Genomic DNA, 84,024 nt, shown 5'->3' on the forward strand with positions numbered 1-84,024 from the left:
AGGTTCACCCTCAGCCCTGACGATTCGAGCCCCTGGTACCCGGGAAGGCCGTTCGCCAGCTCGTACACCGCCGCCGCCGAACACAGAAACGCGATCGCCACCGTCCCCACGCCCACCAGCGACACGAACTTCTTCCCCAGCCTCGCCCCGAACAACCCGTTCAACACGAATCCCGCGAACGGGAGCACGGGAATCAGCCAGAGAAGCCTCAGCATCGGTCGGTGCCTGCCGCGCGCGCTACCACTTGAGGAGCGCCATCTGATCGACGTCGGTGGAGTGACGGCGCTTGAAGACCGCCACGATGATGGCGAGGCCCACCGCGGCCTCGGCCGCGGCCACCGCCATCACGAAGAAGGCGAAGATCTGACCGTCCATCCCCGCGTGGGCCCGCGAGAGGGTCACGAAGGCGAGGTTGGCGGCGTTGAGCATGATCTCGATGGACATGAAGATGACGAGGGCGGAGCGGCGGATGAGGACGCCGATGACGCCCAGCGTGAAGAGGAGCCCGCTGACGGCGAGGACGAGCCCGGTCGGCACCATCTCAGTCGATCTCCCGCTTGGCCAGGTAGAGCGCCCCGATCATCGCGGCGAGGAGCAGGATCGACGCCGCCTCGAACGGAAAGAGGTACTCGGTGAAGAGGAGCGTGCCGATCGACTCGACGCCGCCGTAGCCGGCGGGGGTCTCAGGCAGGGTCGGCTCGTACCCGGCGAGGACGGGGAAGAGGGCCGCGAGGAGCGCGAAGGCCCCGAGGATCGTCGCGTAGAGCTGGGCCCTCCCCACCTTCCCCGCCTTTCCCTCGCCGCCGGGATCGAGGAGCATCACGACGAAGAGGAAGAGGACCATGATCGCCCCCGCGTAGAGGATGATCTGGATCATCGCCGCGAACGGGGCCGACAGCAGGACGAAGAAGAAGGCGATGGAGCACAGGTGCAGCGCGAGGGCGAGCGACTCGACGACGGGGTTCCGGTGGAGGATCACCACCGCCGCCGTCATCACGGCCACGAACGCGGTCAGATAGAAGAGCCCTTCGGTCATCTCAGAACCACCCGAGCAGGATCGCGCCGCCCACGTACAGGATGTTCACGAGCGCCATCGGGAGGAGGACCTTCCACCCGAGGCGCATGAGCTGGTCGTAGCGGAAGCGCGGCAGCGTCCAGCGCACCCAGATGTAGAGGAAGACGAGCCCCGTCACCTTCGCGCCGAAGATGGCGACGTGCACGAGCCAGCGCGCGGGCTCCGAGAACCCCGCGATGAGCCCCTCCACGAAGGGGAGGTGCCACCCGCCGAGGAAGAGGAGCGTCATCATGCAGCTCGACATCGTGACGTTGATGTACTCGCTCATGTAGAACATCGCGAACTTCATCGCGGAGTACTCGGTGTGGTACCCGGCGACGATCTCGGCCTCGGCCTCGGGAAGGTCGAACGGCAGCCGGTTCGTCTCGGCGAAGGCGGAGACGAGGAAGACGAAGAAGCCGAGGGGCATCGCGACGATGTACCAGACGCTCCCCATCTGGGCGTCGACGATGGCGCCGAGGCGGAGGCTCCCTGCGGCCATCAGCACGCCGACGACCGACAGCGTCATCGAGAGCTCGTACGAGATGAGCTGCGCCGACGAGCGCAGTCCCCCCATCAGCGAGTACTTGTTGTTCGACGACCAGCCCGCGAGGACGATGCCGTAGACGCCGAGGGAGGCGATCCCGAGGATGTACAGGACGCCCACGTCCAGGTCGGCGAGCTGAGGGATAATCGTGCTGTCGCCGACGTGGAACGGCGAGCCGACCGGCAGGACCGCGAAGGTGGCGAGCGCCGTGGTGAAGGCGATCGCGGGGGCGAGGATGAAGGTCGGCTTGTGCGCGAGCGCCGGGACGACCTCCTCCTTGAAGATGAACTTCAGCCCGTCGGCGACGGGCTGCAACAGCCCCCACGGTCCGACCCTGTTCGGGCCGAACCGCTCCTGGATGAAGCCGGCGATCTTGCGCTCCGCGAGGCTGATGTAGGCGACGGCCGTGAGGACCGCGACCGCGAGGATGGCGATCTTGATTGCGCTCGCGAGGGGGCCCATTCCCGCGACGAGGCCGACGAGGCTACCCACGCGCCGCCCCCGCGCCCCTCGGGATTCCCTTCGGGGCGATGGAAGCTCCCGCGCCGGGCTCCTCGAGGGCGCGACCGCCCGCGCCCAGTGAAGTCCACGTGACCCCGGCGAAGGCCGGGACCGCGCCCGCGACCTCGCGCAGGATGTCGGGGGCCGAGCCGTACGCCGCAGTGGCTCCGAGACGCTGAAGGACGAGTGCCACGAGCTGCCAGACGGGGAGCGCCGACGATCGAGGCGTGACGGCGCGCCTCACGCGCTGGGCTCTCCCGTGGAAGTTGACGTACGTCCCCTCGAACTCGCCGTAGGCCGCGGCGGGAACGCGCACGGCGGCCGCCCCGGCCGACACGGTCAGGAACGGATCGATGGTCAGGAGCTGCCCCCCCTTCGCGAGCACGGCGAGAGCGCGATCTCCGCCCGGAAGCGCCGCGGGATCTTCCGCGATGGCGAGGAGCGTCGTGATCCTCCCCGAGGCGACGTCGTCGAGGAGAGCGCGCGTCGAGCCGCCCCCCGCATCCACGTCGAAGCCGAGGAGGGCCGCCCCCTTCCGGTTCGCGGTGCGATCGGCCTTGATGAGGAATCCGTCGTCCTTCCCGCGAAGCCTCTCCGGGACGACGACGCGGAGCGCGGGGCCGATGGCGCCGGCGAGCCGCTTCACGACCCAGAGGTCCTCGACCGTCAGGTTCGCCGACGCGAGGATCGCCGCCCCCGACGGGCCCGCCGCCTTCAGCCGATCGGCGATCTTCGCCGCGGCGTCGGGGAGGCGCGAGGGCTCGAAGCCGGCGCCTCCCTTCGACTCGGGATCCGCGAGCCGCTTCGACTCGGCAATCGGCTTGTACGAGAGGCGCCCCTCGTCACACATCCACCAGCCATTCACCGCCTGGTTCTCGCGCGGCGTGAGGCGGTAGATCCTGTTCTCGCTCGTGCCGAGGTTCACGTTGCAGCCGGCGGCGCACCCGCCGCAGACCGTCGGCACGTCGCGGATGAACCAGACCCTCTTCTGGAAGCGGAACTCCTTGAGCGTCAGCGCGCCGACCGGGCAGATGTCGACGACGTTGCCGGAGTAGTCGTTCGCGAGCGGCCGTCCCGGGAAGATGCCGATCTCGTTGTGCAGTCCGCGCTGGAAGACCCCCAGCTCCGAGGACCGCGTGACCTCGTCACAGAAGCGCACGCACCGCGTGCACATGATGCAGCGCTCGCTGTCGAGGACCACGTGAGGCCCGACCTCGACGTCCTTCTTGAAGTTCATCCGGTGCTCGCGGAAACGGCTCCCGGCGTTCCCGTACTTGAAGGAGTACTCCTGGAGCCGGCACTCCCCCGCCTGATCGCAGATGGGGCAGTCGAGCGGGTGGTTCGCGAGGAGGAACTCCTCGACCCCCGCGACCCCCTTCTTCACCTTGTCGCTCCGCGTGAGGACGACCATCCCGTCGGCCGCCTGCGTGGTGCACGACGTGACGAGCTTGGGCATCTTCTCGATCTCGACGAGGCACATCCGGCAGTTCCCCGCGACCGTGAGGCCGGGGTGGTAGCAGTAGTGAGGAGGCATCACGCCCGCTTTGCGGGCGGCCTCGATCACGGAGGTCCCTTTATCGACCTCGACCGCCTTGCCGTCAATCGTGAGACGGATCGTCTCCGCCATCGTGTGTCAGGCCTCGGGGAGGGTGCAGCGACCCTGCTTGATGTGATCCTCGAACTCGGATCGGAACTTGTTCACGAACGCCATGGCCGGCAGCGCCGCGGCGTCGGCGAAGACGCAGATCGTCTTGCCGATCATGTTGTCGCAGACGTCCAGCATCGTCTCGCAGTCGCCGCTCTGCCCGCCTCCGTCCTCGATCCGCTTCACGATCCGGTGGATCCAGCTCACGCCGACGCGGCACGGCGTGCACTGGCCGCACGACTCGTGCGCGAAGAAGCGGAGGATGCGCTCGAGGGCGCGGACCATGCAGACCGTGTCGTCCATCACCATGACGCCGGCCGAGCCGAGCATCGACTTGCGCGCGGCGAGTGAGTCGAAGTCCATGGGCACGTCGGCGCACTCGGCCGCCGTGAGGACCGGCGCCGACGCCCCGCCCGGGACGATCGCCTTGAGCTTCCGCCCGTCTTTCCAGAGCCCGCCCCCCATCTCGTTCACCAGCGTCATGAGCTGCGTGCCGAGGGGCGCCTCGTAGACGCCCGGGCGCTTGAGGTGGCCGCTGAGGCAGTACAGCTTGGGCCCCGCGTTCTTCTCGCGGCCGATCGTCAGGTACCAGTCGGCGCCGCGTTCGAGGATGAACGGCACGTTCGCGAGCGTCTCGACGTTGTTGATGGTCGTCGGGCAGCCGTACAGCCCCGCGACCGCGGGGAACGGCGGCTTGAGGCGCGGGTAGCCGCGCTTCCCCTCGAGCGATTCCATCAGCGCCGTCTCCTCGCCGCAGATGTACGCGCCGGCGCCCCGGTGCATGACGACGTCGATGTCGGCGCCGCTCCCGAGGATGTTCTTCCCCAGGTAGCCCTTCTTCCGCGCGTCGTCGACGGCCATCTGCATGGTGCGCAGCGCCCTCACGAACTCGCCTCGGACGTAGACGAACGCCGTCTTCGCGCGGATCGCGTGGGCGCTGATGAGGATTCCCTCGAGGCACAGGTGCGGGTCCTCCTCCATGAGGAGGCGGTCCTTGAAGGTCCCCGGCTCGCTCTCGTCGGCGTTCACGATCAGGTAGCGGGGCTTCGGCGAGTCCTTCGGCATGAAGGTCCACTTCAGCCCCGTCGGGAATCCCGCCCCGCCGCGCCCGCGCAGCGAGGACTTCTTCACCTCGTCCGTCACCGACTCGGGAGGAAGCGTGATCGCCTTCCGGAGCGCCTGGTACCCGCCGCGCTGCTCGTAGACCTCGAGCGTGGCCGACCCCGGCACGCCGACGTTCCGTGTGAGGAGCTTCTCGGCCATCGCGCTCATTTCAAGGAGTCGAGGAGAGCGTCGACCTTCGCGATCGGGTCGAGGTTCTCGTGGAAATCGTCGTTGAGCTGGAGCATCGGCGCCGTGCCGCACGAGCCGAGGCACTCCACCGTCACCAGCGTGAACTTCCCGTCCGCGGTCGTGCCTCCCACCTCGACGCCGAGCTTCTTCCTGAGGTGCGAGACGACGGCGTCGGCGCCGCGGAGATAGCACGAGAGGGTCGTGCAGACCTGGATGAGGTGGCGGCCGATCGGCTTCGTCTGGTACATCGTGTAGAACGAGACGACGCCCGCGACGAAGGCCGGCGACACGTCGAGCTTCGCCGCGATCTCCTCCATCGCCCTGCTGCCCACGAACCCCTGCTCCTTCTGCGCGACCCAGAGGGCCGGCAGCAGCGCCGATCGCCGGTCCGGGTACAGCGCGACGAGGCGATCGATCTCGAGCCGCGACCCGGCGGTGAGGGCCTTTCCCTCGTCCGGCGCGATCCCCTCCGGGCCCGCGGGGCCGCGCAGTGCGACGGACCCGGCCGCGAACCCCGGGATCTTCGAGGGATCGGACGGGAGCACCTTGAGCCCCCCCGTCCCCGCGCGCGGCTCGCTCATCGGTCCACCTCCCCCATGACGGGGTCGAGGCTCGCGATGATGGCCACGAGGTCGGAGACGAGCTGCCCCTCCGCGATCTTCACGAGCGCCTGGAGATTGATGAATGACGGCGAGCGGATCTTCAGGCGGTACGGGCTCCTGCCCCCTTCGCTCTTGATGTAGAAGCCGAGCTCACCCTTCGGCGCCTCGATCGCGTGGTAGACCTCGCCCACCGGCGCGTCGAACGACTCGGTGACGAGGATGAACTGGTGGATCAGCTCCTCCATCTTCCGGAGGACGTTCTCCTTCGGCGGCAGGACGATCTTCGGATCGTCCACCACGATGGGGCCGTCCGGCATCTTCGCGATGATCTGGTGCAGGATCCGCACGCTCTGCCGCATCTCCTCGAGCCTGACGAGGTAGCGGTCGTAGACGTCGCCGACGGAGCCGACCGGTACGTCGAAGTCGAGCTCGTCGTAGCCGGAGTAGGGCTCGACCTTCCGGAGGTCCCAGTCCTTTCCGCAGGCGCGGAGGTTAGGGCCCGTCACGCCGAGATCGATCGCGTCCTCGAGCTTGAGGACGCCGATGTCCTTCGTGCGCTCGACCCAGATCTTGTTGTGCGTGAGGAGCGCCTCCCACTCCTCGACCTCCTTCGGGAAGCGGGTGACCCATCCCTTGAACTGATCGAGGAACCCCGGCGGCAGATCGCGCGCAAGCCCGCCCACGCGCGTGTACGACGTCGTCATGCGCGTGCCGGTGAGCATCTCGATGAAGTCGTAGAGGATCTCGCGCTCCCGGAACGTGTAGAAGAAGACGCTGAGCGCGCCGAGGTCCACCGCGTGGGTGCCGAGCCACAGGAGGTGCGCCGAGATGCGGCTCAGCTCGCAGACGAGCACGCGGATCGCCCGCGCCCGAGGCGGCACCTCGCAGTCGATCAGCTTCTCGACCGCCATCACGTACGCGCAGTTGTTCGAGAGGGGGGCGAGGTAGTCGAGGCGGTCGGTGTACGGGATGAACTGGTGGTAGGTCTTGTTCTCCGCGAGCTTCTCCATCCCGCGGTGGAGGTAGCCGACGTGCGGGGTGCACTTCCGCACGATCTCCCCCTCGAGGTCGAGGACGAGCCTCAGGACCCCGTGGGTCGACGGGTGCGACGGCCCCATGTTGATCGTGACCGCCTCGCCTCCGCTCTCGAGCTTCTCGCGCGTGATCGACATCGCGTCAGGCTCCGTGGCCTTCGAGTGGGAAGTCCTTGCGGAGCGGGTGGAACTCGAAGTCCTCGGGCATGAGGATGCGCCGCAGATCGGGGTGCCCGTCGAAGACGACGCCGACGAGGTCGTACGCCTCGCGCTCCTGCCAGTCGGCGCCGACCCAGACTCCCGTCACCGTGGGGCAGTGGTTCGTCTCTGCGAGCCTGACCTTCAGGCGCAGGCGCGCGTTGTTGCGGAAGGAGTACAGGTGGTAGAGGACCTCGTACTCGTAGTCGCGATCGCCGAAGTGAATCCCCGTCAGATCGCTCAGCATCTCGAACGAGAGATCGGGATCGAGCTTCACGAAGCGGCAGGCCTCGACGATCCGCGCGGCATCGACGACGACCGTGACCTCTCCGCGAAACACCGAGGTCTCCGCGATCGACGCGCCGAGTCGCGCGCGGAGCGCTTCGGCCGCCTTCTCGGCGATCGGGTGGGGCTTCTCCCAGCGCGTCACTCCCACTCAAGGCCTCCCCGGCGCCAGCAGTAGACGTACCCCACGACGAGCACGCCGAGGAAGAGGAGCATCTCGGCGAAGCCGAAGAGCCCCATCCTGCGGAAGAGGACGGCCCAGGGGTAGAGGAACGCCGCCTCGATGTCGAAGAGGATGAAGAGCATCGCGACGACGTAAAACCTTATCGAGGCCCGCTTGCGCGCCGTGTCGATGACCGGGATGCCGCACTCGTATTGGTTCAGCTTCACGCGCGAGTGTTTCACGAACCCGAAGAGGTGGGAGATGCCGATCATCCCGAACGCCATCGCGGCGGCGACGCCGAGGAGCATCATGGCCGGGAGGAAGGAGTCGAGCATCCTGGAACCTTTGGGGGCGCCGCGTTCCTACACGAAGGGCTCTGCCATCGAGCGGAGGAAGCGCCTGAATTGCAAGCTGTTGCGATGAAATGCGTGGACTCGAAACGGGCCGGAAATCTACCACAGCGTCTCCGGGGGGATCAAACGGCTGGGAGCCGGGTATACTCGCCGCCGGAGGTGCCGATGCGGCCCTGGTGCCTGGTGCAGCACGTCGCGTGGGAGGGGCCGGGGCTCCTCGGCGTCGAGGCGCGCGCGCGCGGGATCGAGCTGCACGTGCTCCGGATGGACCTGGGCGATCCCCTTCCACCCGCGTCCCAGATCGGCGGCCTCGTCGTGATGGGGGGGCCGATGGGGGTCGCCGACGCGGCGGCCTACCCCCACCTTGCCGCCGAGATCGACCTTCTCGCCGTCGCGGTCGCCGCGCGGATCCCGGTTCTCGGCGTCTGCCTCGGCTCGCAGCTTCTCGCGTCGGCGCTCGGCGCGCGCGTCTTCAAGGGGCCGGCCCTCGAGGTCGGCCTCGGCGACGTCGATCTGACCGAAGAGGGGCGGCTCGACCCCGTGATGGGGCCCGCGGGGCGGGCTCTCCCCGTCGTGCACTGGCACAACGACACGTTCGATCTCCCCGAGGGTTCGGCCCTCCTCGCCTCGAGCGCCGGCTACGCGAACCAGGCGTACCGGTTCGGGGATCGCGTCTACGGTCTCCAGTTCCACATCGAGCTCGACGCCGAGATGCGCCGCGCGTGGGCGGCGCGCCTTCCCCCCGGCGCGACGCTCGACGAGATGGGGCACGCCCGCGCCGCGCGCGCAGGCCGGGCGCTCATCGGCCGCTGGTTCGACCGGGCGGTCGCAGTGGCCGGATCTACCGCGGAGGGGTGACCCCCGTCATCCCGGGCCGTCCGTCCCGTGTCCTACTGGGCATGCCCCAGTTCGTCCCCAGGCCGGTCCCTGTCACGCAAGGAAGCGAGGAGTCCACCACCGCCCGGGTCGGGAGCTTCTGGATCACCGAGGCGTGGTTTCCCTCCCATGCGATCGTCCCGCCGCACCTTCACGACCGCACGTGTCTCGCGGTGATGCTCGAGGGAGGATTCACCCTGGAGATCGGGGGGCGCGGGATCGAGTGCGCGCCGGCCACCGTGGCGACCGAGCCCGCGGGGGAGAGACACGCGAACACGATCGGGGGGGCCGGCGCGCACGTGGTGGTCCTTCAACCCGACCCGGCCGACGAAGAACTCAACCGCGCGTGCGGTGGAGTCCTGAACGAAGTGAGGCATTTTCGCCACGGCGGGATCGCCCTCGACGCCCGGAGACTCGCTCGGGAGATTCATAGTCCCGACGCGGTCTCGCCTCTCGCGATGGAGGCGCTCTCCCTCGAGATCCTCGCCGCCACCTCGCGCCTCCAGGCCTCCGATGAATCGGCGAAGCGGGCTCCGGCCTGGCTCGCGAGGGCGCGCGACATGCTGCACGCGCAGTTCCTCGATCGGCCCACCGTCGCGGGGATCGCCGCCGAAGCCGGAGTGCACCCCGTCCACCTCGCGCGCGTCTTCAAGTCGCACTTCCAGCTCTCCGTCGGCGCGTACGTGCGCGCCCTCAGGTTGGAGTGGGCGGCGTCACGGCTCGCCGGCTCCGACGATTCCCTCGCCGACATCGCGCAGGCCGCGGGCTTCGCCGATCAGAGCCACTTCACGCGCGCCTTCCGAAGCCGCACCGGTGTCACGCCGCAGCGCTACCGGTCGACTGCCCGGGAGTGAGGGAACCCCCCGGGCGGCGCAAGTTCCAGCTTCAGTGGACCTGGATGTTCCCTCCTCCCAGCGGGTGGGGTCCGAAGTTCGGGTTGGGCACCTTGCTCGCGGCGCAGAAGGCGTTGTTCGCCGCCTCGTTCCCGAACCCGGAGAGGGTGCTCACGTCGTTCCAGCCGTTCGCTCCCTCACCGTTGTCGATGGACTGGAACCAGATGTAGCCCCCGATCGCCGTCGGGTCGTTGCTCGCGTCGATGCGCCCTCCCCACTTCGCGCGGTTCTGAGTCAGCGGGGGAACGTCGGGGGTGCGCTGGAGGACCGGCGTGTCGTAGACGTTGAAGCAGGTGACGGGGCCGCTGAACTTGTAGACGGCCCCGTCCGCCGCCTGCTCGTAGGTGTACCAGCCGCTCACCGAGCCATCCGCATCGCGCTTCGCGTTGAACGTCACCCGGTTTTCGATCGGCGTCGTGGTCCCGAAGATCCCGCCGTTGAAGTTCGGATCGACGGTGAAGTGGTAACCGCCCGTCGCGATCAGGACGTGACCGTTGCCGGCCACGCCCGCAGGCGCCGGCGCCAGGCTCTGATCCTCGGCCTCGCCGACCGCGCCGGCCCGCGCGGGCGTCGCCGCGCCGATCCCGATCACCAGCACCGCCGAAAGCGCCGCCATGAAAACCCCTTTCCTGCTCATGCCGTTCTCCTTTCCTCGTTGGGAGGGCATCCGCCCTGCTCGAGCGGAAAGGTACGCGGGAAGCGCGGCGTGTCTTGAAAGCCACTCAACACGCGTGGTACCGGAGCAACATCTCTTGATGCGGCCGTCGGTGCCGGGTACGATGAAACATCCAACGGAGGTGCGAGATGCCCACACCGCAGCCCGGCATCATTCCCGGCGGCAACGCCCACGCCTGCTTCGTCGTCCTGCGAGTCGCGCCCACCGCGACGAGGAGCGCCGCCGCCGCTTTGAACCGAGCGCAGGCGGAATCTCTCGAGATCGCGGCGCTCGACTCGCGCGCGCGCCTCGTCATGAACGTCGGCGTGGGCCCCGAGATGTGGGACCGCCTCTCGCCGACCGTCCGGCCGAAGGGGCTTCGCCCGTTCAAGTCCCTGCGCGCGGAGGGGAGGAGCGCCCCATCCACGGGCGGCGATGTCCTTCTCCACATCGCCTCGTTGCGTCACGACATGAACTTCGAGCTCGCCTCGCGCCTCGTTCGATCCATGGAGGGCGCCGAGGTCGCCGAGGAGGCCCATGGCTTCCGCTACCTCGACTCGCGCGACCTCACGGGCTTCATCGACGGCACCGAGAACCCGGTCGGCGAGGCGCGGGCGGCCGTCGCGCTCATCGGCGACGAGGACGCGCGCTTCGCGGGGGGGTCGTACGCCGCGACGCAGCGCTACGTCCACGATCTGGCGGCCTGGAGACGGGTGCCGGTGGCGGAGCAGGAGGGGATCGTCGGCCGGACAAAGCCCGACAGCGTGGAGCTGGATGAGCGCCGGATGCCGGCGACATCGCACGTGAGCCGGACCGTCATCAAGGCGGACGGCGTGGAGCTGAAGATCCTCAGGCACTCGTACCCGTACGGGACGCTTCGCGAGTCCGGGCTCTTCTTCATCGCCTACGGGAAGACGCTCGACAATTTCGAGTCGATGCTGGCGCGCATGATGGGCACCAGCGGGGACGGCGGGCGCGATCGCCTGATGGAGTTCAGCCGCGCCGTGACCGGGGCGACCTTCTTCGTCCCATCGATGGAAGTGCTGGCATCCCTGGGGAAGTGAGCGGCGTGGCGGAAATCGACCCCATCTGCGGGATGACGGTCGATCCGAAGACCGCTCGCTCGGCGAAGGGACCTGACGGCCGCACCTACTATTTCTGCGCGCCGCGTTGTCTGGAACGGTTCGTGTCCGGCGCCCTTCCCCGTCCCGCGGCGCCCGCGGTCATGACGATCGGCAAGATCGGTTCCACGCCGAAGCCCGCGGCGGTCGGGAGCGTCGAGGCGCGCCCGTTCACGTGCCCGATGCACCCGGAGATCGTGAAGCAGGGCCCCGGCGCCTGCCCGATCTGCGGGATGGCCCTCGAGCCGGTCGAGGTGGCGGCCGGGCCCGAGGGGAACCCCGAGCTCGACGCGATGACGCGCCGGCTCAAGATCGCCGCAGCCCTCGCGCTCCCGCTGCTGGTCCTCGAGATGGCGCCGATGATCCCCGGCGTCCCGGCGCACGACGGGCTGGGCGCGACCTCGGGCGCGTGGCTCCAGCTCCTCCTCGCGACGCCCGTCGTGCTCTGGTGCGGCCTCCCCTTCTGGGAGCGCGGGTGGGCCTCGGTCGTGAACCGCTCGCCCAACATGTTCACGCTGATCGCGATGGGGATCGGCGTCGCGTACGGCTCCAGCCTCGCCGCGACGATCGCTCCCTGGATCTTCCCGCCCGCCTTCCGCGAAGCCGACGGATCGGTCCCTCTCTACTTCGAGGCGGCGGCCGTCATCACCGCGCTCGTCCTCGTGGGCCAGGTCCTCGAGCTCGGGGCCCGCGACAGGACCGGCTCCGCGATACGGGCGCTCCTGGGCCTCAGGCCGAGAACGTCGCGCCGTCTCGACGCGGCCGGGGGCGAGGAGGAGATCCCGACCGAGCACGTGATGCCCGGCGATCACCTCCGCATCCGCCCCGGCGAGAAGTTTCCCGTCGACGGCGCCGTCCTCGAGGGGACGGGCACGGTCGACGAGTCGATGCTCACCGGTGAGCCCGTACCGGTCGCGAAGGTGGCCGGTGCGCGCCTCGCCGCCGGGACGATCAACGGGACGGGGAGCTTCGTGATGCGCGCCGAGCGCGTCGGCCGCGACACCCTTCTCGCGCAGATCGTGAAGCTGGTCACCGAATCCCAGCGCAGCCGCGCGCCGATCCAGCGCCTCGCGGATTCCGTCGCCGCGTGGTTCGTGCCGGCGGTCGTCGTGGCGGCCGGTATCACATTCGGAGTGTGGGCCACGTTCGGCCCCGACCCGCGCCTCGCGCACGCCCTCGCGGCCGCCGTCGCGGTGCTCATCATCGCGTGCCCGTGCGCCCTCGGCCTCGCAACTCCGATGTCGATCCTTGTCGGCGCCGGCCGCGGCGCCATGGCGGGCGTCCTCGTGCGGAACGCCGAGGCCCTCGAGCGGCTGGAGAAGGTCGACACGCTCCTCGTGGACAAGACCGGCACGCTGACCGACGGGAAGCCGAAGGTCGTCGCGATCAAGGCGGCCGCCTCCGAGACCGAAGTCCTGAGCCTCGCCGCCGCCGTCGGCGCGGCCAGCGAGCACCCGCTTTCCGGCGCGATCCTCGCCGCCGCCCGCGAGCGGTCCCTCGCCATCCCCCCCGCCACGGAGTTCGAGTCGATCACCGGGAAGGGAATCCGCGGGCGCGTCGAGGGGCGCCGCGTCGCCGTCGGCAGCCGCGCCCTCCTCGACGACGCGCCCGCGACGGATGCCGCCGGGCTTCTCGAGGGCGCCGAGGAGTTCCGCAGCCACGGCTGGACCGCTGTCTTCGTCGTCGTCGACGGATCGGTCGCGGGGCTTCTCGCGATCTCGGATCCGGTGAAGACCTCCACGCGCCCTGCCCTGCGCGCCCTGAAGGCCGAGGGGCTGCGCGTCGTGATGGTGACGGGGGACGGCGTGACCACGGCCCTCGCGATCGGGAAGGAGCTGGGGATCGACGACGTCATGGCGGGGGTGCTCCCCGCCGAGAAGGCGGACGTCGTGGCGAGGCTTCAGCGCGAGGGGCACGTCGTGGCGATGGCCGGCGACGGCATCAATGACGCTCCGGCCCTCGCGCGCGCCGACGTGGGCATCGCGATGGGGACGGGGACGGACGTCGCGATCGAGAGCGCGTCGATCACCCTCCTTCACGGCGATCTCGCGGGAATCGCTCGGGCGCGGCGTCTCTCGCGCGCGACGATGGGGAACATCCGGCAGAACCTCTGGCTCGCCTTCGGCTACAACGTCCTGGCCGTGCCGATCGCCGCGGGAGCGCTGTATCCGGTCTTCGGGTTGCTGCTGTCGCCGATGATCGCGAGCGCGGCGATGAGCTTCTCTTCCGTCTCGGTGATCGCGAACGCCTTGAGGCTGCGGAGGGTGGTGCTGTGAGACATCTCGCGTGGATCTCCCTCGTTCTCCTGACCGCAGCGTGCGTCGCCCCCACGTCGCCGCTCACCGAACCGGTCCCGCCGAGCGCGCCGTCGTCCCCGGTGGTCGGCGTGGCCGGGTTCGAGCTCCACGACGGCTTCTGGATGAACCTGCACCACGCCCTCTTCGAGCAGGGGCTCAAGAAGAGCCGGGGCGCGAAAACGGAGTCGCTCTGCGGGCGACCGTTGATCAGCCGGGAGCTCGTGGCGTGGGACGCGGCGATCGAGTTCTATCGCGCCAACTACGCGACGCGCGATCTCCTCTTCGACGATGCGCTCTCCTCGATCAAGACGGCGCTCGCGGCGATCGACGACGGGTCGGTGGTGACCGAGCCTCTTCCGGCGGATCTCGCCTCGATCCTCGCTGCGGCGGCGCCGATCTACCGCGGCTGCGGCTGGGAGACCCAGCGCGCGGCGAACGAGAGGTGGATCTCCGAGTTGAAGCCGAAGCTCGAGCGCGACGGCCCGTCGGTCGAACAGCGTCTTTCCGACGTCTACCGCGCGCCGTGGCCGGGGCGGATCCGCGTCGACGTCGTCGGCTATGCGAGCTGGTCGGGGGCGTACACGACGCTCCATCCGGTGCACTCGGTGATCTCGGGCTCCGAACCGGGGCAACAGGGCCTCACCGGGTTCGAGATCGTCTTCCACGAGGCGTCGCACGCCCTCATCGGACCGAACGACGGGATGATCACGAAAAAGCTGAACGAGGCGTTCAGCGCGCGCGGCGCGAAGGTGCCGCGGGATCTCTGGCACGCGCTCCTCTTCTACTCGACGGGGGAAGTGGTTCGCGACCTCTTCGAGAGGGAGCACCTCGCGCCGTACACGCCGATGGCCTTCGCGGGGGGGCTCTACGACAGGGATCCGAAGTGGAAGGCGTTCGCCGACGCCATGGCGATCCACTGGAAGCCGTACCTGGACGGGAAGAGCGATCTCGACACGGCGGTGCGGGAGTTGGCCGAATCGCTGTAAGTACCAGCCGATTACGTTCATGACCGCCAACCCCCAAGAAGCAGACGGTCTCCCAACTAATCAGCCAAGTCTATCTATGGCGGCGACAGCACTCTCACACTGAAGTGACGGCGAACGCATTTGCCCGACGCGAGCTGACCAGAATCCTCAGTGAACACAGCGGACTGAATTCCATCGAGAACTGCGGTCCGTAGAACATGATCATCGTGGGCTGGGAAGCGACACTTTCTCGCCTTCTCTCTTCGAGACGCCGACCAGTTGTTCAACCAGTTCCAATTTGCGCGCCCCGACCTGTCCGTGAGAAGTTCAAGGAACGCCTTGATGTGGTCATTCCTCGGGCTGATAACCTGACGATCGTACTCCGCGAGCAGCTTGGAGCTTATCAAGACCCGGAGCGAACCTGATTGGATTCGTCCCAAGAGTGCAAGGCGCTTGCGAAACATTCGACCTTCACGCGGCTCAGCAATGAGCGGGGCATTGGCCTTACGCAACACCGTTGTATCGATCACGCAGTCTCGAATCAACGCTTCGCCTTGATTCCGACTTGGCTGGCCATCGCTTTCAAAATCGTCAATCGCTCCTTGGTCGCCTCTTCCATGAATCCCCTTGGCCAACCTGCGACCTGGCCAACTGAATCGATGTCGAGACGTTGGGCGTGGCTCGTCCCGTCTGACCTCGCATCAACGTGGATGAGGCTCACGCTCTCAGGAGTGAGATTGGGGCCCGCGCCATGGCCGCGTCGCTTGCCGAGTATTGCCCGGCGAACTCGCAGCAGAAGATGCTCGCTGTGGGTCTCTACGATAACTTGTCTTCCGCTTGCTACAAGGCCTATCAAGAAGTCGGCCATGGCCAACTGCGCGTCAGGATGGAGATGGATTTCAGGTTCCTGCACAAGAAAGATCGCGCCCGGACGGGTGCGGAGACCTTCGACGATCACTGGGAATGCTTGACTAATTCCAAACCCGACATCCGACAGATTTGCCCAGCGACCGGAATCGCGATCTCGAACCCTGACTTCGAAGATACGCGCAGCTTTCGACAGACGGCGGAGAGGTAGAAGTCTTACCTGGCCCACTTCCCGCAACCAGCGATTCACACTTCTAAACAACTCACCTCGACCCTTGCGTCTTGTGATGTCATCGATCAGAGCAGCAACAACCCTCTCGCCAGAAAGGTCGACGTTCCCTGGGAGAACGCCTTGATACTCGTATCTCCTGTCAGGTTGGCGACGAAAAGCTCCAACAGCCTTCATCTCTCGAAGCATGAAGTCGAAGTCGAGCAGAAGCCGCCGCGCTCGACCTCGTACTCGTTCGCGTGTCTGGTTCGGTTGTTTTCCGAAACCTTCTGAGCCTATTGCCGGAAGGAATCGCCCAACGGAGAATCGAAAGTTCGCAGACTTCTCCCCCCCAAGTCGGTCGTGTCCAATCAGCAGCTCGTACGGACCCCCGGCTCCACGTCCACGGCGAATCTCTAGTGGAGGAACTTCCGGGCTCGTGATCGTTAAGCGATTGATCCGCGGAGGTTGGGGTTCGTCACCGACAAACTCGAACTCAATCTTCCCTGAAGGCCGCTTGTCCCTGGGCTCCGGCTCGAACTCGAACGCCATCTGAATGTGGTTCTTGGCTTGGTGACCATGAACGATGTCAGCGTATGAGCTTACGGAATACAGGGGCCCCCTCGGATTTAGGCGAGGTCCGTACCCAGGCGAGTCGAGCGACTGTCTAAGGAGCAGAAGACTCTGAAGAATCGTTGATTTTCCGGTGTTGTTCCGACCGAAAATCAGCGTCAGCGGCGCGAGACGAATCTCTCCGCTGTCGCTGAATGACTTGAAGTTTCGAAGGTGAATGCTGTTCAGCATTGGTGGGCAAGTTCCAACTCACGCCGAGCGGATCTGCTAACAGCGGAAGTGTTCTGTCAAGGACTGGAGCGTGAATGCCCGATTCTCCGCCTACTCCGTCATCCCCTCGACGAGCACCGGATCGCTCTGCTCCGGGATGCGCGCGCGGCCGTTCGAGTCGATGTAGTGCCCCGAGCGGATCGCCTTCGTCTGGAGGTAGAACCGGTTGTGGTCGTTCGGCGGGATGACGTGGGGGATGCGGCTGCTCACGGTGACGCCGAAGTGTGTGAGCTGCTCGATCTTCCGCGGGTTGTTCGTCATGAGCTGCACGCTCCGGACCGTCAGCGAGTGGATCATGTGCGCCGCGATCGCGTAGTCGCGCTCGTCGTCGCGGAAGCCCAGGGCGACGTTGGCCTCGACGGTGTCGAGCCCCATGTCCTGAAGCGCGTACGCCTTGATCTTGTTGACGAGCCCGATCCCCCGGCCCTCCTGGCGAAGGTAGAGGACCAGCCCCCGATCGAGCGATCCGATGCGACGGAGAGCCTGCTCGAGCTGATCGCGGCAGTCGCAGCGGAACGAGCCGATGACGTCCCCGGTGAGGCACTCGGAGTGGAGCCGCGCCGGGACGTCGGAAGCCCCGAGGATGTCGCCTCGAACGACGGCGACGTGCTCCTTCGCGTCGCGGTTGTTCCAGAAGGCGACGATTCGGAACTCGCCGAACCGGCTCGGGAGATCGGCGACGCCCGCGATCCGGACGCAGACCTTGTGCTCGCCGAACCCCTCGCAGTCGTGATCGCGATCGCGCTCGACCAGATCTTCCAGTCGCGTGATGGGCATGCCCGAGGCCATTCCGCCGCACGGGGTGAGATTCGAGCTCACGGGTGAGTCTCCCATAAAGCCTGACGATAGCTCACGGAAGCTCGGAGGCCCACAGGACCGCCATCTCCGTGACCTCGATGGCTGTTTTCTTCGAGCGCCGCGCCTCCTCGAGGAGGGCAAGGAGATGACGGTATCGTGAGGCTCAGTCTGCCACAGGCGGCGTCAGGAGGCGCGCGGCGGCGGCCAGGTGCCGCGCCACCCTTCGAGGATCCAGATTCTGCGTCGCGAGCCCGCGTCCCGGCCGCGGCCGAGATCGACGGTTTCTCCGGCGCGCACGGACTCGAAGTGGGGCGAGAGAAGCGCGATGGCCCGGGGCGTCGCGCGGTGCTGGCGCAGCACCAGGACGAGCGCATCTCCGGAGCGCGCGCTCTCGGTGAATCCCGGCCAGAAATCGTACTCGTTGGGGCGCCCCGACAGGTTGAGCGCGAAGACCGTCGGGCGATCCGGAAGATTGAACGCGAGCTCGGAGGCATCCTCGTAGTTGTCCGCCGCCACGTGGACGGTGCGCGCCCCCACCGTGCCGAGCGCCGCGCGGGCCTGCGCCGCCCCCTCCGCCAGCGCATCCCAGCCGTACGCGCGCCCGATGGGATCCGACGAGCCGCGGAATCTCACGACCGGGTAGATCGCGTGCGCGTAGATCACGGCGACGAAGATCGCCCCGACCACCGTCCCGATGCGGAGCCACCGGCGCCACGCCGGCCCGCCGGGCGTGATCGCGAGCAGGACGACGCCGGTGAGATACGCGGGCCCCGTCCAGTTGGGCGCCACGGGCTTGCGCAACGCGCTGACGGCGAAGAAGACGGCGGTCGTGTCCGTCAGGATGGCGAGGAGCCGGTGCGGCGCCGGCGGCGCCGACCGGAGCGAGACGATCGTCGCCACGAAGATCATCGTGAGGAGGACCGGAGAGCCGAGCGCCGCCTGCCCCGCGAGAAGTGACAGCTCTCGCGCGAGCCCCGAGCCTCCTTCCCCGCCGAGCCCGTGGTGGAGCTGAAACGCGAACGACGCCCAACCGTTCGCCGCGTTCCACCCGATGACGGGCGTGAAGACCGCGAGGGCCACGATCCCCGAGGCGTAGGGCCAGAGGGTCGCGAGATGGCGGCGCAGTGAGGGGGTCGCGAGCAGCGCGACGAGCAGCCCCGCGGGCATCAGGACGGCGGTGTATTTCGACGCGAGGGCGAGGCCACAGAGGGCTCCGGCCGCCATCCACCACATCGCCGCGCGGCGGCTTCCCGGCGGTTGCTCGACGGCGCGCAGCACGCACGCGAGGGACGCCGCGAGCGCCGCGAGCAGGGGCGCATCGGGCGTCGCGACGACGAGTCCGGCCGCTGCGAAGGGGAGGCACGCGAGGACCAGTGCGGCTCGAAGCGCCGCGCCGTCGCCTCCGAGCCGGCGCGCCATCCACACGACGAGCCCGCACGCGGCGACCCCCGCGAGGATCGGAAAGAGGCGTACGCCCAGGATCGAGTCGCCGATCAGTGCGACACCCGCCTTGATGAGGACGGCGACCCCCGGTGGATGATCGAAGTACCCGGCGGCGAGGTGGCGTGACCAGTCCCAGTAGTACGTCTCGTCGGGAACCAGGGGGATGATCCCCGCCATGAAGAAGCGCAGGAGCCCGGACCCCGCGACCACGAGGAGGGCCAGGGGCCAGGCTGGCCGGCTCCCGCCCTGCGCCGCCCGGTCCGCCTCCGAAGTCCCGGGAGCTCCGGCCGATGTCGGGCGCGCTCGCATGGAACGAGCCAGCGCGATCGCCACGAACCCTCCCCAGATCCACGTCAGCCACGAGACGCGCTGGAGGGGGGAAAGATCCGTCAGGAGGTTCCACGCGGTCCGAGGGATCGACGCGAACGCCGATGCCGTCGTCTCCGCCCGTTCCGGCCGGCGCCGTTCGGCCACCTGAACCGCGTGGCGCCGGTTGGTGAGGACGGAGCTCACGATGGCGGCGTCCATCGCCTCGGGGGACATCGCGCGCCACTCCGGGATTCGAAGGAGGTTCCACGCGCAGACCGTCCGGCCCCAACCGTGGTTGTTCGTGCCTGCGACCACCGCCAGATTCCCGCGATCGGCGAGCGCGAGGATCGCCGCGCGATCCCGCCCGGACTGCTGCAGACCGTTGGGCGCGCCGTCCGAGATCTCGATGGCCGCGAATGGAGGGGGGGACTTGCCCCGGAGCGGCATGGTCGACGGGAGATCGGTCGGCATCGGCAGGACGAACAGCGCGCCGGGAAACGCGTCTTCGGGACGCACCCCCGTCGTCCTCATCCGCTCCTCCAGCTCCGACCGCCGGAGCAACGACGGCGATCCCGGGATGACGATCGCCTTCCGCCAGAGGCTCAGCTCGAGCCCGCGGAGAAGGAGAGTCCCGGCTCCCGCGTGCGCCGGGTTGCTCAGCTCCCCGAACTCCGCGGCGTGGCTCTCCTGAGGGGTGGAGACGTCCAACTGATGGTCGATGACGTACGACTGATGATCGGTGACGTACGACACGTCGAACCCCGCGTCCTGGTGCCAGGCCCTGTTGTTCGAGGCGAGAAATCCCGAGCGCGCGTCCCACGACGCGCTCGTGTGGCTGTGAAAGTCGACCTTGACGAGATCGGGATCCTCGACCTCGAGGGAAGCCATCGGCCGGGGCCCGACGAGGAGAGCCGCGTAGAAGGCTGCGCCGCCGAGCACGAAGGCCAGGAGGATTCTGAGCTCGTGGCGCACGTTGAAGGCGGGCCGTTTCCTCGCGGCTCTCACGCGGGCCAGAATGAGGACGGCGAGCGCCGCGAGGAGGAGGGCCGCGTGCTGCGGCGACGAGAAGAGGGAGACGCTGTCCATCACGTCGCAGTAGGGCGAGATCAGAAGATATCGGGTCGAGAAGTGGAGATGTGCGGGGAGAATCGTCCCGGCGTCGGCGGGATCATGGATCGGGGACGTCGAAAAGAACGCCGAGACGAGAAGGGCTCCGGATAGAGCCGCGGGGACGATCCAGCGAGGCGAAGCCGCGCCGCGCCGCGCGGGCGAAGGGCCCTGTTCGGATTCTTCGAGGTGGTGACGCCGCGCGGCGCCGGTCTGCCGACCCATCATCCCGGTCTCCCGGATAAGGTGAACTCCGAGGTCTCGGGCTCCGGACAGACAGGTGCCGTCGCGCGCGGGACCGAGCCGACCAAACACGGCGAGGGTAGCCCCGTCGCGGACGGACCGCCAGCGGGTCCACCGCGCGACGATGGGCGGGGCGGCGGCATCCTTCCCCCTGGATGAGGTTGCGGCGCCGGCGGGGGCCACGTTAGACTCGGCGTGCCGCCCCGGAATCCCCGCATCCGTCGTCCCGCGAAAGGAAGCCCCTCTGATCGAGCGCTGGCGGCACCTCCGGAAGCCCCTCCTCCTGACGGGGCTCGTGTGCCTGCTTGCCGGCGCCACGGGAACGCTCTGGGTCGCGGCCCGCGTCACCTCGGTCTTCGAGGCCCGCGAGCAGGAGAGCGCCGCCCGGCTCCTCGGCGCCCCCTTCCGCATCGAGCGGGGGATCGAGGCGTCGGCGCAGCAGATCGCGCACCGGCTCGATCGCCTCGAATACCGGCGGGCCCGCGGCGGGCCGACCGGGGAGGGAACGTACTCGGCGCGCGGCGACACCCTCGAGGTCAACCTCCGGGGGTTCCACGATCTCCAGGGAGACCACCCGGCGACGCGGGTCCGGGTGGACGTCGAGGGCGGCGTCGTGACCCGCGTCGACCCGGGGCCCGCGCTCGTCGAGCCCGAGACGCTCGCGTACTTCCAGGGGCCCAACCTCGAGGAGCGGGAGCTCGTGCGGATCGAGGACTGCCCGAAGCACCTCGTGGACGCGATCCTCACCGCCGAAGATCGGCGCTTCTTCAACCACCCGGGCATCGACCCTGCGGGGGTCTTCCGCGCCCTCTGGGTCGACGTCTCCTCGCGGAGGGTCTCGCAGGGCGGCAGCACGCTCACTCAACAGCTCGCGAAGAACCTCTACTTCTCCGGGGAGCGGACGCTGACGCGCAAGGCTTCGGAGGCCTTCGCCGCGATCGTGCTCGAGATGAACTATCCGAAGGAACGGATCCTGCGCGCCTACCTCAACGAGGTCTACCTGGGCCAGCACGGCGCCGCGTCGGTGAACGGTTTCGGCCGCGCCTCCCGGCACTACTTCGGAAAGAAGGTCGGCGATCTCAGCCTCGGCGAGTCGGCGCTCCTCGCCGGAATGATCCGCGCGCCGGGGCTCTACAATCCATTTCTCCACGCGGACAGGGCGCGCGAGCGGCGCGACGCCGTCCTGCGCATGATGGCCGAGGCCGGGGCCATCACGAGGGCCGAATCCGAGACGGCCGCGCGCGAACCGATTAGGGTCAGGAAACCCGAGTCGGCCTCGTCGCGGGGGGTGGGGGCCTACGCCGTCGATCTCGTGCGCCAGGTTCTGGAGTCGAAGTACGGTGTGGACTTCTGGAAGCGGCCGCTCCGCGTCTACACGTCGATCGACCCGCTCGGGCAGGAGATCGCCGAGCGCGCCGTCGCCGACGGCCTGCGACAGATCGAGCGCACGTATCGGGCGGTCCGGCCCGGACGCGGGGGGGAGCCCCTGCAGGCGGCGCTCGTCTCGATCCGCCTCGACGATGGCTCCATCTCCGCACTGGTCGGCGGGAGGAGCTTCGATCGCTCGCAGTTCAACCGCGTCCTGTCGGCGAGGCGGCAGCCGGGAAGCCTCTTCAAGCCGGTCGTCTACCTCGCCTGGATCACGGCGCCGGCCGATCCGAACGCCCCCGCGCGACGACGGTCTCCCGCCGACGACGCCTCGGACTCCGATGACAAGACCTTCGTGAGATCGATGCCCGCCGCCTCACCGGACGTGGAGCCCGCCCGCTGGAATCGCGAGCGCGGCAACGGCGAGGAGGACAACGCGCGCCCCCGCCGGAAGCGCCATCGGTTCCACTGGTGGTGGCAGAGGCCCGACCCCACCGAGGGCGAGCCTCCCGAGATCGAGGACGGGGACGTTCCCGCGCTCCCGCTGACGGCCGCGACGATTCTCAAGGATGAGCCGTACGAGACGGTGGCGGGCGGCAAGACGTGGGCGCCGCACAACGACGACGACGAGTTCCGCGGGCCGGTGACGGTGCAGAGGGTGATCGAGGATTCCCTGAACGTACCGACCGCCCGGGCCGCTGCGGCGATCGGCCTCCCCCGCATCATCGAGATGGGGCACGCGCTGGGAATCACGTCGAAGCTCCCGGAAGTTCCTTCGCTCGCGCTCGGCGCCGCCGAGGTGTCTCCGTTCGAGATGGCGACCGCCTTCGCGACGATCGCCGCGGGAGGGCGCAGGAGGTCGGCGGATCTCCTGCTGGGGGTCGAGGAGAACGGGAGAGCGCTCACCGCGCCGCCGCCTTCGGCCGTCCCCGGAGCCGCGCCGGCCGTGCCCGAGGAGGCCGCGCACCTCATGACCGCGCTCCTCGAGGGGGTGATGGATCGAGGCACGGCCCGGAGCGCGCGCGACCTCGGCTACTCCGGCGTCGCCGCCGGGAAGACCGGCACCAGCGACGACGGGCGGGACCTCTGGTTCTGCGGCTACACGCCGCGCGTCCTGTCGCTCGTGTGGGTGGGGTTCGACGACAACCGTCCGACGCACCTCACCGGCGCCCGCGGCGCGCTGCCGATCTGGGTCGCCTACATGGAGGGAATCGGCGCCGACGCCCGCACGGCGTTCGACGGCGACGCCGATCTGGTGTGGGCGTCGATCGATCCGACCTCGGGCGGGATCGCGTCCTCCCGCTGCCCCGAGGAGCGACGCGCCCCCTTCATCCCGGGGACGGAGCCGACCGAGGCGTGCACCGAGCACCGATCGTTCTGGTCCCGCTGGGGAGGGTGAGCGGCTCGAGGGAGCTCGCGCTCACCACTTGCGGGTGACCGACACGTACGGGTAGAACCGCCTCGTCCCCTGCCAGTACCCCCAGGCCGCGTCGATCGCGACGAGAAGAGGCGATCGCTCCGCGGAGTAACGCAGGCCGACGCCGAGGCCCCTGGCGAAGTGGATCCGCTGGAGCTCGTCGAACGAGACGCTCCCCGCGTCGGCGATGAGCGCGACCTTCAGGTTCCTCTGCAGCGCGGCCATCAGGTCGCTGTCGTGGTTCATCGCGCGGAAGGGGATCGGGATCCAGAGATCGTTCTGCGCCGAGAGAAACCTCCGGCCGATGAAATCGTCCCGCAGGAAGCCGCGCAGCGAGTCGGCGCCGCCGAGGGCGAACTCCTCGAACACCGGAACCCGCCGGTCCACCTCCCCCGCCTTCCAGCTCGTGTCGATCTCGAACCCCGTCGAGAAGGCGTAGTGCTGCTTCAGCTCCCCCGAGACGCGCCGGAAGGCGAGATCCCCCCCCCACGCCTTCGTGGCGAGCTCGACATCGGGGATGAAGCGCCACGAGAAGCGGGGCGATCGGAAGAGGTGCTCGTAGAGGTAGTCGAGCGAGACGCCGACGATGTTGACGTCGTTCTGCCTCGAGCCGGGGATGCGGGGGTCCGAGCCGGCGAAGCGCTCGCAGTTCACCGAGATCGTGCAGCCGCTGAAGGAGACCCTGTATCGGTTGACGTAGACGGCGCCGGAGAGCGAGTGCCCGTTCCAGTGCGTGAGGGGCGCGAGCCCCACGGCGAGCCGGGCCCCTTCGTTCTCCTGGTCGCCGGAGAAGACCGTCGTCATCGCGGCCGGGCCGGACCCCGACGTCTTCACGAACTGCCGGTCGGGGGTGAACTCGTCGTAGAGCCTGATTCCGGCGAAGAAGTTCCACGGGGTGATCGTCTCGGGAAGGAGATACGGGGCCGAGTAGCTGAGACTTCCGGCGAGACGGCGCGCGACGTACGGACTGACCTCGAGTCGATCGAACTCCCGGAAGAGATGGGCCCGTTGATACGTCAGGCGCGCGGTGAAGAGCTGGCGGCGGCTGTAGTCGACCGTGCCGTCGAACGACGTGAGCGCGAGAGGCTCGATCCCCGCGCGGTCGGGCGCGGCGTCGTCCCCGCCGAGCTTCGCGACATCCGGCGAGCCGGCCTCCTTCAGCTTCTGGTGAATCCTCTTCGGCAGCCGCCGGACCACCGCGTACCGGCGCGGGGCATCCTCCGCGGCGTCGGGGTCCGGGACGCGCACGATGTCGTAGCCGAGAAGCGAGAGGTCGTACTCGTCCACGATCGCCCGGTCCCGGTTGACGAGATCGCCCGGGCGCCCTCGCAGGGCCCGCATCGGGACGTATCCGCGCCGGACCGGCTCCATCCCATCGAGGGTTCCCGCCGGGAGGTACGGCGCCACCAGGCCCGGATCGGCGGTGATCTCCGCGATGACGGCCGGCGCCTCCACGACGCGGACCGAGAGCGCCCCTTCGGCGATCGACGCGTCCACGCGCGGCCGGTACCCGAGGTACGTGTAGTGCCGCTCGACGCGCCGGACGACACGCGCCGGATCGAACGGCTCGCCCACGAGCCCCTCGAGCCACCCCTGGATCCTCGCCGCGCCGTACAGGCCGCGGCACGGGAGATCGCCGCACGGTGGGGTGAGGACGGAGACGTCGCCCACCCTCTCGATGATCGGTGTGTCCCCCTCTCCCGCGGCGGCCGGAGCGGGCGCGACGGCGAGGGCGGCGAGAAGCGCCGCCAGGAGCCGGACGGCCGTCAAGGGGAAGGGCGATGCCTCATTCATCCGGCGGCCCGGACGCGGCCGCCAGATGATCGGGCTTGACCTTCGACGCGTCGAAGCGGGATGCGGAGTCGAGCATCTTGCGCATCGTCGCGTCGAACTCCGCCCTGGCCGCGCGCTGGAACCGGAGCGGATTGATCCTGGCGACGACGAAGGCCTTGAGGTACGGGCTCTGAAAGCCACGCTCCTTGAGCGCCTGCACCGCCGCGATCACGGCGTCATCGAGCTCGAGGAGGAGCGCGGCGCGCCGCTTCCGTTCCTCGAGCGCCTTCGGGAGCGGCGTCGCGAGGAACTCCTCGGTGCGCTTGAGAACGGAGTGGTACGCCCCGCCGCTGAACCGGCCGCGCTCTTCGTAGGCGAGACCGAGCGTGAGGAACGACGGCTCCTCGAACTCGAGAGTGAACTCCTTCTCGGGCCGCCTCTCGTCCACAGCGAGGGCGCGCGCCATGCGGATCACCTCGAGCGACTTCTCGCGAAGGTTGTGCGCCTTCTCGGTGTTGAGGGCGAGGATCCGGTAGGCGACCTCCTCGTCGGGGAGGACGAGGGCGACGATCGATCTCCCCCCCAGCCGCTTGACGGCCGCGGTGCGGTGATGGCCGTTCGGAGTCCAGTAGGCGCCGTCCTTCGTGCGGATGGCGATGACGGGATCGAGGAAGCGATCGAGCTTGTCGATGACGTCGGTGAGGCGCGCGGCGTGGGTGTCCGAGAGGTCGCGCTGGAAGGGGGTCGGGATCACCTTCTCGGCCGGGAGGCCGGCGAGAAGCTGCCAGTGGCCGCCGATGGGATCGCGGTACGCCGCGAGGACGCTCCCCCCGTCCGCCTCGATGGCGCGGGCGAGATCCACGACCCGCTGCGGGCGCGCCGCCGGGGCGAGGTCGGCGGCGGGGAGCCCCCTCGATCCGGCCTCGGCCTGCTTCTTCTTCCGGCGCGTCGCGGTCGCCTTCGGCTTGCTCCTGGGCTCGCTCTTGCGTGAGGGCATTTTCGGTCTCCGCCTGAGGCCGGAGACGCTGGGTCCGGCCGGGGCGGTCACCATAGCCAATAAACAGGACGGGCGACAACCGGGGCATTTCCGTCCCCCCCGGGCTCGACGTATATTCCCGCCATGCGCCGCGCCCTGGCATGCCTCGCGCTGTCGCTCGCCCTCGCGCCGGCCGCGGCGGCGGCGACACCGGCTCTTGACCGCAGGATTCACCCGGCCCTTCGGGACGCTTCGACAACCGGCCTCGCTCCCTCCCGGGCTCCCTTCGCCCCCGGCGAGCGCCCCGGGCGCGCGCTCCTCCGGGTGCGGACGACCGATCCCGAGGCCTTTCGATCGGAGGCGGAGCGGATCGGAGCGGAAGTCCGCGCGATCGTGGGCGGCATCGCCTCGGTCGAGGCCGACCTGGGAGCGCTCGACGCCCTCGCCGCGGCCCCCGGCGTCGTGTCGATCAAGCCCGCGCGCTCGTACCGCCCGGTGCTGGACGTCAGCACCGCGGAGATGGGGGCCGATGCGACCGCCGCGGCGTACGGCGGCACCGGCAAAGGGGTCATCGTCGCCGTGATCGACTCGGGGATCGATTTCCGCCGCATGGACTTCAGGAACGCCGACGGCACGACGCGCCTCCTCGACGCCTGGGACCAGACCGACTCGATCGGCGCGGGATCCGGCTGCGGCGCCGGCTACACCTTCGGAAGGTGCTTCCCGAAGGTGGATCTCGACGCGGATCTATTCGGGGGCGCGCCCGTCACCCTGAGCGACGGCTTTGGCCACGGCACGCACGTCGCGGGGATCGCCGCCGGGAACGGGCTCTCCACGGCGAACGGCGTCCCCGCCGGGACATACGCGGGGGTCGCGCCGGACGCCGACCTGATCATCGTGAAGGTTTTCACCAGCGCCGGGTTCTTCAACGGAGATCTCACCACGGCCTACGCCTGGATCCGGGACAGGGCGGCGGCCGCCGGCAAGCCGTTCGTCATCAACATGTCCCTCGGCGGCGACTACGGCGCGCACGACGGCACCGATCCCGACGAGATCTCCCTCGACGCGATCCTCGCCGCGCCCAACAAGGGGCGTGCCGCGGCGATCGCCTCGGGGAACTCGCGCGGTCGCGCGATCCACGCGGAGGCGACGGCGTCCGTCGGGGTCGCGCTCGATCACCCGTTCGTCATCCCGCCGTACACCCCGGCGGGAGGATCCAACAACGACGAGATCGACTTCGACCTGTGGTACGAAGGGGGCGACAACCTGACCGTGAGCCTCGTCGACTCGGGCGGAACCGTCCTCGCGACCGCCGCGCGGGGTGCGAAGGCGGGGCCGATCTGCACGACGAGCGGCCAGGTGACGATCGACGCGAGGAACACGACCGACCCGGACAACCACGACTCCGAGGTGGAGATCTTCCTTCTCGACAGCAGCGCGTGCGCGCCCGTCGTCGCGCCCCCGTCGGGCGCCACGATGAAGATCCGCGTCACGGGCGTCGGCGTTCCGCAGGGCGGGCACTACCACGTCTGGAACGTCGCGTCGCTCGGCAACTCGTTCGCGAACGTGACCTTCTCACCCGCGAACGAGACGTCGATCTGCGCGATGCCGGCGACCTCGCTCTACGCGACCACCGCCGGCTCGTACATCACGAGGAGCTGCTGGCCCAACGCCGATCCGAACAACCCGACGACCTGCCGCGCGCTCTCGGGCGTCCTCTCGGGGATCTCCGGTTTCTCGGGGAACGGCCCGACGCGGGACGGGCGGCTGAAGCCGGACGTCTCGGCGCCCGGCGAGTGGATCGTCTCGACCCTCAGCTCGTTGATCTCCGCCTCGCCGCAGATCAAGAGCTTCGACGGCCTCCACTGGGGGCTCCGCGGCACGTCAATGGCGTCGCCCCACGTCGCGGGGGCGCTCGCGGTGCTGCTCCAGTTCAACCCGGGCCTCACGGCGGCGCAGGCCCGGGATCGGCTGAGCCTCAACGCCCGATCGGACGCCTTCACCGGCGCGGTGCCCAACCAGCTCTACGGCGGCGGGAAGATCGATCTCCTCGGCGCGGCGAACGACGTCGTGAAGCCGGTCGTGGGGGTGACCGTCGCCGCCGGCGGGGCGCTCGCCTGGTCCGCCGAGCCCCACAGCTCGACCTACAACGTGTATCGGGGCGGGATACCGGGCTCGATGCCGTCGTCGTACGGGACGTGCCTCGCCTCGGGACTGCCGTCCCCCGCGTTCACCGACGCCGCGAACCCAGCTCCGGGCTCGGCTTTCCTCTACCTCGTCACCGGAGTGAAGGCGGGGATCGAGGGGGCGCTCGGCTTCGACAGCGCCAACCGTCAGCGACCAAACATCGCTCCCTGCCCGTGAAGCGCGCGATCCTCGCGCTGGCCCTCGCCATTCCGTCGCCGGGCGTCGGCGCGGACGCCTCGCCGCCCCCCCGCGGGCACCTGCCGCGGTTCGAAGTCGAGGTCTCGTACGTCGCGAACCTCGTCCACTTCATCGACAATCTCGCCGGCTCGTCCCAGGGGAAGACGGTCGCCGCCTACCGCCGTTACTGGCGGCGGAGATTCGGAATCCCCGGCGCGGGAGAGATGGAGCTCCTGCGCTCGTGGGTCGCGATCCGTTACAAGGCCGTTCCGACCCCCGAGCCGAAGGTCCTCAACGAGCGGGGATGCCTCCCGCAGCCAGGCGACGTCTCCGACTGGCGGCAGACGTTTCAGACGCGCTCCTACGAGGCGACGAGCGCCGACGATTTCATCTCGTCGATGTCGGCGGAGCTGACGCCCGAGGAATCGGCGACTCTCCGCCGCGTGTTCGAGACGTTCCGCGCGCGATTCGACGAGGCGTGGAAGGAGACCTCGTACCTGCCGCGCTTCGAGTCGAAGCTGAAGCCGTTCCTCGAGGAGAGCGGCCTCACCCGTTACCTCGGCGAGGTGGCGTCGTTTTTCGGCGTGGACCCCGACGCGGCGCCGCCGGGACGCATCGAGCTGATGGCGCTCCCCGAGGAAGGATCGACCCACGCGCAGGCCGACGGTCGGTACCTCCTCATCGAGATCCGCCCGGGCGACGAGCCCCGCGACCAGATCCAGGTGATCGCCCACGAGACGTCGCACTATCTCTGGCACCAGCTCGATCCGGCGCGCAACGACGCCCTCGCGCGCCGAATCTTCGCCTCCGGGACGTCGCCGGCGATCGTGTGGCGTCTCCTCCGCGAGGCCCTCCCGACGGCGCTCGGGCAGGGTCTCGCCGACGCCCGCCTCTCCCCCGAAACCTTCAACGCGACGGGAACGTGGTACCACCTCGCCGACGTCGATCGCCTGGCGAAGGCGATCTTCCCGGCGGTCCGGGACGCCTTCCGGGATGGGCGCCGGCTCGAGGACGGGACCATCGACGAGATCGCGCGACTCGGGGCGGCGGCGACGCCGGTGGCGGCGGCGCGCCCCGCCGATCTCGTGAGCGACGGCTTCGCCGCGGCGGGCGACGGCATGGGCGAGGCGCTCGGCCGGCTGCGACGCGACGGCCCCGCCAGGTTCTCGCGGCTTCTCGATCCGAAGGATCCGGCGGATGCGGCGTTCGCGTCCCGTTACGAGTGTCTCGGCGGTGTCGTGCTCCTCGGCCCGGAGGACCTGCGCGCCCCGGCGCGCGTCGCCTCGCCGTTCGCCCCGGAGGCGCTCGTCGCCGCCACCGGGGCCGCCGCGCCGGTGAGCGAGATCCTCACGACGCGCCGCCCGGGAGGTGGACTCGTCTTCCATCTCCTGGCGGCGAGGGCGGAGGACGCCGATCGCCTGATCGCGGCGTTCCTCGGGCTCCAGGCGATCCCCAAGGCGCCTGTACGTCTCGAAGCGCCGCGGCTACCATGAGATATCCACCATCCTCCCGACGGTCCTCATGCCGTGCTTCCGCCCGCACGATCATCCACGGAGGTCACCCATGGCCCTGCTCGATTCCGAGACCCTGGAGCGGCTGAAGTCCCTCGCGCCCGGCGAGGCTCTCTGGGAAGTGAAGTCGGCGATCTACCGCTGCGGCACCGCGTCGTCCGAGGATTTCGAGGAAGCGTTCGAGCAGATGGTCGAGGCCGGGGTCCTGACCTGGGACGAGATCGACCGCCTCGAGGGGCCCTGACCGCCGATCCCCCGCCGGGACGATGCCCACCCGGTCATGGTTCAGTTTGACTCGCAGGGCCGTGTGAGCGAACCGGGTACCCGCGAGCGCTTGGCGACACCTGCCATCAGACGATGCCTTGCCGCGAGTGGGTGGCGAGCGAACCCGGAGGCGAGCACAGGCGGGGTCCTGAGCGCAGCCGTCCCGGCGGGTCAAACTGAACCATGACCGACCACCCCCTGCCCTTGCAACATCGGGCGGGCGTCCGTACTATGGCGGACGCCATGACATTCCGGGACGCACCGCGCGGCGGCCGCCAGAGCCTCGATCGCCGCGGTCGGCAGGGAGAGAAGTGGATCCACTCATACGAACGCTCGTCCGCTTCCAGGAGCTGAACCTGGAGGTCGCCCGCCTGGACGCCCGACTCTCGCAAATCCCGACCGAGCTCAGGAAAATCGACGACGATCAGAAGGCCGCCTCGGCCTCGGTCGCCCGCGCGAAGGAGCGAGTCACGGAGGCGCAGAAGCGCCGCCGGGAGCTCGAGCGCGAGCTCCAGGACTGGGAGCAGAAGATCTCCAAGTACAACGACCAGAGCCGCGACGTGAAGACGAACGAGCAGTACCGCGCCATCCTGAACGAGATCGAGACCGTCCGCACCCAGATCGGCCAGATCGAGGAGAAGATCCTCATGGCGATGGACGACGCCGAGACCCAGGAAAAGCTCGTGCGCGATGAGGAGAAGGCCGTGGCCGCGCGCCAGGGCGAGTTCGACGCGCGGCGGGCGACGCTCGCGAGAGAGCGGGACGGCATCACCGCCGAGCGGGGCGGCATCGCCGCGAATCGCGACGCGGCGCTCAAGGAGATTCCCCAGGACGCGCTCGAGATTTACGAGCGGATCGCGAAGCCCAGGGCCGGCGTCGGGCTGGCCCGCGCGCGCGACGAGCGGTGCTCCGGATGCAACGTCAGGATCAGACCGCAGGTGTTCGCCGATGTCCGGAAAAACAACCAGATCATCCAGTGCGAGACGTGCAAGCGGATCCTCTACTTCCTCGAAGAAACGCCCCGCGCCGGCGCGGGAGCCGAAAGCTCCGCCGAGCCGGCCTGAGCCGGTGCGGCTGCTGATCCACATCGACGGCGGAGCGCGCGGGAATCCGGGCGAAGCGGGATTCGGAGTTCACGTCAGCGATCAGGGTGGAAACCCGATCACGGGGCTGTACGGCTACCTCGGCCGCCAGACCAACAACGTCGCCGAGTACGCCGCGCTGATCGCCGCGCTCCGCTACGCCATAGGCGCCGGCGCCGTGAACGTCCTCATCCGATCCGATTCCGAGCTCCTGGTCCGCCAGATCCAGGGGCGCTACAAGGTGAAGAACGCCGGCCTCATCCCGATGTACGAGGCGGCGAAGCGCCTGATCGCACGCCTCTCGCGCGTCACCCTCGAGCACGTGCCGCGCGAGAGGAACAAGGACGCCGATCGGCTCGCGAACCAGGCGATGGACTCGCACAACGAGGATCCGCCGGGCGTCTCCGCCGGACTCCCGCTCCCTCGCGCCGAGATCTCCGGATGAACGGGGACGGGCGGATCGCCGATCGTCTCTCGGCGGTGCGCGCACGGATCGCCGGCGCCGCCTTGCGCGCCGGACGCCGCTCCGGGGACGTGACGCTGATCGGCATCTCGAAGACGATGCCCGCCGGGGCGGTGCAGCGGGCGGTCGACGCCGGCCTGACCGATTTCGGCGAGAACCGCGTGCAGGAGGCCGACGCGAAGATTCCCGCGGTCCAATCCGGACCGAACCCTCTCACGTGGCACCTCGTCGGGCGCCTTCAGCAGAACAAGGTGCGCCGCGCGGTCGCCCTCTTCTCCTGGATTCACTCCATCGATTCGATCTCCCTCGCGCAACGGATCGACCGTCTCGCGGGCGAGATCGGGGCGCGCCCCTCTCTCCTCGTCGAGCTGAGCCTGGCCGGCGAGGCGTCGAAAGGCGGGATCGCGCCCGGAGATCTCGGGCCGCTGCTCGAGGCGATGCGCGGGCTCTCCCACGCGCGCCTCGCGGGATTGATGGCCATCCCGCCCATCCTCGCGGAGGGACAGACGGCCGAGGGGTCGCGCCCGTGGTTTCGAAAGCTCGGGGAGCTGCGGGACACGTGGCGCGTCAGGGGATATGATCTCCCCGCCCTCTCGATGGGGATGACCGACGACTTCGAAGTCGCGATCGAGGAGGGGGCGACGCACGTGCGCGTCGGTCGCGCACTGTTCGGAGAACGGCCGGCAGCCGAAGTGCCGGCAGGAGCGGAGGGGGCGGCCCGGCGATGAGGATCACACCACTCGACATCCAGGGGCACGAGTTCAAGAAGGCGATGCGCGGCCTCGACGCGGAGGAGGTGAAGGCCTTCCTCAGCCTCGTCGCCGAGGAGTACGAGAAGCTCGTCGTCGCGAACACGCGGCTGACCGACGAGGTGGCCGAGCTGCGCGACCGCCTCGGCGATCTCAAGGAGCGGGAGCGGATCCTCAAGGAGACGCTCTACACCGCCCAGAAGCTGGCCGACGACATGAAGGCCGAGTCGGTGCGGGAGCGCGATCTGCTCCTGAAGGAGGCCGAGCTGAAAGCCGACCGGCTCCTGGAGCACGCGGGACAGCGCGTTTCCCAGCTCGAGGCGCAGATCCTCGACCTGCGCGTCGAGCGCGACGCCTTCGAGTCGAAGATCCGCAGCGTGATCGAGCAGCACACCAAGCTCCTCGACATGCGGAAGGAAGAAGAGGATGTCTCGGGAAGGCTCCGGTTCATGACCCGACGCGAGCGCAGGGAGCCCGGCGCCTGATCCCGGCCGACCTCGCGGTCGTCGATGCGGCCCAGCTCGTCACGCTGGCCGGCCCTGCCCCACGCGTCGGCCGCTCGATGCGCGATCTCGGAGTCATCGAGGGGGGGTGCCTCGCGGCGCGCGAAGGGGTGATCGTCTTCGCGGGCAGCCGCGCCGATTTCGAGCGCGACGTCACGCTCGCCGACGACGCGGTCATCCTCGAGGGAACCGACCGCGTCGTCGTCCCGGGGTTCGTCGACGCGCACACCCACCTCGCCTTCGCCGGCTCGCGTCACGAGGAGTTCGCGATGCGCCTCGAGGGGAGTTCGTACGAGGCGATCGCCGCGCGCGGGGGCGGCATCCTCTCGACCGTGCGCGCCACCCGCGCCGCCATCCCGGAGGAGCTGGGTGAGTCGCTCCTCAGGCGCCTCGACCGGATGCTCCTCCACGGCACGACCACCTGCGAGGCCAAGTCGGGGTACGGGCTCACGCTCGAGAGCGAGCTCGCGCTGCTGCGCCTGCTGGACGAGGCCGCGACGGCGCACCCGATGACGGTCCTGGGCACGCTCCTCGGCGCGCACACCCTCCCGCCCGAGTACCAGGGGGATCGCGACGGTTACGTGACCCTCGTGGCCGAGAGGATGATCCCCGCGGCGGCGGCGGCCGGATTCGCGTCGTTCTGCGACGTGTTCTGCGAGCGGAGCGCTTTCACGATCGCCGAAGCGCGGCGCATCTTCGCGGCGGGGAAGGCCCACGGCCTCGCCGCGCGCGTCCACGCGGATCAGCTCAGCGATTTCGGCGGCGCGAAGCTCGCGGCGGAGATCGGCGCGACCTCGGCCGATCACCTCGACCACATCGGCGACGACGGCGTGCGCGCGCTCGCCGCGGCGGGTGTCCCGGCGGGGCTCCTTCCCGGCGCGACCTTCTGCCTGAAGTCGGCGCACCACGCGCCGGCGCGACGGCTCGTCGAGGCCGGAGTCGCGATCTACCTCGCGACCGATCTCAATCCCGGCACGTCGCGAACCGAGTCGATGCAGGAGATCCTCGGCCTCGGCGTGCTGCTCATGGACCTCTCCGTGGAGGAGGCGATCGCGGCGGCCACCGTCAACGCCGCGGCGAGCCTCGGCATCGCCGATCGGGTCGGGGTGCTCGTCCCCGGGATGAGGGCCGACTTCCTGATCCTGGACATCCCGCACTACCTGCACCTGGTCTACCACTTCGGGGTGAACCACGTCGCCACGGTCGTCAAGGACGGGAACGTCGTGGTCGAGCAGGGGGGGCTGACGGGGGACGAGAACGGCGGGGAGGACGGCCTCTAGAAGAGAACCGCTTCCTTCTTGATGTCGATCTTCCAGTCGTAGGTGTAGAGGAGCGTCTTCACCGGCACGGAGTAGGTGCCGTCGATCGTGATGCGCGACTGGCCGCGCGCGAGCTTCAGGTTCTCCTTCTTCACGGGCAGGTGGCGCTCGGCCGCGTAGTCGACGAGCGCCTTCACGATCGCCTCGTTCGTCTTCGTGGCCCCGTAGTTCGCCTCGCGCTCGACCTGGCTGTCGAAGTCGTAGACGGCGATGTAGACCGGGATGAAGACGTATGCGGTGTGCGCGAGCAGGGCCAGGATGACGAGCGAGATGAAGAGCTTGACGCCCGAGGCGCCGAGCTCGCCGCGCCGGGCGAGGCGTGCTCGTCGGGGCGTCGTGACGATTGGCTGCGGCATCGCGCCACAATATATGGAGGTCGCCGAAAGGGTGTCAAGGAACGCCGCGAGGGCGCGCCGGCCGGGGCGCCGAGCCGTCATATCTTGAGGATGGCGAGAAACGCCTCCTGGGGAATATCGACCTTGCCGACGCGCTTCATGCGCTTCTTCCCTTCTTTCTGCTTCTCGAGGAGCTTGCGCTTCCGGCTGATGTCGCCCCCGTAGCACTTCGCGAGGACGTTCTTCCTGAGCGCCTTGACGGTCTCGCGGGCGATGACCCGGGCGCCGATGGAGGCCTGGATGACGACCTCGAACATCTGTCTCGGGATCACCTCCCGCATCTTCTCGGCCAGGGCGCGCCCGCGGAGGTAGGACTTCTCCTTGTGGACGATGAGGGACAGCGCGTCGACCGGGTCGCCGTTGACGAGGATGTCGAGCTTGACGAGATCCGCGTCGCGGTAGCCCGAGAGGTGGTAGTCGAGCGAGGCGTACCCGCGCGAGATCGACTTCAGCCGGTCGTGGAAGTCGAGCACCACCTCGTTCAGCGGCAGCTCGTACGTCAGCATGACTCTCTGCGGAGACAGGTACTTCATCTCCTTCTGCGAGCCGCGCCGGTCCTCGGTGAGCGAGAAAATGGCCCCCAGGTACTCGGGCGGCGTGATGATGAGCGCCGTGATGAGCGGCTCCTCGATCACCTCGATCTCGCCGGCGGGGGGCATCTCCTTCGGGTTCGATATCTCGAGGATCTCCCCTTTCGAGTTCATCACCCGGTACGACACGCTCGGCGCCGTCGTGAGCAGATCGATCCCGAACTCGCGCTCGAGGCGGGCCTGGATGATCTCCATGTGGAGGAGGCCGAGGAAGCCGCAGCGGAAACCCAGGCCGAGCGCGATGGAGGACTCCGGCTCGAAGAAGAGGGACGAATCGTTCAGGTGGAGCTTCTCGAGGGCGTCGCGAAGCATGTCGTAGCCGGTGTCGTCGAGGGGGTAGAGGCCCGCGAAGACCATCGGCTTGATCGGCCGGAAGCCCGGGAAGGGGATCGTCGTCGGGTTCTTGTCGTCGGTGACGGTGTCGCCGATCTGGCACTCTTTCACGTCCTTGAGATTGCCGATGATGTAGCCGACTTCGCCCACGCCGAGCCGCTCCGTGCGCTTCATCTTCGGCGTGTAGACGCCGACCTCCTCGACGTCGTGGGTCGTCCCCATCGCCATGAGCCGGATGCGCATCCTGTCGGCGACGGAGCCGTCCAGCACGCGCACGAGCATGATCACCCCCCGGTAGATGTCGTACCAGGAGTCGAAGATCAGGGCGCGGAACGGCGCCTGGGGAGATCCGGGCGGGTGGGGGATCAGCTCGACGATCGCCTCGAGGATGTCGTCGATCCCGATCCCCTCCTTCGCCGACGCGAGGACCGTGTGCTTGGTGTCGACCCCGTTCAGGTCGGCGATCTGCTCCTTGATGCGCTCGGGCTCGGCGGACGGAAGATCGATCTTGTTGATGACCGGGATGATCTCGAGGTGGTTCTCGATCGCGAGGTAGGCGTTGGCGAGGGTCTGCGCCTCGACCCCCTGCGTCGCGTCGACGACGAGGATGGCCCCCTCGCACGCCGAGAGCGATCGGCTCACCTCGTACGAGAAGTCGACGTGACCGGGGGTGTCGATCAGGTTGAGGAGGTACTCCTCACCCGCCTTCGACGTGTAGCGCAGCGCGACGGAGCGGGCCTTGATGGTGATGCCGCGCTCGCGCTCGAGGTCCATGTCGTCGAGGACCTGATCGTGCATCTCGCGCTTGCTGAGCGCGCCGGTGCGCTCGAGGAGACGGTCGGAGAGGGTCGTCTTCCCGTGATCGATGTGCGCGATGATGGAAAAATTGCGGATCTTCTCGGGATTCATCCTTCGCTTCCGGTGTGGAGAGGGAGCCACTGTACCTTCGGCGCGGGGCGACATCAACGCCGCGGGGGCGGCGGGCCGGGGCTCAGATCACCCAGGCGTAGCCGAGCTTGAAGAAGAAGGTGCGGGAGGTGCGGGTCAACGGGATCTCGATCGGCGCGTTCGGGGGACCCGTCTCGAGCCCCGACCGGTTGTCCGAGTACCCCAGGAAGAACGCCGTCTGCGGGTTGATCTTGTACGAGAAGAGAAGCTGGCTGAAAAGGTTTCTCTCCCTCGGCTGGAACGGGCAGTTGGCTCCGCCCGGAATGCCGCCCGGACACTGCAGGCCGTAAAGGGCGAGGTTGTGCTTCGTCCCCTCGTACTGGAGGATCGCGCGGAAGAACATCCGCACCGTCACCTGATAGGCCGTCGTGAGCTGTGTCAGGTTCGCGATGAAGAGGTGGCCGTCGTCGTTCTCGAGCCGCCGGTACTCGTGCGAGAGGTCGAAGCGGACGTGCCGGCCCACGTTGTAGCGCGCGTTCGGGGCGACGCGAAACTGGTGTCCCTGGCGCGCCGCACCCGCGTCGTTCGGGTCCGCGAACGCGAAATCGACGTGCGCGTCGGCCCCTCCCGAGACCCCGAAGAAGACGGCGCGCGTCGCCTCCATGTTGAAATCGAAGTCGACGAAACCCTGGTCGAACTCGTTGTCGCGGAAGCCGGAGACCCGGTGGCCGGCGCCCAGGAACACGAACGACTGGTGCGGCCCCTGGAGCGAGACCCACCCGGCCGTCCGGTTCTGGAGCAGCCGCCCCGACTGATCGTCGCGCCAGGAGGATTCGGCGCCGGAGAGGATGCGGCTGAAGAAAGCCCCCGGCTTCCCCCACCAGGTGCGCTCGGCGCCTGCGAGCTCCTCGCGGTAATCCACCTGGGGGACGAAGCCCATGTCGGCGCGGAAGCCCGGGCCGATGTCGATGGAGCGGGCCCACGCGGAGAAACTCTTCGTGTTGTGGTCGTACTGCAGCCTGAAGGCGTGGTCACCGAACGGATCGACCGGCTGGGCGTCCCTCGCCGCGACGGCGTCCGGATACTCCGTCTGTGAAGCGAGGAGCTGCATGCGGATCGAATCGCTCTTCGTGGGCCGGAGGAGCGAGTCGACCCCGGCGACGCGATTCGAGTAACCGTCGCCTTCGCGCGACGTCACGAGCGCGCCGATCGACGAGCTCGATCCGGCGTCGAGGCGGTATCGGAGCACGGCGTCGGTGGTCGGCGCCACGAGCGTGTCGGTGATCGACCCCTGGCTCCCCGGGAAGAGGAGGTTCGTCCGCGCGTCCTCGGCCGCGAAGAAGCCGACGACGCTCTTCCCGAGCTTTCCCGTCACCTTCGCCCCCCAGGAAGGATCGGCGACGTTTCGCGAGTACACCGCCTGGAACGGCGTGTCGAAGTAGTCCGATCCCTCGAGGAAGAAGGGGCGCTTCTCGGGAAAGTAGAGGGCGAACGCCTCGTTGACGTTGAGCTGCGCCGTGTCGGCCTCGACCTGCGAGAAGTCGGGGTTGAGCGTTCCGGTCGCCGTCAGGTTCGGCGTGATCCCCCACTTCGCGGTGAGGCCGAGGTCGTAGTGCGGGCCGCTCCGGACGTTTCTGAGGCCCCTGTAGTTCGGATCGAAATCGAGCGGGAAGTTCGGGTCGTCGTCGGACCGTATCGCGGTGAGCGTCGGCGTGATCTGGATGTTCGCCCCCGGCGTCGCGCCGGCGAAACCGACGATTTTCGCGATCTGGCACAGGTAGCAGCTCGTGCTCTTGTCGCGTGGGTTCAACGTGAACTGGTAGCGCCGATCCCTCGGGAAGATGCGGACGAAGTCGACCCCCCACGTCTGATCGCCGGCGGAGTTCTGGAACCGGAGCGAGTTGTAGGGGATCGACATCTCGACGATGTAGCCGTCGTCGGTCACGCGGCCGGCCGACGTCCAGATCGCGTCCCACGACGAGTCCTCGTTCCCCGAGATGTCGTCCTGCACGAGGTCCATCTGCACCCCGACGGGATTTACGAAGAACTCGAAGGCGCGCCGCTCGTCGTTGAAGGTGTCGAGGACCAGGCCCACGAAATCGTCGCGGAACGCGAGATCCCGATCCGACAGATGGGCGTGGATCTTCCGCGGGTCGGGGTCGTGGGCGTAGAACGCGGCGTAGAAGTGCGACGCGTCGTAGGTGAGGAAGGCGTCCGTCTTCGCCCCCGCGGGGAGATTGTCGCCGGGGTTGACCTCGTACCGGAGATCGAGGTGGACCGCTCTTTCCCACGCCTCTTCGTCGAGCTTCCCATCGATCACGATGGCGCCCGACGCCCTTGGGACGCGGTACGTGGGCCTCGGGGGTTTCCCCGCCGGCCCGACCGCCGGCGGCTCGGGGGACGAGAGCTGATCGAAGGAGGCCTCGACCTCGGCGGAGAACGCGGCGGCGATCGCGAGCAGCACGAGGCCGGCCATCGCGGCGCGAGGCGAGCGCATTCAATCTCCCTGGAGCCCCCGAGCCGGGGGCCGACGACGGTCCGTCGAGACTCTCTATGGACGCACGAGCCGCGAAAAAGTTTTTCGGAATCGAAGGACCTCGTCAGTCCTTGTCGCCGCCGTCCTCGTCATCCTGCCGCTTCTCCTCGAGATCGTTGAGGGCCTCCTGCGCCGCCTCCCGGACCCGGGACGAGACGTCCTTCAGCGCCGTCTTGAGGGCCGGAGCCGCCGCCGGATCGCTGAGCTCGCCGAGCGCCTCCACAGCCGCTTCACGGACGCCGGCGTGCGCGTCCTTGAGGGCGATCGACAGGGGCTGGATGGAGCGGGCGTCCTGGAGCTTGCCGAGAGCTTCCACCGCCGCCTGCCGCACGCCCCAGTGCTCGTCGCCGAGCCGCTTCGCGAGCCCGTCGAGCGCCCGCGAGTCGCCGAGGCCGCCGAGGGCCTCCGCCGTGGCCTGCCGCACGCTCCAGTGCGGGTCCTCGAGGGCGGCGATGAGGGCCGGGACGGCCCGGGTGTTCTCGAGCGCGGCCAGCCCCTCGGCCGCCGCCTGTCGCACACGCCAGTCGGCGTCCTTAACCGCGTGGATCAACGGGTCTATTCCCCGCGCGTCGCCGAGGTGCCCGAGAGACTCCGCCGCGCTCTCCCGGACGCCGCCGTGCGGATCGTCCAGGGCCGAGATGAGCGCGTCGATCCCCGTGGTCCCCTGCAGCTCTCCGAGCGCCTCGACCGCCGCGGCGCGCACCTTCCAGTGATCGTCCTTCACCATCCCGGCCACGGGTCCCACGGCGCGCGAGTCGTCGAACTTCGTGAGCGCCTCGATCGCCGCCTCACGAACCTTGTAGCTCGGGTCCTTGAGCGCCCGGATCAGGGCGCCGACGGCGCTGGCATCCTCGATCTCCGCCAGGGCCGACGCGGCGGCCTGCCGGACGTCGGGCTCGGCGTCGCCGAGCGCCGAGACGAGCGGCTGGACGCTCCGGAGGTCCTGGAACCGCGCCAGCGCGTTGACGGCCGACGATTTCACGGTGGCGCTCCGATCGGCGAGCAGCGGCAGGAGCACCGGAACCGCGCGCGGATCCTCGAGCTGGCCGAGGGCCTCCGCGACCTCGCGCCTCACGCCCGCGTCCGCGTCCTTCACCGCGGCGAGCAGAGGTGAGAGACCGCGCGGGTCGCCGGACTCTCCCAGGGCCAGGGCCGCGTTGCGCCGGGTCGTCGCCCCGGGCGAGGCGAGCGCCGCGACGAGCTGCGGCACCGCGGTGTCGCCGAGGGCGGCGAGCGCGTACGCGGCCTCCTTCCCGGGGGTCGTGCCGGCGGGATCGATGGAGTCGCTCCGGAAGACGAAGTGACCGCAGCCCGATCCGGGGGCGAGCGCCGTGTCGTCGTCGAGCAGCTTCACGAGAGCCGTCACCGCCGCGCCGGCCGGCGAGCCGATCTCGCCGAGCTCGCAAGCGGCCCGGCCGCGCTCTCCCGGGTCGGACGAGCCGAGCTTCTCCATCCACCCGGCCGACGACGAAGGGGTCGGCCCCGTCACGCCATTCGGCACGGAGAGGAGGAGCATCACGACGTTCAACAGCACGACGACCGCTCGACGCAGAGTCATGGCTTTCGCCTCCTGGTGAGATCCTTCGTCACTTTGCCGGAGCCGGGGGCTTCGTCTCGCCGCTCTTCCTGAGGATGATATTCCCGCTGTAGGTCGTGACCGAGACGTCGAAGTCGGTCTCGGCGGTCGCGAAGCGAGCCTCCATGTACGGAGATCGCCGGCCATTCCTCACCGGCTTCGGCCCCATGGAGCTCTCGATGCCGCCGCTGAAGGTGGTCATCTTGAACCGCGCGGCGATGTCGGCGGGTACGACGAGCTGAACGGAGCCGCTGAAGGTTTCGATCTCGACGCCTCCATCGCCGCGGAAGCTCCCGTCGATGTGGATGTCGCCGGCGGTCGACTTGAGCTGCGCGCGTTCGAAGTCCTTTCCGGTGACGTCGATCGCCCCGCTGGTGGTCGTGACCTCGGCGGATCGAGCCGCCCCCTTCACGGACACGGCGCCGCTCACGCTCTCGATCTGGACCTCCGCCGACACCGCGAGGACGTCGACCTTGCCCGTGACGGAATTGACCTGGACGGACCTGGGATTGCCGGCGGCCGACACGGCGCCGTTCACCGTCTCGACGTTCACCACGCCGTCGACGCCGGTGATCGAAACCGAGGCGTTGAGCGTCTCGACGTCGAGCGACGCGCCGCTCGGCACGCGAATCTCGAGCTCGCTCCGGTAGTCGGAGTCGTCGCCCGAGCCGTACGACCAGTCCTCGGGGGTGGCGACGTCGATGGAGAAGTCCTGGCGATCTCCGTCGAACTCCAGCCCTTCCGCGCCGGCGGCGAGGCGGCCGGTCACCGAGACCTCCTTCGCCTCGTTCCCGGCGATCCTGAGCGAGCCGAAGCTGTTGCGGATCTGGACGTGGACGCTCGGCGACGCGGGCTTCTTCTTGTCGATCTGGACCTGCGCTCCCGCCGCGCCCACGGAGAGCGCAAGCGCCGCGAGCGCCATCAGAGCCGTTCTCATCTTCATCGTGTCCTCGTTCGCAGATCGGCCGTCTGCGTCACATGCTGGAGGAGAGCCACCTCACGCTGCCGCGTGGAGATGAGCATCTTCTGGAGCTGGCGGTTGCCGGGATCGCGCGCGACCGCCGTGCGGATCTCCTCGATGGCTCCCTCGATCAGTCTCAGGTTGTTGTCGACCGTCCGCACGGTCTCGGGCGAGAGCGACTTGCGCCTCTCGTAGAGGGCGGCCCGGAGCTGCTGCCTCGCCTCGATGAAGGCGATGTCGGCCCCGCCCAGGCTCGGGACGGAGGTCGGTGAGGAGGTCGCGCCGGCCGCGGGAACGAACTCGGGAGTTTCGCTCCCCGCCGGCGGCGGCACGGCGGGCTTCGAACCGCCCGGCCGGCCCACGACGATCGCGACGTATCCCGCCCCCAGGATCGCCACGACGGCGGCGGCCGCGGCCGCGAGCCGGAGTCGGCGGACGGGCGGCCGCTCGCGCCGCGGGAAGCGGACGACGCGGGGTTCGAGCCCCGCCTCGATCTTCCGCCAGAGCTCGGCGGGCGGCTCGATCGATTCGGGGAGCTCCGCCGCGGCGGACTTCAACGCGCGGGCGTGGGCCTCTTCCTCGCGGCACGCCGCGCACGACTGGAGATGCGCGCGCGCGGCATCTGGGTCGTCGAACAGATCCCGGGCCTGATCGCACGTCATGACTTGAGCGCCTCCTTGAGGAGCGACCGCGCGCGGTGCAGGTGCGCCTTGGACGTTCCCTCCGCGATGCCGGCGATCGCCGCGATCTCCTCGTGCGTGTAGCCGTAGACCTCGTGGAGCACGAAGACGTGGCGAGCCCCCTCGGGAAGCCTCGCGATCGCGGCCTCGAGGTCGCCGCCCCCGGCCCGCGCGCCCGTCGTGGTGGCCCGAGCGGCGATCGCCTCGTGGTCTCCGATCGGCTCGACCTCGTCGGGGCTCGGCCGGCCGCGACGATCGTTGAGGACGACGTTGACGGCCAGCCGGTGCAGCCATGACGAGAACAGGCTGCGTCCCTCGAACGAGTCGATCTTCTGCCACGCCCTGATGAAAGCCTCCTGCGTCATGTCCTCCGCCTCCGCGGCCCGTCCGGTCAGCCTCAGGCAGAGCCCGTAGATCCTGCCGGCGTTCCGCCGGTAGAGCGTCTCGAAGGCGGAACGATCCCCGCTCCTTGCGAGCTGCACGAGTTCGATCTCTTCGGGCTGGGCGCTCACGCTGCAGGGCGACGCTTCAAGGACCCACCTTCCCAGGGCCGGGCTGGCTGTCTGGCTCACGTCCACTAGGACACGACGTCGGCGGGGAAGGTTTAGACCCCGGGCTCAGATCGCCGCGCTCGGGTCGGCGTTGAGGTCGAAACCGGATGTCTCGCCGCGCCGGAGACGGCTGAAGCCCGCCGCCGCGATCATCGCCGCGTTGTCGGTCGTGAGGGCGAAGCTCGTCGTGAGGACGGGGACTCCCGCGTCCTTCCCCGCGGCGGACATCGCGGCTCGCAGGCGTGAATTGCAGGCGACGCCCCCGGCGAGGCCTATCGCCGCGGCGCGCGCCTCCCGCGCGATCTTCATCGTGGTGCGGACCAGGTTGTCGACGACCGCCTCCTGAAACGAGGCGATCAGGTCGAGCACCGCCTGGGGGCAGTCCGCCGCCTGCGGCGCGCGCGGGACGTCGTCGTCGGGGTTCATGAACTCGAGACGCGCGATCGAATGGGTCTCGACGTGGCGCAGCGCGGCCGTCTTGTACCCCGAGAAGGAGAAGTCGTCGCTCCCGTCGCTCATCTTCGGACGTCCGAACGGGAAGCGCTTCGGGTCGCCGTGCTTCGCGAGGCGATCGAGGATCGGCCCGCCGGGATAACCGAGGCCGAGGATCCGGGCGACCTTGTCGTACGCCTCCCCCGCCGCGTCGTCGCGCGTCCGCGCGAGCGTGTCGTAGCGCCCGTCGTCCTTCTTCATGAGATAGAGCGCCGTGTGCCCCCCGGACACGACGAGGAAGAGCGCGGGAAGCGGCACGTCGGCGTGCTCGAGGAAGAGGCTCCGGATGTGCCCCTCGAGGTGATTCACCCCCGCCAGCGGGAGCCGCCGCGCGTACGCGATCCCCTTCGCGACCTGGAGGCCCACGAGAAGGCAGCCGACGAGCCCGGGGCCGAAGGTGACGGCGACGGCGCCGAGGTCCTCGAGGCGGCACCCGGCCGTCCCCAGGGCCTCCTCGATGACGGTGTCGATCGCGAGGAGGTGCTGGCGCGCGGCGAGGTCGGGGACGACGCCGCCGTACCGGCGGTGGATCGGAATCTGCGAGGCGACGACGTTCGAGCGGATCGTGCGCGGCGTCTCGAGGACCGCGGCCGCCGTCTCGTCGCACGACGACTCGATGCCGAGGACGAGGTCCGGCGTCATGCGGGGCGCGCGGCCGCCAGCGCCTTCAGGCTCACCTCGAACGGGGCGCGCGCCACGCCGCGATCCGTGATGATGGCGGTGATGTACTTCGCCGGCGTGACGTCGAATGCGGGGTTGTGCACCGCGGCCCCCCGTGGCGATACGGCGACGCCGCCGAGGTGCGTCACCTCGGCCCCCTGGCGCTCCTCGATCGGGATGCCCTCCCCGGTGGCGACGTTCATGTCGAGCGTCGAGAAGGGGGCCGCGACGTAGAACGGGATCGCGTGCTCCTTCGCGAGGATGGCGACCGAGTAGGTGCCGATCTTGTTGGCGGTGTCGCCGTTTGCGGCGATCCTGTCGGCGCCGACGATCACCGACGCGACCTGGCCTTTCTGCATGAAGTGGCCGGCCATGTTGTCGGTGATGAGCGTCGTCGGGATGCCGTCGTGCATCAGCTCCCACGCGGTCAGGCGGGCCCCCTGAAGGAGCGGCCGCGTCTCGTCGGCGAGGACGCGGATCTTCTTCCCGCGGGCGACGGCCGCGCGGATGACGCCCAGCGCGGTGCCGAACCCCCCGGTCGCGAGCGCTCCCGCGTTGCAGTGCGTGAGGACCTGGCCGTCGTCGGGCATGAGCCCGGCGCCGAACTCGCCCATCCGGCGGTTCATCGCCTCGTCCTCGCGGCGAATCCGCTTCGCCTCCTCCACCAGGAGCGCCGCGATCGCCGGGCCGTCGTTGCCGTCCCGGTTCTGGTGGTAGACCGCGCGCATCCTCGCGATCGCCCAGAAGAGGTTCACGGCGGTCGGGCGCGTCGCGCCGATCAGCTTCACCGCCGCCTCGAACGCGGCCTCGAAGTCCTTGTCGCGCATCTCCTCGGCGCGGCGGGCCGCGAGCGCCAGCCCCATCGCCGCCGCGCATCCGATCGCCGGGGCCCCGCGGATGGTCATGTTGCGGATCGCCTCCGCGACCTCCTCCGGCGTCCGGAGCGTGACGTAGATCTCCTCCCCGGGGAGGCGGCGCTGGTCGATCATCACGACGCCGTCGTCGGACCACTCGATCGTCTTGAACACGTTGCGACGCTCCCCGTGCGGAGGATTTCCGTTTCCGGACGTGCGGAGACGCCATGGTATAGTGCCTTCCCCGGCGCGGCAACGCGCCCGAAGCGTAGGAAGCTGCCGGCGACCCGATGCCCTCCAAGAGCGACGACAGGGAAGCGCGCCGAGCGCCCTTCTCCACCGACCCGGCCCTCGAGCCGGAGGCCGTCTACGGCCCCGACGACGTCTCCGGCCTGAGCCCCGCAGGCGATCTCGGCGAGCCGGGACGGTTCCCTTTCACGCGCGGCGTCCAGCCGTCGATGTACCGCGGGCGGCTCTGGACGATGCGCCAGTACGCCGGCTTCGGCACCGCGAGCGAGACCAACGGCCGCTTCCGATATCTGCTCGAGCAGGGGCAGACGGGCCTGTCCACCGCCTTCGACCTGCCGACCCAGATGGGGTACGACTCCGACCACCCGATGTCCCAGGGGGAAGTTGGCCGATCGGGCGTCGCCATCGATTCGATCGAGGACATGGAGACGCTGCTCGACGGGCTGCCGCTCGATCGCATCAGCACGTCGATGACGATCAACGCGACGGCGGCGATCCTCCTCTCGCTGTACGTGGCCGTCGCGAGGAGGCGCGGCATTCCCGAGTCGGCCCTCTCGGGAACCGTGCAGAACGACATCCTGAAGGAGTACGCGGCCCGGGGCACGTACATCTACCCTCCCGCCGGGTCGATGCGCCTGGTGATCGACATCCTCCGCTTCTGCCACGAGCGGATGCCGCGATGGAACGCCATCAGCGTGAGCGGCTACCACATCCGCGAGGCCGGCTCGACCGCGGTGCAGGAGGTGGCCTTCACCCTCGCGAACGGCGCGGCGTATCTCGAGGCGGCGAAGGCCGCCGGGCTCTCCCCCGAGAAGCTCGCGCCCCGCGTCTCCTTCTTCTTCAACGCGCACAACAACCTCCTCGAGGAGGTCGCCAAGTTCCGGGCCGCGCGCCGCATGTGGGCGCGCATGATGCGCGAGCGGTTCGGCTGCACCGACGAGCGCGCGATGGCGCTTCGCTTCCACACGCAGACGGCGGGCAGCTCGCTCACCGCGCAGCAGCCCGACAACAACGTGGTCCGCGTCACGCTCCAGGCGCTCGCGGCGGTGCTGGGCGGCACGCAGAGCCTGCACACCAACTCCCGCGACGAGGCGCTCTCGCTCCCCACCGAGGCGGCCGCGACGATCGCTCTCCGGACGCAGCAGGTGATCGCGCACGAGTCGGGGGCGGCCGACGTCGCCGACCCGCTCGGCGGCTCGTACTACGTCGAGGCGATGACGAGCCGCATCGAGACCCTCGCGGGCGAGCTCATGGGAAAGATCGACTCGATGGGGGGCGCGGTGCGCGCGATCGAGCGCGGCTTCTACCAGCACGAGATCCAGGAGTCGGCGTATCGCTACCAGCAGGAGATAGAGCAGGGGCGGCGCGTCATCGTCGGCGTGAATCGTTTCCAGGAGGACGGGGGAGCGACCGTTCCGCTTCACAGGGTCGACCTCGGGCTCGAGCGGGGACAGGCCGACCGGCTTCGGGATTTTCGGCGGCGGCGCGACGCGGAGGCCGCCGCGCGCGGAGGCGACGCCCCGCACGCGACGGCGCTTCGAAGGCTCGAGGCCGCGGCGCGCGGGCGGGACGATCTCGTTCCGCTGATCCTCGAGGCCGTGGAGGCGCCCGCGACCCTCGGCGAGATCAGCGACGCGCTGCGCGCCGCGTTCGGCCGGCACCAGGAGACCCTCTGACGCCGGAGGCATGACGCGGGACGATGTGCACCGTCACGTTTCTCCCCGTCGCGGGCGGCTACCTGCTCGCGCACAACCGTGACGAGTCGTTCCAGCGTGCGCGCGGCGTCCCTCCGCACCGCCACGTCGAGGAGGGACGCGCCTTCGTCGCGCCTCGGGATCCCGACGGCCGGGGATCGTGGATCGGCATGAACGACGCCGGCGTCACCACCTGCGTCCTCAACGCCGCGGAAACGAATCCATCCCGCCTTCCCGCCGCGCCGACGAGCCGCGGGCTCGTCCTGTGGAGCCTGCTCCCTCTCGGCTCGATCGACGGCGTCCGCGACACGCTGCTCCGCCTGCGATCCCGGCTGGGCGACGTGCGCGCCTTCCAGATCGTCGTCGCCGAGCCGCCCCGCGGACGGAGCGCCCCCGCCGCAACGGGGTGGATGCGCTGGGACGGCGCGCGGCTGACGTCCGGTCGGAAGGATGGACCGGCGATCTACGTGTCGTCGGGGTACGACCAGGGCGGGGCGGAACGCGAGCGCGCGCGATCGTGGACGCGTTTCGTCGAATCGCTCGCGACCGGACGCGGCCGCGAGGAGATCCGTCGCGAGGCCCGGGGGCTGAGATCGTTGATGAGGTCCCACGAGCCGGCGCAGGGGCCTCTGTCGGTCTGCATGCACGGTCCGCACGCGGCGACCGTCAGCTCGAGCCTCGTGACCGTGGCCGGCGGGAGGGCGGCGCTCCGGTACCACGACGGGCGGCCGTGCGACGGGAGCGCGCCCGAGGTCGTCCGCGCGCTCCCGCTCCGTTGATCCGGCTCCCTACTTGCCCGCGCCGGGCGGATCGAACCTGGCGGCATCGATCGGCGCGTTCGGCTTCACCTCGGTGAACTTCCGCGTGGCGCTCTGCCACGGATCCACGTTCGAGTAGACGATCGTGAAGGGGATCTTCACCCCGGCGACCTCGCGGTAGTCGTCGAAGTCGGTCTGCTCGGGGATGGCGCCGATCAACGAGATCGTCGCGGAGAACGACCGGAGGAGCAGCCCCGTCTGCCTGTCGAAGTAGAAGCGCAGCCGCGTTCCGTTCGGCCCCTCGCCACGCATCACGTACGCGTCCTTCTCGGCGATCTTCTCCGTCGCGACCACCTTCATCGAGGCGCCGGCGGTCGCGATCTTGATCGGGTCGTAGACCTTCACCGCCTCGCGGAACTGCGCGAGCTCGTCGGCGTCCATCTCGTGCTGCCCGCGCGGATTCTTCACCCAGCCGGTCTTCCCGTTGGAAGCCGTCGTGTTCGTGCCGTTCGGCGTCGTGCCGACGATCAGGATCCTGTTCCCTTCCGCCAGGATGACCTCGAGGGGCGCCGGCTTGCCGCTCTGGCCCTCGCGCGTCCCTTTCATCGAAAGGGTCTTGAGCCTGGCCGCCGCGTCGGCGCCGCCGATCGCCTTCACATACTTGTCGACGACCTCCTGGGCCGACGGGTACGCGGGCTCCTTCTCGTCGGCGTCCCCCTCGTCGGACTTCGCCGGGGCCGGGGCCGGAAGCGGGATGAGGCCGACGGGATGGTTCGCTCCCCGGTGGCAGCTGTTGCACGTCACCGCCGGCCGGCCGCCGAAGCTGTTCCTGTTGATGTCCAGGACCATCTGGATCATCTTCCGCGCCGTCTTCTTCTCGTCCTTGTCGTCCTTGTCCATCTCCCACTTGTCGCCGTTCACGACGTGGCAGAAGGCGCAATTGACTCCGAGAGAGGCCCGCATCGCGTTCATGACCGGGCCGATCTGGGAGGTCGGCATTCCCTTGAGCACCTGGATGTTCTTCTGGGTCTGCTCGGCCGGCTTGTCCTCCGCCGCCGCCACGGGGGCGGCCGCCGCCAGCGCGAGGAACAGCCCCGCCGCGAGCCATCTGCCTTCGGAATTCATCGATCTCTCCTCCGCTGATTGTCGATCCACGGGCCCGCTCGACGCCCGGATCGAAGGGTCGAATCTTACTTCGGAACCGGCTCGCCGCGCTTCACCGTGATCGTGCGGTCGGCCGCGACGTCGGTGAGGACCTGGGTCTGCCCGTCGGGCCAGCGGATGTCGATGCGCTCGACGCGCGTCAGGCCCCCCAGGCCGAAGTGAAGGCCCGGCGGGCTCTCCGATCCGAAGCCGCGCCCCGCCGTCGCCTCCTGCACCTGGTGAATCGCTCCCGCGCGGATCGTGACGCGCCCACCGATCGCCTCCCGGTTCCTGTCGGGCTGGACGAGCCGGACGTTGATCCAGTGCTTCCGGTTCCCCAGCTCGTTCCGGTAGAAGGCGGCGTGCCACCAGTCTCCGTGGAAGAAGCCGCCGAGCTCGGTGTAGATGTCGAGATCCCCGTCGCCGTCCCAGTCTGCGAAGGTCACGCCGTGCCCCTTCCCGAGGTTCCCCGTCCCGGAGTACCCCGTGATGTCCTCGAACCGCTTCCCCGCGATGTTGCGGTAGAGCTTCTTCGGCTCGACGCGGCGGAGCTCCGGGTTGCCCGTCCCCAGGTAGAGGTCGACGTACCCGTCGTTGTCGAGATCGGCGACCCCCGCCGCCATGATGCCGAGCGGGTACTTGAAGCCGGCCTCGATCGAGACGTCCGTGAAGGTCCCGTCGCCGTTGTTCCTGTACAGGCGCGGGATGTGATCGACCGGGCCCGGCTCGTACCCCGGCTGGTAGCCGGCGAGAACCTGCTCCCACGGCGCGAGGCTTCCGGTCCAGATGTCGAGATCGCCATCGCTGTCGAGATCCGAGAAGAACGCGATGTAGCCGTTCTCCTTCCCGGACCCCTGCACGTGCGCGCGGGCCGCGACGTCGGTGAAGGTCCCGTCGTGGTTGTTGCGGTAGAGCCGGTTCTGCGTCAGGCGGCCGTGGAAAAAGATGTCCGGCCAGCCGTCGTCGTCGTAGTCCCCGATCGCCACGCCGATCGTCCCGAACCCCGGCTTCTCGGCGACGCCGGCCTTCACCGTCACGTTCTCGAACGTGCCGTCGCGCCGATTGTGGTAGAGCTGGTTCGTCGACCCGTCGATGTAGACGCCGTTGGTCACGACGAGGTCGAGCCAGCCGTCGCGGTCGTAGTCGAACCACGCGAGGTTGAACGACGATCCGCGATCCGCGACCCCCGCCGCCTCGGCGACGTCGGTGAAGGTGCCGTCCCCGTTGTTCCGGAGGAGCGAGTTGGGGGCCGGCCCGTTCCAGCCGTTCCGCGCGATGTAGAGGTCGGGATCGCCGTCGTTGTCGTAATCGGCCCACACGGCGCCGAACCCCGGCTCGGTGCGGGTCAGCTTCGCGTCGATGGTCGCGTCGGCGAAGGAGCTCCCCTGCCCCCTGTAGAGCGTGCAGTACGTGTCGCAGCCGCAGACGACGACGTCGTCCTTCCCGTCCATGTCGTAGTCGGCCCACGAGGCCGGGCCAGCCCCCGCGAACTTGTCGAGGTGCAGCCGGGAAGCGATGTCGGTGAACTTGAGGTCGGGAGGGTGGGCTCTATCGTAGACCTCGTCGCGAAGCGGAAAGCGGAGCTTCTGCGGAACGTCCGCCGCGTACCCTCCCATCGCGTCCCAGGCCATGCGCAGATCGTAGAGGTACGGGAGGGTCGCCTTGATCTCGCAGGCCTTGCGGAACGCGTCGGCGGCCTTCCGGTACTCGTTCTGGCGGAAGAACGCGTGGCCGATCGTGTTCCATGCGCTCGACAGGTCGACGCCGGGCCGGCGCTCGACCTGGAGCTGCGCGATCAGATCGCCGAGCGTGGCGCGCGCGGCATCCCACTCCCCCGAGCGGAACTGGACCTCGGCGAGGAGGCTTCTCGCCTCGATCCCGCCGTCGGAGCTCCGGGGAACCTGATCGATGACCTTCTCGAGCTGGTAGCGGGCGTGATCCATCGCCCACGCCGAGTCCTGGTAGACACGGCGCGGGTCCCCGGCCTTCTTCATGCGGACCTCGGCGGCGAAGATCCACTGGACGAACTTGAGCCTGAAATCCGGCCGGTCGGGGTTCCGCTCGATGAGCCCCTGGTAGAGGGCGAGCGTGGCGTCAGGGTCGAATGCCCCGGGGATCCGGCGTCCGAAGATCTCGGCGAGCTGGAGCCGGATGTAGTCGCGGGTCGGATCGAGACGCAGCGACTCCTTCATCTCGCCGGCCGCCTCGTCGAACGGACGCCCCTCCCGCACGGCGATCTCGAGGAGCGACCTCCCGAGGAGAAAGTGCGCGTCGGCGCTCCCGGGTGAGATCGCGAGCGCGCGACGGAAGGCCGAGACCGCCTCGGCGTGCCGGCCCTGCTGCGCGAGCTCGGCCCCGTCGCGGATGTGTTTGGCCGCGACGGGATCTTCGCCGGGGGCTTCCGGGCCCCCGGCCTCGGCGAAGGGTGGACTCATCGCGTGGACGGCGACTCCGACTCCGGCCGCGAGGAGTGTCGCCAGCACGATGATGGCGCGACGGCGCCCGCGAGATGGTTTCAAACCTTGTCCCCCGGGGCGCCGCGCGCTCGAGACGTCCCAAAGACCGCACATATACCCCGCCCGCACGCGCCGATCAAGGGCGGACGGGTTCCCGCGCTATACTTTTCGGGATGTCCTCCAGACATGCTTTCCGCGCGGCCGCGGCGCTTCTCGCCTCCCTCGCGCTCGCGCCCCCGTCGATGCCCGGAGCCGAGGAAAGAACATACGCCTCGCTGCTCGAGCAGGCGCGCGCGGATCTCGCGCGCGGTGAGTACGCCTCGAGCCTCGCCACGCTCGATCTCGCGGTGAGGACGAACCCGGACGGCGCCGAGGGACTCGCGCTGCTGGGCCGCGCCTACGTCGGCATGGAGAAGTACGCGGAGGCCCTGGCTCCGCTCCAGCTCGCCGCGGAAATCGCGGAGCGCGCGGGCGGCCCCGCCGAGGCACGGGTCGCCATCCTGTCGGACCTCGCCATCGCGCTCGCGCGCCAGGAGCGGAGCGACGAGGCGATCGCCGTCCTGCGGAAGATCCTTTCCCTCGCCCCGGGCCGGGCCCGGATACACCACGACATCGGGCGCATCGATCTCGCGATCGGGGCGCTGCAGAAGGCGGAGTCCGAGTTCCAAGAGGAGATCGATCTGCAGTCCGCCCGCCCGGGCCCGCCCGATCCCGCGCTGGCGATGTCGCTCGAGGGGCTCGGCATCGCCGCGTACCGCCTGGGAGACGACGCGCGCGCTCTCGCGGCGTTCGAGCGGAGGGATAAGCTCAGGGAGGCGCCGATGACGGTCGAGGGGCGCTACCACTCCGGCCTCGCGCTCCTCCGCTCCGGACGCCCCGAGGAGGCGGCCGCGGCCTTCCGCGACGTGCTGAAGCGATCGAGAGACGACCGCGGTGCGCTGCAGAGCCTCGCGCGCTGCGACGCCGCGCTGGGCCTCGCCGACGAGCGGCGCGCGTCGCTCGCGCGGTTCGAGGAGCTGTACCGCGAGGAGGAGGAGCGCAAGGCGACCCGGCTGCACGTCCGCGATCTGCGCGCCGAGGCGCGCCAGCGCAGCGACGCGGGGAAGTTCGGCGACGCGGTCGCAAAGCTGAAGGAGGCGGTCTCGATCGCTCCCGAGGACGACGAGATCCGCCTCGAGCTCGGAAGGGCCCTCTCGCGGGCGGGGCAGCAGGCCGGGGCCGCGGACATCTTCCGGCGGGTGCTCGAGCGCCAGCCGCTCGACGCGGAGGCGCACTTCCAGCTCGGCCGCCTGCTCGCCGACGGCGGCGACGTGACGGCGGCCCTCCCGTCCCTCGAGCGCGCGGCGCGCCTTCAGCCGATGTCCCTCGCCTACCACACCGCGCTCGCGCAGCTCTACCTGAGGCTGCACCGCGATCAGGACGGAGTCCGGGAGCTGAGGCTGGCGCGGAGCCTCGACCCGAAGAATCCGGAGTCGGCCTTCAACCTCGGCCTCGGCCTCGCGCAGTCGGGCGCGCTCCGCGAAGGGGCCACGGAGATCGAGACCGCCGCGAGGATGGGGTACGCGCAGCCGGTGCTCCATCAGGTTCTCTCGCAGATCTACGGGGCTCTCGGGGACGCCGCGCGCGCCGCTCAGGAGAAGGCCGCGTTCGAGAAGCTTCAGGGCGGCGGGAGATCGAAGCCTTGAGGACGAGACCGCGACGCGTGGCCGCGGCCGCGGCGGTTCTCGCGCTGGCGGTTCTCGGGCTCGCGGGGCTGCCGCCGATCGCCTCGCCCTCGGCGGGCGCGGTGCGATTCACCGACGTCACCCGCGACGCCGGGATCTCGTTCCGGCACGTGAACGGCGCGAGCGGCCAGAAATTCTACATCGAGACGATGGGGTCGGGCGCCTGCTGGTTCGACGAGGACGGGGACGGCGACGTCGATCTCTTCGTGGTGAACTCGTCGGAGCTTCCCGGGTTCAAGGCCCAGGCGACGCCGCGGAGCCGCCTCTTCCGCAACGACGGGAACGGAAAATTCACGGACGTCACGGACGAGGCGGGGGTCGGAGCGCACGGATATGGGATGGGGTGCGTCGCCGGCGACGTCGATGGCGACGGCGATCTGGATCTCTACGTGACGAACTTCGGACCGAACGTCCTCTACCGCAACCTCGGGAACGGGAAGTTCCAGGACGTGACCGCCGAGGCGGGGGTGGCCGGCGGAGGCTGGAGCGCGAGCGCGGCGTTCGCCGACATCGACAACGACGGCGACCTCGATCTCTACGTGACGCGCTACATCGACTTCACCCTCGAGAACAACAAGTACTGCGGGCAGAACAAGCCCGGGTACCGCGCGTACTGCCACCCCGACGAGTACAACGGCGTTCCCGATCTGCTGTTCCGGAACAAGGGGGACGGGCACTTCGAGGACGTGAGCCGCCAGGCCGGGATCGCCGATCCGATCGGCAAGGGGCTGGGCGTCGTCTTCACCGACGTGAACGACGACGGGTGGCCCGACATCTACGTCGCGAACGACAAGACGATGAACTTCCTCTATCTCAACAAGAAGGACGGGACGTTCAAGGACATCTCGCTCGTCTCGGGGACCGGCTTCTCGGAAGCGGGGCAGGTGCAGGCGGGGATGGGAACGGACGCGGGGGACGTGAACGGCGACGGGCGCATGGACCTCGTCGTCACGAATCTCGATTACGAGACGAACGAGCTGTACGTGAACAACGGGGATCTCACCTTCGCCGACGCCACGTTCGTGGCGGGTCTCGCGGAATCGAGCTTCCTCCACGTGGGGTTCGGCGCCGCGTTCGTCGACTACGACAACGACGGCGCCGCGGACCTCCTCGTCGCCAACGGCCACATCATCGACAACATCGCCCTGACCAGCACCGAGGTGACGTACGAGCAGCCTCGATCGATGCTGCGCAACGACGGCGCCGGCCGCTTCCGTGAGGTCGGGCCCGATCTGGGGCCGGCGTTCACGGCGCCGAACGTCGGGCGCGGGCTCGCGATCGCCGATTACGACGACGACGGCGACGCGGACCTCTTCGTCGTGAACAACAATCGTGAGGCCCAGCTCCTGCGCAACGACGGAGGGAGCGCGGCGGGGCACTGGCTGCGCGTGAAGCTCCAGGGAACGAAGAGCAACCGGGACGGTGTCGGCGCGCGCATCCGGGTGAAGACGCGCGATGCCGCGGGCAAGGTCAGGGTGCAGACGAACGAGGTCAGGGAGGGGTCGAGTTATCTCTCCCAGAACGATCTTCGGGTTCGCTTCGGCCTGGGCGCCGCGACCACCGTGGACGAAGTGCAGATCCGCTGGCCTTCGGGAGCGGTGCAGACCCTCAGGGAGGTCAAGGCCGACCAGACGCTGAAGATCGTCGAGGCCGCCGACGGGACGTCCGACCCGTAGACCAGCCATGTCCTCTTGCGTTGACAGCGCGGTGCGGCGGCCGGCGGAGGAGTTCGGGCACAACGATTGCTGCGCCCGGCGTGGAGCTTCAAGGGAGATCTCGACTCATGCGCCATTCGCGGAACGCCGTCGCCCTTCTCGCCATCGCACTCACGTCGATCGTCTCGGGAAGCGCCCCGGCCGCAACGCCCCCTCCCGCCGTCCGCCCGAACATCGTGCTCATCCTCACCGACGATCTCGACACCGCCTCGATGCCCTTCCTGCCGCGACTCAAGTCGCTGCTCGCCGACCAGGGGACGACCTTCTCGAACTTCATCATCAGCGACTCTCTCTGCTGCCCCTCGCGCTCCTCGATTCTGCGGGGCCAGTACGATCACAACCACCACGTGCTGTCGAATGGCGCTCCCGACGGCGGGTTCCAGAAGTTCCAGAGCCTGCACGAGGGAGATTCGACCCTTGCCACCTGGCTCCAGGCCGCCGGGTACCGCACGATCCTCCTCGGCAAGTACCTGAACGGCTACCCGGGATCCGCCGGGAAGACCTACGTGCCTCCGGGATGGAGCGACTGGTACAGCCCCGTCGACGGCACTCCGTACGCGCAGTACGACTACACGCTGAACGAGAACGGGAGGCACACGATCGACAACGGCCACGCCGATCGCGACTACCTCGGGGACGTCCTCACCGCCAGGGCGGTCAAGTTCATCTCGCGCGCGTCGGGCGGCGAGAGGCCCTTCTTCGTCTACCTCGCCCCGTACTCGCCGCACCGGCCCTACACGCCCGCGCGACGGCACCTGGGCGCGTTCGACGGCGCCTCGGCGCCGCGACCCGCTTCGTTCAATGAAGGCGACGTCTCCGACAAGCCGCTCTGGTACCGGACCCTCCCGCTTCTCGACACCACCGAGATCGCGGAGATCGACGACGCATGGAGGAAGCGGCTCGAGTCGATGCTCGGCGTCGAGGACATGGTCGCGAGCGTCATCGACGCTCTCGCGGCGGCGGGGCAGCTCGACAACACCTACATCTTCTTCACCTCGGACAACGGCTATCACATGGGAGTGCACCGGCTCCTCCCCGGCAAGCGCACTCCGTACGAAGAGGACATCCGCGTGCCGATGATCGTGAGGGGCCCCGGCGTTCCGAGCGGCGCGACGCTTTCGCATCTCGTCGGCAACGTCGACCTCGCCCCGACAATCACCGAGCTGGCCGGAGCCACGGCGGCGGAGTTCGTCGACGGGCTCTCGCTCGCGCGCCTCCTCGCGGCCGACCCTCCCGCTTCCTCCTCGTTCCGCGACGCGTACCTTCTCGAGCACCTGACGCTCCGCGCCGGCGGCAGCTCGGCGGGAGATAATCCGGAGGGGGCGGCGGACGGGACGCTGGAACCCCTGGACCCGATGGAGGCGCCGCCGCGTCCCGACGCGCTGGAGCACAACACCCCACCTTTCACCGGACTGAGGCTCGCCGATTCCGTCTACGTCGAGTACGACGACGGCGAGAAGGAGATGTACGACCTTCGCACCGATCCCGACGAGCTCGTGAACTCCGTCTCCTCGGCCGATCCGGCGCTCGTCGCGACGCTCTCCGCGCGCCTCGCCGCACTGAAGGCGTGTGCCGAGGCGTCGTGCCGCTGAAGCGTTCTCCTTGATCTGAGTTCTCCCGCGCCGTTATTCTCGGGCGCCCGCGAGGAGACCCGCGTTGACCACGCCAGCCCAAGCAAGCTCCTCTGAGCCCGGCGCCATCGACGGCGTTCCGGTCTACGACCATCTCCTCGAGATCCGCGCGCTCAGGACTTTCTTCTTCACGAGGGGCGGCGTCGTCCGGGCGGTGAACGACGTCTCGCTGCACCTCGACGAAGGCGAGGTGCTGGGCCTCGTCGGCGAATCGGGATGCGGCAAGACGATGACCGCCCTCTCGATCCTCAAGCTCGTCGATCCCCCCGGCCGCATCGTCGGGGGCGAGGTCCGTCTCCGCGGGCGGGATCTCCTGCTGCTGAGCGAGGACGAGATCCGGCGCGTTCGCGGCGGATCGATCTCGATGATCTTCCAGGAGGCGGGCGCCGCGCTGAACCCCGTCCTCACCGTCGGCTTCCAGATCGCCGAGACCGCGATGGTGCACCTCGGCATCCGAAAGAAGGAGGCGATGAGCCTGGCCGTGAAGATGCTCGAGGAGGTCCGCATCCCCGACGCGGCGCGGCGGGCCCGCGGGTACCCGCACCAGCTCTCCGGCGGGATGAAGCAGCGCGCGATGATCGCCATGGCCCTCGTCTGCCGTCCCTCGATCCTGATCGCCGACGAGCCGACGACGGCCCTCGACGTCACGATCCAGGCCGAGATCCTCGATCTCCTCGCGCGCCTGCGGGAGGAATATCGCCTGACGATTCTGCTCATCACTCACGATCTGGGCGTCGTGGCCGAGATCGCCGATCGCGTCGCGGTCATGTACGCCGGCAAGATCGTCGAGGAAGCCGCCGCACCCGACTTCTTCCGTGAGCCGAGGCATCCCTACTCGGAGGGCCTGCTCCGCGCGATGCGGAAGGATGCGGGAACCCGCGCCGCGCGGCGCCTGGCCGCGATCGAGGGGGCGGTCCCCGATCTCCTCCGACCCCCGGCAGGATGCCTCTTCTCGCCGCGGTGCGGGGACGCCTTCGACGCGTGCGCCGAGCGCCACCCGCCCCTCGTCCGATCGATCGGAGCCCGCTCGCGCGGCCCCGCCGCGGCCCGACGCGCCGCGGCCCCGGGCGGGACGCCGCCGTCGGACGCGTTCGCGCGCAAGGTGGCCTGCTTCCAGTTCGACGCTCTCCCCGACGCGTCGCGCTCCCCGGACGGGGCGGGATGGGATGCCGAACGTGGCCGGTGAGGCGGCCGCCGTTCCCCCTGCGGCGACGCCCCGGAGGCTCGGCCCGGAGCTCCTGCGCGTCACCGATCTCGTGAAGCACTACCCCACCGCCGGCGGCCTCTTCGCACGCGGGGCCCCGTTGCGCGCTGTGGACGGCGTGTCGTTCGACGTCCGAGAGGGAGAGACCCTCGCCCTCGTCGGTGAATCGGGGAGCGGCAAGACGACGACCGGGCGCTGCATCCTGAGGCTCATCGAGCCGACCTCGGGGAGCGTGACGTTCATGGGCGAGGACTTCTTCTCGCTCGGCCGCGAGCCGCTGCGGCGGATGCGGCGCCACATCCAGATCATCTTCCAGGATCCTTACTCGTCGCTCAATCCGAGGATGTCGGTCGAGTCCGCCGTCGGCGAGCCCTTCGCGATCCACAAGCTCGCCCGCGGCGCCGCGAGAAAGGAGAAAGTCGCGGAGCTGCTGGCGATGGTGGGGCTCGACCCGGGCACGATGTCGAAGCACCCGCACGAGCTCTCGGGCGGTCAGAGGCAGCGGGTCGGGATCGCGCGCGCCCTCGCCCTCCGGCCGAAGCTCGTCGTCTGCGACGAGCCGGTCTCCTCGCTCGACGTCTCGATCCAGGCGCAGGTCATCAACCTCCTCGCGGAGCTCCAGGAGAAGCTGGGGCTCGCGTACGTCTTCATCTCGCACGACCTGCGGCTCGTCGAGCACCTCGCCGATCGCGTGGCGGTGATGTACCTCGGGAAAATCGTCGAGTGCGCCCCCGCGGATCGGATCTTCGCGCAGCCCGCTCACCCGTACACGAAGATGCTCCTCGCGTCGGTTCCGGTCGACGATCCCTCGAAGCGGCGGCGGCGCGATCCTTCCATCACCGAGATGCCGAGCTCGGTCGATCTCCCTCCGGGATGCCGGTTCCACCCCCGCTGCCCCGTCCGGGTCGAGGCCTGCTCGACGATCGAGCCGGAGCTTCTCGCGGAGGGGCCCGGCCTCGTCTCGTGCCACCTCGTGCACCCCGCGTCGGGTCGGCCCGGGCCGGGCGCGCGCCCTTCGTAGGGGGCCGCGAGCCCGCGAAGACCCGCGCCGGGAGCCGCTTTCCACACGAAATGCGGGATTCCCGCGCGGCCGCCGCAACCCGCCGGGGGGGATTCGCGTTGTGAGCGCTTGCAAGTCGCGCCGCGGTCTAAGAAACTCCCGGTCCCTGAAAGCGTAAAGACGACCGTCATCTGCAAGCCAGCAGAACTGCCTGAGGTGTATTCATGAACCTGACGAGACTCGCGTGCACGCTGATCCTCTCCGCTTCCGCCGTTTCATCGCTCACCTCGCCGGCGACGGCGCAGGAGGCCACGGGGGCGCCGGGCGCCGCCGGGACGCTTCAGATGAGCCTGACGGACTGCGTCCGTGAGGCGTTCAAGAACAACGCGGACATCCGGATCGACTCCTACCGGCCGATGCTCAGCGACACCGACATCGCCTTCGCCAAGGCCCAGTTCGACGCGTCGCTGACGGGATCGCTCTTCTACCAAGATCAGAAGTCGCCCACGCTGAACTCCGTCGTCAACAACGCGCATACGTCGGCCGAAACAGTCATCGGCAAGACGCCGAGCAACTTCTCCCAGGCGGACGTCGTCTACGCGGACCCGCTGACGACGGGCGGCCGGTGGCAGGCGGACCTCAGGCTTTCGCGAAACGTGCAGCCCTTCTTCAGCTTCGGGCCGACGGTAGCACCCCTGGCATTCCCCGAGACCTACCGGACGAGCCTGACCTTCTCGGTGGTGCAGCCGCTCCTCCGGAATTTCGGCAGGAAGGTGAACGAGACGAACATCACGCTCTCGTCGATCAACCACGAGTTCGACAACGAGACGTTCCGCCAGCGCGTGCAGGACACCCTCTTCGGCGTCGAGGCGGCGTACTGGGGGCTCGTCTTCGCGCGCCAGAACCTCGACGTCGCGAACGAGGCGCTCCGGCTCGCGCAGGAGCTCCTGAAGCTCAACCAGATCAAGGTCCAGGTCGGAACGCTCCCTCCGATCGACATCACGCAGGCCGAAGCAGGGGTCGCGAGCAAGGAGGAGGCGGTCATCACCGCGCGCGCCGGCATCGAGAACGCCCAGGACACGCTGCGCCGCGTGATCGGCATGGATGCGAAGAGCCCGAACTGGAGGGCGTCGATTGCGCCGACGGAGGGTCTCGGCGTTCCCGATCAGCCCATCGATCTCGATCAGGCGATCAAGACGGCCATCGAAAACCGCCCCGACCTCTCGGCCGAGCGCCTGAGAATAAAGTCTGCCGACGCGGTCCTGTATCAGGCGCGGAATCAGATGAAGTATTCCCTCGACGCCCAGGCGTCCTACGGGCTGACGGGGCTCGCGGGGGATCGCGGCCTGATCCTTCCGCGCGTGGACCCGAACACCGGCCTCCCCATTCCCGGAACGCGCATCCCGCCGGACAATGGACCCGGATTCCAGGACACGACCAGCGCGATCACCGGCCGCGACTTCCCGACGTGGACCGCACAGCTCACGCTCGGCATTCCGATCGGCAACCACGCCGCGGAGGCGAACTACACGAAGCAGCGCCTCGCGCGCGAGCAGACGGGCGTGGGCTACCAGAGCCTCGAGCAGGCGGCGATCGTCCAGGTGGGCCTCGCGGTGCGGCGCGTCGAGACCGACAAGAAGCGGATCCAGGCCGCCGAGAAGAACCGCATCCTCCAGGAGAAGACGGTCGAGGCGGAGCAGAAGAAGTTCGAGAACGGGATGTCCACGTCGTTCCAGGTGCTCACGTTCCAGAACGACCTGGCGACGGCCCGGTCCCGCGAGCTCAACGCGAAGACCGACTATCGCATCTCGCTCGCGAACCTCGACAGCGTGATCGGCGTCATCGACAAGTCGCTGAACGTCTCCCTGAAGAACTACGGCACGAACTGACGCGACGGAGGGTGGGAACCGCGAGGGAGCCGGAGGGATTGCCCCGGGGGAAGATGGTATCGTACCCCGTGACTTCCTTCGAAAGGGGCGATTCATGAATGACAACGAGGCCACCGGGGGGCCGGCTCAAGATCCTTACGTCCCCCCCTCCGCGCCGTCGGTCCAGCCCGAGCCCGACCCCGCGCCGCTCCTGACGCGCCTGATGGGCGTCGTGACGTCGCCGGCCTCCACCTTCAAGACGCTCGTGGCGCGCCCCGCCTGGGCGGGCATGCTCGCCGTCTACCTCGTCGCCCTGGGGATCTCGGCTCTCGTCTACAGCCTGAACGTGGACTGGGAAGGGCTCATGAAGGGGCAGTTCGAGGACTCGACGGCGTGGAAGCTCGCCTCGTCGATGCTCCCCGAGGACAAGCTCGGCGAGATCGAGCACGCCGCGGTCGAGGAGGTGGTCAGCACCGGGTCGGGCGGCATGGCGCTCCTGACGACCGCCAACACTGTGATCGGCGGCGCCATCGGCTTCATGATGATGGGCGTCATCTACGGCACGCTCTTCTATTTGATGGGCGCCGTGGGAGATCTCAAGCTCGGCCGCGTTTACCTCGACGCCTTTCTTGCGCTCCTCATGACGCTCGGCTGGGTGATGGCCGGGGCGGTCCTGCGGGGCGTCTTCTTCTCGAACGACTCGCGGGCCGCCCTTCCATGGCAGGCCGGCCTCAACGCCGTCTTCCTCCTCGTCTTCCTCTACATGCTCCACGGCGCCGTCGAGAGGCAGCCGGCCTTCCGCAGGGTGATGTCGGTCTACGCCCACGGCATGGTGATCTCGACCATCGCCGCGCTCCTGGTCGTCGCCGTCGTGCTCCTCCAGTCGCAGCCGGTGACCGTCGGCGCGGACGAGATCCTGAGGTCGAACCTGGGCGCGCTCGCGGGGGTGAAGGGGACAGGGCTCGCCGCGACGCTCCTCGGCTCGCTCGACATCTTCACGGTATGGCAGCTCGTCGTTCTCTCCATCGGATTTGCCGCCCTGACCGGCTTTTCGGTCTGGACCTCCGCGTCGATCACCTTCCTGCCGTGGGGGTTCGTCACGATGGTGAAGGTCGCCATCGCCACCCTCTTCGGCGGCTGAGGCGAGGGACTCCCCGACCTCATGAAGAAAATCCTCCTGGCCGCCGCCGTCCTGGCGGTGCTCGGCACGATCCTCGGGGTCTCGCTCAAGCAGACGTCGAAGGGGCGGGGGGTCAAGGTGTACATGGAGGACGCCGCGAAGCAGGCGAGGCTCCTCGCGACCGTCTCCGCCTCGGGAGAGGTGAAGCCCCGCGTCGAGGTGAACATCTCGTCGCAGGTCCCCGGCCAGATCGTCGAGCTGACGGTGCAGGAGGGGGACGTCGCGAAGGCGGGGCAGGTCCTCGTCCAGCTCGACCCGCAGCGCTACCGCTCCGAGCTCCAGCGCCTCGAGGCTCTCCTCCAGATGTATCGCATCAACGTCGAGAGGGAGGAGGTCTCGCTCCGGACCGCGGAGGTGACGCTGAGGCGGCAGGACGCCCTGCACTCCGAGAAGATCGTCTCGGACGATCTCCTCGATCAGGCGCGCCTCAACGTGGATTCGGGCGCCATCGGCCTCAGGTCGCTCGGCGAGCAGGTGCGGCAGGCCGAGGCCGACCTCGGGCGCGCGCGGGACGATCTCTCGAAGACGACGCTGCGCGCCCCGATATCCGGGCTGGTCTCGCAGCTCAACGCGAAGGTCGGCGAGCAGGTGATCATCGGCACGATGAACAACCCCGGGACCGTCATCCTCACCCTGTCCGACATGACCGAGGTGCTGGCCGAGGTCCGCGTCGACGAGACGGAGGTGACCGACGTGAAGGCGGGACAGGCGGCGAAGATCCGCGTGGACGCGGTCGAGGCGAAGGAGTACGACGGCGTCGTCGAGTCGATCAGCAACGCCGCGGTCCGCGAGGCGTCGGTCTCCCGCTTCCCCGTGAAGGTGCGCTTCCGCGCCCCCGATGCGCTGCTGAGGCCCGGGATGTCGGCGCACGCGCAGATCGAGGTCGAGGAGAAGAAGGACGTCCTCGCGATTCCTCTGCAGGCGATGGTGAGGCGATCGCTGAAGGATTTCCTAGACGACGGCAGCGGTTCGAAGAGGACCGCAGGGGCTTCCGGAGCCGCGGGCGCGGGGGGCGCGAAGGGGGGCGGCCCCACGGCGGCCGGCGGGGAGTTCGAGGGGAAGGATCCCGAGAGGGAGCAGGTCGCGGTCCTCGTCGTCGAGAAGGGCGGCCGGGCGAAGATGGTCAGGGTCCGGACCGGAATCAGCGACGCGTTCCGCGTCGAGATCCTGGACGGCGTCGCGCCGGGGGACCACGTGGTTCTGGGCCCGTACCGCGTCCTGAGATCGGTCAAGAACGGCGACTATGTCCGCCGGGTCGAGAAGTCCGAGGCGGGTGAGGACCAGGATTCGGGCCGGGAGTGAGATGATGCTGATTGAAACGAAAGACCTCGTGAAGATCTATCCGATGGGCGGCGAGCAGGTGCACGCCCTGAACGGCGTGAGCTTCGGCATCGAGCGCGGCGAGTACGTCGCGATCATGGGCCCGTCGGGGTCCGGCAAGTCGACGCTGATGAACCTCATCGGGTGCCTCGACACGCCGACGACGGGCTCGTACTTCCTCAACAACCGCGAGGTCAGCAAGATGGACGACAACGAGCTGGCCGCGATCCGCAACATCGAGATCGGCTTCGTCTTCCAGACCTTCAACCTGCTCGCCCGCACCACGGCGCTGCAGAACGTCGAGCTGCCTCTCATCTACGCCGGCGTGACGCGGGCCGAGCGCCATCGCCGCGCCGAGAAGGCGCTGGCGATGGTCAACCTCACCGACCGGATGGGCCACCGGCCGAACGAGCTCTCCGGAGGCCAGCGCCAGCGCGTCGCGATCGCGAGGGCTCTCGTCAACGAGCCGTCGCTCCTGCTGGCCGACGAGCCGACCGGAAACCTCGATTCGCGGACGGGTGAGGAGATCATGACCCTCTTCCAGACGCTCAACGAGGCGGGGAACACCATCGTCCTCATCACGCACGAGGACGACATCGCCCGCTGCGCGAGGCGCGTCGTTCACCTGCGCGACGGCAACATCGTCTCCGACGAGCGGCAGACCGCGTCGAGACGCCTCGCCCCCCCGTCACCCGACGCGGCGGGCACGTCGGCGACGGCCTAGGGGCCGGAGAGGGATTTCCTCGAGGAGCGGAGATGGCCAGCCTCGCGACCACCGGCGGTCTGTTCCTCGAGAACCTCGCCATCGCCCTCAAGGCGCTGTGGGCGAACAAGCTCCGCTCGATGCTGACGATCCTCGGGATCCTGATCGGCGTCGCGGCGGTGATCGCCGTCGTCTCGATCGTCCAGGGGTTCTTCTTCGCCGTGAACAATCTCTTCAAGGACCTCGGCTCCGGCTGGGTCCGCGTCGTCTCCACCCGCCCCCCCGGAGAGGAGGGGCGCAAGCTCGGCGAGATCAAGCTCACACGCGCCGACGCCGAGGCTCTGCTCGACTCCGGGCACGAGGTGCAGAACGTGGCCCCGCTCATGTTCGGCGCCAGCACCGTGAAGAAGGGGACCCGCGAGGTGAGCACCAACATCGCCGGAACCGTCGCGCCGTACCAGGACATCGTCGGTTTCTACGCGGGGAAGGGGCGGTTCTTCACCGACATCGACGACTCGCACCGGCGCAAGGTGTGCGTCGTCGGGTCGAAGGTGGCCGAGGACCTCGAGCTCCCGGACGACCCGACCGGGTCCACCGTTACCATAGGCGGGGCCGAGTTCATGGTGATCGGCATGATGGAGAAGAGGGGAGAGCTCATCGGCGTCGCGCTCGACGACTTCGTCTTCGTCCCCTACGGCGCCGCGCTGAATCTCTTCGGCCAGGAGAGGGAGGGGAACACGATCCTCGAGATCGCGATCCGATCATCCGATCGCCTCGACCTGGCCCGCGCGCAGATCATCGACGTGCTGCGGCGGAGCCACCGGCTGAAACCCGACCAGCCGGATGACTTCCGCCTCGTGTCGCAGGAGCAGCTCGTGGGCACGATCAACACGATCTCGAAGTACTCGACGCTGGTGGCGGGAAGTGTCGCCGGCGTCGCCCTCTTCGTCGGCGGCATCGGCATCATGAACATCATGCTCGTCAGCGTGACGGAACGCACCCGGGAGATCGGCGTGCGCAAGGCGGTGGGGGCGCGGCGCGCGAACATCATGCTCCAGTTCCTGATCGAGGCGGTGGTGCTCACGATCATCGGTGGCGCACTCGGAGTGGCGCTGGGTGTGGGCGCCGGCCGTCTCGTCACGATGCTCTTCCCGAAGATTCCCCAGGCGCACGTTCCGATCTGGGCCATCGTGTCGGGGTTGGGCGTGTCGGCGCTCGTCGGGATACTCTTCGGGGTCTTCCCCGCGGCGCGGGCCGCGAAGCTCGATCCGATCGAATCCCTCAGATACGAGTGAGGCGGGGGCGGCTCCCTCAGGGCGTCAGGTCGCGCCGAGCGTCCTGCGGAGCGCGGCCGACGTGACCGACTTGGGCCTCATGATCGGCGTCCCCAGCGCCCGGTTCAGGATTGCCTGCGCGGCGATGCCGAGCGACCGGGAGACGGCGAAGAGGACCGTGTAGTAGTCGAACTCGGTCAGGCCGAAGTGGTGGAGAAGCGACCCGGATCCCGCATCGACGTTCGGCCATGGGTCCTTCGCCTTCCCCTGCTCGACGAGGAGCTTCGGCACGATCTCGTAGAGACGCTCGACGATGCGGAAGACGTCGTCGTTCGGGCAGGAGCTCTTTCCGAAATCGAGGAAGGCGGTGAAGCGCGGGTCGGTCACCCTCAGGACTGCGTGGCCGTAGCCGGGGATGACGCGCCCCGACGCCAGCGTCTCGGCGCAGTGCGCGCGCAGGTCGGCGTCGGTCGGGACACCGCCGAACTTCTTCTCGACGTCGAGGACGAAGCTGAGGCATTCCTGGTTCGCGAGACCGTGCAGCGGGCCGGCGAGCCCGCTGAGCCCCGCGCTCAGGGAGTAGTAGAGATCGGAGAGGGCCGAGCTGACGGTCGCGGCGGTGAAGGCCGAGACGTTGCCGCTCTCGTGATCGCAGTGCACGACCATGTAGAGCCGGATGAACCGGGCGAACTCTCCCTTGCGATCCGGGAGCCCGAGCATGCGCGCGTAGTCGGCGCCCCAATCGAGATTGAGATCCGGCGCGATCCGCCCTTCCTTGCCCGTGTGCATCCGGTAGATCCCGGCCGCGATCTCCGGAAGGCGGGCGATCAGCGTGAGCGAGTCCTCCAGCATCGGCTCCCAGTACTCGCTCTTCTTCATCCCCGCGTCGTACCGGCGCCGAAACTCGGACTCGCGCTCCATGGCGAGGATCGCCGTGGTGAGCATCGCCATCGGGTGGGCGTCGCGCGGGAGCGCCTCGAGCACCTTCCACACGTAGTCGGGAACGCGGCTGCGCGTGCGCAGCTCCATGTGGAGCGCCCCGACCGCGTCGGCGTCGGGAAGCTCGCCCGTCAGAAGGAGGTAGAAGACCTCCTCGGCGGTCTTCGTGGTGAGATCGGCGATCGGGATGCCGCGGATGACGAGCCCGCGATCGGGGTCGACCGACGACGTGTCGCACAGGAGGCTGTTCACCCCCCGGAGCCCGCCCATGAGCTGGCTGAGCGTGACCTTCGAGACCACCGCGTCGGGAAATTTTTCCTGGAGCCCCCGGACTTCCTGCCGGTACGAGGAGATGACCTGGCTCAGTCGGTCCTTCAGCGTTCCCGTGATGGCAGGCATGACGATTCCTCGGCTACGCTCTCGACACGGTCGCCCGCGGTTCGGTTGGCTCTACCAACCTGGCGATCGTGGCAATTCCCGTGCCCGACGCTTTGTTTCGCAAGTTTAGGTCGGGACGGAGGTTTTGTCACCACCCGGCGAACGGCGGCGTGATCTCACCCAACGCGGTGCGATCGATGGCGCTGTCCCGCGCGTCGGTCCTGAGGCGGAAGGGTGCGCGGGCGCTCCATCGGTTGCTATCATGCGGGCCTCCCGGGGACGGAAGCCGCGCGCACGAACCATCCGGGACCTCGTTCGCCCCGCCGCGCGCGTCACGGAGCATCCATGATCGCCACACGAAGGGACGCGACCGAGGAGATCCTTCACGGCCACGTCGTGCGGGATCCCTTCCGGTGGCTCGAGAACGGCGATGCTCCCGAAGTCAGGGAGTGGGTCGCTGCCCAGAACGAGAGGACGCGCACGACGCTGGGTGCGGTCCTGGGCCGCGCCCGGATTCGGGAGCGTCTCGGCGCCCTCCTGGCGGTCGGCTCCATCTCGGTCCCGGTGCTTCGCGGGGGGCGGCTCTTCTACTCGCGCCGCGACGGCTCGATGAACCAGCCCGTCGTTCGCCTCCGCGACGAGACGACGGGCGAGGACCGGGTCCTCCTCGACCCCAACCGGCTCTCCACGGAAGGGACCACGGCGCTCGACTGGTCCTACATCTCCCACGACGGGCTCCGCGTCGCGTACGGGACCTCCGAGAGCGGCAGCGAGCGCAGCACGCTGAGGGTTCGCGACATCGAGACCGGCGCCGACTTCCCCGACGTCATCCCCGACACCCGCGCCTGCTCCGTCGCGTGGGAGCCGGACGGGAGAGGGTTCTACTACACGCGCTATCCCGCGCCCGGGAGCGTCGCGGCCGGGGACGAGAATTACCGTCGCCGCGTCTTCCACCATCGCCTCGGGGACGATCCGTCGCGCGATCCGGCGATCTTCGGCGAGGGGCGGGCCGATGACGACTGGCCGAACGTCGAGATCTCTCGCGACGGACGATGGCTGATCGTCGAGGAGTCGCAGGGGTGGAAGAAGTCCGAGGTCTATCTCCGCGATCTTCGCGGAGGGGGCGCGTTCGTCCCCGTGATCGAGGGGTCGGACGCCCTCTACTCGGTCCAGCCGCTGAACGAGCTTCTGCTCATCCACACGAACGAGGGGGCCTCGACCTACCGCGTCTACACCGCGGACCCGGCCGGGCCGGGGCGATCGGGCTGGCGCGAGGTCATCCCCCCCTCCGCGGACGTCCTGCAGTCGGTGGGGGCGTACGGCGGCCGCCTCGTCGCCCACTATCTCCACGGCGCCTGCTCGCGCCTGCGGGTCTTCACGATCGACGGGCGCCTCGAGCGGGAGATCGATCTGCCCGCGCTCGGAACCGTCTTCTCGATGTCCGGCGAGTGGGATCACCCGGTCTTCCACTACGGGTTCACGTCGTTCACCGTCGCGCCGAAGGTCTTCCGATTCGATCTTCGCACGGGCGAGGTCTCGCTGTGGGAGAGCGTCGCATCGCCGATCGACGAGGGCGCCTTCGAGATCGAGCAGGTGCGCTACGAGAGCCGGGACGGGACGCCGATCTCGATGTTCGTCGTGCACGCCCGCGGCCTCCGCCGCGACGGCAGCCACCCGTGCCTCCTCACGGGCTACGGGGGGTTCAACGTGTCGTTGACCCCCGCGTTCGACCGCGACGCCTTCCTCTGGTTCGAGCGCGGCGGCGTGATGGCGATCCCGAACCTCCGCGGCGGCGGGGAGTACGGCGAGGCGTGGCACGAGGCGGGGATGCTCGGCAACAAGCAGAATGTGTTCGACGATTTCATCGCCGCCGCCGAGCACCTCGTCGCCCGCGGGTACACTCGCCCGGAGCGGCTCGCGATCCAGGGGGGCAGCAACGGCGGGCTGCTCGTCGGCGCCGCGCTGACGCAGCGCCCCGACCTCTTCCGGGCGGCCATCTGCGCCGTGCCTCTCCTCGACATGCTCCGCTACCACCACTTCCGGATCGCGAAGCTCTGGATCCACGAGTACGGATCCCCGGACGTTTCGCGGCAGTTCGAGTGGCTCCACGCCTACTCGCCCTACCACAGGGTGCGTGACGGAGTCGCGTACCCCGCGGTGCTGCTCATGACGGCCGAGTCGGACACGCGCGTCGATCCGATGCACGCCCGCAAGATGGCCGCGCGCCTCCAGGAGGCGACACGAGCCGTCGGACGACCCGTCCTCCTGAGGATCGAGTCCCGGGCGGGCCACGGCGCCGGGAAGCCTCTCGCCAAGCAGCTCGACGAGCAGACCGACATCTACTCGTTCCTGTTCGACCAGCTCGACATGGCGGGGTAGCGTCCGGCCTCGTCAGTCGGCGCTAGAGTGGGCTAGACTGAACCCATGGCACCGTTGGACCAGAACTTCCTTCGAGAGTTTTTCGGAAACCTCACCGATCGACCGCTCGAACCCGACGACAAGCAGTACGTCCATCTCTACGAAGTCCCCGAGCTCAAGGGAAACGATCCGGTCGAGCTCCTGGCCCGAGGGATCGAGTGGACGTCAGGAGAAAGCGTCCAGCTCCTCTCCGGGTTTCGTGGGACCGGCAAGAGCACCGAACTCCGACGCCTGCAGAAGCGTCTTCAGGCGGCCGGCCACGTGGTGTTGCTTTGTGACATCGAGGATTACCTAAACCTCTCGACCAACGTGGACGTGAGCGATTTTCTGGTGGCCTTGGCGGGAGCATTCGGAGATGCGGTTGCCGCTCAGTCACTCCTGAAGAAGCACCCGGCGCAAGAGAGCTACTGGACTCGGCTCGTGAACTTCTTCACGCGGACCAATATTTCACTCAAAGAGCTGGAGCTGGAAGCGAAGACTGAGGGACCCGTCTCCATCGGTGGTACGCTCAAGGCCAACCTGAAGAGCGACCCGAGCTTTCGCCAACTGCTCCAAAAGAAGATGGCGGGATTCCTTGGGGCGCTCGTCGCGGATGTTCGTGCCTACGTTGAAGAATCCGTCAAGACGCTTCGGAAGGAACACGGGGCAGACGCCAAGATCGTGCTTCTTGTGGACTCCGTGGAACACATCCGCGGCACGTCCGTGAATGCATCGGCGGTCCAAAGCTCGGTCGAGACTCTCTTCGCTGGTCACGCCGACAAGCTTCAGTTCCCTTATCTCCACGTCGTCTACACGGTTCCACCCTACCTGAAGGTCCGGTACCCAAACCTCGGATCGCTTTTCGCTCCCGGAGGCGTTCAAGTTCTGCCCGCACTCAAGATCAGGCACGAGCACGACGGGAAACCGTTCAAGCCCGGGCTAGAAGCGATGAGGCGTGTCGTGGGACAGCGCGGAGACTGGAAGAAACTACTGGGCGAGGAAGCGGTCTTGGACGGCTTGATACTTCAGTCCGGGGGACACCTTCGTGACCTTCTCCGCATCGTGGCGGAAATCGTCAGGCGCGCAGGTGCGCTCCCGGTACCCAAGCCGACCGTCGACGCCGCAGTCAACCAAATCCGGACTGAGTTTCTTCCCATCGCGGATGCGGACGCAGTTTGGCTGGAGAGGATCGCCCGCACCCACAAAGCGTCGCTCGAAGATGCCGCTCGCCTCCCGGACCTGGCCCGATTCCTCGACACACATCTGGTCCTTTGCTACCGCAATGCCTCGGAATGGTACGACGTTCACCCGCTCATCCTCGAAGAGATCCGGGCTCAGGCACAGCTGGCGAGCTCGCGCCCTTCGCCGTCCTGAGTTCAGGGCTATCAGCATGGACGAAGCCAGCTCCGCGGAAGAGAGTCTCAGCGCCGCGGGAGAGATGGAGTGGGCACGGCTTCGCCGGCAACTCGATCTGGCCACCGGATTCTGGCTGGGCTTTGTTTTCTCGTCTTCTCCCCGTGAAGTCCGAGTCTTTGAGCGCCGATCCGAGCACTTTCTGAAGACTCGCGCGAAGAACTGCCGAGTGTTGCGACCTGGGTCACCAGAGGAACTCTCGACTCTGGCTTCGAGTTTGCTCGTTCCCGACTCGTCGGTCGGTGAATGCCTTTGGGTGGAAGCCATCCGCGCCGATTCCCCGCTTGCTGATGACAGTACTTCGACTCCTTGGACAACGGCGTGGGACGAGCTATTCCTCCGCCTGAACGAGCGGAGAGATGCGCTTCGCCGTCGCCGTTGGGGTGGTGTCATCCTCGCAGCGCCGCCGCACGTCAAGTCGCGCGCCCGCGATGCAGCTCCCGATCTCTGGTCGATTCGATCGCTCGTAGTCGAGTTGCCGCTCTCATCGGAGCGGTTCCGAGGTAGTGCGTTTCTTGGCCGCCCCCTGGACGCGGGAGACGTGACTCCGAGTCCTTCGGGCACCCCTTCGCCTGATATTGCATTCGCGCGGGACGAGGTGCATCGCCGCCGGCATTCAACTCCGCCCGATCCCCGAGGGTTGGCGCTGGCGCTCACACTCCTCGCGCAGCGTCTCATCGTCGAGGATTCGGCGCCACAGGCTGCCGACTCGGCACGAGAGGCTGTCGCGCTACTCGAAGACGGCTCGGGAAGGGCGTCTACTGAGTTGTCCGGGGCGCTCTGGGTTCTCAGTCGAGCGGAAGAGGCGATTGGAGACCCCGCCGCGGCGTTCGAGCACATCGATCGTGCCATTAAGATGGCGCGCGGTAGTCGTGATCCGCGGATCATCGGGTGGCTGCGTCATCGCGGTAGCTACGCGAGCGAGAGAGGGGATACCGAGTCTGCCCTCCGCTCGTACGAGGAGAGCGTCGTTCTCGCCCGCGAGCAGGTGGTGACCAACAACGCAGATTCGGACGCGCTTCTGAGCCTCTCGGTCAGTCTTGAGAAGCTCGGCGACGTACAACTGGACAATCGAGATCTCGTTGCCGCCACCGCCGCCTTCGGGGAGTCACTGGCCATCCGCCGGCGCCTTCTCCAGACCTACGGCGAGAACCCACAAACGCTTCGGGACGTCACCCTCAGCCTCGGGAAGCTCGGTGATGCGCGGCGGGTCAGCGGTGATCTCGCTGCCGCCACCGCTGCTTTCGAGGAGTCTCTCGCCATCCGCCAGCGCCTTCTCCGGACCTACGGTGAAAACCCACAAACGCTTCGGGACGTCAGCGTCAACCTCGGGAGACTCGGAGATGTGCGGCTGGACAAGGGTGACCTCGCTGCTGCCACCACCGCGTTCGAGGAGTCGCTCGACATTTGCCGGCGCCTTCTCCAGACGTACGGCGAGAACCCGCAAGCGCTTCGGGACCTCGCCATCGACGTTGGGAGGCTCGGAGACGTGCGGCTGGAAAAAGGTGATCTCGCTGCCGCCACCGCAGCCTTCGAGGAGTCGCTCGCCATTTGCCGGCGCCTTCACCAGACCTACGGCGAGAACCCGCAAACGCTTCGGGACGTCGCTGTCAGCCTGGGAAGGCTCGGCGACGTACGCGGGGCAAGCGATGACCTCGCTGCCGCCACGGCCGCGTTCGAGGAGTCGCTTGACATCGATCGACGACTTCTCCAGATCTACGGCGAGAACCCACAAACGCTTCGCGATGTCGCCTTCAGCCTCGAGAGGCTCGGCGACGTGCGGCGGGACAAGGGTGATCTCGCTGCCGCCACCGCCGCTTTCGAGGAGTCGCTTGGCATCGATCGACGCCTTCTGGAGACCTACGGCGAGAATCCACAAACGCTGGGGGATGTCGCCGTCAGCCTTGAGAGGCTCGGCGATGTGCGGCGGGACAAAGGTGATCTCGCTGCCGCCACGGCCGCTTTCGAGGAGTCTCTCGTCATCCGCCGGCGCCTTCTCCGGTCCTACGGCGAGAACCCACTAACGCTCCGGGTCGTCGCGGTCAGCCTGCAAAAGCTCGGTGACACGCGTCGGGACAGCGGTGACCTTGTTGCCGCGACTGCGGCATTCGAGGAGTCGCATGACATCCGCCAGCGGCTTCTCCAGATCTACGGCGAAAATCCGCGAGCTGGTTAAGACGTCTCCGAAGCTCGGGAGCGACTGCGGGCACTCAAACAGATCTCGAGAAACATTGGTTGATTCTCGGAACTCGCTGCTGGCATCGGCGCAGTCTCTTCTACCTCCCGGAAATCGAAAGCACCGCGGTCCCCTCGACCCTTCCGTCGCGCGCGTCCGTCAGCGCCTCCACGGCCTTTTCGAGGGGGTAGAGGCGGGTCTGAGGCCGGATCGGGATGCCGGCCGCCTCGCGGAGCAGCTCCTCGCCATCGGCGCGCGTGTTCGCCGTCACGCTCGTGAGCCGCTTCTCGCGGAAGATGTGAGGCCCGTACTCCATCGCCGGAATCGTCGAGACGTGGATGCCGGCGAGCGCCAGCGTCCCGCCCGCGCGGAGCGACCGCAGCGCGTGAGGGACGATCTCCCCTGCTGGCGCGAAGAGGATCGCGCCGTCGAGCGCCGCGGGCGCCGGATCGAACGTCTCCCCCACCCACGCGGCGCCCAGCCGGCGCGCGAGCCGCCGGTGCGCCTCCTCGCGGGTGAAGACGAAGACCTCGCACCCGCGGTGGCGCGCGATCTGGATCGTGACGTGCGCGGAGGAGCCGAAGCCGAAGATCCCGAGGCGGCCGCCGGGGGGAACCTCGCTCCGGCGGAGAGCGCGGTATCCGATGATCCCCGCGCAGAGGAGCGGCGCGGCCTGCTCGTCCGTGAAGACCTCGGGGATCCGGTAGGCGAACGCCTCCGGCACGAGAGCCCACCCGGCGTACCCCCCGTCGGCGTGATACCCGGTGAAGCGGGCGGCCGGGCAGAGATTCTCGTCGCCGCGGAGGCACTCGGCGCACGATCCGCACGTTCCCCGAAGCCACGCGATCCCGACCCGCTCGCCCACGCGGAGGCGCGAGCACGAACGGCCGAGGAGATCCACCACACCCACGGCCTGGTGGCCGGGGACGATGGGCATCGTCGCCGCCGGGAGATCCCCTTCGATGATGTGGAGGTCGGTCCGGCAGGTGGCGCAGACCGAGACGCGGATGCGCGCCTCGCCGGGACCCGGCTCGGGCGCCGCGAACTCCTCCAGCAGGAGGCGGCCGGCGGCGAGCGGCCCGATCTCGCGGAGTCGCATCCCTTTCATGAAGTGCTCTCGAGGGCGGCTTGGTGGGCCCAGCAGGACTCGAACCTGCGACCTTGAGATTATGAGTCTCCCGCTCTAACCCGCTGAGCTATGGGCCCCCAACGGCTCGCACACGGGAATCCTACCACCCTCGCGCCCGCCGGGGCGCGCAGCCCCCCGGAGTTCAACCGTTTCCCCCGATCATTAAGGGGGGCTGTCATCTTGAGTGGCTCATGGGGTAACATGGGGCGACTCGCCGGAATAGGTGAGGCCGGAAAGTCCATCCGACTCCCACCGTAAGTATGCGCTCCGGCCGGGGAGGAGGTACGCGGTGAGGATTTACGTCGGCAATTTGTCGTACGAAATGACCGATGACGATCTCAGGGGGATGTTCGAGCCCTACGGTGAGGTCTCTTCGGCGAACGTGATCACCGACAAGTTCACGGGGAGCAGCAAGGGGTTCGGGTTCGTCGAGATGCCCGCGCGCGAAGCGGGTCAGAAGGCGATCTCGGAGCTCCGTGGCCGTGAGGTTCGCGGCCGTGCTCTGAACGTGGACGAGGCCAAGCCTCAGGGCATGGCCGGCGGTGGTGGCGGTGGTGGTGGACGTCCCGGCGGTGGCGGCGGACGCCCCGGCGGCGGCGGTGGTCGTGGACCTCGCGGCGGCGGCTTCGGCGGCCCTCGCGGCGGCTACTGAGCGCCGACAAAAAACAGGCAACTCGCTGAAATCGAGTCGATGAACTAGGCCCGCTCCCGCTTCAGGTAGACGGTTGCCAGAGGCGGGAGTGTCAGCGCCAACGAATACGGCCGGCCCTGGTGCGGGATTTCGTCCGACTCGACGCCCCCCAGGTTCCCAACATTCCCCCCGCCATACGACTGCCCGTCGCTGTTGAGGAGCTCCTGGTAGTGTCCGGCCGCGGGCACGCCGAGGCGATACCCGTGGCGGGGGACCGGCGAGAAGTTGGTGACGACCAGAACCGAATCCGCGGGATCGCGCCCCTTCCTGAGGAACGAGACGACGTTGGCGTCGGCATCGCGGAAGTCGATCCACTCGAACCCTTCCCACCCGAAATCGATCTGGTGCAGCGACGGCTCCGCCGCGTAGAGGTGCAGGAGATCGCGCACCCACCTCTGGAGCCCGCGGTGGGCGTCGAGCCCCAGCAGATGCCAGTCGAGGCTCACGTCGTGGTTCCACTCCGCCCACTGGCCGAACTCCCCTCCCATGAAGAGGAGCTTCTTGCCCGGGTGCCCGACCATGAATCCGTAGAACGCTCGGAGGTTCGCGAACTTCTGCCAGTCGTCCCCCGGCATCTTCGAGATCATCGAGCCCTTCATGTGGACGACCTCGTCGTGCGACAGCGGCAGCATGAAGTTCTCGGTGAAGGCGTACAGGAGCGAGAAGGTGATCTTCTCCTGGTGGTATCGACGGTGGATGGGATCCTTCTCGATGTAGTCGAGCATGTCGTGCATCCAGCCCATGTTCCACTTCAGATCGAACCCCAAACCCCCCATGTAGGTCGGGCGCGAGACCATGGGCCACGCCGTCGACTCCTCGGCGATCGTCAGCACGTCGGGGTGGGCCTGGTGAACGATCTCGTTGAACTTCTTGATGAACTCGACCGCCTCGAGGTTCTCGCGACCACCGAAACGATTCGGGATCCACTCCCCCTCCTCGCGCGAGTAGTCGAGGTAGAGCATCGAGGCGACGGCATCCACGCGCAGGCCGTCGATGTGGTACTTCTCGAGCCAGAAGAGCGCGCTCGCGAGGAGAAAGTTCCGGACCTCGTTCCTCCCGAAGTTGAAGATGCGCGTGTTCCAGTCCTTGTGGACTCCCAGGCGCGGATCCTCGTGCTCGAAGAGGTGCGTCCCGTCGAAGTACGCCAGCGCGTGGCCGTCGTCCGGAAAATGTGCGGGGACCCAGTCGAGGATCACGCCCAACCCCGCGCGATGGCAGGCGTCGACGAAGCGCATGAAGTCGTGCGGCGTTCCGAACCGGCTCGTCGGCGCGAAGTACCCCGTGGGCTGATACCCCCACGAGCCGTCGAACGGATGCTCCGTGACCGGCAGGAGCTCGATGTGCGTGAACCCCATCGCCTTCGCGTAAGGGACGAGGGTGTCGGCCATCTCGCGATACGTCTGCCAGCGGCCGGCCTCGTCCGGCACGCGCCGCCACGATCCGAGATGGACTTCGTACACCGCCATCGGCGCGTCCAGGGCGTTGTGCCTGCGGCGCTCCGCCATCCACTCGGCGTCCGCCCAGGCGTACCCGTCGAGGTCGCGCGTGACCGACGCCGTGTCGGGGCGCAGCGTCATCGCGCGGCCGTACGGATCGGCGCGATCCGATCGGTAGCCGTGGTGGCGTGAGGCGACCTCGTACTTGTACAGCGCCCCGTCGCGGACGCCCGGGACGAAGAGCTCCCAGACCCCGCTGCTGCCGCGCGGCCGCATCGGAAATCGCCGGCGATCCCAGAAGTTGAAGTCCCCGACGATGCTGACGTGCGCCGCGTTGGGAGCCCAGACCGCGAAGTGGTAGCCGGCGACGTCCGAGAGCGTCATCGGGCGGGCCCCGAGTCTCTCGTAGATACGCTGGTGCGTCCCCTCCGAGAACAGGTGCAGGTCGAAGTCGGTCAGGACGGGGGGGAAGGCGTACGCGTCGTGAATCTCCTCGAGGGCGCCGTCGGCCCACGTGACCTTGAGCCGGTACGCGCCGGGCTCCGCGTCGAGGGAGCCCTCGAAGAAGCCGGCGGGATGGATCTTCTCCATCGGCAGGGGGCGCGCGGCGCCCGCGACGAGCACCCCGGCCGCGTGGGCGCCCGGGAGAAACGCACGGACGGACCAGCCGCGCTTGGCGCCGTCGCCCGCGGGATGCGGCCCGAGGACGGCGAAGGGATCGCCATGACGGCCGGCGCAGATCGCCTCGACCGCGTCGCGATCGACGCGGGCCTTCGACGATCCGCGCTGCGCCGCCACCCTACTTGAGTCGCTTGACGATGTGATATCCGTAGGGGCTGTTCTTCTGGTCGTAGTCCGCGATGCCGATGTCGCCGACCTTCAGCGGGAAGCCGGTGTTGCCGAAGGCGGGGACCATCCTCCCGCGGGGAAACTCCCCGGGGTTGTTGGCGACGCCGTTGTTCGACATGGAGTAGATGCCCGGCGGCATGTCGTTCGTGTACTCCTTGACCAGCGCGTCGAAATCCTCGCCCTTCCGGGCGCGCTCGAGAAGCTGATACGCCAGAGTCTTCGCGTCCTCGAGCGATCTCGTGATGTTCTTTCCGGGGACCGATCCCTTGAAGCCGATCAGGATGTGCTGCACCTGGATGTGATCCGGCTCGGCCGCCTTCGCGGGCTCGGCGGGCTTGGCCGCCTCGGCGGGCTTGGTCTGCTCGGGCGGCGCGGCCGCCGGTGCGGCGACGCTCCCGGCCGCGACAAAAGCGAGAATGAGTGCGGTCTTCAAGCGATTCCTCCCCGGGACGATCGTCCCGACACGAAAGATCGAAGGCGCGAGGTCAGGGCTACTTCTTCGTTTCCTTCTGCATGGCCTTCATCTTCTGCATGAGGCCGGCGGTCCACTTCTCGTACTGCTCGTTGTTCACCTCGAAGGTGCCGTACATGTAGTTGGAGCCCGTGTAGTCGTAGTTCGCGCCCGCGTCGGTGTACTTCAGCTCGGCGGTGGCCCCCTGCTCGTAGGTCTTGTGGATCGGATCGGCGCCCGGAGGGTTGGTGATCTTCGTGCTGCCGCCGAGGCCTCCCTCGATCAGGTGCCCGGTGAAGGTGCCGTACTGCCCGAGCGTGACCTTGTGCTCCTTCCCCTTGATCTCGCGCGCGATCGGAACAACTCGAATCTCGGTCTTCTTCGACGCCTCGGCCGGAAGGGTGTGCGCCGCGATGTCGCGAAGGGCGGCCTGCTGCTCCTTGCTCCCCTTCTCGTCGATGTAGAGGTAGGCGAACTTCCAGTTCCCCATCGAGTCCATCATCGACTCATTGTCCGGGCTCTCGCCCATGAACCCGTACGCGAGTCCGTCAAGCTGGGTGGCACCGTACGTCCCCTTCTGGATGAAGACGAACTCGCCACCGCCGCACGACATGCGCGTGGGCTTCGAGCCGAACCAGCAGGGACAGGCGGCGTTGCACGAGCAGGCTTCCTCGAGCTGCCCCGTGATCTTCCAGGGGGTCTTCGCCTCGGCCTTCGGCGCCTCGGCCGCAAGGGTGGCTGCCGTGACGAGTAGAAGGACACCCAGTGCTGCGATGAGCGGACGACGTGCCATCTTTCGTTCCTCCTCGACCGTTCGTTTCGACGCGGAATACCGCCGACCGTGGACTGGCGCCGATTCTATCGGGGGGCCCGCTCCGGAATCAACCGATCTCCCCCGCCGGGGCTTGACCCGACGGGCCCGCTCGTGTGTCAGATCGAGGCATGCATTCCCGACGAATTCCCGCGGGCCGCCCGCCCGCACCCCCCCGGCCACCGGGATTCCGGGTTGCGCGGGCGCTCCTCATCGCGCTCCTCGCGGCGCCCGCCTCGGTCGTCCACGTGGCGGCCCTGGACGCCCAGGTCCCCCCGGCCGCGCCGGAGCCCCCGGGCGTCGCGGCTCCCCCGACGGTCCTCGAGGGGACTCCGCCGGGAGGGTTTCCCTACCGGCTGACGATGCCGGCCGGCTCAACGGAAGGGCGGCCCAGCCGTCTGGTGATCTGGCTCCACCCTACCGGCGGCTCCTGGAACCAGGAGGTCGAGAAGCTCGCCCCCATCTTTCTGAAGCACCACCTCTCCCTCCTCGTCATCACGGAGAAATCGTTCGCGGGGTGGACGGACGAAGAGGCGCGCCGGCTCTTCGGCCGCACGATCCCGGAGGTCGCCGGAGTCTCCGGGATCGACGCCCGCCGACCGTTCCTCATGGGGTTCAGCGGCGGCGGGCAGCTCGCCATCGCGCTCTGGCACAGCCGTCCCGGGAACTACGGCGGAGTGATCCTCGACGCGGCGTACCCGATCGTGAGCGATCAGGGGAAGCAGGAGCTCATGGAGGTGCCGCCCGGTGACGCGACGCGCGGCGTTCCCGTCTTCGTCCTCGTCGGCGAGAAGGACTCGGTCACGGCCACCTGGAAGAAAGTCGAGGGAAAATGGCGCCGGGCGGGGGTCCCGCTGACGGTCCGGTACATCCCCGGGAAAGGGCACCAGTGGCTCTTCGGGCCGGACGAGGTCGCGGCCCTCGACGCGTGGCTCGGCTCGCTCCCCGCCTCGAGCTGATCCCTCGGACGCCGTCAGGTCGTCGTTCGACCGCCCGTCACGCGATGCTCCCGCCGCAGGACGAGCCCGAGCCGGCCGTGCAGCCGTAGCAGTGGTTCCCGGTGACGATCCGCCGCCGGGAGAGCGACGCCGCGTCGAAGTCCCGGATGTGCGTGGGCGCGCCGTGATCGACGGTGAGATCCAGCATCTGGTTGAAGTCGCAGTCGTACAGGCGGCCGTCCCACCCGACGGAGAGGGTGTAGCGGCACATGACCCCTTCGGCCGCCGCGGAGTTGAATGCGGTGGCGAGCCGCTCCATGTACCCCTCGTAGTTCCCCGACTCGATCAGGAACTCGAGGAAGCGGCTGATCGGCATGTTCGTGATGGTGTAGAGCCGGTTGAAGACGACGCCGTGCTCGCGCGCGAGCTTCGCCTTGAAGTGCGCCTCCTGGGACCTCTGCCCCGCCGGAAGGAAGGCCCCCACGGGGTTCGTCACGAGGTTGAGCGAGAGCCCCGTCCCCTCCCGGCCGTAGCCGAGCCCGTTCAAGAGATGCAGCGCCTCGATCGACTTGTCGAAGACCCCTTCGCCCCGCTGCGCGTCGGTCTGGGACGACGAGAACGACGGCAGGGAGGCGATGATCTCCACCCTGTGGGAGGCGAGAAAGGCCGCGAGGTCGGCCTGCGACGGGATCAGGAGAACCGTCAGGTTGCAGCGATCGATGACGCTCCGGCCGAGGCGGCGCGACTCCTCGACGAGGTAGCGGAAGCTCGGGCTCAGCTCGGGAGCGCCGCCGGTGATATCGACGGTGGGGATGTCGGTGCGCGCGAGGGCGGCCATGCACAGCTCGGCCGTCTCCGGCGTCATGACCTCGCGGCGATCGGGGCCGGCGTCGACGTGGCAGTGGCGGCACGTCTGATTGCACACCTTGCCGACGTTGATCTGAAAGGTGGTGATGCCGCTCGCCGCCAGAGGCTGCAGGCCGGCCCGGGCGATCCGATCCTCGAACCGGGCGACCTCGCCCGGCGCCTGGAGACGGCGCACCTGCTCCCTCGCGGAGGCGAGAGGATTGTCCCGCTGTTTGAGCGTTCGGATCAGAAGGGGCACGGGCCCTCCGGGTGACGCCTACATCGAGATTTTCGCGGCCACGTTCCGCATCTGCACGCCATGGACGAGGGAGGATCCGCCGCGGATGGCGCAGGCCACGTGCACCGCCTCGGTCATCTCCTCGACGTTCGATCCCTTCTCGAGCGACGCCTGCGTGTACGCGTCGATGCAGTAGGGGCACTGGACGGTGTGCGCGACCGCAAGCGCGATCAGGGCCTTCTCCCGCTCGGTGAGCGCCCCTTCCGCGAAGACGGCGCTGTAGTAGGCCATGAACTTCTCCCACAGCGCGGGGTTGCCCTTCGCCATGTCGGCGAAGTGTCCGAGGTCTTTCGGATGGTAGTAGGTCTCCATGAGTCCCCTTTCGATGCCGCGGCGCTCTCAAGGGTTTCGATCGCTGCGGGAGCCGGAAGCCTGAAGCCTAGCACCGGGTTTCGCGCGTGTCCGCGGGCTCAGGCCCCGAGGAGGAAGCCGAGGGCCATCGCGAGGCCTATCCCGACGCTCACGAGCCCCGCCGCGACGCGAAGGGTGGCCTGCATCCGGCCGGCCGTCGCCCCCCCGAGGGCGAACGGAAGACCCACGAGCGCGCTCATGCTGGCCATCCCGAGGGTGGAGCCGATCGCGAAGACGACGATGTACGTGAGCCTCGCTCCCGCGGTCGGGATCGTGGCGATGATGAAGAGCATGAGGGCCGCGCTCCCCGCCATCCCGTGCAGGAGGCCGACGAGGAAGGGCCTCAGGCTCGAGCCCGGGCGGCTCGCGATCAGCCGCGCGCCGGCCGGCAGCCCGTGGTGCGTCGCGTGAGCCGCGTCGGTCCCGGGACGGTGGACGTGCGGGTGAAGGTGCTCGCCCCCGCCGTGCGCGTGCGAGTGGCTGTGGAGGACCGCGCCGCGACGGAAGCCCCACAGAAGCCTCGCGCCGAGAATGATCAGCACAGCCCCGACGACGCCCTCGAGAGTCGCCGCCACGCCGGGAGGGATCTGGAGGCCCGTGAAAACCACGAGGAGCCCCGCCGCCGTGAGCGCGACCGCATGCCCGACACCCCACCTCACCCCCACGAGCGACGCGCCGAGGACCGTCCGCCGCCGATCGCCGATCATGGTGGCGACTGCGGCGAGATGGTCCGCGTCGAGCGCGTGCTTGAGGCCCAGGCTGAATCCGACCCCGAGCGCCGAGAGGATGGTCGTGTCCATGGAAGGCTCATTCTAACCGACGCCGGAGTTGGAGTATCCTTGAAGCACCCGCAGGTCCTCCCGGAGGCACACCATGGCCACGGAAAATGTCGCCCACCGATCCATCGGCCTGCGCCGGCTCGCGACCCTCGCGCTTGCGCTCGCGATCGCCTTCGTCGCCGCGGCCGGTGCGGCCCCATCCAAAGCACCCGCCACGAAGTCGAAGGCCCCCGCGACGGATCCGAACGCCCCGGAGAAGCAGTTCGCCGCCACGATCGCCAGCGGGACCAGGGTTCAGGTGTCGGTCTTCCCGAACCTCCATTGGCCGGGCAAGATCGTGAGGTTCGATCCCTTCATCCCGAAGACCGACGCGAACATCCACAGCCTCGCGCTCAACTCCATGTGGGAGATCTACGGGCGCCAGCGCGGCTCCTTCCAGCAGAGCGACGCGACCATCTCGTCGCGCCCGGACCTCGGAGCCATCATCGTCTACCACCTCAGGAGCGGCTCGAAGTTCTGCGTCTACCCGGTCAGCAGCGACGAGAAGGGGACCACGCTCGCCGCCCTCAAGGTCTGGATGGAGTGACGATGGGAGCGACGATCACCGGATCGGCCCACGAGATCTCGCGCGACGAGATTCGATCGCGCCTCTCGGATGCCACGCTCCGGATCGTCGACGTGCTGGCGCGCGCCTCCTTCAAGTCGTCCCACATCCCGGGGGCCGTCAGCCTCCCGCTCGCCGATCTTCCCGCCCGCGCGCGCGCCGTTCTTCCCGATCTCTCCCAGTCGATCGCCGTCTACTGCGCCAGCTTCACATGAGACGCCGGCGCGCGGGCGGTCGGCCTGCTGAGGGACATGGGCTACACCGACGTGCGCCACTATGCCGGAGGTCTCGCCGACTGGAAGGCGAGCGGTGAGAGTATCGAGTCGGGAGCGGCGGCGGCCCCGAGGCGAGTGTCCGCGGCCGCGATCGATCTCCTCGCCGAGCGGACGATCGGCGGCCTCTTCGCCCTCTGGTTCGCCGTCATCCTCGCCTTCGGCGTCCTGTACTGGCTGGCCGACACCTGGCACGGCCACGGCCTCCTCGCCGGCTCCAACCCTGTCGACGCGTCGATCGAGGGATTTCTCCAGGCCCTCTACTTCAGCTTCGTGACCGCCCTGTCGATCGGCTACGGGGACGTCGTCCCCGTCGGGCCGGCGCGGCCGCTCGCGATCGCCGAGGGGGCGGCGGGGCTCATCATCTTCGGCTGCGTCATCTCGAAGCTCGTCTCGCGGAAGCAGGAGGACATGGTCGAGGAGATCCACCGGATCGCGTTCGAGGACCGGCTCGGCCGCGTGCGATCGAACCTGCACCTCGTCCTCTCGGAGCTGCAGCAGATCGCGGGAGCGTGCGAAGGCCGAACGGTCGATCCCGTGAGGATGATGGCGCGCATCGAGAGCGCCACGACCGTCTTCGTCGGGGAGCTGCGCACCGTGCACGACCTTCTCTACCGGCCGCAGCAGGTCCCCGACGAGGAGGTCCTCGAGTCGATCCTCGCGAGCCTGGCCGCCGGATTGAACGAGCTGGCGGACCTCCTCGCCTCCCAGCGCGAGCTGAAGCGCTCCGCCCCCTTCTCGTCCACGCTCCGCTCCGTCTCGACGCTCGCCGAGGAGATCTGCGGCGAGTGCGTCCCCCGCTCCCACGCCCCCTCGCTCAAGAGCTGGATGGATCGCGTGCAGGCGCTCTCGCGGTCCCTCGCCTGATGCCCCGCACCGCGCACCTCATCGGCATCTGCGGCACCGGGATGGGCTCGCTCGCGGGGCTCCTGAAGGACGCCGGCCTTGCCGTCCGCGGCTCGGATGCCGACGTCTACCCGCCCATCTCGACGATGCTCGAGGCGATGGGGATCCCGATTCTCAAGGGGTACCGCGCCGAGAACCTCGACCCCGCGCCCGACGTGATCGTGGTCGGCAACATCGTCGGCCGCGCGAACCCGGAGGTCCAGGCGCTTCTCGCGCGGGGCCTCCCGCACGTCAGCATGCCCGAGGCCCTCGGCGAGTTCGTCCTCGAGGGGCGCCACTCAATCGTCGTCGCCGGCACGCACGGGAAGACGACCACGTCGGCGCTGATGAGCCACGTCCTCCTCGCCTCCGGGCGCGATCCGTCGTTCCTCGTCGGCGGCGTCCTCATCGGCAGCGAGCGGTCGTACCGCTTCGGCTCGGGGCCTCACGTCGTCGTCGAGGGGGACGAGTACGAGACGGCCTTCTTCGACAAGGGGCCGAAGTTCCTCCACTACCGCCCGCGCACGGCGATCGTGACGAGCGTCGAGTACGACCACGCCGAGATGTTCGCGTCGATCGAGGCGGTCGAGGAGGCCTTCCGGAAGTTCATCGCCATCGTCCCGGCCGACGGAACTCTCGTGGCCTGCGCCGACGATCCGCGAGTCGTGCGTCTGGCCGAGGCGGCGCGGGCGCCGGTCGTCACGTACGGCCTCGATGCCGGGTCGCTCCGAGGGCGGGAGATCTCCGCTGGGCCTTCGGGGATGACGTTCGAGGCGTCTTCGTCCGGCCGTCCGCCGATGCGCTTCTCGACGCCGATGACGGGTCGCCACAACCTCGCGAACGCCCTCGCGGTCATCGCGGCGTCGCGGTCGCTGGGCCTGGCCGACGCGGAGATTGCGGCGGGGCTGGTCACCTTCCGCGGCGTCCACCGGCGGCAGGAGATCGTCGGCGAGGCGGCGGGGGTGACGGTCCTCGACGATTTCGCCCACCACCCCACGGCGGTGCGCGAGACGATCCGCGGAGTCCGCTCGCGCTTCCCCGGGCGCGACGTCTGGGCCATCTTCGAGCCGCGCACGAACACGACGCGGCGCAGCGTCTTCCAGGCGGAGTACGCGACGGCGTTCGATGCGGCCCATCGCACCGTCATCGCCGCCGTCGATCACCCCGAGCGCGCTCCGGAGGGCGAGCGCTTCGACGCCGAGAAGCTCGTCGCGGACCTCAGGGGCCGGGGCCTCGACGCGCTCTACATCCCCACGGTCGACGCCATCGTGGCACACGTCGCCGAGGAGACGCGCCCGGGCGACGTCGTCCTGGTGATGTCGAACGGGGCGTTCGGGGGGGTGCATCGAAAGGTGCTGGACCGGCTCGGCGGACATGCCGCCGATTCGGCTCGATCGCGCTGAGGTTCTCATGCCCGAGAAATGGTCGACGAGCGAGCTTCGAGAGATTGTGCGCGACTACTTCGAAATGCTGCGTCTCGTGATCGAAGGCAGACCGATCAACAAAGCGGCGCTGTTACGTTCGCTCCAGCCGAAACTCGCGTCCCGGTCACGCGGTTCGATCGAGTTCAAACGCGAAAACATCAGTGCGGCGATGCTGGATCTGCGCCTTCCTCCAGTTCCGGGCTACAAGCCGAAGTGGAACTACCAAAGAGACATTCTCCCGGCAATCTGTGAGGTCTTCCAGAGACACCCCGAGTACCAGTCGATGATCGAGGCGGATGTGAGCCGGGGTGTATCCCCGCCGGAGGTGACCGACATCCTGAAGTGCCTCCAGAATCCTCCAAGCAGCGCGACACTCCCGGACGAGCCGCCGGAGCCGCCCGAGGACTGGAAGAACCCGAATCGCTGGGATTCC

At 68.7% G+C, this 84,024-nt stretch carries 71 protein-coding genes and 1 tRNA gene; 36 read left to right on the plus strand and 36 right to left on the minus strand.

Features of this window, described 5'->3' with window-relative positions:
* From HY049_17865 to ndhC, 10 genes are all read right to left on the minus strand, one after another.
* Nucleotides 1–215: hypothetical protein (locus HY049_17865; protein MBI3450766.1), on the minus strand; the 215-nt coding region annotated here is incomplete at its 3' end.
* Between the two features lie 22 nt (nucleotides 216–237).
* The gene (gene nuoK, locus HY049_17870) at nucleotides 238–540 is read right to left on the minus strand and encodes an NADH-quinone oxidoreductase subunit NuoK (protein ID MBI3450767.1); all 303 of its coding nucleotides are present in this window, start codon (nucleotides 538–540) and stop codon (nucleotides 238–240) included.
* 1 nt (nucleotide 541) lies between these two features.
* Nucleotides 542–1,036, minus strand: coding sequence for an NADH-quinone oxidoreductase subunit J (locus HY049_17875; protein ID MBI3450768.1), 495 nt, complete (start codon nucleotides 1,034–1,036; stop codon nucleotides 542–544).
* A gap of 1 nt (nucleotide 1,037) precedes the next feature.
* Complete coding sequence (gene nuoH, locus HY049_17880) at nucleotides 1,038–2,063, minus strand: NADH-quinone oxidoreductase subunit NuoH (GenBank protein ID MBI3450769.1); 1,026 nt, start codon at nucleotides 2,061–2,063, stop codon at nucleotides 1,038–1,040.
* Between the two features lie 22 nt (nucleotides 2,064–2,085).
* Entirely contained in the window at nucleotides 2,086–3,729 is a 1,644-nt protein-coding gene (locus tag HY049_17885; protein ID MBI3450770.1) for a (2Fe-2S)-binding protein, read from the minus strand.
* 6 nt (nucleotides 3,730–3,735) lie between these two features.
* A complete protein-coding gene (gene nuoF / locus HY049_17890) occupies nucleotides 3,736–5,010 on the minus strand; it encodes an NADH-quinone oxidoreductase subunit NuoF (GenBank protein ID MBI3450771.1) in 1,275 nt (424 codons plus the stop codon).
* Between the two features lie 5 nt (nucleotides 5,011–5,015).
* The gene (nuoE, locus tag HY049_17895) at nucleotides 5,016–5,621 is read right to left on the minus strand and encodes an NADH-quinone oxidoreductase subunit NuoE (GenBank protein ID MBI3450772.1); all 606 of its coding nucleotides are present in this window, start codon (nucleotides 5,619–5,621) and stop codon (nucleotides 5,016–5,018) included.
* Nucleotides 5,618–6,814, minus strand: a complete 1,197-nt coding sequence (gene nuoD / locus HY049_17900; protein MBI3450773.1) for an NADH dehydrogenase (quinone) subunit D — start codon at nucleotides 6,812–6,814, stop codon at nucleotides 5,618–5,620. Before nuoD ends, nuoE begins: the two co-directional genes overlap by 4 nt.
* 4 nt (nucleotides 6,815–6,818) lie before the next feature.
* Entirely contained in the window at nucleotides 6,819–7,310 is a 492-nt protein-coding gene (locus HY049_17905) for an NADH-quinone oxidoreductase subunit C (GenBank protein MBI3450774.1), read from the minus strand.
* Entirely contained in the window at nucleotides 7,301–7,657 is a 357-nt protein-coding gene (gene ndhC / locus HY049_17910; protein ID MBI3450775.1) for an NADH-quinone oxidoreductase subunit A, read from the minus strand. The genes HY049_17905 and ndhC overlap by 10 nt, the downstream gene beginning before the upstream one ends.
* A gap of 183 nt (nucleotides 7,658–7,840) precedes the next feature.
* Here ndhC and HY049_17915 point away from each other — a divergent pair, with 183 nt between their 5' ends.
* Together HY049_17915 and HY049_17920 are read left to right on the plus strand one after the other, a co-directional pair.
* Nucleotides 7,841–8,533: a type 1 glutamine amidotransferase gene (locus HY049_17915; protein ID MBI3450776.1), complete on the plus strand. Its 693-nt coding sequence runs from the start codon at nucleotides 7,841–7,843 to the stop codon at nucleotides 8,531–8,533.
* Between the two features lie 41 nt (nucleotides 8,534–8,574).
* Nucleotides 8,575–9,405 (plus strand): helix-turn-helix domain-containing protein, encoded by an 831-nt coding sequence (locus tag HY049_17920; GenBank protein MBI3450777.1) that lies wholly within the window; start codon nucleotides 8,575–8,577, stop codon nucleotides 9,403–9,405.
* Between the two features lie 31 nt (nucleotides 9,406–9,436).
* On the opposite strand, the gene HY049_17925 is transcribed toward HY049_17920, so the two are convergent.
* Nucleotides 9,437–10,081 carry a hypothetical protein gene (locus HY049_17925; protein ID MBI3450778.1) on the minus strand — a complete coding sequence of 215 codons (645 nt, stop codon included), beginning with the start codon at nucleotides 10,079–10,081 and terminating at the stop codon, nucleotides 9,437–9,439.
* Between the two features lie 167 nt (nucleotides 10,082–10,248).
* On the opposite strand from HY049_17925, the gene HY049_17930 reads away from it, so the two are divergent.
* From HY049_17930 to HY049_17940, 3 genes are read left to right on the plus strand one after another with little or no spacing between them, the layout of a single operon-like run.
* Nucleotides 10,249–11,163, plus strand: a complete 915-nt coding sequence (locus tag HY049_17930) for a Dyp-type peroxidase (protein MBI3450779.1) — start codon at nucleotides 10,249–10,251, stop codon at nucleotides 11,161–11,163.
* A gap of 32 nt (nucleotides 11,164–11,195) precedes the next feature.
* Complete coding sequence (locus HY049_17935; GenBank protein ID MBI3450780.1) at nucleotides 11,196–13,496, plus strand: heavy metal translocating P-type ATPase; 2,301 nt, start codon at nucleotides 11,196–11,198, stop codon at nucleotides 13,494–13,496.
* Nucleotides 13,493–14,503 carry a hypothetical protein gene (locus HY049_17940; protein ID MBI3450781.1) on the plus strand — a complete coding sequence of 337 codons (1,011 nt, stop codon included), beginning with the start codon at nucleotides 13,493–13,495 and terminating at the stop codon, nucleotides 14,501–14,503. Before HY049_17935 ends, HY049_17940 begins: the two co-directional genes overlap by 4 nt.
* Before the next feature lie 520 nt (nucleotides 14,504–15,023).
* Here the strand turns inward: HY049_17940 and HY049_17945 are convergent.
* The 3 genes from HY049_17945 to HY049_17955 all read right to left on the minus strand — a co-directional run bounded on the left by HY049_17945 (nucleotide 15,024) and on the right by HY049_17955 (nucleotide 20,282).
* Complete coding sequence (locus tag HY049_17945; protein ID MBI3450782.1) at nucleotides 15,024–16,361, minus strand: AAA family ATPase; 1,338 nt, start codon at nucleotides 16,359–16,361, stop codon at nucleotides 15,024–15,026.
* 90 nt (nucleotides 16,362–16,451) lie between these two features.
* The gene (ribA, locus tag HY049_17950; protein MBI3450783.1) at nucleotides 16,452–17,177 is read right to left on the minus strand and encodes a GTP cyclohydrolase II; all 726 of its coding nucleotides are present in this window, start codon (nucleotides 17,175–17,177) and stop codon (nucleotides 16,452–16,454) included.
* 204 nt (nucleotides 17,178–17,381) lie between these two features.
* Nucleotides 17,382–20,282, minus strand: a complete 2,901-nt coding sequence (locus HY049_17955; protein MBI3450784.1) for a glycosyltransferase family 39 protein — start codon at nucleotides 20,280–20,282, stop codon at nucleotides 17,382–17,384.
* Nucleotides 20,283–20,424: 142 nt separating this feature from the next.
* Here HY049_17955 and HY049_17960 point away from each other — a divergent pair, with 142 nt between their 5' ends.
* Nucleotides 20,425–23,067, plus strand: a complete 2,643-nt coding sequence (locus HY049_17960) for a transglycosylase domain-containing protein (GenBank protein MBI3450785.1) — start codon at nucleotides 20,425–20,427, stop codon at nucleotides 23,065–23,067.
* Nucleotides 23,068–23,088: 21 nt separating this feature from the next.
* Here HY049_17960 and HY049_17965 read toward each other — a convergent pair whose 3' ends face one another.
* Nucleotides 23,089–24,855 (minus strand): BamA/TamA family outer membrane protein, encoded by a 1,767-nt coding sequence (locus tag HY049_17965; protein MBI3450786.1) that lies wholly within the window; start codon nucleotides 24,853–24,855, stop codon nucleotides 23,089–23,091.
* 16 nt (nucleotides 24,856–24,871) lie between these two features.
* A complete protein-coding gene (locus HY049_17970) occupies nucleotides 24,872–25,855 on the minus strand; it encodes a ParB N-terminal domain-containing protein (protein ID MBI3450787.1) in 984 nt (327 codons plus the stop codon).
* A 123-nt stretch (nucleotides 25,856–25,978) separates the two neighbouring features.
* On the opposite strand from HY049_17970, the gene HY049_17975 reads away from it, so the two are divergent.
* From HY049_17975 to HY049_18010, 8 genes are all read left to right on the plus strand, one after another.
* Nucleotides 25,979–28,198, plus strand: coding sequence for a S8 family serine peptidase (locus tag HY049_17975; protein ID MBI3450788.1), 2,220 nt, complete (start codon nucleotides 25,979–25,981; stop codon nucleotides 28,196–28,198).
* Complete coding sequence (locus HY049_17980; protein MBI3450789.1) at nucleotides 28,195–29,691, plus strand: hypothetical protein; 1,497 nt, start codon at nucleotides 28,195–28,197, stop codon at nucleotides 29,689–29,691. The genes HY049_17975 and HY049_17980 overlap by 4 nt, the downstream gene beginning before the upstream one ends.
* Before the next feature lie 70 nt (nucleotides 29,692–29,761).
* Nucleotides 29,762–29,953, plus strand: coding sequence for a hypothetical protein (locus tag HY049_17985; GenBank protein ID MBI3450790.1), 192 nt, complete (start codon nucleotides 29,762–29,764; stop codon nucleotides 29,951–29,953).
* 331 nt (nucleotides 29,954–30,284) lie between these two features.
* Nucleotides 30,285–31,037 (plus strand): hypothetical protein, encoded by a 753-nt coding sequence (locus HY049_17990; GenBank protein MBI3450791.1) that lies wholly within the window; start codon nucleotides 30,285–30,287, stop codon nucleotides 31,035–31,037.
* Complete coding sequence (locus HY049_17995) at nucleotides 30,922–31,500, plus strand: ribonuclease HI family protein (protein MBI3450792.1); 579 nt, start codon at nucleotides 30,922–30,924, stop codon at nucleotides 31,498–31,500. Before HY049_17990 ends, HY049_17995 begins: the two co-directional genes overlap by 116 nt.
* On the plus strand, nucleotides 31,497–32,246 hold the full coding sequence (locus tag HY049_18000; GenBank protein MBI3450793.1) for a YggS family pyridoxal phosphate-dependent enzyme: 750 nt from the start codon (nucleotides 31,497–31,499) through the stop codon (nucleotides 32,244–32,246). The genes HY049_17995 and HY049_18000 overlap by 4 nt, the downstream gene beginning before the upstream one ends.
* On the plus strand, nucleotides 32,243–32,752 hold the full coding sequence (locus HY049_18005) for a DivIVA domain-containing protein (GenBank protein MBI3450794.1): 510 nt from the start codon (nucleotides 32,243–32,245) through the stop codon (nucleotides 32,750–32,752). The genes HY049_18000 and HY049_18005 overlap by 4 nt, the downstream gene beginning before the upstream one ends.
* Nucleotides 32,749–34,050 carry an imidazolonepropionase gene (locus HY049_18010; protein MBI3450795.1) on the plus strand — a complete coding sequence of 434 codons (1,302 nt, stop codon included), beginning with the start codon at nucleotides 32,749–32,751 and terminating at the stop codon, nucleotides 34,048–34,050. Before HY049_18005 ends, HY049_18010 begins: the two co-directional genes overlap by 4 nt.
* Here the strand turns inward: HY049_18010 and HY049_18015 are convergent.
* From HY049_18015 to mtnA, 9 genes are all read right to left on the minus strand, one after another.
* Nucleotides 34,047–34,445: a hypothetical protein gene (locus tag HY049_18015; GenBank protein ID MBI3450796.1), complete on the minus strand. Its 399-nt coding sequence runs from the start codon at nucleotides 34,443–34,445 to the stop codon at nucleotides 34,047–34,049. The two genes, HY049_18010 and HY049_18015, sit on opposite strands and share 4 nt — an antisense overlap.
* Before the next feature lie 77 nt (nucleotides 34,446–34,522).
* A complete protein-coding gene (gene lepA, locus HY049_18020) occupies nucleotides 34,523–36,316 on the minus strand; it encodes an elongation factor 4 (GenBank protein MBI3450797.1) in 1,794 nt (597 codons plus the stop codon).
* A gap of 82 nt (nucleotides 36,317–36,398) precedes the next feature.
* On the minus strand, nucleotides 36,399–38,792 hold the full coding sequence (locus HY049_18025) for a carbohydrate binding family 9 domain-containing protein (protein ID MBI3450798.1): 2,394 nt from the start codon (nucleotides 38,790–38,792) through the stop codon (nucleotides 36,399–36,401).
* 103 nt (nucleotides 38,793–38,895) lie between these two features.
* Entirely contained in the window at nucleotides 38,896–40,389 is a 1,494-nt protein-coding gene (locus HY049_18030) for a HEAT repeat domain-containing protein (GenBank protein MBI3450799.1), read from the minus strand.
* 28 nt (nucleotides 40,390–40,417) lie between these two features.
* Complete coding sequence (locus tag HY049_18035; GenBank protein ID MBI3450800.1) at nucleotides 40,418–41,350, minus strand: DUF4097 family beta strand repeat protein; 933 nt, start codon at nucleotides 41,348–41,350, stop codon at nucleotides 40,418–40,420.
* Nucleotides 41,347–42,030 carry a hypothetical protein gene (locus HY049_18040; protein MBI3450801.1) on the minus strand — a complete coding sequence of 228 codons (684 nt, stop codon included), beginning with the start codon at nucleotides 42,028–42,030 and terminating at the stop codon, nucleotides 41,347–41,349. Before HY049_18040 ends, HY049_18035 begins: the two co-directional genes overlap by 4 nt.
* Entirely contained in the window at nucleotides 42,027–42,596 is a 570-nt protein-coding gene (locus tag HY049_18045) for an RNA polymerase sigma factor (protein ID MBI3450802.1), read from the minus strand. Before HY049_18045 ends, HY049_18040 begins: the two co-directional genes overlap by 4 nt.
* A gap of 69 nt (nucleotides 42,597–42,665) precedes the next feature.
* Nucleotides 42,666–43,733 carry a tRNA (adenosine(37)-N6)-threonylcarbamoyltransferase complex transferase subunit TsaD gene (gene tsaD, locus HY049_18050; protein MBI3450803.1) on the minus strand — a complete coding sequence of 356 codons (1,068 nt, stop codon included), beginning with the start codon at nucleotides 43,731–43,733 and terminating at the stop codon, nucleotides 42,666–42,668.
* Nucleotides 43,730–44,779, minus strand: coding sequence for an S-methyl-5-thioribose-1-phosphate isomerase (mtnA, locus tag HY049_18055; protein MBI3450804.1), 1,050 nt, complete (start codon nucleotides 44,777–44,779; stop codon nucleotides 43,730–43,732). The genes tsaD and mtnA overlap by 4 nt, the downstream gene beginning before the upstream one ends.
* Before the next feature lie 116 nt (nucleotides 44,780–44,895).
* Here mtnA and HY049_18060 point away from each other — a divergent pair, with 116 nt between their 5' ends.
* Together HY049_18060 and HY049_18065 are read left to right on the plus strand one after the other, a co-directional pair.
* Nucleotides 44,896–46,530: a methylmalonyl-CoA mutase gene (locus tag HY049_18060; protein MBI3450805.1), complete on the plus strand. Its 1,635-nt coding sequence runs from the start codon at nucleotides 44,896–44,898 to the stop codon at nucleotides 46,528–46,530.
* A gap of 23 nt (nucleotides 46,531–46,553) precedes the next feature.
* Entirely contained in the window at nucleotides 46,554–47,327 is a 774-nt protein-coding gene (locus tag HY049_18065; GenBank protein ID MBI3450806.1) for an NRDE family protein, read from the plus strand.
* A 9-nt stretch (nucleotides 47,328–47,336) separates the two neighbouring features.
* Here the strand turns inward: HY049_18065 and HY049_18070 are convergent, their stop codons facing one another.
* Together HY049_18070 and HY049_18075 are read right to left on the minus strand one after the other, a co-directional pair.
* Nucleotides 47,337–48,431, minus strand: a complete 1,095-nt coding sequence (locus HY049_18070; protein MBI3450807.1) for a c-type cytochrome — start codon at nucleotides 48,429–48,431, stop codon at nucleotides 47,337–47,339.
* 65 nt (nucleotides 48,432–48,496) lie between these two features.
* Entirely contained in the window at nucleotides 48,497–50,884 is a 2,388-nt protein-coding gene (locus HY049_18075; protein MBI3450808.1) for a VCBS repeat-containing protein, read from the minus strand.
* A gap of 194 nt (nucleotides 50,885–51,078) precedes the next feature.
* Between HY049_18075 and HY049_18080 the strand changes: the two genes are divergently transcribed.
* The 10 genes from HY049_18080 (at nucleotide 51,079) to HY049_18125 (ending at nucleotide 64,545) form a co-directional block, all read left to right on the plus strand.
* The gene (locus tag HY049_18080) at nucleotides 51,079–52,590 is read left to right on the plus strand and encodes a tetratricopeptide repeat protein (protein ID MBI3450809.1); all 1,512 of its coding nucleotides are present in this window, start codon (nucleotides 51,079–51,081) and stop codon (nucleotides 52,588–52,590) included.
* 188 nt (nucleotides 52,591–52,778) lie between these two features.
* Nucleotides 52,779–54,305: a CRTAC1 family protein gene (locus tag HY049_18085; protein ID MBI3450810.1), complete on the plus strand. Its 1,527-nt coding sequence runs from the start codon at nucleotides 52,779–52,781 to the stop codon at nucleotides 54,303–54,305.
* A gap of 107 nt (nucleotides 54,306–54,412) precedes the next feature.
* Nucleotides 54,413–55,936 (plus strand): sulfatase, encoded by a 1,524-nt coding sequence (locus tag HY049_18090; protein MBI3450811.1) that lies wholly within the window; start codon nucleotides 54,413–54,415, stop codon nucleotides 55,934–55,936.
* Between the two features lie 106 nt (nucleotides 55,937–56,042).
* Entirely contained in the window at nucleotides 56,043–57,161 is a 1,119-nt protein-coding gene (locus HY049_18095) for an ABC transporter ATP-binding protein (protein MBI3450812.1), read from the plus strand.
* Nucleotides 57,142–58,200: an ABC transporter ATP-binding protein gene (locus HY049_18100; GenBank protein MBI3450813.1), complete on the plus strand. Its 1,059-nt coding sequence runs from the start codon at nucleotides 57,142–57,144 to the stop codon at nucleotides 58,198–58,200. The genes HY049_18095 and HY049_18100 overlap by 20 nt, the downstream gene beginning before the upstream one ends.
* Nucleotides 58,201–58,403: 203 nt before the next feature.
* The gene (locus tag HY049_18105; GenBank protein MBI3450814.1) at nucleotides 58,404–60,068 is read left to right on the plus strand and encodes a TolC family protein; all 1,665 of its coding nucleotides are present in this window, start codon (nucleotides 58,404–58,406) and stop codon (nucleotides 60,066–60,068) included.
* Between the two features lie 94 nt (nucleotides 60,069–60,162).
* Complete coding sequence (locus HY049_18110) at nucleotides 60,163–61,188, plus strand: hypothetical protein (GenBank protein MBI3450815.1); 1,026 nt, start codon at nucleotides 60,163–60,165, stop codon at nucleotides 61,186–61,188.
* Between the two features lie 21 nt (nucleotides 61,189–61,209).
* Complete coding sequence (locus HY049_18115) at nucleotides 61,210–62,529, plus strand: efflux RND transporter periplasmic adaptor subunit (GenBank protein MBI3450816.1); 1,320 nt, start codon at nucleotides 61,210–61,212, stop codon at nucleotides 62,527–62,529.
* Nucleotides 62,530–62,536: 7 nt separating this feature from the next.
* Entirely contained in the window at nucleotides 62,537–63,271 is a 735-nt protein-coding gene (locus tag HY049_18120; protein ID MBI3450817.1) for an ABC transporter ATP-binding protein, read from the plus strand.
* 32 nt (nucleotides 63,272–63,303) lie between these two features.
* Nucleotides 63,304–64,545 (plus strand): ABC transporter permease, encoded by a 1,242-nt coding sequence (locus tag HY049_18125; GenBank protein MBI3450818.1) that lies wholly within the window; start codon nucleotides 63,304–63,306, stop codon nucleotides 64,543–64,545.
* 24 nt (nucleotides 64,546–64,569) lie between these two features.
* On the opposite strand, the gene HY049_18130 is transcribed toward HY049_18125, so the two are convergent.
* On the minus strand, nucleotides 64,570–65,862 hold the full coding sequence (locus tag HY049_18130; GenBank protein ID MBI3450819.1) for a citrate (Si)-synthase: 1,293 nt from the start codon (nucleotides 65,860–65,862) through the stop codon (nucleotides 64,570–64,572).
* A 324-nt stretch (nucleotides 65,863–66,186) separates the two neighbouring features.
* Between HY049_18130 and HY049_18135 the strand changes: the two genes are divergently transcribed.
* The 3 genes from HY049_18135 to HY049_18145 all read left to right on the plus strand — a co-directional run bounded on the left by HY049_18135 (nucleotide 66,187) and on the right by HY049_18145 (nucleotide 71,827).
* Complete coding sequence (locus tag HY049_18135) at nucleotides 66,187–68,220, plus strand: S9 family peptidase (GenBank protein ID MBI3450820.1); 2,034 nt, start codon at nucleotides 66,187–66,189, stop codon at nucleotides 68,218–68,220.
* A gap of 45 nt (nucleotides 68,221–68,265) precedes the next feature.
* Nucleotides 68,266–69,612: a hypothetical protein gene (locus HY049_18140; protein ID MBI3450821.1), complete on the plus strand. Its 1,347-nt coding sequence runs from the start codon at nucleotides 68,266–68,268 to the stop codon at nucleotides 69,610–69,612.
* 679 nt (nucleotides 69,613–70,291) lie between these two features.
* Nucleotides 70,292–71,827, plus strand: coding sequence for a tetratricopeptide repeat protein (locus HY049_18145; protein MBI3450822.1), 1,536 nt, complete (start codon nucleotides 70,292–70,294; stop codon nucleotides 71,825–71,827).
* Nucleotides 71,828–71,927: 100 nt separating this feature from the next.
* On the opposite strand, the gene HY049_18150 is transcribed toward HY049_18145, so the two are convergent.
* Nucleotides 71,928–72,935 carry a zinc-dependent alcohol dehydrogenase family protein gene (locus HY049_18150; protein ID MBI3450823.1) on the minus strand — a complete coding sequence of 336 codons (1,008 nt, stop codon included), beginning with the start codon at nucleotides 72,933–72,935 and terminating at the stop codon, nucleotides 71,928–71,930.
* A 21-nt stretch (nucleotides 72,936–72,956) separates the two neighbouring features.
* Nucleotides 72,957–73,033, minus strand: a tRNA-Ile gene (locus HY049_18155).
* A 212-nt stretch (nucleotides 73,034–73,245) separates the two neighbouring features.
* On the opposite strand from HY049_18155, the gene HY049_18160 reads away from it, so the two are divergent.
* Nucleotides 73,246–73,608 carry an RNA-binding protein gene (locus tag HY049_18160; GenBank protein ID MBI3450824.1) on the plus strand — a complete coding sequence of 121 codons (363 nt, stop codon included), beginning with the start codon at nucleotides 73,246–73,248 and terminating at the stop codon, nucleotides 73,606–73,608.
* A 44-nt stretch (nucleotides 73,609–73,652) separates the two neighbouring features.
* Here HY049_18160 and glgB read toward each other — a convergent pair whose 3' ends face one another.
* The 3 genes from glgB to HY049_18175 are packed head-to-tail and all read right to left on the minus strand — an operon-like array spanning nucleotide 73,653 to nucleotide 77,176.
* Nucleotides 73,653–75,908: a 1,4-alpha-glucan branching protein GlgB gene (glgB, locus tag HY049_18165; GenBank protein ID MBI3450825.1), complete on the minus strand. Its 2,256-nt coding sequence runs from the start codon at nucleotides 75,906–75,908 to the stop codon at nucleotides 73,653–73,655.
* Entirely contained in the window at nucleotides 75,883–76,365 is a 483-nt protein-coding gene (locus HY049_18170) for a peptidylprolyl isomerase (GenBank protein ID MBI3450826.1), read from the minus strand. The genes glgB and HY049_18170 overlap by 26 nt, the downstream gene beginning before the upstream one ends.
* A 58-nt stretch (nucleotides 76,366–76,423) precedes the next feature.
* The gene (locus tag HY049_18175; GenBank protein ID MBI3450827.1) at nucleotides 76,424–77,176 is read right to left on the minus strand and encodes a DUF1326 domain-containing protein; all 753 of its coding nucleotides are present in this window, start codon (nucleotides 77,174–77,176) and stop codon (nucleotides 76,424–76,426) included.
* Nucleotides 77,177–77,325: 149 nt separating this feature from the next.
* On the opposite strand from HY049_18175, the gene HY049_18180 reads away from it, so the two are divergent.
* On the plus strand, nucleotides 77,326–78,153 hold the full coding sequence (locus HY049_18180; protein MBI3450828.1) for a hypothetical protein: 828 nt from the start codon (nucleotides 77,326–77,328) through the stop codon (nucleotides 78,151–78,153).
* A gap of 37 nt (nucleotides 78,154–78,190) precedes the next feature.
* Here the strand turns inward: HY049_18180 and arsS are convergent, their stop codons facing one another.
* The 3 genes from arsS to HY049_18195 form a co-directional block, all read right to left on the minus strand.
* Nucleotides 78,191–79,225, minus strand: a complete 1,035-nt coding sequence (gene arsS / locus HY049_18185) for an arsenosugar biosynthesis radical SAM protein ArsS (protein MBI3450829.1) — start codon at nucleotides 79,223–79,225, stop codon at nucleotides 78,191–78,193.
* A 30-nt stretch (nucleotides 79,226–79,255) separates the two neighbouring features.
* Nucleotides 79,256–79,588 (minus strand): carboxymuconolactone decarboxylase family protein, encoded by a 333-nt coding sequence (locus HY049_18190; protein MBI3450830.1) that lies wholly within the window; start codon nucleotides 79,586–79,588, stop codon nucleotides 79,256–79,258.
* A 98-nt stretch (nucleotides 79,589–79,686) separates the two neighbouring features.
* On the minus strand, nucleotides 79,687–80,427 hold the full coding sequence (locus HY049_18195) for an urease accessory protein (protein ID MBI3450831.1): 741 nt from the start codon (nucleotides 80,425–80,427) through the stop codon (nucleotides 79,687–79,689).
* Between the two features lie 73 nt (nucleotides 80,428–80,500).
* Between HY049_18195 and HY049_18200 the strand changes: the two genes are divergently transcribed.
* The 5 genes from HY049_18200 to HY049_18220 form a co-directional block, all read left to right on the plus strand.
* Complete coding sequence (locus HY049_18200; protein MBI3450832.1) at nucleotides 80,501–80,992, plus strand: hypothetical protein; 492 nt, start codon at nucleotides 80,501–80,503, stop codon at nucleotides 80,990–80,992.
* Nucleotides 80,993–80,994: 2 nt separating this feature from the next.
* Nucleotides 80,995–81,225 carry a rhodanese-like domain-containing protein gene (locus tag HY049_18205; GenBank protein ID MBI3450833.1) on the plus strand — a complete coding sequence of 77 codons (231 nt, stop codon included), beginning with the start codon at nucleotides 80,995–80,997 and terminating at the stop codon, nucleotides 81,223–81,225.
* A 36-nt stretch (nucleotides 81,226–81,261) separates the two neighbouring features.
* Nucleotides 81,262–82,149: a two pore domain potassium channel family protein gene (locus tag HY049_18210; GenBank protein MBI3450834.1), complete on the plus strand. Its 888-nt coding sequence runs from the start codon at nucleotides 81,262–81,264 to the stop codon at nucleotides 82,147–82,149.
* Entirely contained in the window at nucleotides 82,149–83,570 is a 1,422-nt protein-coding gene (gene mpl / locus HY049_18215) for a UDP-N-acetylmuramate:L-alanyl-gamma-D-glutamyl-meso-diaminopimelate ligase (GenBank protein MBI3450835.1), read from the plus strand. Before HY049_18210 ends, mpl begins: the two co-directional genes overlap by 1 nt.
* A 7-nt stretch (nucleotides 83,571–83,577) precedes the next feature.
* Nucleotides 83,578–84,024: hypothetical protein (locus HY049_18220; GenBank protein MBI3450836.1), on the plus strand; the 447-nt coding region annotated here is incomplete at its 3' end.

The sequence above is a fragment of the Acidobacteriota bacterium genome, from assembly GCA_016195325.1.
Taxonomy (GTDB): Bacteria; Acidobacteriota; Polarisedimenticolia; order JACPZX01; family JACPZX01; genus JACPZX01.

Bases quoted from the DNA above. Each gene is read 5' to 3' on its own strand.
- HY049_18135 (MBI3450820.1), top strand. From the start codon at position 66,187: ATGATCGCCACACGAAGGGACGCGACCGAGGAGATCCTTCACGGCCAC.
- HY049_18195 (MBI3450831.1), bottom strand. From the start codon at position 80,427: ATGGACACGACCATCCTCTCGGCGCTCGGGGTCGGATTCAGCCTGGGC.
- HY049_18115 (MBI3450816.1), top strand. From the start codon at position 61,210: ATGAAGAAAATCCTCCTGGCCGCCGCCGTCCTGGCGGTGCTCGGCACG.
- HY049_18025 (MBI3450798.1), bottom strand. From the start codon at position 38,792: ATGCGCTCGCCTCGCGCCGCGATGGCCGGCCTCGTGCTGCTCGCGATC.
- HY049_18200 (MBI3450832.1), top strand. From the start codon at position 80,501: ATGGCCACGGAAAATGTCGCCCACCGATCCATCGGCCTGCGCCGGCTC.
- HY049_18205 (MBI3450833.1), top strand. From the start codon at position 80,995: ATGGGAGCGACGATCACCGGATCGGCCCACGAGATCTCGCGCGACGAG.
- HY049_18210 (MBI3450834.1), top strand. From the start codon at position 81,262: ATGGGCTACACCGACGTGCGCCACTATGCCGGAGGTCTCGCCGACTGG.
- HY049_18070 (MBI3450807.1), bottom strand. From the start codon at position 48,431: ATGAATTCCGAAGGCAGATGGCTCGCGGCGGGGCTGTTCCTCGCGCTG.
- nuoK (MBI3450767.1), bottom strand. From the start codon at position 540: ATGGTGCCGACCGGGCTCGTCCTCGCCGTCAGCGGGCTCCTCTTCACG.
- HY049_18125 (MBI3450818.1), top strand. From the start codon at position 63,304: ATGGCCAGCCTCGCGACCACCGGCGGTCTGTTCCTCGAGAACCTCGCC.
- HY049_18105 (MBI3450814.1), top strand. From the start codon at position 58,404: ATGAACCTGACGAGACTCGCGTGCACGCTGATCCTCTCCGCTTCCGCC.
- nuoH (MBI3450769.1), bottom strand. From the start codon at position 2,063: ATGGGCCCCCTCGCGAGCGCAATCAAGATCGCCATCCTCGCGGTCGCG.
- HY049_18065 (MBI3450806.1), top strand. From the start codon at position 46,554: ATGTGCACCGTCACGTTTCTCCCCGTCGCGGGCGGCTACCTGCTCGCG.
- HY049_18075 (MBI3450808.1), bottom strand. From the start codon at position 50,884: ATGAGTCCACCCTTCGCCGAGGCCGGGGGCCCGGAAGCCCCCGGCGAA.
- ribA (MBI3450783.1), bottom strand. From the start codon at position 17,177: ATGCCCATCACGCGACTGGAAGATCTGGTCGAGCGCGATCGCGATCAC.
- HY049_18015 (MBI3450796.1), bottom strand. From the start codon at position 34,445: ATGCCGCAGCCAATCGTCACGACGCCCCGACGAGCACGCCTCGCCCGG.
- HY049_18060 (MBI3450805.1), top strand. From the start codon at position 44,896: ATGCCCTCCAAGAGCGACGACAGGGAAGCGCGCCGAGCGCCCTTCTCC.
- HY049_17925 (MBI3450778.1), bottom strand. From the start codon at position 10,081: ATGAGCAGGAAAGGGGTTTTCATGGCGGCGCTTTCGGCGGTGCTGGTG.
- HY049_18090 (MBI3450811.1), top strand. From the start codon at position 54,413: ATGCGCCATTCGCGGAACGCCGTCGCCCTTCTCGCCATCGCACTCACG.
- HY049_18080 (MBI3450809.1), top strand. From the start codon at position 51,079: ATGTCCTCCAGACATGCTTTCCGCGCGGCCGCGGCGCTTCTCGCCTCC.
- HY049_17915 (MBI3450776.1), top strand. From the start codon at position 7,841: ATGCGGCCCTGGTGCCTGGTGCAGCACGTCGCGTGGGAGGGGCCGGGG.
- HY049_17995 (MBI3450792.1), top strand. From the start codon at position 30,922: ATGTCCGGAAAAACAACCAGATCATCCAGTGCGAGACGTGCAAGCGGA.
- nuoF (MBI3450771.1), bottom strand. From the start codon at position 5,010: ATGGCCGAGAAGCTCCTCACACGGAACGTCGGCGTGCCGGGGTCGGCC.
- tsaD (MBI3450803.1), bottom strand. From the start codon at position 43,733: ATGACGCCGGACCTCGTCCTCGGCATCGAGTCGTCGTGCGACGAGACG.
- HY049_18150 (MBI3450823.1), bottom strand. From the start codon at position 72,935: ATGAAAGGGATGCGACTCCGCGAGATCGGGCCGCTCGCCGCCGGCCGC.
- HY049_17935 (MBI3450780.1), top strand. From the start codon at position 11,196: ATGACGGTCGATCCGAAGACCGCTCGCTCGGCGAAGGGACCTGACGGC.
- HY049_17975 (MBI3450788.1), top strand. From the start codon at position 25,979: ATGCGCCGCGCCCTGGCATGCCTCGCGCTGTCGCTCGCCCTCGCGCCG.
- HY049_17945 (MBI3450782.1), bottom strand. From the start codon at position 16,361: ATGCTGAACAGCATTCACCTTCGAAACTTCAAGTCATTCAGCGACAGC.
- nuoD (MBI3450773.1), bottom strand. From the start codon at position 6,814: ATGTCGATCACGCGCGAGAAGCTCGAGAGCGGAGGCGAGGCGGTCACG.
- HY049_18005 (MBI3450794.1), top strand. From the start codon at position 32,243: ATGAGGATCACACCACTCGACATCCAGGGGCACGAGTTCAAGAAGGCG.
- HY049_17920 (MBI3450777.1), top strand. From the start codon at position 8,575: ATGCCCCAGTTCGTCCCCAGGCCGGTCCCTGTCACGCAAGGAAGCGAG.
- HY049_17955 (MBI3450784.1), bottom strand. From the start codon at position 20,282: ATGGGTCGGCAGACCGGCGCCGCGCGGCGTCACCACCTCGAAGAATCC.
- HY049_18000 (MBI3450793.1), top strand. From the start codon at position 31,497: ATGAACGGGGACGGGCGGATCGCCGATCGTCTCTCGGCGGTGCGCGCA.
- HY049_18030 (MBI3450799.1), bottom strand. From the start codon at position 40,389: ATGACTCTGCGTCGAGCGGTCGTCGTGCTGTTGAACGTCGTGATGCTC.
- ndhC (MBI3450775.1), bottom strand. From the start codon at position 7,657: ATGCTCGACTCCTTCCTCCCGGCCATGATGCTCCTCGGCGTCGCCGCC.
- HY049_17885 (MBI3450770.1), bottom strand. From the start codon at position 3,729: ATGGCGGAGACGATCCGTCTCACGATTGACGGCAAGGCGGTCGAGGTC.
- HY049_17960 (MBI3450785.1), top strand. From the start codon at position 20,425: ATGGGCGGGGCGGCGGCATCCTTCCCCCTGGATGAGGTTGCGGCGCCG.
- mpl (MBI3450835.1), top strand. From the start codon at position 82,149: ATGCCCCGCACCGCGCACCTCATCGGCATCTGCGGCACCGGGATGGGC.
- HY049_18035 (MBI3450800.1), bottom strand. From the start codon at position 41,350: ATGAAGATGAGAACGGCTCTGATGGCGCTCGCGGCGCTTGCGCTCTCC.
- nuoE (MBI3450772.1), bottom strand. From the start codon at position 5,621: ATGAGCGAGCCGCGCGCGGGGACGGGGGGGCTCAAGGTGCTCCCGTCC.
- HY049_17970 (MBI3450787.1), bottom strand. From the start codon at position 25,855: ATGCCCTCACGCAAGAGCGAGCCCAGGAGCAAGCCGAAGGCGACCGCG.
- HY049_18175 (MBI3450827.1), bottom strand. From the start codon at position 77,176: ATGGCACGTCGTCCGCTCATCGCAGCACTGGGTGTCCTTCTACTCGTC.
- HY049_17875 (MBI3450768.1), bottom strand. From the start codon at position 1,036: ATGACCGAAGGGCTCTTCTATCTGACCGCGTTCGTGGCCGTGATGACG.
- HY049_18180 (MBI3450828.1), top strand. From the start codon at position 77,326: ATGCATTCCCGACGAATTCCCGCGGGCCGCCCGCCCGCACCCCCCCGG.
- HY049_18040 (MBI3450801.1), bottom strand. From the start codon at position 42,030: ATGACGTGCGATCAGGCCCGGGATCTGTTCGACGACCCAGATGCCGCG.
- HY049_18085 (MBI3450810.1), top strand. From the start codon at position 52,779: ATGGGGTCGGGCGCCTGCTGGTTCGACGAGGACGGGGACGGCGACGTC.
- HY049_17985 (MBI3450790.1), top strand. From the start codon at position 29,762: ATGGCCCTGCTCGATTCCGAGACCCTGGAGCGGCTGAAGTCCCTCGCG.
- HY049_18190 (MBI3450830.1), bottom strand. From the start codon at position 79,588: ATGGAGACCTACTACCATCCGAAAGACCTCGGACACTTCGCCGACATG.
- HY049_18130 (MBI3450819.1), bottom strand. From the start codon at position 65,862: ATGCCTGCCATCACGGGAACGCTGAAGGACCGACTGAGCCAGGTCATC.
- HY049_18140 (MBI3450821.1), top strand. From the start codon at position 68,266: ATGGCACCGTTGGACCAGAACTTCCTTCGAGAGTTTTTCGGAAACCTC.
- HY049_17930 (MBI3450779.1), top strand. From the start codon at position 10,249: ATGCCCACACCGCAGCCCGGCATCATTCCCGGCGGCAACGCCCACGCC.
- lepA (MBI3450797.1), bottom strand. From the start codon at position 36,316: ATGAATCCCGAGAAGATCCGCAATTTTTCCATCATCGCGCACATCGAT.
- HY049_18100 (MBI3450813.1), top strand. From the start codon at position 57,142: ATGCCGAACGTGGCCGGTGAGGCGGCCGCCGTTCCCCCTGCGGCGACG.
- HY049_18110 (MBI3450815.1), top strand. From the start codon at position 60,163: ATGAATGACAACGAGGCCACCGGGGGGCCGGCTCAAGATCCTTACGTC.